115 protein-coding genes and 1 pseudogene (2 of these 116 only partly in view) are annotated in these 111319 nt (G+C 60.2%); 68 read left to right on the plus strand and 48 right to left on the minus strand.

Annotated features, from left to right (window positions below; genetic code table 11):
• Nucleotides 1-146: the 5' portion of a type II toxin-antitoxin system Phd/YefM family antitoxin gene (locus U9970_RS13395; RefSeq protein ID WP_322764608.1), read on the minus strand. Its footprint begins 109 nt before the window's first position; 146 of the gene's 255 nt are visible here — the first part of the coding sequence; the start codon lies at nt 144-146; its stop codon lies off the left edge, out of view.
• Nucleotides 147-252: 106 nt separating this feature from the next.
• Here U9970_RS13395 and gatB point away from each other — a divergent pair, with 106 nt between their 5' ends.
• The gene (gene gatB / locus U9970_RS13400) at nt 253-1761 is read left to right on the plus strand and encodes an Asp-tRNA(Asn)/Glu-tRNA(Gln) amidotransferase subunit GatB (RefSeq protein WP_322764609.1); all 1509 of its coding nucleotides are present in this window, start codon (nt 253-255) and stop codon (nt 1759-1761) included.
• A gap of 120 nt (nt 1762-1881) precedes the next feature.
• Complete coding sequence (locus U9970_RS13405) at nt 1882-2283, plus strand: hypothetical protein (RefSeq protein ID WP_322764610.1); 402 nt, start codon at nt 1882-1884, stop codon at nt 2281-2283.
• On the opposite strand, the gene coaE is transcribed toward U9970_RS13405, so the two are convergent.
• Entirely contained in the window at nt 2270-2869 is a 600-nt protein-coding gene (gene coaE / locus U9970_RS13410; RefSeq protein ID WP_322764611.1) for a dephospho-CoA kinase, read from the minus strand. The two genes, U9970_RS13405 and coaE, sit on opposite strands and share 14 nt — an antisense overlap.
• Before the next feature lie 56 nt (nt 2870-2925).
• On the opposite strand from coaE, the gene argJ reads away from it, so the two are divergent.
• Together argJ and U9970_RS13420 are read left to right on the plus strand one after the other, a co-directional pair.
• Nucleotides 2926-4128, plus strand: coding sequence for a bifunctional glutamate N-acetyltransferase/amino-acid acetyltransferase ArgJ (gene argJ / locus U9970_RS13415; RefSeq protein WP_322764612.1), 1203 nt, complete (start codon nt 2926-2928; stop codon nt 4126-4128).
• 578 nt (nt 4129-4706) lie between these two features.
• Nucleotides 4707-4838 (plus strand): hypothetical protein, encoded by a 132-nt coding sequence (locus tag U9970_RS13420; RefSeq protein WP_322764613.1) that lies wholly within the window; start codon nt 4707-4709, stop codon nt 4836-4838.
• 657 nt (nt 4839-5495) lie between these two features.
• On the opposite strand, the gene U9970_RS13425 is transcribed toward U9970_RS13420, so the two are convergent.
• Nucleotides 5496-5996: a hypothetical protein gene (locus tag U9970_RS13425; protein ID WP_322764614.1), complete on the minus strand. Its 501-nt coding sequence runs from the start codon at nt 5994-5996 to the stop codon at nt 5496-5498.
• Nucleotides 5997-6327: 331 nt separating this feature from the next.
• Here U9970_RS13425 and U9970_RS13430 point away from each other — a divergent pair, with 331 nt between their 5' ends.
• On the plus strand, nt 6328-7359 hold the full coding sequence (locus tag U9970_RS13430) for a carbamoyl-phosphate synthase (RefSeq protein ID WP_322766147.1): 1032 nt from the start codon (nt 6328-6330) through the stop codon (nt 7357-7359).
• A gap of 263 nt (nt 7360-7622) precedes the next feature.
• Here the strand turns inward: U9970_RS13430 and U9970_RS13435 are convergent.
• From U9970_RS13435 to U9970_RS13445, 3 genes and pseudogenes are all read right to left on the minus strand, one after another.
• Nucleotides 7623-8399 (minus strand): annotated as a pseudogene (locus U9970_RS13435) (transposase).
• A gap of 20 nt (nt 8400-8419) precedes the next feature.
• Nucleotides 8420-8575, minus strand: a complete 156-nt coding sequence (locus tag U9970_RS13440) for a hypothetical protein (protein WP_322764615.1) — start codon at nt 8573-8575, stop codon at nt 8420-8422.
• Nucleotides 8576-8782: 207 nt separating this feature from the next.
• Nucleotides 8783-9037, minus strand: coding sequence for a helix-turn-helix domain-containing protein (locus U9970_RS13445; protein WP_322764616.1), 255 nt, complete (start codon nt 9035-9037; stop codon nt 8783-8785).
• Between the two features lie 389 nt (nt 9038-9426).
• Between U9970_RS13445 and U9970_RS13450 the strand changes: the two genes are divergently transcribed.
• The 3 genes from U9970_RS13450 to U9970_RS13460 all read left to right on the plus strand — a co-directional run bounded on the left by U9970_RS13450 (nt 9427) and on the right by U9970_RS13460 (nt 10375).
• Entirely contained in the window at nt 9427-9774 is a 348-nt protein-coding gene (locus U9970_RS13450; RefSeq protein WP_322764617.1) for a hypothetical protein, read from the plus strand.
• Nucleotides 9775-9901: 127 nt separating this feature from the next.
• Entirely contained in the window at nt 9902-10117 is a 216-nt protein-coding gene (locus tag U9970_RS13455; RefSeq protein WP_322764618.1) for a hypothetical protein, read from the plus strand.
• Between the two features lie 12 nt (nt 10118-10129).
• The gene (locus U9970_RS13460; protein WP_322764619.1) at nt 10130-10375 is read left to right on the plus strand and encodes a hypothetical protein; all 246 of its coding nucleotides are present in this window, start codon (nt 10130-10132) and stop codon (nt 10373-10375) included.
• A gap of 403 nt (nt 10376-10778) precedes the next feature.
• Here U9970_RS13460 and U9970_RS13465 read toward each other — a convergent pair whose 3' ends face one another.
• Entirely contained in the window at nt 10779-11039 is a 261-nt protein-coding gene (locus U9970_RS13465; protein WP_322764620.1) for a Nif11-like leader peptide family natural product precursor, read from the minus strand.
• Between the two features lie 614 nt (nt 11040-11653).
• Between U9970_RS13465 and U9970_RS13470 the strand changes: the two genes are divergently transcribed.
• From U9970_RS13470 to U9970_RS13490, 5 genes are all read left to right on the plus strand, one after another.
• Entirely contained in the window at nt 11654-12268 is a 615-nt protein-coding gene (locus U9970_RS13470; protein WP_322764621.1) for a hypothetical protein, read from the plus strand.
• 18 nt (nt 12269-12286) lie between these two features.
• Nucleotides 12287-13729 carry an AAA family ATPase gene (locus U9970_RS13475; RefSeq protein WP_322764622.1) on the plus strand — a complete coding sequence of 481 codons (1443 nt, stop codon included), beginning with the start codon at nt 12287-12289 and terminating at the stop codon, nt 13727-13729.
• Between the two features lie 213 nt (nt 13730-13942).
• Nucleotides 13943-14395, plus strand: a complete 453-nt coding sequence (locus tag U9970_RS13480; RefSeq protein ID WP_407653047.1) for a thermonuclease family protein — start codon at nt 13943-13945, stop codon at nt 14393-14395.
• A gap of 9 nt (nt 14396-14404) precedes the next feature.
• Nucleotides 14405-14920 (plus strand): hypothetical protein, encoded by a 516-nt coding sequence (locus U9970_RS13485; protein WP_322764624.1) that lies wholly within the window; start codon nt 14405-14407, stop codon nt 14918-14920.
• A 750-nt stretch (nt 14921-15670) separates the two neighbouring features.
• A complete protein-coding gene (locus tag U9970_RS13490) occupies nt 15671-25462 on the plus strand; it encodes a lectin-like protein (protein ID WP_322764625.1) in 9792 nt (3263 codons plus the stop codon).
• 188 nt (nt 25463-25650) lie between these two features.
• Here U9970_RS13490 and U9970_RS13495 read toward each other — a convergent pair whose 3' ends face one another.
• On the minus strand, nt 25651-26082 hold the full coding sequence (locus tag U9970_RS13495; RefSeq protein ID WP_322764626.1) for a hypothetical protein: 432 nt from the start codon (nt 26080-26082) through the stop codon (nt 25651-25653).
• Nucleotides 26083-27658: 1576 nt separating this feature from the next.
• On the opposite strand from U9970_RS13495, the gene U9970_RS13500 reads away from it, so the two are divergent.
• Entirely contained in the window at nt 27659-28006 is a 348-nt protein-coding gene (locus U9970_RS13500; RefSeq protein WP_322764627.1) for a hypothetical protein, read from the plus strand.
• 78 nt (nt 28007-28084) lie between these two features.
• On the opposite strand, the gene U9970_RS13505 is transcribed toward U9970_RS13500, so the two are convergent.
• The gene (locus U9970_RS13505; RefSeq protein WP_322764628.1) at nt 28085-29029 is read right to left on the minus strand and encodes a hypothetical protein; all 945 of its coding nucleotides are present in this window, start codon (nt 29027-29029) and stop codon (nt 28085-28087) included.
• Nucleotides 29030-29322: 293 nt separating this feature from the next.
• Here U9970_RS13505 and U9970_RS13510 point away from each other — a divergent pair, with 293 nt between their 5' ends.
• Nucleotides 29323-30144, plus strand: a complete 822-nt coding sequence (locus U9970_RS13510; RefSeq protein ID WP_322764629.1) for a hypothetical protein — start codon at nt 29323-29325, stop codon at nt 30142-30144.
• A 125-nt stretch (nt 30145-30269) separates the two neighbouring features.
• Nucleotides 30270-31064: a DUF1281 family ferredoxin-like fold protein gene (locus U9970_RS13515; protein ID WP_322764630.1), complete on the plus strand. Its 795-nt coding sequence runs from the start codon at nt 30270-30272 to the stop codon at nt 31062-31064.
• Nucleotides 31065-31116: 52 nt separating this feature from the next.
• Here U9970_RS13515 and U9970_RS13520 read toward each other — a convergent pair whose 3' ends face one another.
• A complete protein-coding gene (locus U9970_RS13520; RefSeq protein WP_322764631.1) occupies nt 31117-32544 on the minus strand; it encodes a site-specific integrase in 1428 nt (475 codons plus the stop codon).
• A 241-nt stretch (nt 32545-32785) separates the two neighbouring features.
• Between U9970_RS13520 and U9970_RS13525 the strand changes: the two genes are divergently transcribed.
• Nucleotides 32786-32962 carry a hypothetical protein gene (locus U9970_RS13525; RefSeq protein WP_322764632.1) on the plus strand — a complete coding sequence of 59 codons (177 nt, stop codon included), beginning with the start codon at nt 32786-32788 and terminating at the stop codon, nt 32960-32962.
• A 105-nt stretch (nt 32963-33067) separates the two neighbouring features.
• Here the strand turns inward: U9970_RS13525 and U9970_RS13530 are convergent, their stop codons facing one another.
• Nucleotides 33068-33241 carry a hypothetical protein gene (locus U9970_RS13530; protein WP_322764633.1) on the minus strand — a complete coding sequence of 58 codons (174 nt, stop codon included), beginning with the start codon at nt 33239-33241 and terminating at the stop codon, nt 33068-33070.
• A 56-nt stretch (nt 33242-33297) separates the two neighbouring features.
• Between U9970_RS13530 and U9970_RS13535 the strand changes: the two genes are divergently transcribed.
• Genes U9970_RS13535 through U9970_RS13545 form a run of 3 tightly spaced genes read left to right on the plus strand, consistent with a single transcriptional unit; the run spans nt 33298 to nt 35680 of the window.
• Nucleotides 33298-33738, plus strand: coding sequence for a hypothetical protein (locus U9970_RS13535; protein ID WP_322764634.1), 441 nt, complete (start codon nt 33298-33300; stop codon nt 33736-33738).
• Complete coding sequence (locus U9970_RS13540) at nt 33735-34031, plus strand: hypothetical protein (RefSeq protein ID WP_322764635.1); 297 nt, start codon at nt 33735-33737, stop codon at nt 34029-34031. Before U9970_RS13535 ends, U9970_RS13540 begins: the two co-directional genes overlap by 4 nt.
• The gene (locus U9970_RS13545; protein ID WP_322766148.1) at nt 34031-35680 is read left to right on the plus strand and encodes an ABC1 kinase family protein; all 1650 of its coding nucleotides are present in this window, start codon (nt 34031-34033) and stop codon (nt 35678-35680) included. The genes U9970_RS13540 and U9970_RS13545 overlap by 1 nt, the downstream gene beginning before the upstream one ends.
• On the opposite strand, the gene U9970_RS13550 is transcribed toward U9970_RS13545, so the two are convergent.
• Nucleotides 35637-37010 (minus strand): GGDEF domain-containing protein, encoded by a 1374-nt coding sequence (locus U9970_RS13550; protein WP_322764636.1) that lies wholly within the window; start codon nt 37008-37010, stop codon nt 35637-35639. The genes U9970_RS13545 and U9970_RS13550 overlap by 44 nt on opposite strands.
• Nucleotides 37011-37090: 80 nt before the next feature.
• On the opposite strand from U9970_RS13550, the gene U9970_RS13555 reads away from it, so the two are divergent.
• Both U9970_RS13555 and U9970_RS13560 read left to right on the plus strand, forming a co-directional pair.
• On the plus strand, nt 37091-38044 hold the full coding sequence (locus tag U9970_RS13555; RefSeq protein WP_322764637.1) for an IS1595 family transposase: 954 nt from the start codon (nt 37091-37093) through the stop codon (nt 38042-38044).
• Between the two features lie 115 nt (nt 38045-38159).
• Nucleotides 38160-38261 (plus strand): GlsB/YeaQ/YmgE family stress response membrane protein, encoded by a 102-nt coding sequence (locus U9970_RS13560; protein WP_322766149.1) that lies wholly within the window; start codon nt 38160-38162, stop codon nt 38259-38261.
• A gap of 62 nt (nt 38262-38323) precedes the next feature.
• On the opposite strand, the gene U9970_RS13565 is transcribed toward U9970_RS13560, so the two are convergent.
• Both U9970_RS13565 and U9970_RS13570 read right to left on the minus strand, forming a co-directional pair.
• A complete protein-coding gene (locus U9970_RS13565) occupies nt 38324-38974 on the minus strand; it encodes a hypothetical protein (RefSeq protein WP_322764638.1) in 651 nt (216 codons plus the stop codon).
• A gap of 192 nt (nt 38975-39166) precedes the next feature.
• On the minus strand, nt 39167-39460 hold the full coding sequence (locus U9970_RS13570; RefSeq protein WP_322764639.1) for a hypothetical protein: 294 nt from the start codon (nt 39458-39460) through the stop codon (nt 39167-39169).
• Between the two features lie 97 nt (nt 39461-39557).
• Between U9970_RS13570 and U9970_RS13575 the strand changes: the two genes are divergently transcribed.
• Nucleotides 39558-39725 carry a hypothetical protein gene (locus tag U9970_RS13575; protein ID WP_322764640.1) on the plus strand — a complete coding sequence of 56 codons (168 nt, stop codon included), beginning with the start codon at nt 39558-39560 and terminating at the stop codon, nt 39723-39725.
• An 85-nt stretch (nt 39726-39810) separates the two neighbouring features.
• Here U9970_RS13575 and U9970_RS13580 read toward each other — a convergent pair whose 3' ends face one another.
• The 5 genes from U9970_RS13580 to U9970_RS13595 form a co-directional block, all read right to left on the minus strand.
• Nucleotides 39811-40188: a hypothetical protein gene (locus U9970_RS13580; RefSeq protein ID WP_322764641.1), complete on the minus strand. Its 378-nt coding sequence runs from the start codon at nt 40186-40188 to the stop codon at nt 39811-39813.
• Between the two features lie 148 nt (nt 40189-40336).
• Nucleotides 40337-40558, minus strand: coding sequence for a lysozyme inhibitor LprI family protein (locus U9970_RS13585; RefSeq protein ID WP_322764642.1), 222 nt, complete (start codon nt 40556-40558; stop codon nt 40337-40339).
• Nucleotides 40559-40861: 303 nt separating this feature from the next.
• On the minus strand, nt 40862-41182 hold the full coding sequence (locus U9970_RS13590; RefSeq protein ID WP_322764643.1) for a hypothetical protein: 321 nt from the start codon (nt 41180-41182) through the stop codon (nt 40862-40864).
• Between the two features lie 134 nt (nt 41183-41316).
• Complete coding sequence (locus tag U9970_RS14305) at nt 41317-41526, minus strand: DUF1651 domain-containing protein (RefSeq protein WP_407653121.1); 210 nt, start codon at nt 41524-41526, stop codon at nt 41317-41319.
• A 279-nt stretch (nt 41527-41805) separates the two neighbouring features.
• Nucleotides 41806-42405 carry an SH3 domain-containing protein gene (locus tag U9970_RS13595; protein ID WP_197210787.1) on the minus strand — a complete coding sequence of 200 codons (600 nt, stop codon included), beginning with the start codon at nt 42403-42405 and terminating at the stop codon, nt 41806-41808.
• Between the two features lie 66 nt (nt 42406-42471).
• Between U9970_RS13595 and U9970_RS13600 the strand changes: the two genes are divergently transcribed.
• Nucleotides 42472-42762: a hypothetical protein gene (locus U9970_RS13600; protein WP_322764644.1), complete on the plus strand. Its 291-nt coding sequence runs from the start codon at nt 42472-42474 to the stop codon at nt 42760-42762.
• Nucleotides 42763-42770: 8 nt separating this feature from the next.
• Here the strand turns inward: U9970_RS13600 and U9970_RS13605 are convergent, their stop codons facing one another.
• Together U9970_RS13605 and eno are read right to left on the minus strand one after the other, a co-directional pair.
• Nucleotides 42771-43121, minus strand: a complete 351-nt coding sequence (locus U9970_RS13605; protein ID WP_322764645.1) for a hypothetical protein — start codon at nt 43119-43121, stop codon at nt 42771-42773.
• A gap of 424 nt (nt 43122-43545) precedes the next feature.
• The gene (gene eno / locus U9970_RS13610; protein WP_322764646.1) at nt 43546-44841 is read right to left on the minus strand and encodes a phosphopyruvate hydratase; all 1296 of its coding nucleotides are present in this window, start codon (nt 44839-44841) and stop codon (nt 43546-43548) included.
• A gap of 154 nt (nt 44842-44995) precedes the next feature.
• Between eno and gloA the strand changes: the two genes are divergently transcribed.
• From gloA to U9970_RS13645, 7 genes are all read left to right on the plus strand, one after another.
• A complete protein-coding gene (gene gloA, locus U9970_RS13615) occupies nt 44996-45388 on the plus strand; it encodes a lactoylglutathione lyase (protein WP_322764647.1) in 393 nt (130 codons plus the stop codon).
• A gap of 11 nt (nt 45389-45399) precedes the next feature.
• On the plus strand, nt 45400-48120 hold the full coding sequence (locus U9970_RS13620) for an ATP-dependent Clp protease ATP-binding subunit (protein ID WP_322764648.1): 2721 nt from the start codon (nt 45400-45402) through the stop codon (nt 48118-48120).
• A 47-nt stretch (nt 48121-48167) separates the two neighbouring features.
• Complete coding sequence (secE, locus tag U9970_RS13625; RefSeq protein ID WP_407653048.1) at nt 48168-48428, plus strand: preprotein translocase subunit SecE; 261 nt, start codon at nt 48168-48170, stop codon at nt 48426-48428.
• Between the two features lie 158 nt (nt 48429-48586).
• Nucleotides 48587-49153: a transcription termination/antitermination protein NusG gene (gene nusG, locus U9970_RS13630; RefSeq protein WP_322766150.1), complete on the plus strand. Its 567-nt coding sequence runs from the start codon at nt 48587-48589 to the stop codon at nt 49151-49153.
• A gap of 104 nt (nt 49154-49257) precedes the next feature.
• A complete protein-coding gene (rplK, locus tag U9970_RS13635; protein WP_106632872.1) occupies nt 49258-49683 on the plus strand; it encodes a 50S ribosomal protein L11 in 426 nt (141 codons plus the stop codon).
• Nucleotides 49684-49775: 92 nt separating this feature from the next.
• Entirely contained in the window at nt 49776-50483 is a 708-nt protein-coding gene (gene rplA / locus U9970_RS13640) for a 50S ribosomal protein L1 (RefSeq protein WP_322764649.1), read from the plus strand.
• A gap of 43 nt (nt 50484-50526) precedes the next feature.
• Nucleotides 50527-52110, plus strand: a complete 1584-nt coding sequence (locus tag U9970_RS13645; protein ID WP_322764650.1) for a class I adenylate-forming enzyme family protein — start codon at nt 50527-50529, stop codon at nt 52108-52110.
• On the opposite strand, the gene U9970_RS13650 is transcribed toward U9970_RS13645, so the two are convergent.
• Together U9970_RS13650 and U9970_RS13655 are read right to left on the minus strand one after the other, a co-directional pair.
• Nucleotides 52091-52429, minus strand: coding sequence for a GNAT family N-acetyltransferase (locus tag U9970_RS13650; RefSeq protein WP_322764651.1), 339 nt, complete (start codon nt 52427-52429; stop codon nt 52091-52093). The two genes, U9970_RS13645 and U9970_RS13650, sit on opposite strands and share 20 nt — an antisense overlap.
• A gap of 94 nt (nt 52430-52523) precedes the next feature.
• On the minus strand, nt 52524-54092 hold the full coding sequence (locus tag U9970_RS13655) for an IS5 family transposase (RefSeq protein WP_322764652.1): 1569 nt from the start codon (nt 54090-54092) through the stop codon (nt 52524-52526).
• Nucleotides 54093-54503: 411 nt separating this feature from the next.
• Between U9970_RS13655 and U9970_RS13660 the strand changes: the two genes are divergently transcribed.
• Entirely contained in the window at nt 54504-54830 is a 327-nt protein-coding gene (locus U9970_RS13660) for an acyl carrier protein (protein ID WP_322764653.1), read from the plus strand.
• Between the two features lie 105 nt (nt 54831-54935).
• Here U9970_RS13660 and U9970_RS13665 read toward each other — a convergent pair whose 3' ends face one another.
• The 4 genes from U9970_RS13665 to U9970_RS13680 form a co-directional block, all read right to left on the minus strand.
• Nucleotides 54936-55532, minus strand: a complete 597-nt coding sequence (locus U9970_RS13665; protein WP_322764654.1) for a hypothetical protein — start codon at nt 55530-55532, stop codon at nt 54936-54938.
• A 413-nt stretch (nt 55533-55945) separates the two neighbouring features.
• Nucleotides 55946-57307 carry a class I adenylate-forming enzyme family protein gene (locus tag U9970_RS13670; RefSeq protein ID WP_322764655.1) on the minus strand — a complete coding sequence of 454 codons (1362 nt, stop codon included), beginning with the start codon at nt 57305-57307 and terminating at the stop codon, nt 55946-55948.
• Nucleotides 57308-57429: 122 nt separating this feature from the next.
• Nucleotides 57430-58491, minus strand: coding sequence for an aKG-HExxH-type peptide beta-hydroxylase (locus tag U9970_RS13675; protein ID WP_322764656.1), 1062 nt, complete (start codon nt 58489-58491; stop codon nt 57430-57432).
• A 546-nt stretch (nt 58492-59037) separates the two neighbouring features.
• A complete protein-coding gene (locus U9970_RS13680; RefSeq protein WP_322764657.1) occupies nt 59038-60510 on the minus strand; it encodes an ABC transporter permease subunit in 1473 nt (490 codons plus the stop codon).
• Nucleotides 60511-60763: 253 nt separating this feature from the next.
• Here U9970_RS13680 and rplJ point away from each other — a divergent pair, with 253 nt between their 5' ends.
• Entirely contained in the window at nt 60764-61288 is a 525-nt protein-coding gene (rplJ, locus tag U9970_RS13685; protein WP_273330473.1) for a 50S ribosomal protein L10, read from the plus strand.
• A gap of 50 nt (nt 61289-61338) precedes the next feature.
• The gene (rplL, locus tag U9970_RS13690; protein WP_322764658.1) at nt 61339-61722 is read left to right on the plus strand and encodes a 50S ribosomal protein L7/L12; all 384 of its coding nucleotides are present in this window, start codon (nt 61339-61341) and stop codon (nt 61720-61722) included.
• A gap of 298 nt (nt 61723-62020) precedes the next feature.
• Here rplL and U9970_RS13695 read toward each other — a convergent pair whose 3' ends face one another.
• Nucleotides 62021-62734 (minus strand): DUF3747 domain-containing protein, encoded by a 714-nt coding sequence (locus tag U9970_RS13695; RefSeq protein WP_322764659.1) that lies wholly within the window; start codon nt 62732-62734, stop codon nt 62021-62023.
• 57 nt (nt 62735-62791) lie between these two features.
• Between U9970_RS13695 and U9970_RS13700 the strand changes: the two genes are divergently transcribed.
• The 8 genes from U9970_RS13700 to U9970_RS13735 all read left to right on the plus strand — a co-directional run bounded on the left by U9970_RS13700 (nt 62792) and on the right by U9970_RS13735 (nt 70584).
• Nucleotides 62792-63589 (plus strand): ribonuclease H family protein, encoded by a 798-nt coding sequence (locus U9970_RS13700; protein WP_322764660.1) that lies wholly within the window; start codon nt 62792-62794, stop codon nt 63587-63589.
• Nucleotides 63590-63600: 11 nt separating this feature from the next.
• Nucleotides 63601-64770: a quinone-dependent dihydroorotate dehydrogenase gene (locus U9970_RS13705; RefSeq protein WP_407653049.1), complete on the plus strand. Its 1170-nt coding sequence runs from the start codon at nt 63601-63603 to the stop codon at nt 64768-64770.
• A 106-nt stretch (nt 64771-64876) separates the two neighbouring features.
• Nucleotides 64877-65689 carry a type IV pilus biogenesis protein PilM gene (gene pilM, locus U9970_RS13710; RefSeq protein WP_322764662.1) on the plus strand — a complete coding sequence of 271 codons (813 nt, stop codon included), beginning with the start codon at nt 64877-64879 and terminating at the stop codon, nt 65687-65689.
• Nucleotides 65686-66402, plus strand: coding sequence for a PilN domain-containing protein (locus U9970_RS13715; RefSeq protein ID WP_254941904.1), 717 nt, complete (start codon nt 65686-65688; stop codon nt 66400-66402). Before pilM ends, U9970_RS13715 begins: the two co-directional genes overlap by 4 nt.
• Nucleotides 66402-67133 carry a hypothetical protein gene (locus tag U9970_RS13720; RefSeq protein WP_322764663.1) on the plus strand — a complete coding sequence of 244 codons (732 nt, stop codon included), beginning with the start codon at nt 66402-66404 and terminating at the stop codon, nt 67131-67133. Before U9970_RS13715 ends, U9970_RS13720 begins: the two co-directional genes overlap by 1 nt.
• Nucleotides 67134-67226: 93 nt before the next feature.
• Nucleotides 67227-69776: a type II secretion system protein GspD gene (locus U9970_RS13725; protein WP_322764664.1), complete on the plus strand. Its 2550-nt coding sequence runs from the start codon at nt 67227-67229 to the stop codon at nt 69774-69776.
• Between the two features lie 43 nt (nt 69777-69819).
• Nucleotides 69820-70062 (plus strand): hypothetical protein, encoded by a 243-nt coding sequence (locus tag U9970_RS13730; protein ID WP_322764665.1) that lies wholly within the window; start codon nt 69820-69822, stop codon nt 70060-70062.
• A gap of 243 nt (nt 70063-70305) precedes the next feature.
• A complete protein-coding gene (locus tag U9970_RS13735) occupies nt 70306-70584 on the plus strand; it encodes a RodZ domain-containing protein (protein WP_322764666.1) in 279 nt (92 codons plus the stop codon).
• Between the two features lie 9 nt (nt 70585-70593).
• Here U9970_RS13735 and U9970_RS13740 read toward each other — a convergent pair whose 3' ends face one another.
• The 4 genes from U9970_RS13740 to U9970_RS13755 all read right to left on the minus strand — a co-directional run bounded on the left by U9970_RS13740 (nt 70594) and on the right by U9970_RS13755 (nt 75017).
• The gene (locus tag U9970_RS13740; protein ID WP_322764667.1) at nt 70594-71313 is read right to left on the minus strand and encodes a pentapeptide repeat-containing protein; all 720 of its coding nucleotides are present in this window, start codon (nt 71311-71313) and stop codon (nt 70594-70596) included.
• Between the two features lie 119 nt (nt 71314-71432).
• Complete coding sequence (locus tag U9970_RS13745; RefSeq protein ID WP_322764668.1) at nt 71433-73244, minus strand: transglutaminase family protein; 1812 nt, start codon at nt 73242-73244, stop codon at nt 71433-71435.
• Complete coding sequence (locus tag U9970_RS13750; protein WP_322764669.1) at nt 73241-74146, minus strand: DUF58 domain-containing protein; 906 nt, start codon at nt 74144-74146, stop codon at nt 73241-73243. Before U9970_RS13750 ends, U9970_RS13745 begins: the two co-directional genes overlap by 4 nt.
• Nucleotides 74133-75017 (minus strand): AAA family ATPase, encoded by an 885-nt coding sequence (locus U9970_RS13755; protein ID WP_322764670.1) that lies wholly within the window; start codon nt 75015-75017, stop codon nt 74133-74135. Before U9970_RS13755 ends, U9970_RS13750 begins: the two co-directional genes overlap by 14 nt.
• A gap of 150 nt (nt 75018-75167) precedes the next feature.
• Between U9970_RS13755 and U9970_RS13760 the strand changes: the two genes are divergently transcribed.
• Nucleotides 75168-75683: a reprolysin-like metallopeptidase gene (locus tag U9970_RS13760; RefSeq protein WP_322764671.1), complete on the plus strand. Its 516-nt coding sequence runs from the start codon at nt 75168-75170 to the stop codon at nt 75681-75683.
• Between the two features lie 24 nt (nt 75684-75707).
• Nucleotides 75708-76871, plus strand: coding sequence for a pyridoxal phosphate-dependent aminotransferase (locus tag U9970_RS13765; protein WP_322764672.1), 1164 nt, complete (start codon nt 75708-75710; stop codon nt 76869-76871).
• Here U9970_RS13765 and U9970_RS13770 read toward each other — a convergent pair.
• From U9970_RS13770 to U9970_RS13780, 3 genes are all read right to left on the minus strand, one after another.
• Nucleotides 76795-77061 carry a Txe/YoeB family addiction module toxin gene (locus tag U9970_RS13770; protein WP_322764673.1) on the minus strand — a complete coding sequence of 89 codons (267 nt, stop codon included), beginning with the start codon at nt 77059-77061 and terminating at the stop codon, nt 76795-76797. The genes U9970_RS13765 and U9970_RS13770 overlap by 77 nt on opposite strands.
• The gene (locus U9970_RS13775) at nt 77061-77285 is read right to left on the minus strand and encodes a type II toxin-antitoxin system Phd/YefM family antitoxin (RefSeq protein ID WP_322764674.1); all 225 of its coding nucleotides are present in this window, start codon (nt 77283-77285) and stop codon (nt 77061-77063) included. Before U9970_RS13775 ends, U9970_RS13770 begins: the two co-directional genes overlap by 1 nt.
• A gap of 77 nt (nt 77286-77362) precedes the next feature.
• On the minus strand, nt 77363-78436 hold the full coding sequence (locus U9970_RS13780; RefSeq protein ID WP_322764675.1) for a UDP-N-acetylglucosamine--N-acetylmuramyl-(pentapeptide) pyrophosphoryl-undecaprenol N-acetylglucosamine transferase: 1074 nt from the start codon (nt 78434-78436) through the stop codon (nt 77363-77365).
• 126 nt (nt 78437-78562) lie between these two features.
• Here U9970_RS13780 and U9970_RS13785 point away from each other — a divergent pair, with 126 nt between their 5' ends.
• On the plus strand, nt 78563-79273 hold the full coding sequence (locus U9970_RS13785) for a hypothetical protein (protein WP_322764676.1): 711 nt from the start codon (nt 78563-78565) through the stop codon (nt 79271-79273).
• Between the two features lie 26 nt (nt 79274-79299).
• On the opposite strand, the gene U9970_RS13790 is transcribed toward U9970_RS13785, so the two are convergent.
• On the minus strand, nt 79300-79566 hold the full coding sequence (locus U9970_RS13790; RefSeq protein ID WP_322764677.1) for an EF-hand domain-containing protein: 267 nt from the start codon (nt 79564-79566) through the stop codon (nt 79300-79302).
• 85 nt (nt 79567-79651) lie between these two features.
• Between U9970_RS13790 and U9970_RS13795 the strand changes: the two genes are divergently transcribed.
• The 4 genes from U9970_RS13795 to U9970_RS13810 all read left to right on the plus strand — a co-directional run bounded on the left by U9970_RS13795 (nt 79652) and on the right by U9970_RS13810 (nt 82829).
• Nucleotides 79652-80377 (plus strand): response regulator, encoded by a 726-nt coding sequence (locus tag U9970_RS13795; RefSeq protein ID WP_322764678.1) that lies wholly within the window; start codon nt 79652-79654, stop codon nt 80375-80377.
• Nucleotides 80355-81641: a sensor histidine kinase gene (locus U9970_RS13800; protein ID WP_322764679.1), complete on the plus strand. Its 1287-nt coding sequence runs from the start codon at nt 80355-80357 to the stop codon at nt 81639-81641. Before U9970_RS13795 ends, U9970_RS13800 begins: the two co-directional genes overlap by 23 nt.
• 149 nt (nt 81642-81790) lie before the next feature.
• Entirely contained in the window at nt 81791-82264 is a 474-nt protein-coding gene (locus U9970_RS13805) for a hypothetical protein (protein WP_322764680.1), read from the plus strand.
• Between the two features lie 415 nt (nt 82265-82679).
• Entirely contained in the window at nt 82680-82829 is a 150-nt protein-coding gene (locus U9970_RS13810) for a hypothetical protein (protein WP_322764681.1), read from the plus strand.
• Nucleotides 82830-82869: 40 nt separating this feature from the next.
• On the opposite strand, the gene U9970_RS13815 is transcribed toward U9970_RS13810, so the two are convergent.
• Nucleotides 82870-84075 (minus strand): phosphoglycerate kinase, encoded by a 1206-nt coding sequence (locus U9970_RS13815; RefSeq protein WP_322764682.1) that lies wholly within the window; start codon nt 84073-84075, stop codon nt 82870-82872.
• 158 nt (nt 84076-84233) lie between these two features.
• Between U9970_RS13815 and U9970_RS13820 the strand changes: the two genes are divergently transcribed.
• The 3 genes from U9970_RS13820 to U9970_RS13830 are packed head-to-tail and all read left to right on the plus strand — an operon-like array spanning nt 84234 to nt 86452.
• Nucleotides 84234-84608 (plus strand): universal stress protein, encoded by a 375-nt coding sequence (locus tag U9970_RS13820; RefSeq protein ID WP_322764683.1) that lies wholly within the window; start codon nt 84234-84236, stop codon nt 84606-84608.
• Nucleotides 84609-85511 (plus strand): ribosome biogenesis GTPase YlqF, encoded by a 903-nt coding sequence (ylqF, locus tag U9970_RS13825; RefSeq protein WP_322764684.1) that lies wholly within the window; start codon nt 84609-84611, stop codon nt 85509-85511.
• Nucleotides 85508-86452, plus strand: coding sequence for an RluA family pseudouridine synthase (locus U9970_RS13830; RefSeq protein ID WP_322764685.1), 945 nt, complete (start codon nt 85508-85510; stop codon nt 86450-86452). The genes ylqF and U9970_RS13830 overlap by 4 nt, the downstream gene beginning before the upstream one ends.
• Here the strand turns inward: U9970_RS13830 and U9970_RS13835 are convergent.
• The gene (locus tag U9970_RS13835; protein WP_322764686.1) at nt 86439-88040 is read right to left on the minus strand and encodes an ABC transporter ATP-binding protein; all 1602 of its coding nucleotides are present in this window, start codon (nt 88038-88040) and stop codon (nt 86439-86441) included. The two genes, U9970_RS13830 and U9970_RS13835, sit on opposite strands and share 14 nt — an antisense overlap.
• 52 nt (nt 88041-88092) lie before the next feature.
• Between U9970_RS13835 and U9970_RS13840 the strand changes: the two genes are divergently transcribed.
• Nucleotides 88093-90402, plus strand: coding sequence for a RelA/SpoT family protein (locus U9970_RS13840; RefSeq protein ID WP_322764687.1), 2310 nt, complete (start codon nt 88093-88095; stop codon nt 90400-90402).
• Here the strand turns inward: U9970_RS13840 and U9970_RS13845 are convergent.
• Complete coding sequence (locus tag U9970_RS13845) at nt 90399-90548, minus strand: hypothetical protein (protein ID WP_322766161.1); 150 nt, start codon at nt 90546-90548, stop codon at nt 90399-90401. The two genes, U9970_RS13840 and U9970_RS13845, sit on opposite strands and share 4 nt — an antisense overlap.
• Before the next feature lie 112 nt (nt 90549-90660).
• Here U9970_RS13845 and U9970_RS13850 point away from each other — a divergent pair, with 112 nt between their 5' ends.
• Entirely contained in the window at nt 90661-90849 is a 189-nt protein-coding gene (locus U9970_RS13850; protein ID WP_322764688.1) for a hypothetical protein, read from the plus strand.
• On the opposite strand, the gene U9970_RS13855 is transcribed toward U9970_RS13850, so the two are convergent.
• Nucleotides 90817-91305, minus strand: a complete 489-nt coding sequence (locus tag U9970_RS13855; protein ID WP_322764689.1) for a DUF2062 domain-containing protein — start codon at nt 91303-91305, stop codon at nt 90817-90819. The two genes, U9970_RS13850 and U9970_RS13855, sit on opposite strands and share 33 nt — an antisense overlap.
• On the opposite strand from U9970_RS13855, the gene mnmE reads away from it, so the two are divergent.
• Nucleotides 91304-92692, plus strand: a complete 1389-nt coding sequence (gene mnmE, locus U9970_RS13860; protein WP_322764690.1) for a tRNA uridine-5-carboxymethylaminomethyl(34) synthesis GTPase MnmE — start codon at nt 91304-91306, stop codon at nt 92690-92692. The two genes, U9970_RS13855 and mnmE, sit on opposite strands and share 2 nt — an antisense overlap.
• A gap of 54 nt (nt 92693-92746) precedes the next feature.
• On the plus strand, nt 92747-93379 hold the full coding sequence (locus U9970_RS13865; protein WP_322764691.1) for a hypothetical protein: 633 nt from the start codon (nt 92747-92749) through the stop codon (nt 93377-93379).
• On the opposite strand, the gene U9970_RS13870 is transcribed toward U9970_RS13865, so the two are convergent.
• Entirely contained in the window at nt 93348-94934 is a 1587-nt protein-coding gene (locus tag U9970_RS13870; RefSeq protein ID WP_322764692.1) for an NCS2 family permease, read from the minus strand. The genes U9970_RS13865 and U9970_RS13870 overlap by 32 nt on opposite strands.
• A gap of 71 nt (nt 94935-95005) precedes the next feature.
• Between U9970_RS13870 and nadC the strand changes: the two genes are divergently transcribed.
• The 6 genes from nadC (at nt 95006) to U9970_RS13900 (ending at nt 101435) form a co-directional block, all read left to right on the plus strand.
• Nucleotides 95006-95875 (plus strand): carboxylating nicotinate-nucleotide diphosphorylase, encoded by an 870-nt coding sequence (gene nadC / locus U9970_RS13875; RefSeq protein ID WP_322764693.1) that lies wholly within the window; start codon nt 95006-95008, stop codon nt 95873-95875.
• 73 nt (nt 95876-95948) lie between these two features.
• Nucleotides 95949-96941, plus strand: a complete 993-nt coding sequence (grrP, locus tag U9970_RS13880; protein WP_322764694.1) for an extracellular substrate binding-like orphan protein GrrP — start codon at nt 95949-95951, stop codon at nt 96939-96941.
• A gap of 31 nt (nt 96942-96972) precedes the next feature.
• Nucleotides 96973-97386 (plus strand): GrrA/OscA1 family cyclophane-containing rSAM-modified RiPP, encoded by a 414-nt coding sequence (gene grrA, locus U9970_RS13885; protein ID WP_322764695.1) that lies wholly within the window; start codon nt 96973-96975, stop codon nt 97384-97386.
• Nucleotides 97387-97406: 20 nt separating this feature from the next.
• Nucleotides 97407-98561 (plus strand): cyclophane-forming radical SAM/SPASM peptide maturase GrrM/OscB, encoded by a 1155-nt coding sequence (gene grrM, locus U9970_RS13890; protein WP_322764696.1) that lies wholly within the window; start codon nt 97407-97409, stop codon nt 98559-98561.
• 40 nt (nt 98562-98601) lie between these two features.
• The gene (gene argS, locus U9970_RS13895; RefSeq protein ID WP_322764697.1) at nt 98602-100371 is read left to right on the plus strand and encodes an arginine--tRNA ligase; all 1770 of its coding nucleotides are present in this window, start codon (nt 98602-98604) and stop codon (nt 100369-100371) included.
• Entirely contained in the window at nt 100371-101435 is a 1065-nt protein-coding gene (locus tag U9970_RS13900; RefSeq protein WP_322764698.1) for a pyridoxal phosphate-dependent aminotransferase, read from the plus strand. Before argS ends, U9970_RS13900 begins: the two co-directional genes overlap by 1 nt.
• Here the strand turns inward: U9970_RS13900 and U9970_RS13905 are convergent.
• From U9970_RS13905 to prfB, 6 genes are all read right to left on the minus strand, one after another.
• The gene (locus U9970_RS13905) at nt 101432-102169 is read right to left on the minus strand and encodes an MBL fold metallo-hydrolase (RefSeq protein WP_322764699.1); all 738 of its coding nucleotides are present in this window, start codon (nt 102167-102169) and stop codon (nt 101432-101434) included. The two genes, U9970_RS13900 and U9970_RS13905, sit on opposite strands and share 4 nt — an antisense overlap.
• 51 nt (nt 102170-102220) lie before the next feature.
• Nucleotides 102221-102811 carry an anthranilate synthase component II gene (locus U9970_RS13910; RefSeq protein WP_322764700.1) on the minus strand — a complete coding sequence of 197 codons (591 nt, stop codon included), beginning with the start codon at nt 102809-102811 and terminating at the stop codon, nt 102221-102223.
• A 23-nt stretch (nt 102812-102834) separates the two neighbouring features.
• Nucleotides 102835-103272 carry a diacylglycerol kinase family protein gene (locus tag U9970_RS13915; RefSeq protein ID WP_322764701.1) on the minus strand — a complete coding sequence of 146 codons (438 nt, stop codon included), beginning with the start codon at nt 103270-103272 and terminating at the stop codon, nt 102835-102837.
• Nucleotides 103269-103787 (minus strand): rRNA maturation RNase YbeY, encoded by a 519-nt coding sequence (gene ybeY, locus U9970_RS13920; RefSeq protein ID WP_322764702.1) that lies wholly within the window; start codon nt 103785-103787, stop codon nt 103269-103271. Before ybeY ends, U9970_RS13915 begins: the two co-directional genes overlap by 4 nt.
• Before the next feature lies 1 nt (nt 103788).
• Nucleotides 103789-103947 (minus strand): DUF3285 domain-containing protein, encoded by a 159-nt coding sequence (locus U9970_RS13925; RefSeq protein WP_322764703.1) that lies wholly within the window; start codon nt 103945-103947, stop codon nt 103789-103791.
• Nucleotides 103940-105068, minus strand: a protein-coding gene (gene prfB, locus U9970_RS13930) for a peptide chain release factor 2 (protein WP_322764704.1) whose coding sequence is annotated in 2 segments (ribosomal slippage) — nt 103940-104992 and nt 104994-105068 — 1128 coding nt in all. Because the reading frame shifts where the segments join, the coding sequence is not laid out codon by codon here. The genes U9970_RS13925 and prfB overlap by 8 nt, the downstream gene beginning before the upstream one ends.
• A gap of 189 nt (nt 105069-105257) precedes the next feature.
• On the opposite strand from prfB, the gene grxC reads away from it, so the two are divergent.
• Together grxC and gshB are read left to right on the plus strand one after the other, a co-directional pair.
• On the plus strand, nt 105258-105518 hold the full coding sequence (gene grxC, locus U9970_RS13935; RefSeq protein ID WP_322764705.1) for a glutaredoxin 3: 261 nt from the start codon (nt 105258-105260) through the stop codon (nt 105516-105518).
• Between the two features lie 3 nt (nt 105519-105521).
• A complete protein-coding gene (gene gshB, locus U9970_RS13940) occupies nt 105522-106478 on the plus strand; it encodes a glutathione synthase (protein WP_322764706.1) in 957 nt (318 codons plus the stop codon).
• Here gshB and U9970_RS13945 read toward each other — a convergent pair.
• The gene (locus U9970_RS13945) at nt 106448-107908 is read right to left on the minus strand and encodes an isochorismate synthase (RefSeq protein WP_407653122.1); all 1461 of its coding nucleotides are present in this window, start codon (nt 107906-107908) and stop codon (nt 106448-106450) included. The two genes, gshB and U9970_RS13945, sit on opposite strands and share 31 nt — an antisense overlap.
• Nucleotides 107909-107979: 71 nt before the next feature.
• Here U9970_RS13945 and menA point away from each other — a divergent pair, with 71 nt between their 5' ends.
• The 4 genes in view from menA to U9970_RS13965 are tightly spaced (each overlapping or abutting the next) and all read left to right on the plus strand, a layout consistent with a single transcriptional unit that may run on beyond the window.
• Nucleotides 107980-108927 (plus strand): 2-carboxy-1,4-naphthoquinone phytyltransferase, encoded by a 948-nt coding sequence (menA, locus tag U9970_RS13950; protein ID WP_322764707.1) that lies wholly within the window; start codon nt 107980-107982, stop codon nt 108925-108927.
• Complete coding sequence (gene menC, locus U9970_RS13955; protein ID WP_322764708.1) at nt 108924-109898, plus strand: o-succinylbenzoate synthase; 975 nt, start codon at nt 108924-108926, stop codon at nt 109896-109898. Before menA ends, menC begins: the two co-directional genes overlap by 4 nt.
• A complete protein-coding gene (locus U9970_RS13960) occupies nt 109895-111133 on the plus strand; it encodes an AMP-binding protein (protein ID WP_322764709.1) in 1239 nt (412 codons plus the stop codon). Before menC ends, U9970_RS13960 begins: the two co-directional genes overlap by 4 nt.
• Nucleotides 111117-111319, plus strand: partial view of a TM2 domain-containing protein gene (locus U9970_RS13965; protein WP_322764710.1) — the 5' portion only. The gene runs 64 nt beyond the window's last position; 203 of the gene's 267 nt are visible here — the first part of the coding sequence; it begins with the start codon at nt 111117-111119; its stop codon lies off the right edge, out of view. The genes U9970_RS13960 and U9970_RS13965 overlap by 17 nt, the downstream gene beginning before the upstream one ends.

Here is a 111319-nt window from a genome sequence, read left to right on the forward strand (position 1 = left end):
GGTTTGCCTGCTCTGGCGATCCAGATCTCCTCGCCCTGCTCCACCTGGAGCAGCAGGCGGGAGAGCTGGGTTTTGGCCTCGTGCACATTCACCAGCTGGGGCCGGTTGCTTGGCGTTGGCTCGGTGGGGAATGGCGGGTAGGCCATGGCTGTAAAAAACCTCTGGACTTAGTTTTAGCTTAGCTAACCAGCGCAAATCGCTAGCCGCCCCCTGCCCCTCCTCATAGGATCGGCTGAGGCATTGATACAGGCCATGGCAGGCGCGGCAGTAGCACCAGCATCACCAGTCAAGTCCCAGCAGGCCCCTTGGGAGGCGGTGATTGGCCTGGAGACCCATGTGCAGCTGGGCACCGCCAGCAAGATTTTCACCAGCGCCTCCACCGCCTTCGGCGACGCCCCCAACACCCATATCGACCCGGTGGTGTGTGGCCTGCCTGGCACCTTGCCAGTGCTGAATCAAAAGGTGCTCGAGTATGCAGTGAAGGCGGCCCTTGCCCTCAATCTGCATATTGCTGCGCACAGTAAGTTTGATCGTAAACAATATTTTTATCCCGACCTGCCCAAGAATTATCAGATCTCCCAATTTGATGAGCCAATTGCTGAAGATGGCTGGATTGAAGTGGAGGTGGCCGAAAAAGGCAAAGAAACCTATTTGAAGCGGATCGGTATAGAAAGGCTTCATATGGAAGAAGACGCTGGCAAGCTGGTGCACGCAGGTAGTGATCGCCTAGATGGATCCACCCACTCCCTGGTGGACTACAACCGCGCCGGTGTAGCCCTCGCTGAAATTGTCAGCAAACCGGATTTGCGCACCGGCCGCGAAGCGGCGGAATACGCCTCGGAGATTCGCCGGATCATGCGTTATCTGGGCGTGAGTGACGGCAACATGCAGGAGGGTTCCTTGCGTTGCGATGTGAATATCTCCGTGCGGCGTGGCCCCGATGCCCCCTTCGGCACCAAGGTGGAGATCAAGAATATGAATTCCTTCTCGGCTATTCAGAAGGCGATTGATTACGAGATTCAGCGCCAAATCAAGGCCTATGAAGCCGGTGAGCCGGTGCGGCAGGAAACCCGCCTTTGGGACGAATCCAAGCAGCTCACCAAGAGCATGCGTAGTAAGGAGGGCGCCAGCGACTACCGCTACTTCCCCGATCCCGACCTTGGCCCCATCGAGGTGAGTGACGCCCAGCGGGAGGGCTGGCGCGCCGAGCTGCCCGAGTTGCCCGCTGCTAAGCGGCACCGCTACGCCGACCAGCTGGGTCTGTCGATCTACGACGCCCGCGTGCTCACCGATGAGCGCTCGATGGCCGAATACTTCGAGGCCGCGGTAGCGGCCGGCGCCGACGCCAAGGGCATTGCCAACTGGGTCACCGGCGATATTGCTGCCTATGTAAATGCCAACAGGCTGGCTATTGCCGAGTTGCCCCTTAAGCCCGAGCAGCTAGCTGAGTTGGTGCAGCTGATTGAGGGCGGAATTATTAGCGGCAAGATTGCTAAAGAGATTCTGCCCGAGTTGCTGGAGCAGGGTGGCTCTGCCAAGGCGATCGTGGCGGAGCGTGGTCTGGGCATGATTAGCGACCCCGCAGCTATTACTGCGATTGTGGAGGAGCTGCTTGCCGCCCACCCCGAGGAGGTGGAAGCCTTCCGCGGCGGTAAGAACAAGCTGCAGGGCTTCTTTGTGGGTCAGCTGATGAAAAAAACCGGCGGCAAGGCCGACCCCAAGCTCGCCAACCAGATCCTGATTCAGAAGCTCAACGGCTGAGAGTGTCCTTTTTGATGAGCAGTCGAGGCGCCTGCCGCCATGCCATGTTAATTAAAGTTACTGGCATTGCATTTATTCGCAAGGAAGTTAAGGTTTTCTGGTCTTATTTGAGTAAAGCAAGTGTCCAGCTCCCAATTTGAGTTTGGTGCTGCTGAAAACAAGCATTTCAGCGCCTTAGCCAACTTTTGCCTTGTTTCGGCTTTGGCATTGGTGGTTTATGCCGTAGCAAACGCATCATTTCTGTTCAATGTGATTGCAAGCGGCAAGGTCTCCTTGATGCTGCGAACCCTGGATGACGCTATTCAGGCGTTGTCGGCATTGTTTGCGGCCTATCAGCTCAATCAAGCTGCGAAAGGGTTTCGCAAAATTGTCAACACGCAAGGTGATGACCTTGCTCTTTTAAATCTTTCTAGTCAAAAGCTGCGGCTTGTGTTTGCTAGCTTGGCAGTAATGCTGGTACTGCTGGCAATCCGATTCATACTGGATTATCCGGCCCTAATTAGTTGGATCAAGGCTGCCTGATCCACGCTTGCGCCTGCTCCACTTCGGCGACGAGCTGCTCGGGACCGCCCCGGTTGTTGAGCACCACATCGGCCAGCTGGCGCTTGCGCGCCAGCGGCCACTGGGCGGCTATCCGGGCGCGGGCATCTGCCTCGCCCAGGCCATCTCGGGCCATCAAGCGCTGCAGCTGCTGCGTCTCGTCGCAGTCCACCAGCCACACCTCGCTGCAGATGGTTTCCAGCCCCGCTTCAAACAGCAGCGGCACCACCAGCACCACTAGCGGCTCCGCCCCCAGCTCCTCTAGCTCGGCTGCGAAGCGCGCCCGCACCAGCGGATGCACTAGCTGCTCCAGCCACTGCCGCTCAGCCCCATCGCCAAACACGATCTGTCCCAGGGCGGCGCGATCGATCTCTCCGCCGGGCGCCCGGATCCCAGCCCCGTAGCGCTCCAGCACCGCGCCGGCCCCAGCGCTGCCCGGCGCCAGTGCTTCGCGTGCGAATACATCCGCGTCAAGCAGCGGCAGGCCCCGGGCCGCTAGGAGCCGGCCCACGCTGCTTTTGCCGCTGGCGATGCCGCCGGTGAGGCCAATGCGGCGTGCAGCAACCATGGCTTGAGAAGGGGCGTGACGCTATTCCATGCTCAGGTTCGCAGCAGCTGCAGCCCGTGACCCACCCCTGGCACCCGATCCCCGGCGGCATTACTGCCCCGGTGGGCTTCCAAGCAGCCGCTGTCACCGCGGGCCTGAAGGCTTCTGGCAATCCCGACCTCTCCCTGTTGCTGGCGCCCGAGGGCGCCGTGTGCGCCGGCACCTTCACCACCTCGGTGGTGCGGGCCGCCTGCGTGGACCTCTGCGCCGAGCGTCTGGCGGCCTCCGGCGGCCGCGCCCGGGCGGTGCTCACCAATTCCGGCCAGGCCAATGCCTGCACCGGCGACCGGGGCCTGATCGATAGCTTGCGGGCCACCCAGGCCGTCGCCGATCGGTTGGGGTTAGCGCCAGAAGAGGTGCTGATCTGCTCCACCGGTGTGATCGGCGTGCCGATTCCGATGGGCACCTTGCTGGCGGGTCTTGATCCCTTAGTGGCGGCCCTCAGTCCCGAGGGTGGCGCCGCGGCAGCCACTGCCATCCTCACCACCGATCTGGTGGCTAAGCAGATCGCCCTGGAGGCGGATCTGGGCGGCCGCAGCGTGCGCATTGGCGGCATGGCCAAGGGCTCGGGCATGATCCACCCAAATATGGCCACGATGCTGGGCTACCTCAGCTGCGACGCGGGCGTGCCCGCCGAGGTGTGGCAGGCGATGGTGCGGCGGGCGGTGGATCGCTCCTTTAATGCGATCACGGTGGACGGCGACACCAGCACCAATGACACGTTCCTGGCCTTTGCAGCCGGGGAGCTCCTAAGCCACGAGCACTTCGAAGCGCTGGAGGCCGGCCTGACGGCGGTGTCGCAACACCTGGCCAAGGCGATCGCCCGCGATGGCGAGGGCGCCACCTGCCTGATCGAGGTGCAGGCGCAGGGAGCCGCCGATGAGGCCGGCGCTCGTGCCATTGCCCGCACCGTGTGCGGCTCGTCGCTGGTGAAATGCGCCGTGCATGGCCGCGACCCCAACTGGGGCCGGATCGTGGCTGCCGCCGGCCGGGCCGGCGTGCCCTTCGACTCCGAAGCCGTGGCCCTCTGGCTGGGCGAGCACCAGCTGATGGCCGCTGGCCAGCCCCTGGCCTTCGATCGCACCGCCGCCAGCACCTATCTGCACAGCGACACAGTAATAATTCGCCTGGTGGTGGGCGATGGCTCTGGTACAGGTGTGGCCTGGGGCTGCGACCTTTCGGCTCAATACGTCCGCATTAACGCCGATTACACGACGTAGAGGCAAACCCGTTGCGCTGGAAGGGTTTTGAGGGGTGACTGGGTGACGCTTACGGAACGCTTACGGAGGAGACAGACGTAAATCCCAGTGCTCATCTGGAAATTGATACGTTCAAGTCGATGCTTTTTTCTCAAATCCGTTGGCAGAAGTGGATTTTTTCCGTAAGCAAGGCACCTCACCCACCCTCAGGACACCACCCGACCCGAATCTCCCGCCGAGCGACCCACTGAGAACACCTCTTAGTCAGGTGCTCCCCCTGAGGAATCAGACCCTGGTGAATTGGACAGGTCAGCAAGGTGATGCAGTGCCTGCCCACCTCATAACGGAAGTGCTGGCAGGTCATACAAACGCTTGAGGAGCGGGAGGGTTTCAGGACATTCCACTCAAGGAACTCCCACTCTTCAGCGGGGACGGCAGGTGGCACAGGAGCGGCAGCAGGCATCGCACAAGAGCAGATACACCTGTACTACTCACGCTGAGGCGGTGAGGTCAAGGAGTCCACTGAGTCCCTTATCGCCAAGGCAGTCGCCAACAGCAGAAAGCGTCCATACCCTGCTCACAAGACCCAACAAGACCCGATGAAGCGCCTGCTGCTACTCGCCCTGACCGCTGCGACGCTGTTGATGGGTACGACTGCTAGCGCCTGCGAGAAGCACTTGAACGGTCATCAGAACGGATCTGACACCGACCTGGAAGGCAGCAAGAAGTAGGTCACTCGCCTCCTACACCCCAGTCCGCTTGAGCACCTTTTTGCCGTATCTCTTCTGAACCTCAGGCAGAAGGGACTGCTGAACCTGCCACATAAAGGCATCCACACGCTCCCTCCGTTCAGCAGAAGAGGCGATGTGCTCCGAAAAGGAACCTGCGTGGCACAGATCCACCAAAAGACTTACCTCTTCCTCGCTGAGGCATAAAAGGTGATCGGTTCCAACTGATGTAACCCGCATAGTCCTGGCGTTCAGTGAACTCAGTTGTCCTGAGGGGGCGAAGAGACAGCATTAGGCATCTTGAGACCATCAAAGAGTTGCCCCAGCACCGTTGCCATCCTTGGTGGCAGTGCTGCGCCAGCAACGGACTGAGAAGCGATCACCAGCAGAGCAGACGCCTCAACAAGCGCCGCCGCCTCTGCGTCACTCAATAGGGGTAGATGCTTGCTATCCAAATGCGTGATCCTCATGGGTCCAAGTGGAATCAGGTCAATTGAAGTGACAAAAGATATGCATAGAGGCAGATATTAGCCCACCCCAATGATTCAGCAAAATGTATCAAGGGCAATCGCAAGCACCGATTAACAAAGGAGGAATGAGTTCCTTGGTCTCTCAACCACGTCGGGGGGGCTCGGTCAAAAAACTCCATTCAAATTAAAATTAAGATACAAGCGTAGCCTGAAATAGCACGATTGTTTCACTATTTGGCGCAATTGCACCTTCGGGGTACGGTGGCACGGAGTGGAAGTCTAGGTATGCCTGTGGCTGAAGAAAGCTTGCAAAAAAGACATTGGAATAACCTCCACCCTCAACCGAGAATTGAAATCCCCCGCTGGTTAGCTGGGGGCTTTGCATTGTTTTGTCATAGGCTATCAAGTTGTCTCCTAAGTATCCGGTATTTCCCGGAATAGAGGTGCCGGCAGGGTAGAGACCCGTGATTTTATCTCCATTTCTTTTGCCTTTTATGTCAATTATATTGACGTAGCCATCCCCGTCCGTGTCGGTATCCGTGGTGAATTTTCCTCGGGCTTTGATTTTTGGTCCAGCGTAATTTTCCGGAGTCTCATACCTCCACTTCCACTTCAACGTAGATATTTCTGTGCTTGTCTGTTTGCGCTTCGTGCCTGGAGCAAGAGTGTGTGCGATAGCAGTTACAGTCATGAAAAGAGGGCTAAGTTTTCAAATAATAAGTGTTATAGCAACGTCCCTGTCTGAATGTTTGACAAAATCTAAATTTCTGCGTATTTGGGATGATGTCTTGCGGTTATGAGGGATTGGACCAGGACAGGCATCCGATGAGCTCAGGGGCAACCACCTCGGCAGGGCGGCAGAAGAAGGATTGGGGGAGGTGCTGGGAGGACTTGGTGGCTATGGGAGTGGCTTTGGATCAGGACGCGGATGGCATCCTGCTGCCAACCCAATAACTGACCTAAAAACCCATATGCCGCAACACTTTGCAGCAATGTGTGGGCAATATTTTTAAGATTTTTTGATGCAGCGCTCCATCCGTCTCAGCCTGTCGCTGGCAAGCACTGCCGCACTGGCACTGGCATCACTGCCTCTTGCCATCAGACCTGCAGTGGCTCAGGCGGCACCCGCAGCATCAGCAGAGCCAAAGGCTCCAAGCACCGAGGCAGCAGACCTTGGCGTGATGGGCGTCAACCTCAGGGATGCCGTCAAGTTCAACTACGGCTTTCAAGGGGCACTGCAAGGTGCTGGCACTCCTAACCAAGCAGGCATTGGCGCCTTTATTCCACTCCACGTCGGCAGCAACGGCGTTGCCTTTGTGGATGTGCTCGTGAATGCCAACTTCAGTGACTACAGCGGTTACAGCAGCATCATTAATACTGACGTTTCAGGCACCACCTTCTCTACTTCCACACGCCTGGGTTACCGCTGGCTCAACAGCAACCGCTCTTGGATGTTTGGTGTCAATGCGGGTTATGACAGCCGACCGATGGCAACAGGACCTGCCGATACAGGTGTCACGGTTACGAATTCCCAAACGGGGTTTTTCCAGCAGGTATCCGCAGGAGTAGAGGCAGTTTCTAATTCCTGGAACTTTAATGCCTATGCTTTGGTGCCGATTGGCGATACGGAGCAGCAGCTCAATAGCTTTTATCAAGGTGGGGCACTGGATACCTACGGACTGGATGTTGGTTACAGCATTACTCCTGATTTGCGGGCTTCTGTTGGTTATTACTACCAAAGCGGTGACCTGGGAGCTGCTGATGGTTCTGGAGTTCGGGGCAGACTTGCGTACAACCTGACAAATGGTCTCACCGTTGGCGCCAATCTCTCCTACGACCAGGCATTTGAGACCAGGGTTTCGGCAGACATCAAATATCGCTTTGGCACTAATGGCTATGGAGCGCCGAGCATTAGAAAGCAGCAGCCTGTGGTGATGCCAGTTATTCAGGCGCTATCAACAACGCCAGCCAATCGGGATGTGCGGGTGCACGATGCTTTTCTGCCACCGGTTCCTTTTGTGTGTTTGACCGGAACCTGCCCACCACCACCTTGACCGGCAACCTTGTGCCCACCGCCTTTACTTTGAGCGCCCCAGCACTCTACCGCTCAAACCCCCTGCACCCACAGGGGCTTTTTATTTCTTCAATGACGCCCAAAGCATCAAAATGCCCTCCAATACCTGGCACCTTCGCCTACCTCCACCGCCAATCTTGAGCCACTTTTCCTGCCAAAATAAATCCCAAATAATTCCAACCGCAGCAAAGACAGGCACCTCTATTCTCTGCCTCTACTGATACATTTATTTCCCCAACACAACTACCAAATACTTCGCTCCCTGTCGCCATCACGGATGCCGTTGGCACGTCTAAATCTCACTGCTATCTGCTGCCACTCGTCAGGTATTTGATTGAGGCGACAATCAAAAGCGAAAGGTAGTTGCTGTTGCCCTGGTGATATTCGTTTCTTTTTGCTCCCACTGGTCTCAACCAATCACTTCAGCATCCTTGAGCCCCAGTGGCACTTAGGTACTCCTTTGCTGTGATGGCGATACTGCTGGCAGAAACGCTCATAACGCTTGGAGCATCCCTTTAGTGTTGGTGCCAGTGTTAGGAAGCTTGGGTGCCATTCACTGATGCCATCACTCTCCAACCTGCCGTAGTGCCCGTAGTTGCTATATGGGTCATAGAAACCCTTCCTTACTCCTGCTGCCAGTGGATTGGCGTGGATATACCTGAGTGTATTCAGCACTCTTCAGTGGTCTTTAGGGGCAATCGCTGTGGCGTAATACCGTGCCTCCCAGAAGTGCCCGCAACGCCCAGCAAGGCGGTTGAGTGCCATCGCTGAATACCAGCCAATCCAGTGCATCAAGCGGGGGAGTTGAGAGGCATCATCAGGTCTGATGAGGAGGTGCAGGTGATTTGCCATCAGACACACCGCATACAACCTGTGTGGGATTTTTGCTTGTGCTTTGGCGAGCACTGCCAGCAGCACATCCCTTCTCAACCCTTTGGCAATCAGAAACTGACGGCTGTTACATCTAAGCGTGATGTGAAAGGAATAACCCTGCGGTAGGCAGCGTGGGGAACGGGGCATTTGATGAGAGCATCAGGTCTTTACCTTGATGCTCTGCCCTTTGGCGTCTTGGCATACTCCTGCTGGATTTGGCTGATGAGAAGACCCTGAAGGTCTCTATAAGCCTTATTGACCTTCTGCACCTCCACAAGCATCGCTGCCTCCACATCAGGCAGCCGAATGGTGATGGTCTTCATTTGAGTGCCTCCAGTCGCTCCAGTTTCTCAGCAATCGCTTCTCTACAGAATGCTGAGATATTCAGGCAACGGCTTCTCTTCAGGAGCAGCAGTGCCTGGTGTAGTTGCTGGGCGTCGCCTTCTGGGTAGGTGATGGTGAGTTGGTGGCGTTCATTTATTTTTCATTGATAGGCTGCTTTTGTCGTAAGCAATCAACTCTGAAATCGCTTAAGCCTGCTCTACTACCTCCAATAAATCCTCAATCCCGCAGTCCAGCACCGAAACGATCTTTCCTGCCAAATCCAAAGAAAGTGCTGATGCCGCTTTCTGATCGTTCCGTGCCAGTCGGGTAATGGTGGTTGCTGCCACTCCTGCCGCCACTGCCAGACCATTCATTGTGATTGCCTTCTCACCCGCCTCTGCCCTACGCAGATTTGCCTTAGCGAGCGCCTTGGCGAGGGTCAGACGAACTTGCTTTGCCATGAGGCACACAATACCTCAAGCACCCTGAATGGGCAAAGCAGTGCTTGCTAACTATGCTCCCGTGTCAGGCACGGATACCAGAGTGTCAGGCGCCAAACCTAAGCACTGCTTGAACCACGACAAAACCCACCAGGGCGACTAAGGCAAGAAGTGATGGGAAACCAGTTGCGACCATACCGACTCCGCTTACGACCCCATTTCTAAAGCAAATCTGAAACGATGCCGTAACGATACATACATTGGATTCCAGCGGGGCATTTCGCAGGTTTCTAAGCGTGAAGCGCCCTCTGCTCAGTTCCTTGTGCTATGATTACTGCGTTGAGGGCAAGAGGTTCAAAGAAACCCGCCCTCTCAACACACTCACCAGCAACCCATAGAGGTTCAGACCAATGCCGACCGATTTCTCCACCATTGACCTTGCGACCCTCAACGCTGCCCAAGGCGTGATGGTTGCCGCCCTGCACAACAAGGTCTGCCAGTGGGAACAGGATTCTGCTGATGCTGCTGCGGGCGGAAACCTCAGTGCTGCCTCAATGATTCAGCACTGGGCATTTGCTGCTGACCTGCTTTCCGCCACGATCAGCACTGAATTCACGAATCTGTTCTCACAGGCACTCACTGCCCGTTTTGGTGATCTGACCCCCACTACCCACCGCTCAGTTGCCGATCAGGTGCTGGATGCGGTTGCTCTGGAGGTGGCAGCATCGCAGAAGGTGCCTGAACTGGTTGCCGTCTGATTGCTTTTGAGCATCGGGCACCGCATCCCGCTGCTTTAATGCTATAATTTCAGTGTTGAGGGGCAAGAAACTCAAAGCAGTTCGCCCCTCCAACCCTTTTCCCAGAAACCCACAGAGGTTCCAACCGATGCTTCAGCAATCCATTCCCCGCCACTGGCACTTCACCACCCCAGAGCACGACGGTCTATCCATTCGCCTCTCACGCATCACGGGTGAGTTTGATCTTTCGCTCCGAACTCAAGTTGGTGATATGTGCTGGGAGACGACCATTCTTTCCAGTCACCAGACCCTGGAGCAGGCAGTCACTGCCGCTGATAGGCAGGTGCTGGTGGTGTCACGATGAAAACCCTGACCGTTGCTGGTGCTGGTGGTCTTCCCCGCCAGAATCAAACAACTCGCCCCAGCAGTAATGGCATACGACCATCCCGATGCTCCTAAGCAGTTCGGCATCCGCCTCAGCGAGGAGACGATGAAACTGGTCTCTGAAATCCAGCATCACCGCCAACGCACCAATCAACCCATAACCCTCTCCTCAATCGTGGAGGACGCTATCCAGTGTCACTACAACCGATTGGTGAATGAGGATGCCATCAAAAAATGACTGATGACTCCACCAATCTCCCCATCTGATCTTCTGCGGGTTCTCAAGACCCTGCCACCAGAGGCACCAGACCCATTCCCCCATCTGGCATCTCTCACGCCTGATGCCCTTCTCAGCAGACGGGTAGAGATCACAGGCAGCATCAAGAACCTGGAGCAGGAGCGGCAAGTAATTGACGCTGAACTACTGAGCACCTTTGGCGATGCTGAACTCCGCTTTGGTGTTCGTGCCCCTGGTGGTTGGGTTCTCAAGCAGCGGTCACGAACCAGTTGGGACTATACCCCTGAAGTTCGTGATGCCATCAAGGGTCTTCAGGGTCAGGCACAACGGGATGGGAGGGCACAACCTCTGACGAGCACTTATTTGTGCTTGACCAAAGAGGTCTGATACTCCCCCTATTGCGTCAGACGCTAAAGACCTGCTGTAGGTGGGCGATGGGATTGGCACCCTCCTCGCCACCAACAACCCAAAACTCAGTGCTGCCACTTCTCAGCAGAGCACGGAAGTCATCAGCGCCAATCAAAATCCCGCAATGCTCTGCCAAGACGACCATCTCCTCTGGAGTGGTGGAGGCATAGAACTCACGCCCCAACTCTGGGTCACTATCCATCCGATAGAGGAAGTGATCCAGGGCATCCAGGAGTGGCGCTGGCGAGTAATCCACGCTTGGCGCTCAGGCACCAAGGAACGCTAACAAGGCATCAGCAAACCACAGCAGAAGACAACCAAGACAGAGTGTTTAATGCTATACTCTAAGCACTGAACTCCACAGAGAGTCAATCCAATGCTCAAGACATCCAGCAACGGCATTCAGGCAACCACTGCCATCAAGTTCTCCCTGCGCCCCACTGCCGAAACCTTGGCGGACTTGTCCCGTCCAATTGACCCTCGGCACCTCAAGACCAGGAAGCAGGGCAACACGACCCTGACCTACTGCCCCTGGAACACCATTGCCCGCCACCTTCACCATCGTGCTCCTGGTTGGTGTTGGGAGGTGCAGTCGGTACAAGAAGTTGGCGGTGCTGTTGTGGTCACTGGGCGATTGACGATCCCAACCGCTGATGGAGACCTGCTCCACTACTCGGCAGTGGCATCGGAACCATTGGAGTCCAAGTCACAGGCGCCTGCTGCTGAGGTTGCTGCTTCAAGTTGCCTTAGGAGGGCAGCGGCATTGGCGGGTCTTGGGTTGGAGTTGTGGGGGTAACACACTTTAAAAATGCGGAGGAGTTGACCATTAAGTCAAAGTAGTTCTATATTGCGAATGAGATCCACAAAGCAATGGACGAAAATCTACTGCCTCCCCTCCCTCCGCTACCAAGTCAAGAGAACAGCGCATACAGCAGAGAGGTAAAATCGACTGCCGCAAGCGGTCCATTTGGACTGTCAAAAGGGTTAAGGAAAGAAGATCTTGATATCCAGATTGTCGAAGTAAAACCATGCTTCTATCGAGCGGAGACACTTCCCAAAAAACACTCTGCTTTCCAATATTATTACCTTCAGATAACTCCCGTACAAGGGTTGTCATGGATTAAGTCGATAGGTAATCCCATCTCGACAAACCCTTATGGACACGAACTAAGAAGTTCCTTTGAGGACATGAAAGGGAAGTTGGAAAATATCTATGGAAGACCAGAAATGGTTGACTTCCTCATGTACGAAAGCATTTGGAATGAACCGAGAGACTGGATGCAAGCGATTCAAAACGGCGAAAGGAGACTTGCCGCTCGATGGGACAATGGAAAACCTAAAGTCTTACCCTCTGAGATTGAGTCTATATTTTTATACGTTGCCGCCGAAGACGCATATACGGGTTACATTGCAATTGAATACGCTTTTGCCAACTACGATGCTTCAGAAAAAGAAATAGGAATGCTCGAAGATGACGCATTATAAATCATTCAGCATTAAAGCATGAATAATAAATCGAGAATCTTTATTGCTGCTCACGACAAGATTTTTAAATCATTCTCGAAATCAGATCAACAAGAGGGGAAAAACGAAAGCACGGAGATAAGCAGAGTCTTTCTAGAGATTTCCCATTTATACCTGACTTCCGTCGCCAATGCAGACGAGAGTGATTATTGGATGAGTTTTGTTTTTGATACATGCTGCAGTTCTGGTCTGTGCTCTATTCGCTACATCGACCATCTGAGCATTGATCAAAAACGGAAGCATATTCAAGCGACACTCATAGATAGACTAAAAGATACCGACAAAAGACCTCTAGAGGTTGACAGCATCGCAAGACACATCTCAGCACTAATTAAATCGCAGAAAGACGACGCAGCACCTAATGATGCAAAAGAAAGAGAAATAGCAAGCGTGATATTGGATTACATACATGTCTTGATTTCCATCGATCGGGTAATAAGCGAAAAGGAAAATGTATTCTTCAAGTCAATACGGGACGGCGTATACAAAAATGTTGGTTGGCGAAAAGAAGGTTCTCTTCACATAGCGGGAGATGGCAGGCAGACGGGAAACCCAAGGAATAATGCAAATAATGACGAGTCTCCATTAAAATCCGTAGAAGAGATACTAGAAGAACTGCGATCACTAATTGGACTTGAGAATATAAAAACAGAGGTTCAGTCCTTAGTCAATTCTCTGCAAGTACAGCAAATGCGAAAACAAGCAGGGTTGCCAAACGCAGACATTTCAAATCACATGATTTTCTATGGAAATCCTGGCACTGGCAAAACCACAATTGCCAGAAAACTAGGGCATCTATACCACCAACTAGGAATTCTCAGCAAAGGACATTTCATCGAGACTGACCGCAGTGGTTTGGTTGGAGGATATCTTGGACAAACGGCGATTAAGACGAAAGATGTCCTCGACTCGGCGCTAGGAGGAATTCTTTTCATTGACGAAGCGTATAGTTTGTCTAGCGCAACAGGAGAAGATCAGTATGGGCAGGAGGCAATTGATACCATATTGAAATATATGGAAGACCACAGGGAAGACCTGATAATTATTGCTGCAGGATACGAAAATTTAATGGGTGAGTTTCTTCAGTCAAACCCTGGAATGAAATCTAGATTCAACAAATTCTTCCGCTTTGAAGACTACTCAGAAGACGAACTGCTAAAGATTTTCATCCTAATAGCAAACCAGTCAAGTTACGCCTTAGATGATGAAGCAAAAGAGCACCTTGGAATCATTACAAAAGAAATGATTCGAACAAAGTCAGGCAACTTTGGAAATGGACGGACAATTCGAAATCTTTTTGAACGCTCTATTGCCAATCAGGCGAACAGAATTGTCGCATTAAGCACAAGCGATAAAATCGATCTTCAAAGGATAGCGAAGGAGGACATTCAGTGGCAAGACGTTGCTGCTGTCACTAACTAAGATGCTTTTTCGATGAGATGTGGTGCGTCAAAACAGTCTCTTATATTGCTCTTATTTGCTGCTTGGTCCCTCTATGGAGGGTTAGCAGTTCACGCCGCCTCTGTTCTGTCCATTGGTGACGCAGACACCATCACAGTGACCGAAGGCAGTAGGCGGATCAAGGTTCGTCTTGCCTGCATTGATGCTCCCGAGACATCCCAATCTCCATATGGGATGGAGTCCAGGAAAACTCTGCAGGGACTGCTGCCCATCGGATCAAAAGTCATCCTCAAGAGCAAGGCAGTGGACCGCTACGGGCGCAACGTTGCTGAGGTACTCAAAGGTGCCACCAATATCAATCAGTCCCTTGTTGGATCTGGCAATGCCTTTGTCTACTGGCAGTACATCAGTGGGTGTGACCGCCATACCTACTCCCGACTGGAGAACGATGCACGTTTGAAGGGTGCTGGGGTCTGGAGTGTGCCTGGTGGGATCCAGCGCCCATGGGACTACAGGCGTAACAGGAAAGGTGGTAGTAGTGCGTCTTCAAGTGGTGGTGGATCCAGCAGCGGCAAGTATCGCTGTAAGGAGATCGGGTCTTGGAACAAGGCGCAGGACTTACTCAAGCAGGGTCATACCTACCTGGATCGTGATGGCGACGGGGAGGCGTGTGAGTCACTCAAATGACGATTAATATTGAGTGGCAGTGACTTTTCCAACGATCCAGTGAACGATCTCTGCCTGCAAGAGGTTTGCGATAGCAACCTTTCTACCTATCTCAATCTTGCCCAGGCGTATGAGGCAGAGTTCTCGCCAATTACCAAGAAGAACCCTAACCTCACAGGTCTCTACGAGTTGGACACGACTATTGGTGGCGAAGTTAAGGCATACATTCTTCAGAACAGCGCGAATGCAATTGGGTTTGCCGCAGCATCAGTTCCAGAAGAAGGGACAAGAGACCTTCGCGAGTTCTACATTGTGCCAACAATGCGCGGCAAAAAGATAGGGACTTATCTTGCCAGGCAAGTTTTCTCCTTCTATCCCGGGAAGTGGACAGTGAAGCAATTAAAGCAGGCAACTCACGCCACATCATTTTGGCATCAAGCATTGTCTGAACTAGGCATTCCCTACGAAGAAACAATTTTGCTGGATGAGTATTGGGGGAATGTAGTGATGCAGACATTTCAGATTATGCCGCAGTCATATCCTTGATGAGGGATCAATCTGGTAAAGACTGAAATACCAATGACACTCTAGATCCAGTGGCAAGAGCAAAACGGCACCTCGCATCATCGCCAGACCAAGCAAGATCTGGCGGATGCTTATCGGGTTGCTCAGCGTCGTACTGAATCCACAGGGGCGCGCCACTTCAAGACCAGAAAGCAGGGCACAGCAACCCTGACCTACTGCCCCTGGAACACCATTGCCCGCCACCTTCACCACCGTGCCCCTGGTTGGTGTTGGGAGGTTCAATCGGTTCAGGAGGTTGGCGGTGCCGTTGTCGTGACGGGGCGCCTAACCATCCCCACCGCTGATGGAGACCTGCTCCATTACTCGGCGGTTGCTTCGGAACCGTTGGAATCGAAGTCACAGGCACCCGCTGCTGAGGTTGCTGCGTCTTCGTGCCTCAGGAGGGCGGCAGCGTTGGCGGGGTTGGGGTTGGAGTTGTGGGGGTAGAGGCGCCAACATTGCGCCGCTGGTCCTGCCAATACATAAATGGGTGACTACCACTGAGCGAACCTAAGGGTTGGGGTTAAACGAGGCGGCAAAGACCGTTCCAGATTTATGCAGAAAATGCATAAAGCAAGGTGGCTACTCAAGCAGTGTGCGCATAAGCACCCGTTCCAAGCCCGCAGACCCTCTCCTGGGTCGCAAGGGGGAGGGTAAGATTTGAAGAAAATATGAAGAGAGTCGGAATTGGTTCTGGGTCTCTTCCCTAATCCACTGCAGGGAGAGGACTGAATGGCAATTTCTAATGCAGCGACGAACCTCCTTAGTGCCCTTCTGCCCGAGTGGCACCTGCTGCTTCAGGGATGGTCGGCAGATGGTCGACTGACTACTGCCGCTCAAGAGGCACTGCTGCTGAACGGGGAACCTGGAGCACTCAGCGACCTGACGAACCAGTGGTCTGCGGGTGAGTTCGGTGCCTTACCGCCAATCGTTCTGCTCTCCGCGGCGGACATCAACGGTGCGCTGGGGGCTTATGCGCTCAGTACAGGCACGATCTATCTCAATGCCGATTGGTTAGCAGGGGCGACCAAGGACCGGGTGATTGCGGTGCTCACGGAGGAGCTGGGGCATCACTTGGATGGGCTGCTGAATGCGGTGGATACTCCCGGGGACGAGGGGGAGTATTTTGCGAGATTGTTGAGCGGGGAATTGCTCCCCGATGCCCAAAAGAACGCACTAAGAACGAGTCCTGATTCGGGAAAGATTTTAATTCAAGATTCGTTGACAAGCGTGGAGAATGCTTCCTTGAGCGTTTCTACGGCTTGGATTAGGCAGTTTGGAACAACAGGCTACGAGACTTCCTATGGAGTAGCCGCGGCTTCTGACGGAAAGATTTGGACCGCAAGCGCAGGCAGATATCTTGTCGATGGAGCCCCAAAGACAAACGACTCTGACAACCTAATCACAATATTTAATTCCGACGGAACCACATACACAACAATCAACTCGGGACCAATAGGAACTCAAATAATTCAGGGCATCTCCGCCAGCGGTTCCAACATCTATGTGGCAGGTCAGACAATAGCTGGCACGATAGACGGTCAAGTCAATAGCTGGGGAAAGACAGGATACCTAACGTCATACGATCTTGCCGGCAATAAAATCTGGACACGGGTACTTCCGGGCTATACCGGAACAAGATCAGTCACATCAGATAGCTCTGGGATATACGTCTCAGGCTTTACCTACTTTGGATTAAATGGCACCCCATCTCTTGGTGGAGCCGATGCCTTTCTCGCCAAATTCGACACCCAAGGCAGCCTTCTTTGGACAAGAACTATTGGCGGAAACGGGGAAGATGCGAATGGGGGGACGAATCAAGTATCCGGAAATGGCACCTATATTGCGGTTGCCGGCTACACCAACCAGCCCATAGATGGACAGACAGAAGCATCTGGGGGCTTTATTTCACTCTTTACAGCATCCGGAACTAAGTTTTGGACAAGGATGCGAACAGACGGGATTGGTCCCATCTACACGGCAAGCGACAATTCGCTGTACTTCGCTGGAGTCAAAGCCGGAACGAGCGATATCTACATTACAAAGCTTGACGCGACTGGCTCTCAGGTGTGGACAAACACCTATGGGACAGCTGGCACAGACAACCCCGTTCAGATATCGATAAATACTGCGGGAGAACTTTTTGTCCTTGCCAACACTACCGGAGCCTTCCCTGGCTATGTCAACTCAGGGGGCATTGACAATGCGTTCCTTAGAATCAACACTGTTACAGGCTCTCTTATCGCAGCCAGTCAGTGGGGATCTTCAGTATCAGAAGAATCTATACAGTTCTCCTTAGCCGACGACGGATCGCTGTTCGTTGCGGGATCTGTTCAGGCATCACTGCCAGGAAACATCTTTGGAGGAGGAACATATGATCCGTATTTGATCAAATTTGTATTAAATAATGGTCCAACCGACCTCACCTTCACAAGCAGCGGCATCGCAGAGAACAGTGCTGCTAGCACCGTCATTGGCACTCTCTCCTCTACAGATCCAGATAGCGGTTCTTCCTTTGCCTATGCCCTCGCCACCGGTAACGGAACCAATGATGCCGATAATGCCCTTGTAGACATTGTTGGAAATGAAGTCAGGGTCAAATCTGGTGCCCTTATCGACTTTGAAACCAACCCACTCCTCAACCTCAATATCCAGGTCACCGATAACGGTGGACAAACCTACACCAAAGCAGTCACCGCAAGCGTTATTGATGTGAATGAAAAAACTGTCATTCGCGCGAACAGCCTCTACACAACGGTAAACGGTCCTACTTGGACGCAAGCAGAAGCAAACTCGGTGGCAAATGGTGGTCATCTAACGACCATAAATGACTTAGCAGAGAATATTTGGGTCGAGCAAAAATTTTCAACTGGGGTGGACACTTCCGCATTTATCGGTCTCAGAGAGACAAGTCAAGGTGTTTGGGAGTGGGTAAGCGGTGAATCAAATGGGTTCACAAACTGGGCACCAACGGAACCGAATAATTACAACGGTTGGAGCGAAGACTATGGCGTAATGTATTTACCATCGGGTCTCTGGAATGACTCCTTAGAGCAGGATCCCAATAACTATTTCAACGGTATCGCAGAAATCCCCCTCTCCCTCTCCATAACCCGCACAGGAGAAGTCAAAGAAGGTTCTGGACTCTTCACCACATCCATCAATCTCTCTGCAGGCACTCAGGCATCAGGCAACCTTGCAGACGGTTCTCAGGTCTGGTGGAAGGTCACAGGCATCACCGCAGATGATTTGGCATCAGGCACTCTGAGTGGTACGGGAACAATTCAGAACGGCAAGCTTGATATTCAGCATTCACTAAAAGTTGATGCGGACCTAGGGGAATCCTTTGAGGTCTCAGTTTTCTCTGATGCCTTGATGACTCAGCAAATTGGTGCGATGTCATCTGTTGCGATTGCCGAGAATAGAGTCATAAGGGGCAACTCCATCTACAGAATTGTGGATGGTCCTAATTGGACTCAAGCAGAAACGAATGCGGTCGCGATAGGAGGGCATCTTGTCACAATCGAGAGCGCGGCTGAAAACTCTTTTGTGACCAACAGTTTTGCGGGTATTTCGACGGGAAGCGTTGACGGACTGGCACTTTACATTGGCTACACTGACCGAGTTTCGGAAAGAATATGGCAGTGGGTTTCAGGCTCAACATCAACTTATCAAAACTGGGCAGTCGGGGAACCCAATAGTGGTGGCAATCCAACAAGTGGTACGGGTGAAGACTATGCTGTCATATATCCCACAGCAAACAAATATGGAGTTCCAGGTGTATGGAATGATCTCGATGAAATTCCATCACTGGTTTCACAAGGTATTGCAGAAATCCCCCTAACGCTCTCCATAACCCGCCAAGGAGAAGTCAAAGAAGGTTCTGGGGTCTTCACCACATCCATCAATCTCTCTGCGGGCACTCAGGCATCAGGCAACCTCGCAGAGGGTGCTCAGGTCTGGTGGAAGATCACAGGCATCACCGCAGATGATTTGGCATCTGGGGCTCTGAGTGGTACGGGAACAATTCAGAACGGCAAACTTGATATTCAGCACTCTCTTGTGATTGATGCTGATACTGGTGAGCAATTTCAAGTCTCTGTGTTCTCTGATGCCTTAATGACCTCTCAGTACCTGATTGGGAGCAAGAGTTCTGTAGCGATCTCGGAGAATATTGTCATCAAGGGGAACTCAATATACAGAATTGTTGATGGTCCTTCTTGGACGCAGGCAGAAGCAAACTCAGTGGTATTAGGTGGTCACCTAACGACAATAGGCAGCCTTGAAGAGAATACGTGGCTTTCGGACAAGTTTGGGAACGTTGGTCGATCTCCCTTAAGCAGTCTGGCACCCAATCAGATTCCCGGTGATGGGTATAGCCTTTGGATAGGAGCGACGGATAGCCTTGTCGAGGGAGTATGGACAGACCCAACAGGCAGTCCTTTAACCTTTACGAACTGGAGCACAAATGAACCGAATAATGTTGGATGGTATGACCCTAGCGGTGAAGACTATGCAGCCATGGCTGGGTTTACATGGATAGATTTAGGGACTAACCCGCCCAACTCGGATCATGCATTTACAGGAATCGCAGAAATCCCCCTCTCCCTCTCCATAAACCGCCAAGGAGAAGTCAAAGAAGGTTCTGGGCTCTTCACTACGTCCATCAATCTCTCTGCGGGCACTCAGGCATCAGGCAACCTCGCAGAAGGTGCTCAGGTCTGGTGGAAGATCACAGGCATCACCGCAGATGATTTGGCATCTGGGGCTCTGAGTGGTACGGGAACAATTCAGAACGGCAAGCTTGATATTCAGCATTCACTTGCGGTTGACGCTGATACTGGCGAGCAATTTCAAGTCTCTGTGTTCTCTGATGCCTTGATGACTTCTGAGTTTCAGGTTGGCATCACACAATCGGTAGCAATTTCTGAAAGAGTCATGGTGAGAGGAAATTCCTTTTACACCATCGTCAATGGTTCTACATGGACACAAGCAGAAGCGAATGCGGTTGCGCTTGGCGGCAATTTAGTCACCATTAACGATGCCGGTGAGAACGCATATCTGCTGACTGGTCAGAATCGGGCAATCAACGCCTTGAGCGGCGACGGATTCTTCTGGCTAGGCATTCAGGATGCCGATGACAATGGGACTTACACCTGGTCGTCAGGTCAACAAACAGGATACGCCTCTTGGTTTACGAACGAACCAAGCGGAATTGACGTATTCGGTCCAGAAAACTATGGATTTACAATTAACTTCTTGGATGGCGATCCGAGTGTGTCGCAAAACGGATATTGGTACGACACAACTGTAGATGGGAATGGATTAATACCAAAGGGAATCGCAGAAATTCCCTTCATCCGCCGTGGTGATTCCGCTTATGTGATCGTCCAAGGTCCAACCTGGGAAGCAGCAGAAGCAAATGCAGTTGCTCTCGGTGGGCACTTGGTGACGATTAATGATGCGGCAGAGAACGAATGGATATCAAGAACTTTTGCTGACACCAACAAAGGCTATGAACCATACCCCAACAACCCTCAACCCATAAATGGTGACATTTACTGGACCGGTCTTTATAAAGTAGCTGGAGGGACATGGAAATGGGCATCGAGCGAGGCATTTACGTTTTCTAATTGGGGACAGAATAGACCGAATCAAGCCTGGGGGTTCACCAACGAAGCAGTGGAAATGATCGTTGAAGCATATCCTGAGTGGTACAAAACTAATCCCGGTACAGAATGGACTGCTTCTGCCGGAGACTGGAGCAACGCACCAGCAAACATAACAAGATACGGAATAGCAGAAATCAAGCTCGCACCCAATATTGAGCACACTGGAAGCCCGACCCTCGCTGGGAACTTCAAGGTTGGTCAAACCATAAGCATTGATGCCTCAGAAATTCAAGATGGGGACAACTTTGCTGCATACACGCCCACCTATGTCTATTCATGGGAGGTCACAGGCGACAACGGCGGAACCTGGACTCCAATCAGCACCTCTGATGCCACAGATGGCAACAGCACATATACCCTTACCGCTGGTGAAGTAGGCAAACAGATTCGTGGAGTAGTTCGCTACTTAGACGGACACGGGACATACGAAATTGTTGCGACCGACAAATCATCAGCCGTAACTTATCCGGCAGCCAACTATGATCAAAACAATAATTTGATCATCACTGCTCCAGGTGCCGGAACCATCGACGGCATTCCTTTCACAAGCACCTATTCAATTGATTTAGGGCTTGGACCAGACACCGCCACTCTTACAAGTGCTGCTGGAACCAATACTGGGATGACAGTCGAGGGTGGAGCAGGCATAGACACCCTGAACGGCAATGAAAACAACAATGTCCTGGTTCTGACAGGCGAGAATCAAGGCACCCTCGACGGGCTTGCCTTCAGCGCTTTTGAGAATGTAGACCTCAAGGCAGGTGACGATATTGTCTATATCCTCCCTGGTGGCAGCCTTACAGGTCTTCTGAACGGAGGCGGCACCAAAAAGATTGTCTATTTGCCACCCGGTGCCCCCGTTCCGCCTCCTGGCGGGGTGATCACTCCCCCAGTCACTCCGCCCACGACACCGCCGATCACGATCGCGCCACCACCCCCTGGCTTTGACATCGACGGTGGGTACAACTACATCTATCTAAATGATAATGCCAATATACTTACCCTGACAGGCGCAGGATCTGGCGTAGTAGACGGAACCAACTTCACTAACTTCTATGCCGTTGACCTGAGGGGTGGTGCCGACATTGCCACCATTAATGCCGGTGGCTCCCTACTCGGAACCCTTGCCGGTGGTGATGGCACCGACACCCTCAACCTCAACAGCGGCGCCAACAGCCTCTCCATTGATCAAACACTCAGTGGCACCGCAGCAGGCACCTCCATTAGCGGCTTTGAGTCAATCAATCTTCTCGATGGCAATGACACTGCTGTCTTTTCCATCAATTCCTCTGCCACTGCTCCAGCGTTCAGGCAGTCCCTCACCCTTGATGGCGGAACGGGCACCGATGCCCTCACCCTCAAGCTCACCAAAGCAGAACTCGATTACCTCAGTTCTGCTGAAACCCTCTCTGCTCTCACCACCTATCTCAGCAACCCAACCAATCAGTCCATCACCCTGGCACTGAGCACCCTGGACCTCACCCTCACGGGCTTTGAATCCAGCAACCTCTTCCTTCCAGATGGTGACCTACCTGACTTGAACCCAGCGACACTGTCGCTCCAGTTCCTCGATACAGCTTTCTCCGCAACTCTGCCAACTGCCTCCACAGGCTCCATTGCCATCAACAATGCCGCCGATTTCAACGGCACCATCCCCATCACCTATGGACCCGCATCCACAAACGGGCTCTACGGCACCCTCGCTGTTTCCTCTGCCGGTCTGAGCACCTACACCGGCAACGGCACTGCCATCAAGAACCAGAGCACTTCCACTCTCACCGACACCTTCCAGGTCTCGGCAACCGATGGCAACACCACCAAAACGGCGGACTACAACGTTTCCATTGCCAACCCAACGGCAGAAAACACCCTCCTGATCACTGCTACATCCTCCGGCAGCATCGACGGCATCAGCTTTGGCTCTACTGCCACCTCCGGTCCCTATGCCGGCACCCTGCTGAGCAGCATTGACCTCGGTGCGGCAGCTGATACCGCCACACTTACCGACGGCGCAGGCACAACCGCAGCACTAACTCTCAATGGTGGCGCTGGCTTTGATCGCCTCAACGGCAACGCCTCTGCCAACAACCTCATCATCACCGGACTCGATCAAGGCACCCTCGATCTGGTCTCCTTCTCCAGCATCGAGAACATCTACCTAGAAGGCGGCAATGACACTGTCACCATCCAAGCCGGTGGACGACTCAGCGGCATCCTCGATGGCGGTGCTGGCAGCAACACCCTGACCGTCGATGGCAGCTACACGATCTCAATCGGTGATGGCGGCACGATCGTGATCGATAACGGCAGTGGTGGTGGCGGCAGCTTCTCCGGTTTCCAGAACATCGGCGGTGGCGGCGGTGGCAGTGGTACCCCTCAGAACAACAGCCTCACCCTCAACACCAACAGCAATATCGTTGCCATCACCGGTCCCAACTCCGGTACCGCCGATGGCACGGCTTTCACCAACATCTCCGACATCAACCTCGCTGCTGGTGATGACTACGCCATCCTCGCCGCAGTCGGCTCCCTCACAGGCACCCTCTCTGGTGGCACCGGAACCGACGATCTCACCCTCAGCTCCGCCATCAACACCGTCGTCCTCAGCCAGAGCGGCGCGGGCACTGCTACCAGCAGCGGCAATGCCGTCTCGACTGCCTTCAATGGCTTTGAGATCATCCGTCTGGACGCCGGCAACGACATTGCCGACCTGGATCTCAATGGCACCACTGCCCTAACGACAAAGCGCCAACTCCGCCTGGATGGCGGGCTGGGCAGCGATCAGCTCACCCTGCGGCTCAATGCCCTGGAGCGGCAGAACCTGATCAGCACAGGACAGCTGGCAGCCCTACAGACCTACATCAGCAATCCAAACGGGCAAACACTCACCGTCAGCCTGCTTGAGGTGGATCTGGTGCTTGCTGGATTTGAGACGGCGGTGCTCTACACCCCCAACCAGGCTCCTACTGACCTGACCTTCACCTCCAGCGGCATCCTTGAAAATAGTTCTGCTGGCGCTGTCATTGGCACTCTCTCCGCTACAGATCCAGATAGCGGTTCTTCCTTTGCCTATGCCCTCGCCACCGGTAACGGAACCAATGATGCCGATAATGCCCTTGTAGACATTGTTGGAAATGAAGTCAGGGTCAAATCTGGTGCCCTGATCGACTTTGAAACCAACCCCACACTCAACCTCAATATCCAGGTCACCGACAACGGCACTCCTGGTCTGACCTACACCAAGGCAGTTACAACAGCAGTGCTCAATGTCAATGAGGCACCCACTGACCTCACCTTCACAAGCAGCGGCATCGCAGAGAACAGTGCTGCTAGCACCGTCATTGGCACTCTCTCCTCTACAGATCCAGATGCTGCTTCCTCCTTTACCTATGCCCTCGCCACAGGTAACGGAACCAATGATGCAGATAATGCCCTTGTAGACATTGTTGGAAATGAAGTCAGGGTCAAATCGGGTGCTTCTATTGACTTTGAAACCAACCCACTCCTTAACCTCAATATTCAGGTCGCCGACAACGGCACTCCTGGATTGACCTATGACAAGGCAGTTACAGCAGCAGTCCTCAATGTCAATGAGGCACCCACTGACCTCACCTTCACAAGCAGCGGCATCGCAGAGAACAGTTCTGCAGGTGCAGTCATCGGCACCCTGTCGGCTACAGATCCAGATGCTGGCTCCTCCTTCACCTATGCCCTCGTACCAGGGTCAGGTGGAAACGATGCCGACAACATCCTGGCGGAAATCGTCGGCAATCAGGTACGGGTCAAATCTGGTGCCGCTATTGACTTTGAAACCAACCCACTCCTGAACCTCAACATTCAGGTCACCGATAATGGTACTCCTGGTCTGAACTACACCAAGGCAGTTACGGCAGCGGTACTGGATGTCATCGAAACCCCTACAGACACCACCCCACCCACTATCTCCAGCATCAGCACTCAGGGAACAACGGTTGCCCTTAAATTCTCTGAAACTGTTGGTGCCACAGGTGTCCTGCCTTCTAGCTTTGCGGTAGCAACAATTAATTCAAAAAATCGGGCAACAAACCGTACAATCAGCGGCGTCACACAGGATCAGAACGACCCCTCTAAACTCATCCTTACCCTCACAGGAACCGCTCCAGCAAGCAATGTAAACCTACGGGTTTCCTACACGGATCCTGCAAACAACCAGACCACAGCGGTTGTTCAGGATGCCGCAGGTAATGACCTTGCTTCCTTCTCCAACCGCTTTGCCGATACCTTCATTACCGGATCCACCACAACACTTGCAAGTCAGTACCGCAACCTCACCCTCACGGGCAATGCCAAAGTGAAAGGCACCGGCAATGCACTTGCCAACATCATCACCGGCAACAGTGGCAACAACATCCTCTCTGGTCTGGCAGGCAATGACGCCCTGCTTGGAGAAGAGGGCAACGACACCCTGATCGGAGGCACGGGAGCTGATGTCCTTACAGGGGGAGGTGGCAAAGACACCTTCCGCTATGCACTCACCGATTCGCTACTGGGTACCACTGGAAATCCTGGTTACGACCGCATCACTGACCTTGTGATCGGCACCGACCGGATTGATGGTCCTCGTGCTGTGAGTGCCACAAACCTCAGAGAACTTGGAGCCGTCTCATCATTAACGCAAGAGGGAATTGCGGCAGTGCTTACACCCACCACTTTCGTGAGAAATAGTGCTGCTACTTTTACCTATGTTAGCGAACCAGCAACTAGGACCTTCCTTGCACTAAATAATGGAACCGCTGGATACTCCAGTACTGCTGATGGTTTGATTGAGATAACTGGTTACTCAGGGGCACTGACCAACTTGGCAATTGTTTGAGGATGTTTAACCATCCCGAACGCTGATGGAGATCTGCTTCATTACTCAGCGGTGGCATCGGAACCCCTTGAATCAAAGTCCCAGGCGCCTGCTGCTGAGGTTGCTGCTTCCTCCTGCCTGAGGAGGGCGACAGCATTGACGGGGTCAGGGGGCTGGAGTTGCGGGGGTGATGTAGGAAGAAACCTGCATTAATCAATATCGTGGTAGTTCCCCTGGGCATCCGTATACCCCCTGAACCGACGCCCCTTTGATGGGTTGTAGCGTTTGGCGTAATCAACACTGCTGGTTTCTCCGGAACCATTTGCAAAGGTTCTTCCATCACGACTCACACCAAATGGTTGCCTTGATGCTGCTGCTGAACCAGGAATACTGGATTGGCTCCCACGCTCTGCCTTGAACTTCACCTGGTCCCACTTCAGTCCATTTTGCTTGCGAAGATCATTTGCTTTTGACTTTGCTGCTTCAAACCCTTGAATGCCCCTTGCCAGGACTGCATTGGTGTCTGTGCGAAAGACATAAAAGGAGAAATCCTCAAGGAGAGCAAGTCTGGTTTGATACCGCTGCTCCCTGAGAACTGCCTGTACTGTTTTCCAAATATGGTCCTGCGTTCTGTCAATCAAAATTGCGGATAGAATAAACTCACAGATATTTATTCACCCTGTGAGCGTCCGCATTATCATTCAGTGGCAGGATCAGTTCGGCAAATGGCAGCGGTTTCAGGAGAAGCACAATACCGCTGATGCCTTCCGAACTGCCCAACAACGAGCACGAAACACAGGCAAGCGACACCGCCTGGTAGATCAATCAGGGGCACTTCTGGACTTGATAGAACCGTAGGCACTAGTTGATACTCCTACAAGACGCTGTGGTGCCCTGCAGTTGTGTCCCTTGCCCGTTGTGCCCGAATGCCACCTCTCACGCCTGTATGCCTCTCCTAGGTCAGGATTGAGGGCACTAATGAGGTTGCTAAAGGTCTTACCATTCATACACTCGACACTACCCTTCTTGGCACAGTAGAAGACCCAGGAGTGCTGAACAGAATTCCAGAGTAGTGCTGCTTTTCGGTGCTTCTTCTTTGCCTCTGAGCGCCCTAATGGACCACAAAACGGACAAGAGAATGTCAACTTACCTATACCACCTGAAACAGAAACTTCTTTGTTATTCTCAAGATAATGCTCTATCAATAACAGCCTATATCTTTCGTCAATTACTGATTCCATAATACTTCTACTTGCCTCTATCGATAAACTCTATGTTGACATTATAAGGCAATTTCTCTATTCAGTCAACTTGACAAATGTTGTATTTGGGAGTAGAATAACTATGCACTAGTTTCAGGACTGGTATAAGTGTAATATCAAAGTCTTATATATACTATGTATCGTTTTCAACAGGTTATAGGAACTTTATTGAATTGCTTTGCTGCTGTCTTCTGTTCTCAAGTGTAAATCAATAGGTTGCCGAAGGCAATGTCCGAAGGACATTCCACTAAGACACTGCTCTAAACCCCTATAAGTTGCTTTAGAAATACCTTATAAAACATAAGTAGAGTGTTTAGAGACCCCACCGGAATGCCCGCAAAGACTGCAGTTGATAAGGTTTCACAGGAAATACTTTATACTTTGATACCCCTATAAATACCTTAGTCATCCATAGCAATAAAATGAGAGATCAGTCTGGTGCAATAAGAGAACAAGTATCCTTCAAGCAACGAGAGCAGCACATTAGGGACTCCTGGACATTTCTTTGTACTCATTACCAATTGAACAAATCAGACCTGGTGAAGTATCTGATAAAGAAAGAAGAGTTTTTCCTGAAAAGACCCGAAACAGTTCCTTCTGGATTCATCAAGGAATGGTTATGAAAACTCAAGAACATATACAACAACGAATCAGTTTTCTTCAACGGCAACTGGATTCACTGGAGCACTACTTACCTGAGACCTATCAGTTCCTGATGGCAGAGATGGACCATCAGCAGTGCAACCTAATGGAACTGAGAATCCAGGACTTCTACGAGAACCTAATAAATGACTAGTAAAACCAGGATTCTGATGCGTGAAATCCAGAACAAGGTCAAAAGCACCATTACTGGTCAGAAAGAGTTTCCAAATGACGATGCCGTTATTGATTATGCAATCAAGACCATCTATGAGCAAATGAAGAAGCAAAAAGTCCTCTAAGTGACCTAAATCATATGAAAAAGAAGAATGCAGATAAAGTCAAAAGTATATTTTCTATTGAGCACCAGTATCAAGATGCACTCAAGCACCTGACGCCAGAGCAACTAGAAGGTGCCCTGAAAATGCTCAAGACCATTCAGACAGCACTGGAGCGGGGTATTAGTGACTATGCCATTGACCTGACTCACGACTTATTGGACGATGAGACACCCCAGATTGTTCGTACCTTCTGGTTCAGTAAAGGAATGAGGGATTATTACTTTTGCATTGATGGCACAGGAATGATTCGGGGAATTGAGCAAGCAATGCCCAACCACCTCCTTGATCAGATCATTAGTGCCCTTGACTGCATTTATGAGTGAGGGAATCGCAGTTGAAAATCAATGGGTCCCCGTAATCTATAAAGTGTTACGGGCGACCTCAAAAAAATCCGCCAAAAACTATTTACTCATATAGGTTGTCAGGACCTCATCTGCCATGGCATCAAATCCAGCAATCTGAGGTCCCCAAGTTGGTATGAAAACATCAAGAATCCTTTTCTTCAGTTGAAACCGTTCTGCTCTTGAATCAGTCAAGTTAAAGTCGCGGGCAATCTTCAACAAGTAAGCACGACCAAATTGCCTCCAGAACTCAATCTTGACTTTACCGACCAGATTCTGAAAGAACCCCGTGAAAGTCGCTTTGGGTCCTTCAATCAAATCAGAAGCACTGCGAATGCCAAAGCGTGACTTGAGTTCCTCAGGAGCACCAGACACCACGGCAGCGATCTCCTGCATCAAGTGCTCTTCAATCTGTGATGCCAGTGCCTTCCGAGCATCTGCCTTCAGTCCTGCCTGCTTGACCCCGCCTTTGCCTTCAAGCACCTGAGCCCCGAACTCTGCTGCCGTTTCCTGCAGAGCACTCAGGAGGATCTTGTGTTGCTGTGGTGTCAGGTCATCAGGGAGTACCAGGGTCAAAGGTATCTCCTTCCCAATACCCGTTCCTCTGAGGCGATATGCCTTCGTCCAGTCCAGCAGGGAGCGACTAGAGGCACCACCAGTAACAAGGTCCTCTTCTGCAACAGCGGCACTGAACTCCTCATCCTTCATTACCACCAGGGCATAAAGGGCGGTGTAGGAGGCAGGCAGAGACTTCTCAGGCAATCCCTTGAGATTCTCACTGCGGGCAATGGCAACCAACTTGTCCCAGACCTTTGGGTGCAGTTTCTGGTTGTCCTGAAAAGTGCTGATGGTGCCTTTAACCCAGGAGGCATTGGCAGCGGCAACCAGACCAGCAGTCACCAGAACCGCAGCACCATTCCTGCCAAACCGATCCTTGGAACCCAGTGGAGCAGTCAGGCGGTCAGCAAGTTCTTTTGTGGTCGGACAGGGGGGCAGGTCACTCATTGATGAACACTAGCACGGGAACGCGCAGAGGATGTGCCACTCGCCGAACTGGTCGCCTTAGCTGACGGGAACGCGCAGAGGTCGTATATTGGGTACAGCCGAGGGGAGGACCCCGACCACCGCTTCAAAACCGAATACGCATTACCCGCAAGGGTTTCACCTTTGACCAGACATTCCCGCCCTGGTCGTCTTATCAGCACTGGTATTCACCCGCTGGCAGTTGCTGCTTTTCACTCCTGGAACGCAGACACTATTTTCTGGAGAAATGCTATACACTATCTACCCTTATACTAATGACTAAAGGATTTGGATCGCAAAATTGCGAAGGAACCGACGAGACTATCGCCAATCTCCGGCAAAATCGGAAACTTCTTCGCAATAACTTCACTCAGAAGCGTGACGCATTTAAGTCTGGATGGCTTGCTCAGTATCAAGACAATCAGTACGAAAAGTCTCCCGAATACAGCCTCTATAAGCCCTACAGCGAGCATTCTTGCTTGATTGCCGAAAAGCCTAGCAAGTACTCTACAGTCGGGCACCATAATGAGAAGTTACTGTTCTTTGCGAATACTGATTTCTGGAGTGTATTGGTAAAACAATACAATCTAAAGAACAAGCTCTCGTTTGAGCATTCCTATAATGGTGAGTTGCTACCTAAGCAACGCAAGAAAATTGAGTTTCAGTTCTCGGTCAAGGTCGGACCTTATCCATTTTTTATTCCGACTTTGATCAAGCAGCGTATTTGTTCTTGGCACGGGGCTGATGCTTATTCGACCTGGCGCGAACTGGTAAAGGCAGACCTTCCTAATTTGATGCCTTATCTCTCTGCTTACAATCCGCCTGAAAATCTTCACTCGATTGTATCCGAGGATTCTTCGGCAAGAGTCTGCCAGTCAGTTGGTCTTCCAGTTCAGCACGGCGTTGCATACTGGCTCAAGCAGAAGAAAGACAACTTCCAGCCACAGGTTCTTACTGATGTGGTCGGGGGAACTGCGGTCAGCGGTCTCAGTTATCCGACCCATTACAGCCAACTTTCATATCCAAATCTTAGTATTATGGATCATTTCAACAATTCTTTTAATAGTACTTTTAAGAAGTTACTGCAAGTGAATTAGGGTCTAGCAAAGTACGCCCATTATCAAGATTGATTGACCGCCTTATCAGGAACGCCGCACTCGGTCAATGTGCGGCAACTCTCCCTCGGGAGGCGTGATAAACCGCGCTGCTTTGGCAGAACATATTGACCGTCCACCCCACTCTTTGTAGCGGGATCTTTATCAACTCTCACAAAAGAACAATGCCTAACGACTGCAACAACTCCTTCACGATCACTAATATCACTACTGAACAGTGGCAGGAAATTGCCACGACATTTCAGGTTCGTGGCAATGGGTATCAACAGGACTTTCTTGAGACCTTCTATCCCGAACCCGACTACAGCGTCACCCCCGTGGCGGAGACCTATCCCGAAATTTCTGCTCAACACGCCAAGACCGAGGAGGAGCGGGAGCGAATCCTGAGGAACGAACCCACTATCCGTGAGAACTCATGGTATGACTGGCGTATTCAGAACTGGGGTACCAAGTGGGATGTGTACTCCTGCTGCAATGACTGGGAGGATGAACAACCCTCTACTGAGTTCAGTGCTGGTTTCTGCACTGCTTGGTCACCCCTGAGCGAAAAATGTATGGCGGTGCTCTCCAAGAAGTTCCCTGGTTCTCTTCTGACTAATTACTATGAAGAGGGTGGCATGGACTTCTTTGGTGTAACAATTGCCAAAGATGGTGTGGTCCGTGATTTCTGTGATTCGATGAGCAATTACAGAGAACCCTTTATGCGTCAACAGTTCCCAGACCTTGATGCTCGATTTGAAGAAGAGGGTCTGGACCTCGAAGACGACATGGAAGAGTTCTTCTGTGAAAACTGCGAATCGGGAGAGTTTTACGACTTCTTTTTTGCAGCTCGTGAGTCTTTGATTGAGAAGATGATTCAAGAGATTGAGGAGGAATCCGCAAAATGCTTGGTATCCGCCTGATTGCCTACGCATGAACTGCTGCGAACTAGGGAGGGGGTAACACCCCTCTTTTTTATGCCTGCCTATCAATGGGTCTGATTTGTAACCAATCCAAGTCCCCTGTCGCTGCCTTCAGCGTGTTTCTACCTTTGGCGAGCGTCGGTGTGCTTAGTTCTGCCCTGTAGTGGAAGTAGTGGTCTTCGATGTATTTTATTGACGTGTCGCATTGGGCGGCAACCATTGTCACTGGTGTTTCGTTTAATGTGAGTTGGAACGTGATGTAAGTATGCCTAAAGGAATACCAGGTTAGATTCTTGCTGCTGTGAATGTCTATCTTTCTGGCGTTGTTGTTGTCATCTTCTGCCCAGGATGCCAGACCTGCTTCAACTAGCATTTCACATAAACTGTCTTTCCAGATCCGTTCACTGAACGCCTGACCTGTCTTTTGATTTGTAAACAGTAGATCGTTTCGCCCTTTGGCGTTCGTCAACTTCCTCAGTTTTTCAAGGTGTCTGGCGACGGGTGCGTTGATGGTGTAGCGGCGACCTGTTTTCGTGTTTTCGGCAGGCACGTCTATCAAGATCCAGGTTTTTTGATCTGTATTGCTGAGCGTGTTGTTTTTGCGGATGTGACCCCACTCCACTTTCCTCAGCGATCCGATCCGTATGCCTGACTCCATTGAGATCCGCATTGCCAGATAGAGCATCTTGCGGTGAATCTTCTGATTTTTTGCCCGTTGACTGTTGCCGAGCACTTCTTTGAGAATGTTTTTGCCCGATGCGCTCTTGTCGATCTCGCCCTCGTCGTTCCAGCGGGTTCGCCCTTCAGACCAGTAGAGACGAGCACTGCGTTCTAGTTCCTTCCACTCATCGACGGTTAGGTCATCACGTCGGTGCTTTTTATCTTTGGAGAGTTTTACCGATTTCAGTGTGGGAACTGAATCCTTGTTCAGATAACCCTCTTGAACGGCAATCTCCTCAAACATTCGCCTGAAGGTGCTGACTTCAGCGTTGATGGTGGTTTGCCTTGGGGTCTCCTTGCCTTCCTGGTGTGCTGCTTCTTTGCGCCAGGTTTCGTAGTTGGCAAAGAAGTTCCTGGGCATCTTGTGGATGGGGCGCAGGTTCTGCCCTGCGTATTTCAGAAACCAGCGTGCTTGGTGCTCCATCAGCAGGTATCGCTTGGCGCTGATGCCGTTGTGGGGGATGCTGCTGATTCTTTTTTTCTGTTTCGCCAGGAAGCGATCTGCCATCTGCTCGATGGTCAGGGTTCGGATCTGCTCGCCCCGCTCGCTCTTGGTTTTGAACTCGATGTATTTCGCCAGACCCTTGCGCTCCGCCTCCAGCAGGTCGTTCGGGGCGATGCGACCCAGTGAGTGGCGATGCCTCGACTGCCGCTCCTGGTCATAGAAATAGAGATACCAGCGCCCCCCTCGATCCCCGTCTTGGAAGACGTAGCAGTGGGGGTCGTGGGCGATGGGGCGCTTGTTGAGCACCTTGGTCATTGGGGTGTCTCCTGCCCCTTACAAGGCGCAAAATCCCGCCGTTTGCTTACGGAACGCTTACAGCGGTCACGGTGGGGCAAGGGATTTCGGGAACGCTTACGCTATGCTTACGGTAACTCACGAACCCCAAAACTCAAGTGTGGCAAGGGTTTTCGAGTTACGTCGGCACTAACGCCGATTACACGACCTAAGTGGGAATTCCTACAGTGATTAAAGGTCTTGGTCGAGGAGAGCAGCAGCGATGAGCAACCCCCTTTGGATGCTTGTGCCCTGGGCGGTTTTTGCCATCGCGGCAGGGATCAAGTTTTGGCGCCTGACCAGCCTGTTCCGCAGGCACCTAAGCGGCGCCCCGTCCAGCACCGAGCAGTTCAGGAGCTCCCTTGAGCGCGCCTGGGCAAAGGACCAGCAGGCGGCCTGACAGGGGACTGGGCCTGACAGAGGACTGGGTCTGTCGTTACAAATTGTGATATATTTGGGTTTGGTCATCGAGCGGTCCTGGACGGGTCCGCTTTTTTATTGGCTTTTATTTGTTGATCGCTCTCCATAGCCACCAAATAACCAGCCCCAGCAGCGCCCATGGCAGCAGCGCTCGAAACACAACAGCCACCAGCAATACCACCAGCAGCGACACCGCGGTGCGCTTTGCCAAAGCCTTGGCCTCGTCGTTCATGAAGCGCCAGCGGGGAATCAGGGCCATCTGCTCTTAGGCGGGGACTCCCCTCAGCAAAGCCCCTCCCCCTAGATTTGGCACCTATGGCTCAAGTGGCTTCGGTTTCAGCAGCTCCGCCATCCCAGCAACGTCCCCGGTGGCAGGTGCCATTGCTGGTGGGCTTTTGCTTTGGCCTTGGTTACGGCGTCACCCAGCGGCTGCTTGCCCTGCAGTTGCCCTCCCTGGTGCGCCTTGGTCAGGGCTTTGAGGTGCGGCCCTTCCCGGGCACCTCGCTGGAGAGCCTGCGGCTGCGGTTTGGCGCTGAAAATCAGGACATCCGCGGTGACGCCGATCTTTTGCAGTTAGAGCAGCAGCCCGATAGCGCCGCCCCCGCCGCCAAGCCGCCCCAGGAGTTGCCCTCGTCCGCGCCTGAACCGGAAGCCCAGGCACTACCGGCTGACGCGCCCAGCCTGGAGGCCCCGCCGCCGCCAGAACTGCCTGGCGCTGATCTGCCACAGTCCACACCTGCTGCAGGGCCCCCATGAGTGCGCCGCAATCGCTTGTCCAGGCTGCCTTGCAGCGCTTGGGGGCCCGCTTAGGCAGCGGCCTCGTTGATGCGGCCGCCAATCTGGCTCTGCTGGCCCAGGACGCTCCGGAGCGGCTGCGTCAGGAGTTTCAGCTTTTCTGGGACGAAGTGGAAGCAGAAGCTGCCCGGATCGAGAGGGACGAGGAGCCGGAGGTAGCCATCACGGCGCCGTCTGGGGATATCCAGGATCAAATCGATGCCCTGCGGGCCCGGGTGGCGGCCATGGCCCGGCGAGTGGACCGGGATTCGTGATCCTGCTTAGGCCGCTGCGCATCTGGTGGTTGGCCCTGGCCCTGCTGCTCGGCCTGTGGTGGGACGGCCAGGCCTGGAGCTATGTCGGTGGTGTTACCCCAGAGCGGCAGCGGAGCCGCCAGCGGCGCCGGGCCCGCTGGCTCACCCAGGAGTTTTTGGGGCTTGGCTCAGCCTTCATCAAGCTGGGCCAATTGCTTTCAGCCCGTCCCGACGTGCTGCCCGCTGAATTGGTGGAGCAGCTAGCCACCCTGCAGGACCGGGTGCCCGCCTTCCCTTTTGCCGTGGTGCAAGACCTGCTGGAGCAGGAGTTGGGTGAGCGCTGCGCCGAGATCATCGACCTGGAGAGCGAGCCGCTGGGTTCGGCCAGCCTGGCCCAGGTGCACCGCGCCAGCCTGCGCAGCGGCCGTCAGGTGGTGCTCAAGGTGCAGCGCCCTGGCCTGGAGCGCACCTTCCGGCTCGACCTAGAGGTGATGCAACAAGTTGCCGCCGCGGTGCAGCGCCATCCCCGTTGGGGTCGCGGCCGCGACTGGATCGGCATTGCCCAGGAGTGCCGGCGGGTGTTGCTCAGAGAGCTCGACTTCCGGTTGGAGGCCGAGCACGCCGCCCGCTTCCGCCAGCAGTTTCTTGACGATCCCGGCATCCGCATTCCGGCCGTGGTGTGGGAATTGAGTACCCGCCGGGTGCTTTGCCTCGACTATGTGCCCGGCATCAAGATCACCGATCGCCAGGCCCTGCTGGAGGCTGGAATCGTGCCCGCCGCTATAGCGGAAAAGGGCGCCGCCAGCTACCTGCAGCAGCTGGTGCGGTTCGGCTTTTTCCACGCCGATCCCCACCCCGGCAACCTGGCCGTTGCCGCCGATGGGGCGCTCATCTACTACGACTTCGGCATGATGGGTCAGCTCTCGAGCCGCCTGCGGGGCCGCCTGGGCAGCATGGTGCGGGCAGCCGCTGGCCGAGACGCCGCCGGTTTGGTCAAGGAGCTGCAGCAGGCGGGTGTGATTGCCCCTGGTGTTGATCCGGGCCCGGTGCGGCGGCTGGTGCGGGTGATGCTGGAAGAGGCGCTGACGCCTCCCTTCTCCGCCAATGTGCTCGAGCGCCTGTCGGGCGACCTATACGACCTGGTTTACGGCCAGCCCTTCAGGTTGCCCCCAGAGCTGATCTTTGTGATGCGGGCCCTCTCCACCTTTGAGGGGGTCGGCCGCAGCCTCGATAGCGGCTTTAGTTTGGTGGCGATCGCCCGCCCCTACCTGCTTCCCCTCATGACTTCCAGCGGCGGCGGCGGTGGTGCAAACGACCTGTTCAACGAAATCTCGCGCCAGGCGGCAGAGGTAGGCAGCCGCGCCTTGGGTATTCCCAAACGATTAGACGACAGCCTGGCTCGCATCGAGCAGGGCGACCTGCAGGTGCAGATCCGCGCCGGCGAAACTGATCGCCTGCTACGGCGCTTGGCCCTGGCCCAGCAGGCTGCGGGTCAGTCGATGCTGCTAGCTGGTTTGGCCGTTGCAGCCTCCCTGCTGGCGGTCAGTGCTCGGCCCGCCTTAGTGATCATTCCCCTGCTGGCCAGCCTGCCTGTGGGGCTCAGCTGGATCAAGCTGCAGGGCCGGCTTAAGCGCGATGGCCGGATTGATCAGTTGCCTGGCGTGGGTTGAGCTTTTTGCTGGTTTGGGGCTTGTAGGTGTACATCGCCTCATCAGCTTTTGCCCAGGTTTGCTCCAGGGTGGTCTGCGGTTCACTCATCGCTGCACCGATCGAGGCTTGAGCGCCGCAGCCTTGCAGGGCATCCCGTAGGCGATCCACCAGTTCATCCAAGCCGGCGGCGCTTGGGTTGAACACCATCAGCGCAAACTCGTCGCCGCCAACCCGGGCCAGTAAATCCGTGCCGCGCATTTGGGCGGCCAGCTGGCTGGCTGCTATCTGCAGCACCTGGTCTCCCATCTGGTGGCCCTGCTCATCATTGATTTGCTTGAACCCATCTAGATCAACCACCACCAGCCCGTACTGATGGCCGTGTCGCTGGCGGCGGCTCTCTTCAAGATTGAGGCTCTCATCCCAGGCGCGGCGGTTGGCGATGCGGGTGAGGGGATCGGTGCGGCTTTCTTGTTGCAGGGCCTCATTGAGCGTGCGTAGCCGGATCTCCGAGCGGCGAATCATCAGGACCACGCTGCTGGTGCCCAGCAAGCCCATCAGAAAGACCAGGCTGGCCGCCCTCCAGGACATCAAAGTGAGTTTGTTGTCATCAATGCTCAGCTGGGTGCTGACCAGCTGGTTGGCAAAGGGGACGATCCTCAGCGCCTTCAATTTCTGATCTTCCTGTTTGAGGTCCAGAACGGGCAGGGCCTTGTGCAGGTTCGCCTCGTTTTTCAGCACAGCGGCCGGAATGATCTTGACGTCCACCCGAACGTCGCCGCCCTCTATTACACCGGGCAAGAATTGCGGCAGGTTTGGCTCATGATCGTGATCGTGGTCGGCCGTCTCCCACAAATGGGCCTGCAGATTCACCAGGGCGAAGGATGCCTTGTTCTCGCCCCGCAGGGTGAATGGGTCGTAGATGAAGGCCATCCAGCCACTCGGTTTCCCCTGGATCGGGTAGGCCCGTACCGCCCGGGAGTCGCGGCCAAAGCTCAGGTTGTTGCAAAGGTTCTGGGCTAGCTCGACTTTCATGCCGCTAGGGGCGTTGTCTAGAGCTCTGCTCACGGAATCAGCCTGAGAATCGCGGCTGGGATCCAGGGGCAATCGGCGCAGGATCTCCTCTGTCTCATGCTTGGACAGGCTGCTGGTGTGGTGGATCTCTAGGCCCCCGCTGCCTAGGTTGACCACGCCGACGGTGGCGTCGCTGGTGCCCGGAGCCACACGCTCTAGTTCGGGCGAACGGCTCTGGGTTTCGCTGCTGTTCTGTGACAGCACCGTGAGGATCCTGGCGATGGCGGTGCAATTAGCCGAGGCCAGATGGCTCACCTCGAATGCACTGATCGTCCTCAAGGGCCCTCTTGATTAGGTAGCAAGCTCCGTTAGCAGGCCTTGCCGCCTAGGATGGTACGCATGTACCATGTGTGTTCGCCATGGCCATGAATCGGATCCAGTTTCAGGCAGGCCTGTCGCTGCCCGAGTTCATCCAGCTCTACGGCACCGAGGAGAAATGCGAGGCCGCCCTGGAGCAGGTTCGCTGGCCTGATGGTTTCCGTTGCCCCCGCTGTGAGTGCAAGGAGTACGGACTGATCCATGGCAGGCGCCACAAGCGCTATCAATGCCGGAGCTGCCGCCATCAGGCCACCCTCACGGCCGGAACCATCCTGGAGGCGACCAAGTTGCCGCTGACCACCTGGTTCCTCGCTTTCTACCTGGTGGGGCAGGCCAAGACTGGCATCTCTTCACTCGCTCTGAGGCGCCATCTCGGTGTGAACTACCGCACGGCATGGCTGGTTCACAACAAGATCATGCAGGCAATGAAGGAGCGGGATGGGGCCTATGTCTTGCGGGGAAAGGTACAGGTGGATGATGCCTACCTTGGCGGAGAACGCTGTGGTGGCAAAGCAGGTCGTGGATCAGAGAATAAGGTGCCGATCGTCGCGGCCGTATCTCTCGATGATGCGGGCCACCCCAGGCACGTGAAGCTTGCCACCGTCTCCACGTTCTCGTTTGCCGCCATCGCTGACTGGGCACAGGATTCACTGGCGATAGGCTGTGAAATGATCTCAGATGGGCTTGCCTGCTTCCGCGCCGTGACAGAAGTCGGTTGCCTGCATCAAGCTGTGGTCGTAAAAGGACGCCATCCCAATGAACTGCCGGAATTCCGTTGGATCAACACGGTGCTCAGCAACGTGAAAACCAGCTTCAGCGGCACCTTCCATGCCCTGAAATTCGATAAGTACGCTGATCGCTACCTGGGTGCCTTCAATTACCGCTTCAACCGACGCTTCAACTTGGCAACGATGACCGAGCGGGTGGTTCATGCCATCTGCAGCTGCGGCGCTCGGCCGGAGCGCATCTTGAGGAGTGCGGAGCTAGCTACCTAATCAAGTTGCCGGTTGGCTCGCTGGTGTCCTGGTCAAAGGCGGTGGCTTCGGCCTGATCGGCGATCTGGTTGTCGGCATCATCGGGGCCCTGATCGGTGGCCTGCTCTTCAGCGGTCTGGGTGGTGCCGTCGGAGGGGGTGTGCTGGGGAGCATCGTGGTGGCCACGCTCGGCGCCGTGATCCTTATGGTGGTGCTGCGGGTGATCAGGCGCGCCTGAAGGGCGAGGCCCCATAAAAAACCTGGGGCTGGATGGCCCCAGGGGTTGAGCATGCTGATGGCTCAGTTGCAGTCGCTCCGCTTGGTGTAGGTGATCGACTGATAACGGCCGTCGGTGGTGCGAATGGTCACGCAGTTGTTCGTGTAGGGCTGCTCCCAGTAGGTGAAGGAACTGTCGGCCAGCTTGGTGCCACCGCGGTAGGTGTAGCCTTTCGATGTCAGGGTTCCTTCGGCCTGCCCTCCCCTGGCGCCCACCAGCGATTGCAGATCGGACACCGGAGCACCTTCACGGTCAGGCTCCGTGGTGGTGACCGGCTTGCCTGAGATCAGGCCGCCGATCAGGGCACCCACCGCCGCACCCAGCAGGGAGCCGGCGTCAGCCTTCTGGGGGGGGTCATCGAAGCGGACATCGGGATTCTGGACCTGGTCGAGACGCACCGAGAGCCTGCGGGCTTCGCCATCGTTCCAGCTGAAGACCTCATGATCCGCCTGAGCCTTGTGCTTCACGTTGCGGACACCGGCGTAGGTCTGCACGCTCAGGGCCTGCACGCCTGGGCCGGAGAAGTTGAAATCCGTGCCGTCATCGAGCTTGACGACGTAGGCATCGGTGTTGCCTGCCTTTTTGTGCTTGAAGGTGCAGTGCCCATTGAAGGCTTCGTAGCCACCGCTCATCAGCTTGCAACGGCCCTGGGCCCTGACCAGCACTTCGGCCATGGCCGCTGGGGCGAAGGGGGCGGAAAGCCCCGCCAGAAGAAGGCCCGCGCCGAGGGCTGCAGAGGTTTGACGAAACCTACGATTCATAGTTGATGCTGAAAGTGAAATTCTGATCAGACCGCCTCATTGACAGTCCACGTTTTACGCACAACACACGCTTCAGGGCTAGGCCAAGCCGATTGGACCCTTTGCTCACCGACTTGCCCCGATGGTTCCCCTGATCAACCCGTACAGCGTGAGCGCGCCCAGCAGCGGCCAGATCAGCAGCAGATCGACCCGGATGTTGGCCTCCGGCGTGCGCAGCTGCACCAGCGCTTCCCAGGCGGCATACAACCCCCAGCCCGCGGAGGACCACAGCAGAGGCTGGGCCGATCGCCTGCTGATGGCCCCGGAGAAGCGCAGCAGGGACCAGCCAGCCAGCAGGACCAGAGCCACGATCAGACTGTGTCCGGGTTGTCCGACCAGAAGTTCAGCGAGGAGGGCCACCGTTCACGACCGAGGGCTCCCACAGGAGCGTGAGAGTTTCCTTACCTAGAACAGAATGCCGCCACAAGCGAGAAGGCACTGCTGCAGCTGCCCATCCTTGACCAGGAACGAGCTGATGAACGGTGCCTTGGAGGCCCGGCTGGTCATGGCACTGCGCCAGGCCGGGCGGCTCACAGTGGGTGCTGGCCTGGTGAGCGACGCACCGGAGTTCTCCCTAGGAGCGGCGACAGCAACGCCAAGCCCTCCGGTGGCACCCGCCAAGTGACCTACAAACTGGTGCCCGGCGAGGCGATGTGGCAACTCAAGCCGGTGTATTCCGCCCAGTTCTGAGCGGAAGGCCCCCAGACACCTCAGCCCCGCCGTGACCGGTTCGCCTGGAGCATCAGGCCGATCACGATCGCGGCAGCCGATTGCAGCATTGGCACGACGATCACGGTCATCCGCTGCACCAGTCGGTGCGCGGGCACCGTGTGAAAGCGGTAGCTGTCCAGTCCAAGCAGGATTGTGCCTGCCAGGGAAAGCACCAGCACGGCAGCAAACAGCACTGCTGAGAGGCGCCGGCGCTCACGGTCCCGCCAGGCCAGCAGTCCCAGCAGAAGGTAGGGGGCAAGCAGGAAGACCAGGAACGGCAGATCGCCCATCCGGACGCCGGGGACACCCGTGATCACAAGGATCAGGCTCGTGAGTGCGGCAAGCGTGCACACGCTCCGCGTGGGGTGATCGGCCATGGTCACGATCGAAATGCCCCCAGGAACGACCAAGCCGAGAGGATCAACAGCATGGGCCAGATTCCCCGACAGACATGGGGACAAAGGCAGGTCCATGTGGTCACGCGCTGTGGCTTCAGGGCTTCACTGGGGATACTGCTTCCCAGCTCTACAGGTGCTGGAGCCGCCACCTCTGGCTGCGCTTGACGCAGTCCCGCATCCTCTCCTGGGCTCTCCAGCACTGATCCATGCTCTCCACCCAGCGCCGCTGGTCCTCCATCAGAGCCTCGCGCTGGGCTTCCGTGGAGGAGGCATCGTTCTGCAGGCGGAGGAAGGCGGCGCGCAGCTCCCCGTCAATGGCGGTGAGTTCGGCGTCCCTGCAGATGAGCACGATGCACGAGGCTGCGCTGCCCGAAGGCTGGCAGTGGATCGTTTCTCCATCGAATGAGTCGGGTGGTGGCGGGATCGCTCCTGCCGGGAGCGCACCCAGCACAGAGGTGGCTACGAACGAAACTGCCTTCATCCACTGCAAGAACCAGGGAGGGGGTTGTCGAGGATGTCGCCGAGCACCCGTTGTGACCGACGAGCTACTCACGACCATCCCCCCCGGACCGCTTAGGGAATTCAATCCTGGCGACCCATGAACGGCCAGGCCCGCAGCCGCTGTTCAGGTCCCCTGTGGAGTGAGCCGGCATCAGATTCCCCCAGGCTCGCGGACCGGCTTCTCCCAGTACACGTTGAGCACGTAGCCGGGGCGCTTGAAGGAGGGGCCAGCACCTTCACGGTTGGTGCGTTCGTAGGTCTTGCCCTCCTCGGCGGCAGGGAAGGCAAACGCGTAATGATTGAAATGATCGATGTAGACGTTTCCCTGCATCTGGGACCAGGTACAGCTTCCTTTGAGCATTTCGCCGTTGGTGCGAACCATCTCGCAATACGCCTTGGCGGAGTCGGCCAGGGCAGGGGTGGCGATAGCGCTGGTGGCGATGGCCAGAGCGCTGATTGTGGTGCGGATCATTGGTTGCCGTGCTTGTTGTTTGAGCAGTTCAGGCAGTCGTCCCAGACCTCCAGCGTCGGCTGAATCAGGTTCACTGCATCATTCGAAACCTATTTGTAGGCGCTGCTGCGGCCGATCGGTACGATTCTGGCCGCTCAGCCCCAATCCATGAGCCCTGTGAACTGGACCCCAATGCTGAACCAGCCCGCATCGAGGAGCTTCTGCCACTGCTCGATCGCCTGCTTACGGGGAAGCCCCACTCGCGGCTCTGGAAGAGCTGGCTGACCAGGGATCGGCTCTCCCAGATCGATGAAGACAGCAGCCTCGCAGCGTGATGCAGAGCCACGGTGGAAGCGCGGGGCAATGGGGGGCGCCTATGCCCTGGCGGCGGCACCAGTGAGCTCTACCGGGCCGGCTTCGTGACCAGCGGCCACAGCTCCCACCGCTGAGCAGCAGCGTTCAGCAGCCCAGAAAGGCCCGGCAGCGCATGGGCCCGCTCAGCAGGCACGAAACGGGGCTTTTGGACGGGACGGCCGGAGCGGCCGTAGTGCTGCGTGATGCGCTTCTCCATCCCGATCGCATGGGCAGCTGCAAAGGCCAGGGCAGAGAACCCGGCCAGGGCAAGCAAATGCAGGCGCGACGGCCTACTCCCCATCCCCCAGGAAGATCAGCGAATCCCGGTTCACCCACAGCACCCGGCCGCTCTGGCCTGGGTAGCCCACCCGGCACCAGGTGCCCTGGCTGTTTGAGGTGCACGCCAGCTTGTCGAGCGTTTCCCCCGACACCCCCATCCCCGCGATCGCGGCGCCGTAGTTGGGCTTGGCGTACAGGGTCACCGTGGGCTGACCATGGCCGCTGAGTTTCACCTTGCTGTGGGCCTGGTGATCCACGGCCGCTGCGGGCCGACTCTTGACGTTGGAGACGGCGATTCGGTTGCCATCGCCGTTCTGCTCGCTGAGCGTGAAGCTGTGGTGGCCGCTCATCAGCCAGATGCGGCCCTGCTCATCACGCATGCGGCGGTTGTCGGTGGTGGGTGGACCGGCCGGCACGAAGCGATAGATGGCACTGCCGCTGAAGCTGATCTCAAATCCCCCGTTACCCCAGGGCTTCACCTGACAGGTCTGCTTGCTGTCGTTCATCCAGCAGTCCAGCGTCTGGGCGGCCGTGGCAGGACGCACCAGGGAGGCCCCGGCGATGACACTCGCGCTGACAGCAGCGATGGCGAGGAAGCGGCGGTGGAGCATGCGTGAGCAAAGGAAAGCCAATCGATTATCCAGGTGGGTGTAGCAATCCCCCGCCACCAGCAGGCCATGACACACCCGGACATCCCTGCCCTGGAGGCCCTCAGCCGCGACTACAGCGAGACGCCCCGGCGGGTGCTGTTTGTGCTGGGCTCCGGGAAGAGCCCAGCGGTGGAGGTGTTTGAGGCTGCAGCGCAGCAGCGCTCCACCAGCATCGATCCCCAGCACCTGGCGGAGATGGCCGCCGGCAGGCGCCGCTCGCTGACGCTCTGCACCCCGATGCAGATGGTGCCTGAGATCGTGCGCTCGCTTGCCCACAGCAATGTGGCCGTGTACCAGGTGCAGATGTTGGAGGTGTGAGTCCAGACTCACTCCATCGTGCGCACGGGGGTGGTGCACCAGCGGCTGCGGCCGATGCCGGCAGCACTCTGGAAGCGATCGTCGCGGAAGTCCGCTCGGCCGGTTCTGGGCTCAATGCGGGCCACCCGCCAGAGCTCCTGCTCGCAGTTGATCGTGACGGTGATGCGGGTGCCGTCGGTGGCGTTGATCCGCACGAAGCGCACACCGTCGTAGAGGCCCAGGGGCTGGCCGCCCGCTGCCTGAAGCAGCACCGCCAGGTTGCTGCCTGCCGGGGCTGCCAATGCGGCAGCCGGGTGGCTGACAAGGCAGCCGGCGATGGCCGTGAGCACCAGTGGGAGCCGGGAGAACAGGCTGGTCATGGGGAAGAGGCGCGGCGACTCTGAAAACCAGCTCCCAGCATGACAATCTGTCTGGTGGCAAATCCGTCTGGAGAAAAGGCCCACGATGCGCACCTGTCTCCACCTGCTGCTGGCTGCCTCCCTGGTGCCGCTGCTGCTGCCGCTGCCGGCACAAGCAGCGGAGGTCTGCACCCCTTCAGAAGGGCCCTTGCAGGAGCTGAAGTGTGAAGATAGTGGTAGGAACCGTTGCGGCCGTGCCGATGGCCCCAACAAACATCTCAAGCTTCCAAGGCGGACTTGGCTTGGGAATAAATTCGTTGGCGGCTTGAGGGTTGATTGAGTTCAGAGTCGCACCTAGGCGACATATTTGATGGCTCTCTTGCCGGAAGTTAGCAGGCTTTGATTAAGGCTCCTAAAAACTTTTGTGTGATTTGATTAACTAGGCTCAAGCCTTGCCGCGGGGCCCCCGGTCTTCAGCGCCGGCGTAGATCGCCTGACTGCCGAGTTCGTCCTCGATGCGTAGCAGCTGGTTGTATTTAGCCACCCGATCGGAGCGACTGAGGGAGCCGGTTTTGATCTGGCCGGCGCGGGTGGCTACGGCGAGGTCGGCGATGGTGGTGTCTTCGGTTTCGCCGGAGCGGTGGCTGATCACGCTGGTGTAGCCAGCCCGGCCGGCCAGGTCGATCGCCTGCAGGGTTTCGGTGAGCGAGCCGATCTGATTCACCTTGATCAGAATCGAATTGGCAATACCTAAGTCGATGCCCCGCTGTAGGCGGGAGGTGTTGGTCACAAACAGGTCGTCGCCCACCAGCTGCACCGTTTTGCCAAGGCGCTCGGTGAGTAGGGCCCAACCATCCCAGTCGTCTTCGGCGAGGCCGTCTTCGATTGAAACGATCGGGAAGCGGCTGGCCAGCTGGGCCAGCTGGTCGACCATCTCGGCGCTGCTATAGCTGCCGCCGCCGAAGCTGTAGCGGCCGTCTTTGTAAAACTCGGTGCTGGCCACATCGAGGGCCAAGGAGATCTGGTCGCCGGGGCGATAGCCGGCCTTCTCAATCGCCTGGATCAGGAGCTCGCCTGCAGCATCGTTGCTGGCCAGGTCGGGAGCGAAACCGCCTTCATCACCCACGGAGGTGGACAGGCCCTGGTCATGGAGCAGGCCCTTGAGGGTGTGGAACACCTCAGCGCCCATGCGCAGGGCTTCGCGGAAGCTGCTGGCGCCATGGGGAACCAACATGAATTCCTGAAAATCCATGTTGTTGGAGGCGTGGGCGCCGCCGTTGATCACGTTCATCAGCGGCACCGGCAGCAGGTTGGCCAGCGGCCCGCCCAGGTAGCGGTAGAGGGGCAGGCCGACACCGTTGGCGGCTGCCCGGGCGGTGGCCAGGCTCACGGCCAGCACGGCGTTGGCACCGAGGCTGGACTTGTTGTCACTGCCGTCGAGTTCGGCCATGGCACCGTCCACGGCGCTCTGGTCAAGGGCGCTGAGGCCACACAGGGCCGGGGCGATTCGCTCTTCGATGTTGTTGACGGCCTGGGTGACTCCCTTGCCGAAGTAACGGCTGCCGCCGTCGCGCAACTCATGGGCCTCATGGGCGCCGGTGCTGGCGCCACTGGGCACAATCGCCCGGCCGCTGGCGCCTCCCTCCAGCAGCACCTCGGCCTCCACCGTGGGTGTGCCGCGGGAATCGAGCACCTCCCGTGCCACCACGGTGTCAATAACAAGGTCGAGGGAATCGATCACGTTGACGTGCCATTGGCGCTCTCTGTTGAGATCCTATGGGTCACCCCCACCCACCCATTTGTGCTGATGGGTACCGCCCTTGGGGTTGCTCGCCACAGTTGCTCGCCACAATGGAATTTGTTGTGCCCAGGTTGCTGCCTGGCCTGATCCGCTGATGCGCATGCTGCACACCATGCTTCGGGTTGGCGATCTGGAGCGCTCCCTCACCTTTTATACGGAGGTGCTGGGGATGCGGATGCTGCGCCGCAAGGACTATCCCTCAGGCCGTTTCACCCTCGCCTTTGTGGGTTACGGCGAGGAGCAGGACACCACCGTGCTGGAGCTAACTCACAACTGGGACACCACTCACTACGACCTTGGTGCGGGCTATGGCCACATCGCCCTGGGCGTGGAGGACATCCAGTCGGTTTGCGATGCAATCCGCTCTAAGGGCGGCAAGGTGGTGCGCGAACCCGGCCCGATGAAGCACGGCAACACGGTGATCGCCTTTGTGGAGGATCCTGATGGCTACAAGGTGGAACTAATCCAGCTCTCCTCCCGCGGCTGACCGCTAAGCCCATGCCCCCAAGCCTCACCAGCGAACCAGATCGTTTCAGCGAAGATGCCTGGGAGCTGCTCTTGGCCTCCCAGGACACGGCTCGCCGCTGGCGCCATGGCGCCATGGATGTGGAGCACCTGCTGCAGACCCTGCTGCTGGAGAGACGTTTCGGGCGCTGGCTGGACCCCCTACCGCTTGAGCCCGATCGCCTGCTCGATCAGCTTGAGAGTTTCTGCGTCGACCAGCCCGGCAGCGCCGGCGCTGAGCTGTACATCGGCGATGCCCTCGAGGATCTGCTCGAGGATGGGGACCGCTGCCGGGCCGCCTGGGGCGACCCTCTTTTAGACGTATCTCACCTGCTGGTGGCATTGGTGCGCGATCCCCGGATCGGGGCGCCGTTGCTGGCGGCTGAGGGGCTCAGCGAAGACTTGCTGCAACGCCAGTTTCGGCCTGGTGCCCCCACCACCAGCCCAGCCCCACCGGCGCCTGCTCCCCCAGTCGATGCCTGGATCGACGCGGGCCCAGCCCCACTGACCGTCGCCCCACTGACCGCCGCCCCACTGACCGCCGCCCCACCACTGGAGCAGGAGCCGCCCGAGCCCAGTGCCCTGGAGCGCTACGGCCGGGACCTCACCGCAGCGGCCCGGGCTGGCGAGCTCGATCCGGTGATCGGCCGCGACCTGGAGATGCGCCGCCTGATTCAGGTGCTCTCCCGCCGTAGCAAGAACAACCCGGTACTGATCGGTGAGCCCGGCGTCGGCAAAACCGCCGTGGCCGAGCTGCTGGCCCAGCGGATCGTGGCCGGCGAGGTGCCCGACTCGCTGCAGGGTCTGCGGCTGGTGGCCCTGGATTTGGGCGCCTTGATCGCTGGGGCCAAGTTTCGCGGCCAGTTTGAGGAGCGCTTGCGGGCCGTGCTCACGGAGGTGCGCGACGCCGATGCGGTGGCCGGTGCGGCAGGCGTGGTGCTCTTCATTGATGAGCTGCACACGGTGGTGAGCGGCGATCGCTCCAACGCCGACGCCGGCAGCGTGCTCAAGCCAGCCCTGGCCCAGGGCTACCTGCGCTGCATCGGCGCCACCACCGCCGAGGACTACCGCCGCAGCATCGAGAAGGATCCCGGCCTGGAGCGCCGCTTCCAGCAGGTGCTGATCAAGGAGCCAGGCCTCGACACCAGTGTGGAGATCCTGCGGGGCCTCAAGGAGCGCTACGAGTTGCACCACGGCGTGGCCATCACCGACCAGGCTTTGGTGGCGGCAGCCCGCCTGGCCGACCGCTACATCACCGATCGCTGCCTGCCCGATTCGGCCATTGATCTGGTGGATGAGGCCGCTGCCCAGTTGCGCATGGAGGTCACCTCCAAGCCCCAGCTGGTGGAAGCTGCCGAGGCCGAGCTGCGCCGGGTGGAGCTGGCCCTGCTCTCGGCTGAGGCGGCGCCGCTGGAGGAGCGGCTGCAGTTGCAGGAGCAGCGCCGCCGCGCCACCGAGGCCCTGCAGGCGTTGCAGCAGCGCTGGCAGGCGGAGCGGGAGCGGCTGGCGGAGCTGCGGGAGCTGTTGCAGCAAGACGAAGACCTGCGCCACGCCATCACCGATGCCGAGCGGGAGGGTGACTATGAGGAAGCAGCCCGGTTGCAGCACGACCAGCTCAATGGCTTGCAGCAGCGCCGCGAAACCCTTGAGGCCGAACTGAAGGGGGAGACGATCCTGCGCGAACAGGTGGAGGAGGGCGACATCGCCGATGTGGTGGCCCGCTGGACCGGCATTCCGGTGCAGCGCTTGCTGGCGGGGGAGCGCCAGAAATTACTGGAGTTGGAGCAACTCCTGGGCGAGCGGGTGGTTGGCCAGCTCGAGGCGGTGGCTGCGGTGGCCGCGGCGATCCGCCGCGCTCGGGCCGGTATGCAGTCGCCAACGCGGCCGGTGGGTTCGTTTTTATTTCTGGGCCCCACCGGCGTGGGCAAAACCGAGCTGGCTAAGGCTCTAGCGGCGGCGCTTTTCGACGAGGACGACGCCCTAGTGCGCCTCGACATGAGCGAATTCATGGAGCGCAACGCCGTGGCCCGGTTGGTGGGGGCACCCCCTGGCTATGTGGGCTACGAGGAGGGCGGCCAGCTCACCGAGGCGGTGCGGCGCCGTCCCTACGCGGTGCTGTTGCTTGATGAGGTGGAGAAGGCCCACCCGGAGGTGTTCAATTTGCTGCTGCAGGTGCTCGACGACGGCCGCCTCACCGATTCCCAGGGCCGCACCGTGGACTTCCGCCACACGGTGGTGATCATGACCAGCAACCTGGCCAGCCGCGCCATCCTCGACAGTGCAAAGGCTGCACGGGAGGCGGGCGTGGAGCCTGACCAGCAGAACTGGCACGATCAGCAGACCTGGCTCGATCAGCAAATAGATCAGGCTTTAGCCAGCCAGTTTCGGCCGGAATTCCTTAACCGCATTGACGAGGTGATCCGCTTCCGCCCCCTTGGTCCAGCCGACCTGCAGCGCATCGTGCGCCTGCAACTGGCCGAGCTGGCCCGGCTGCTGGCTGAGCAGCACCTGGAGCTGGAGGTGCCGGAGCCGGTGGTGCAGGCCCTGGCTGAGCAGGGTTACGAGCCCGAATACGGCGCCCGGCCGCTGCGGCGGGTGCTGCGGCGCCAGCTGGAAAACCCCCTGGCCACCGAGCTGCTGGCGGAGCGCTTCAGTGGCGCTCGGGGCGTGCGTGTTGAGCCGGGTAATCCCTTGACGTTTGTGCCTCTCGGCTAGGGTGTTCGTTTGCCGGTACGCGCGGACGCCCCCGTGCGCGAGCGCCAGTGGACCCAACCCCCCCAACTCCCGACTCCAAAGAGGCAGAACCCAGCCCCGATGCGTCCATCTCGCCTGCCGCAGCCTCGGCGGTGCCTGAAGGCTTTGCTGCCGCCACCCTGGCGGAACTCCGCAAAGTCGTTTGGCCCAGCCGTCAGCAGCTTTTCAGCGAATCGGTGGCCGTGATCTTGATGGTGAGTCTCTCGGCGGCAGCGATCGCCGCCATCGATCGTTTTTATGGCTGGGGGGCCAATCAGGTATTCCGTTGAGCCGATCCGTAGTCGATCCCCCGTCCGTTGATCCCGTTTCTTTCCTGAGCCCCGTGTCTGAGTCCTTGACCGACAGCCAAATCGAAGTCACTGAGCCTGCGGCCGATGAGCTCGAGCTGGCGCCCCAAGTGCTGGAGGCACCGGCTCCGGTTGAGAAGATGCAGGTGGCCCGCTGGTACGCGGTGCAGGTTGCCTCCAGCTGCGAGAAGAAGGTGAAGGCAACCCTGGAGCAGCGGGCCGTCACCTTGGGCGTCGACAACCGGATTCTCGAGATCGAGATCCCCCAGACCCCGGGGATGAAGGTGAAGAAGGATGGCTCGCGCCAGAGCACGGAGGAAAAGGTGTTCCCCGGCTACGTGCTGGTGCGAATGGTGCTCGACGAAGACACCATGATGGCGGTGCGCAGCACTCCCAACGTGATCAATTTCGTGGGGGCAGAGGAGCGGCGCGCAACGGCCAAGGCCCGCGGCCACATCAAGCCCCGGCCGCTCAGCCGCACGGAAGTGGATCGCATCTTTAAGCGAGCCGCCGAAAAGAAGGCAGTCGTCAAGGTGGACCTCGCCGAAGGCGATCAGATCCTGGTCACGGCTGGTCCTTTCAAGGACTTCCAGGGCGAGGTGATCGAGGTTTCCGGCGAGCGCAACAAGCTCAAGGCCCTGCTCTCGATCTTTGGCCGGGAAACCCCGGTGGAGCTCGAGTTTTCCCAGATCAGCAAGCAGAGCTAGGTTTCGGCCTCGCTCAGCGGCCGTCTCCCTGCGGAGGGCGGCCGTTTTAGTTCACATCCCCGGCGATGGGGGTGATCCGCAGATTCGCCCCGTAGCCTTAGACGATGGCCAAGAAAGTCGTTGCCGTTATCAAGCTGGCCCTCCAGGCCGGCAAAGCCAACCCCGCGCCGCCGGTGGGCCCTGCCCTCGGTCAGCACGGCGTCAACATCATGGCGTTCTGCAAGGAGTACAACGCTCGGACGCAGGAGAAGGCTGGATATGTGATCCCGGTTGAAATTTCGGTCTTTGAAGACCGCAGCTTCACCTTCATCACCAAGACCCCTCCCGCTTCCGTGCTGATCTCCAAAGCAGCCGGTATCGAGAAGGGTGCCGCCACCTCTGCCAAGGGTTCGGTGGGTGCCATCAGCCGCGCCCAGCTCGAGGAGATCGCCAAGACCAAGCTGCCCGACCTCAACTGCACCAGCGTTGAATCGGCCATGCGCATCATCGAAGGCACCGCCCGCAACATGGGCGTCGCCGTTAACGATTAATTCCATCCCTTATCCGGGGGAGATCCAGGCAGCCTTGATCAGTTCATCTGCTCAACAGCCACGCCCTGAATCGCCCGTACCCCATCCCCACCATGCCGAAAATCTCCAAGCGCTTCTTAGCGCTCAGCGCCAAGGTCGAAGACCGCAGCTACAGCCCCCTCGAGGCCATTGAGCTGGTTCAGACCAACGCCAACGCCAAGTTTGACGAAACCCTGGAGGCCCACGTGCGCCTCGGGATCGATCCCAAGTACACCGACCAGCAGCTGCGCACCACCGTGGCCCTGCCCCACGGCACCGGCCAGGCCATCCGCATTGCCGTGATCGCCCGTGGTGAAGCCGTGGCCGCCGCCAAGGCTGCCGGCGCCGACCTCGCTGGTGACGACGATCTGGTGGATCAGATCGCCAAAGGCGAGATGAACTTCGACCTGCTGATCGCCACCCCGGACATGATGCCCAAGGTGGCCAAGCTTGGCCGGGTGCTCGGTCCCCGCGGCCTGATGCCCAACCCCAAGGCAGGCACCGTCACCACCGATCTGGCTAGCGCTATCAACGAGTTCAAGGCTGGCAAGCTTGAGTTTCGCGCCGACCGCAGCGGCATCGTGCACGTGCGCTTTGGCAAGGCCAGCTTCACTGCCGCCAACTTGCTCGCGAACCTCAAGGCCCTGCAGGAGACCATCGATCGCAACAGGCCCAGCGGTGCCAAAGGCCGCTATTGGAGGAGCCTTTACGTGACCTCCACCATGGGCCCTTCGGTGCAAGTCGACTTCTCGGCCCTGCAGGACATCAAGCAGGAAGGCTGAGGACGGGGAGCGCCAGAAGTTTCGTCGTCTGCCAGCGGCATCGATGGCCCGCATCCATGGTTGGCCGGGAGCCGAGACTCCTCTCCGTCAGAGCTCCCTGGCTCGCTCTGACGGAGATCTGCCGGCTCTTCTCCAGCTCTATTTCCAGGGGTGGGAGGAGGAAGCTCCGACGGCCGAGGTGACGTGGAGCACCAGTGGCTGCACCACCCGAGCTGATATTGCCGCTGCTGTTCGCGACCTGCTCGGAGTGTTGGAAAGGTTGGGGTTGCTTCGTTCACCGGGGCGTGTCGGTATCCATCTGGACGACGGGGTGTCCAATCTCGTGGTGGGGATCGCCATCTTTCTGGCAGGGCAATGCCAGGTGGTATTTCCACGCCATGCGCCTTTGGCCGAGATCGAGGCGCAGCAGCAGCAGCTGGAATGCGACTGGATCCTTACGGACTCATCCACGCTTCTGCCAGGGGGATGGCAGACCGTCGCCGATTTCAGCCTGTTCATGCCGGGAGCAGGTGAGGGCGATGTGCGGTTTCAGGCGCTGCGGCCCGATCTTGCCCAGCCTTCGCAGAGCAGTGCGATGCCCCTGCGGCTCTCGGATCCAGCCTTTCTCACCCTCAGCTCAGCAACCACCACCGGCGTTCCCTCGTTGCAGCTCCGCACCTTCCTGACCTCGCTTCACTACCTCACGGCCGGTGAACACTGGCACTACTTCACCCCTCGCCGGATGGTGCGGCGCAATTTCCAGTTTCCGGGTCCGCGGGCCCAGCTGATCAACCTGATCCTGGCCGGCGGCTGCCTCTGCCTCTACGCAGCCCAGCAGGAGGAGGCCCTGCCCAGGCTCTACGGGGAGAGCGGGGCCACCCGCACCCACCTGTTCATTCCCGAGTTGCGCCGTCTGGTGGTCCGCAGGGCCCTGCCTGAGTTCCCTGAGTCCCTTGAGATTCTTGTCGGCACCGATCGGGTGCCGATGGCGCTGCGCGGCGAGGTTCATCACCAGAGGCCGGGCTGCTTGGTCATCACCTATTCGACCAGCCAGTGTGGTCCGATCACCTTCCTGCCGGCGAATCAGCTGCTGGCCGTCGAGGAGTCGGTGGGTTGGCCCGTGGCGGGGGTGACTCTGGGTTTCCCTGAGGAGGCTGCCGAGGATGGTGCGGCCGAGGTCGTGGTGGATAAGACGTGGACCGTGGCGCTGCCGGAACCTGGGGGGGGCTGGCGCTTCGAGGTTCAGAACCTGCTGGGCTTTCGCCCTGGCGACCGGCTGCGAGCACGGCCCGATGGACAGTTCGTTTTCGCCGGCAGGGCCAATGACGTCTTCCTGTTCCGGGGTGTGCTTATCTCTCCCGTGCCATTGGAAACCTTCCTTGAGGCTCAGCAGGGGGTTCTAGAAGCAGTGGCCTTCGGTGCGGAGTCGAGCACCTATGGCGCCGTTCCCATGGCCGTGGTGCAGCTGGAAGAGGGTCTGGATCCTCTTCGCATCTCACTACAACTGCAGAGGGCATCTCGTCAATTGTTCGGCTTTCGGGGCCTCTACGCGGTGCATCCCAACGCCGAGATCCCCCGGGGGGTCGGCGGCAAGCCGCTTCGCCGTGAGCTGGCCCGCCGCTACCGCCTCATGGATCAGGCTGTTTGAGGAAGCGGTAGGCCTCTGGCTCATAGCCCTGGGCTCTGTAGAAGTTGTGGGCTTGCTCGTTGGCGAACTTTGAGTACAGCTGAAACGCCCGGGCACCCCGGCTGGCCATGAACTGCTCAGCATGACGCAGCAAACGGCTGCCGATACCCTGGTGCCGGTGAGCCGGATCCACCACGAGCACCAGGATCCAGCCCATGGGCTCGTTGCAGGTGTACACCGGTGGCAGCATCAGCCCCACCAACCCAACAACGCTGCCATCCACTTCCGCGACGAAAGTCCTGTATGAGGCCGGTGGCATGGCCTGGAGGCGCTGTTCCATCTCTTGGGCTGTACTTGGGGACTCCTGAAAAAGAAAACTGCGCCTCCTCGAGTGCGGCCAAAGACCAAGGAGGACAGGCAGCTCGAAAACTCGGTCATGCAGTGACAGGAGATTTGACTGTCTCAAGCAGGCAAATGTTCCTGAGGACCACCCAGGAGGAGCCTGGCCATTGCCAGGAGTAAAACCAAGCAAAGATAGTGACAAAAAAGAGGCGGAGGAGCCTCAGGATCTTCTCAGCGCACATCACCAGAAACCCCATAGAGATCGAGGTTTCTGCACCCTTAGTCAGCCGAGCCATGATCAGCCGTAGTGAATACTTCCGCTTCCCTGATCCAAAGACGCCCTCCACCTCGTTTCTCCTCCGTTGGTCTGCACTGAGCTGTTGCTTATGAGCCGCATTGATCTCGGGATCCTTCGGCGGCCTGCCCAATCGCTTACCAGATAGGCGTATGTTGTTCCTGGTGCAGAAGTTTCGATTCTTGGTAGTGATATAGATGCGATCGGCGCAGATCCGCTCGGGATAGCAGCCATGTTCGTGCTTATATTTCTTGGCTTGTGGAATCAGGTCTTCACCTTCACTGTATGGATCCCAGCTGATCCTGTGCAGGAAGGCAAAGCCATTGCGCACGGAAACACTAATCTTGGCGCCAAACTCAACAGCAGCTCTTGCCTTGCCGCGAACAATGGGACGAACCTGTCGCTGAACTAGGTTGACGATGCGGTCGGGGATGCTGCGCGTCTTGGCGTACAGCAGGATGCTTTGTTGGCGGTGCAGCTCGCTGATCACGAGAAGCTTCTGCCACCAATGTGTCTTTAGGCCCGAAAGCCCTGCCCCAGCAACGATCAAGGCATCAATGGTATCAAGATTTCGCTGCAAATAGTCGAGCTGGCGGCGTATCGCAGCTTTAATCTTGCGACGGCGTGGCTTCTTCTGTTTGGCGACATTAAGGAAAACAGCACGTGCCTTACCGCGGTCGTATCGTGGCCGGTGTTTGCGAAAGTCCATGTGCTGGTCGCACAGATCATCAATAATTCGTTCAGTCGACTCCCTTGCTTCGTTCAGCAACTTCAGATCAGTCGGATAGGTGATGTCGGCTGGCGTGCAAGAGGCATCGATGGTGAGTGTTCCCCAGTTCTTGTCCTCTGGCCAATCTGCAGGCTTCACGAAGTCGTCCAGTGATTTCTGGTTGACAGCATCAGCGCCTGGGTCGTCAGAATCGTTGTCATCTGGGAGTGAGGACATAGCCTCGATCACCATGGCCTTACCTCGTTCGGCAATGAGTTCGTTGATCCGTTTGAGATCCTCCTCCGAGAATCGCTTTCGGAAATGAACCATCATCGATGGATCAAATGGCGACTTGCTGGAATAGCCCGCAAAGCCAAGAAAAAACTGCATGTAAGCATTTTCTCGGATCTGCTCGACGGTTTCCTCATCGCTCAGGCCAAGCCGCTGTTTGATGAATAGCGCGCCAAACGCCAATCTGACAGGCTTGGCAGGGGCGCCAGTTGTGGGATTGAACTGAGGGGCATATGTTTCTTCCAGCTCTTCCCATAGCACCAGCCTGGAGAAGAGCACCCAGCGATTGTCCGGGTCCAACGTGCCGCCAAAAGGCACATGGAATTCTTCGATTGAGAGCTGGCCGTTATGGTGTTTTCGGTACATCTGCAGCGTTCAGCAGTTGTAGCAATCGTCAATTGCTCTGTACGCGGCGAGTTTAACGGGTTTCGATCGCTGAAACAAGTTGCGCTGCAGTCGATCTGGCTTTTTCAGGAGTCCCTACTTGCGTAGCCCAGGCCACTCACCAGTGCTGCCAGGGCTGGGCAGTCAGCCACGATCACCGGTCGGATCAGGATGCTCGCAATGCAAGCCTCTTGGCTGTTTGGCTGATGAATCACGCTGAGGTGGCTAGATCCGCGGCGCCGCAAGGTGATTGGCTGAACCTGATCGTGCAGAGTCTGAAGTCACAGTCCCTGCCTTTGGACTTCCGCGCTGAAAGCACCACCATTATGAAGCAGAATGTGGATACTTTGCCCGTCTCCTTAATGGATTCAGTGCTTCTGGGATGTGGCTCCCATGTTCAATGAAAGTTTTGCAGATGCTGCAGCTTTGCGCGAGTCGTCTATTGCCATGGTGGCCCACGCTTTGCAGTCTTTATCTGTACCTCCAGCGGAGGCGGAGCAGATCCAAGCTAATTTGGTGGCTGGAGCAGACACCTTGTCGTTAGAGGATCTCGGGCTTGATAGCCTTGGGGCCATGGAATTCTGCATTCACTTAGAGCTGGAGCTCGGGATTGTTGTGCAGCCAGAAGAGCTGATAAATGGGCACTTTGCCGAAGATCTATTGTGTCTTGTGGAGAGTCGTTTGCTTGGTCGAAGTAAAGACGCGCAGGGCGATTCCTAGGGTTTTCTGGCAGGGGCATGTGGCTTGATCCCCAGCGAGGTTCTTTGTATGGAATACGGTTGATTTTTCAAAGTAACTATAAATGCGTTGCTCGTTTCAGGTTGCTCAGCAATGCCTCTGGTGCTCGGGAAGCTTGTTCAGGTTGTTGTTAATCAACGGAATCAGCAATTGCTCTAGGGGTATCCCTTTGTGGGCTAGGTCTTCGGGGAGGCTGTGGTTGCTGCACCCTGAGAAAAGCATTGCTGTGGCGTGTGCTGATTTCTGATGGTGATGGTTGAAGTGATCGCTGATCAGAAGAGCACTTTTGTGATCCGCGAGATTCTCAGCAGATGCTGCCAGCAACAGCCGGGTCTTTTTTATGCGCCAAGGTATTGCCAAAGTTGGTATGCGCAGCTTTTGGGCGGCTTGGTTCACCGGGCTGTTCGGTAGGAAAGTATTTGCGTCCGCTCCAGCGCCGATCGCAATGGATAGCTGCAGCCTCAGGGAATGCCCCATGCAAAGTGCCGCAAGGCCTCCGTTGCTGGTGCCGAGCAAAATTGAAGATTGTAGTTTGTCCTTCAGCTTTAAATGAAGATGGTTGCCGATTGATATGAATAAATGGCCGTTGTTACTGAAATAGCTTTCTTTGTATCGACGGCGGACGACAATCAGATCGTATTGTGTGTGAGCGATCGCTGCAAGGACGCAGGGGATTGGCGCCATTAGTAGGCCAGCACTGCCTGTGATGCCGATGATCACTGGATTTGGCTCCCTGCTTACTTTGCTTCGGGAAGACTTTGCCCGTCTGTAGTGGAGAAGCCAGTGGTCTTCGCGTTCTCTGATTAACAGTTTATACCTCGTATATTCGCTGAAGATATTGGGGCTTAATCTAGTCAGAGTTGCTCGCCAGCTTTGGAGAGCAAGCTGATGGCGGCCGCATTTATGATCTAGAATGTTAAGCAGACGCGTGATCTGTGTGTTGGTGGCATGGCGTGTGAGTGCGAGAAGTAGCCTATTGCATTCGTTAGGACTTGCATTGTTAAAGCGTGCTGCCCATTGCCTAGGCGTTTCATGCCACAGGTTTTGCTCAAGGTCGATCCATGGCACCGCATCATTGTGTCGAGCTGCCGCCTGAGTCATTGCTGAAGTGCGTGCATCCTGCTGAGCTCTCTTCTCAGCGCCTTGCCGGTGTTCCCTTTGGGAATCGTATCCATAATAATCAGCTTTCGGGGGCGACGTATGCCCAGGGATGCGCGGCATAGTGCCTCCAGCTCCTGAAGAATCTTTTCTGATGGCCATTGTGGTCTTGCTGTGATTGCCGCCATTGGGACGCTGCCAAAGCGTGCTGACGTTGCTCCGAAGGCTGCGCACTCATTGATGCCTGGATGTTGCATCAGTACATCCTCAATCTCGAGCGGGGAGATTAAGACACTATTGAACAGAAAGACATCGTTTGCGCGTCCACCGAAAATTACCTGCCCAGAGGCTGAGATTGCCAGTAGATCCCCAGGATTTAATGACTTATTGGATTTGGTGATCAATGCTTCACGGAAGCTGAGGTTTTCCCGTTCCAGTATTGAACCGCTTTCGACTGATTTCAGTGTCACATCAGGCAGTAACCAGCCCACGGAGTCGGTCTCGTCAAGCAGTGCATCTGGCGGCAGCCAGGTAAGTGGACCTGTCTGACTCGTTGCATAGGTTATGCCGAGTGAGATCCCGTCGATGGCGGCCACTGTTCGTCTCAGTTCCATCGGTACGTGGTCACTGCCGCTAATGATCAGAAAATCTGGCGAGCAATGCAGTAGATCGCCCTGGGCGAGGCGCCGTCTTAGTCCCCCCGGTGCCATCAGCGTGCCATCGCAATCGGTGGGGAGTGGGTTGCTAGCCAGTGGGGTCAGGGACGGTCGAGTCACAAAGCTTCTCCCTTGCAATAGCTGACGCAACTTGGAGGTGCGGCTGCTCCAGTTCTGCATGTCAGGCCCGAAAAGGGGTTTACGCACAAGGTCGTAAGGAGACCAGCGCTTGGACAGCACGATGTCGCGCAGTGTTCGGCTGTGGATCTTGGTTAGGCCCGGTCGGCCGGTAGTAGTGCCAGAGGTTGTCCCAAGAAATATCAAGGGGCCCAAATCTCTGCCACCATCTTCATGTTGGCCGCAGGTTCCGTCGGGGTAGCTTGACCCATCTAGTTCGTATTCCACGGTATTTACCTTGCGCCAACACCCCAGCCCAAGTGCGCTCCCGACGGGCTGCCAACACTCTCGATCTGGTGGCCCCGCTACTCCAATGAGATGGGTGAGTTTGAAGCGCCGACTAAGCAGGATCTGCTCTGTGCTGGTGGCTGTTATGGGCAGGATGGTCTGGGTAATACCCTCCAGGGCTAGAGCTAATCCCAAAACCAGGTTTTCGATGCCATCGGCTATAGCGATGCCTACTATTTGCTTATAAGAGTTAGGGCTGCATTCTAATATTGTTGCCAATATTTGACGCTGCTTTTGCACCTGCTCTGCTAGCCAGTCTCCTTTAATGGGAGCGCCTAGCCAGTCAAATCCGTTAAGTCCTGATGTGCAGTGCTTTTGCCAGTGCTGTTGGATATCTACTAGGCAGGTTGGCGCTGAGCTGTTCACTGGGTGGAATCTACCGGCGCCAATCGTTTGCGTGACTTAACTAATACCGACTGCCCGAGTTGTGTCAAATCTGCATGTTGTTCAACTACACGCAGCGACGATCTACCGAAGTTTAGTTGCTTGCTAAGCATGTCTTGAGCATTTGCCAGCGTGACTTCGCGGTCGGGTTCACCATCTATTCCATCTTTGAGCAATTTCTTCAGGATTTCCACAACACGGCCCACCACATAAAGCGAGTGGATGATGCCGTTCATCGGACGTGGATCGGATCGAATTAGCACGGGATAGCGCTCTTCGTCGCTGTTGAAGCATAGGGGTTGCTCTTGGCCCAGTACGAAAAGCTCAGCATGCGCATATTCATGAACCAGAAGCTCCAACATTTGCACCTTTGAAATGGGGCGACTCGCATTGAGTAGGGTTGCGCCGCGGAAGAAAAAGCAGGTAGCACCGCCAAATGCAATCCCTGCTTGTTGCGAGCGTGGCCCGGGAGCGCTCAAAATTATTAGGTTCTGTAGCTGAGCCATCAGAACTGATAGATCCGGATCTAAGCGAGCGATGAGTCTGTGAACCGCAGAGATTTGAGTGCACCAGTGATCCAGGGAGTGCTGGCTCGGCGCCTCTAGGTCATATAAGAAATCCCCGCCCTCCTGGAAGAGGTTGAGAACAGATTGCCAGACACGTTCAGATGCGAGGCTTGGGTCGCCAAAAGCTACAGGAGAAGTAGGTTTGTCGGAGCGAATTATGTTGCAGATATCTGTTATGAATAAACTCATGGCCGGCGCCTGCTCATGTGCGCCACCGATTAGCCAGATTCCTAGTTTATAATAGGCGAGATAGGCCCAAGAGGGATAGGGTAAAGCTGCGTCTGCAAGGTGATGTCGTAGCTTGGTTGAGCACGACAACGCACTAGATGAGGATGAGGTAATAGAAAACTCATGCTCCTCTAGACGAGCGAGGGAGGTGAGCAGATCCAGCTCGCCGGCTCGGATTAGGCCAGTTAATGAATCAAGGCGGAAATTATCAATTATTCTGCCGCATCCCGGGTCGGCGGGGCTCACATTTAGTTGAGATTGGTTTGCAGTTCATATGGCCTCGATTGATCGGTTTGTACCAATCGAATGGGGTTCAAGGTGAGCCCGGTTCTCCAATCTTTGCGCTAATGCGACTGGTAGTTGCTTTGTCTCCCATTTTGTCCAGAACGGCGCTCAGGCTAAATATAGGCTCTGTGCCTACTTTTGGATGTAAAGCACTACTTTCAAAAGCCATTAACTTGAATCCAAATAGATTGCTTAGGGCGGGCTTCATTTTGAGATGTCCAACTCCATCATTTTCGCATGACCTGCCCAAGCTTGTCAAGAGTTGGTATATCCGTGATCAAGGTAAGCCTTGGAAAGCCTAGGGCAGCGATTGGAATGCTTTTCTGTGGTAGCTAATTAGTGCTGAGTTCATGGTTTGCAAGTGCTCCACTCCACTGATTACCGGTTGACTTTTGCCAATAACTAGGCTAAGCGCTTGCAGTCCTTGGCGGCACAGGAGTTGGCAGTGTTATCGCAAGCACTGATTGAGGCCACTAAGCTCCACTAGCCCAAGGCCTCTGCAGGACCTCAAGCAGGAAGGCTGAGTCGCCGCTCCAGCTGCTTGAACAGCAGCGAGGCCGTGGTTGTCATCACTAGATACACCAAGGCCACCGCTAGGTACACCTCAAACGCCCGGTAGCTGGTGGCCACCACCAGCTGCCCTTGGCGGAAAAGTTCGTCGAAGCCGATCACTGCCGCCAGGCTGGTGTCCTTAATCAGCGTGATGAACTCATTGGCTAAGGAAGGCAGCACCCGCTGCAGGGCTTGGGGCAAGATCACCAGCTGCAGCGCCGTTAGGGGCTTGAGCCCTAGGGCCCTTGAGGCCTCCCATTGGCCGCGGTCAATGGAAATAATTCCTGCTCGTAGGGTTTCGGCTAGGTAGGCAGCGCCGTTTAGACCTAGGGCGAGCACGGCTGCGGCGAAGCGATCTAATTGCAGATCAAGTCCCAGTTGGCGGGCTAGGGCAGGCACGCCGAAGTAGATCACGAACAGCTGCACCAAAATTGGTGTGCCCCGAAAGAAGTCGACGTAGATGCGGCAGCAGCGCTGTATCACTGGGTTGGCACCCAGTAGCCCCGCAGCTACCAGGCCGGCTCCGATCAGACCTAGGCAGAAGGAGCAGAGGGTCAGCGCCAGGGTCACGCCCGCACCGCGGATCAAATTGCGCAGCAACTGCACCCCGTCGAGTCCGGCGCTATCGCTGCGGCTATCGAGAGCAGGGGCTCGCTGGGGCAGAGCTGGCGGGCTCTGCCCAAACCAACGCTCATAGATACGGGCGTAGCTGCCATCGGCCAGTACCTGGCCCAGCCCCTTGTTTACTGTTTCGCGCAGGCCAGAGCCCTTGGGGAAGGCGATGCCGTAGAAGTCGCTGGTGAGGGGCTTGCCGGCGATCTCGATGCCATCGAGGCCAGCGGTTTCGATGGCATACAAGGTGGCAGGCAGGTCATTTACGTAGGCCTCCACGTGGCCGTTGAGGAGCTCCTGCAGGGCGAGAGGACCTGAATCAAAGGTGCTGAGCTTCGCTCCGGGCACGGCTGCCATGGCCTTTGCGCCGGTGGAACCGATCTGAACGGCGATCGTGCGTCCTTCTAGATCCTTGAGGTTGGCGATGCCCCGGGTGCCTCGCCGCACAACTATGCCCAAGCCAGCGGCAAAATAAGGGCGCGAAAAGTCGACGGTTTCGGCCCGCTCGGCGGTGATCGTCATGGCGCTGATCGCCAGGTCGAGGTTGCCCGCTTGCAGGGCAGGTATCAGGCCATCAAAGGGCAGAGCTGTGAGCTTGAGCCGCTGGCCAGTGCGCTTGGCGATCGCTTCGATCAGCTCGATATCGAAGCCCTGCAGCTCGCCGCTGGCCCCATCTGTCATGCCGAAGGGGGCATAGGTGGGATCGGTGCCTACGGTCCAGGCGGGGGTCGCTCGGGCTGGAATCGCCAGGCTTACCACCAAGGCCAGCACCATGCTGAGCAGCAGCATGGCGCCGCGGCGGCGAGAGGCAGGCATGGCTGAGCTCAGGTATGGGCAGTGTGTTAGTGTGCTCTTCTGGCTTTGTCCAGAAGGGCACGCGCCCAACCCCAGACAGCAGGTGGATTTCGGTCCGTAAGTCCTGCCGAGGTGATCGCGACAGGTTTGGCACCAGGAAGGATTCGTCCGGAAGGGTTGTGGAGCGTGCAGCGGCCTCGAGCTGACCTTTCTTTTGGAAAGTCAGTGTCCAGGGCCGCGTTCCCGGCTTGTTCCCCTGATCCGTTCCTTTCCTATGGGCCGCACGCTGGAGAGCAAGCAACAGATCGTCGATGAGCTCAAGGGGCTCCTCGGCGAGGCCGAAATGGCGCTTGTCCTTGATTTCAAGGGCTTGTCCATCAAGGAGATGTCTGATCTGCGGATTCGTCTGCAGGCCAGCAAAGGCGTCTGCAAGGTGACTAAAAACACCTTGATGCGTCGCGCTATTGATGGAAATACCGCCTGGGCGAATCTCGATTCTCTGCTCACCGGCTCCAACGCTTTCGTCCTGGTAAAGGGCGATGTGGGTGGTGCGGTGAAGGCCGTGCAGTCCTTCCAGAAGGACACGAAGAAGTCTGAGGTGAAGGGTGGCCTTTTCGAAGGCAAACTCCTCTCCGAAAAAGACATCAAGGCCATCGGAGATCTGCCCTCCAAGGAGGTGCTCATGGCCCAGATCGCAGGTGCGATCAACGCCGTGGCTACCAAGTTGGCTGTGGGTATCAACGAGGTTCCGTCCGGTCTTGCCCGGGCGCTCAAACAGCACGCCGAAGGCGACAGCTGAGCTCCCCCGATCCGACTGTTCACAAACAGATCTGTTGCTGATTCTCAACCATGTCCGCTACAACCGACCAAATTCTCGAGTCACTGAAGACTCTTTCCCTGCTTGAAGCTTCCGAGCTCGTCAAGCAGATCGAAGAGGCTTTTGGTGTATCCGCCGCCGCTTCCGCCGGTGTGGTGATGGCCGCAGCTCCCGCTGCTGCTGCTGAAGCCGCCGAGGAGCAGACCGAATTCGACGTCATGCTCGACAGCTTTGACGCCGCTGCCAAGATCAAGGTCCTCAAGGCCGTCCGCGAAGTCACCGGCCTCGGCCTGGGCGAAGCCAAGGCCCTGGTGGAAAGCGCTCCCTGCGCCATCAAGGAAGGCATCGCCAAAGGCGAAGCCGAATCCATCAAAAAAGCTGTGGAAGAAGTCGGCGGCAAGGTTTCGATCAAGTGATCGCTGGGGCCTTTCGGGGCCCTATCACCTTTCTGCATACGTCTTTCGTTGCCACCAGACCGGCCCCTCTCGGGCCGGTTTTTTAATGCAGTAACGAATCAAAAAAAGGGACCAATAAAAAGATGGGACCAATAAAAAAGCCCCGCCGAAGGCAGGGCTCTGAGTTGGAACGATTCAGGGAGTCTGTCCTCGTTTCGACCCCGGAAGAGCGTTCCCACTCCTCACACCCCAGAAACTTAATGGCAGGCTTTGGGGTCGGCTAGCTGGACTGGGACTCTCTGGCAACTGGCACCCGGCTTCAATCGCGGAAGGGGATCACTGGCAAGCGAATAGGGCCCTGGCCCATCCCCTGGGCCAGCAGGCTCGGGGGGGGGACCAGCGGGGGCGCGGGTTGGGAGGTGCCGCTGGCGGCTGCTATTAGCTGGGGCAGGGGTGCGGCGTTGGCGAAGTACAGGTGATTGAGGGTCTGCTCGCCAAAGCTGCGGCGTTGCAGGTCCCAGCCGGATTCGAGCTTCAGGGCCACAAACCCATCCCGATCCCGCAGGGGCACCTGGGCGCGGGCAACCACCAGGGTGGTGGGATCGCTGGGGGTGCTGGCCTGCAGTTGCAGTTCGTTGCCGCTCTGGCGCAGCTGCAGCCGGTAGCGACTGGCCAGATCCTGATCGCCGATGCGCAGGGAGTAGCCGTTGCTGTCGAGATAGCGGCTGCAGATGCCGGTGAAGTTAAAGCGGTTCAGGGCTGGGTCGATCAGGCCGTCCGGGCGCTCCTGCCAGCAGCGGGGTTGGGGCTTGATCTGCTCAAGCACCAGCAGGTTCCAGTCGCTGCGCCCCAGGGGCCGCGCCAGCACGGCGAAGCTGCTGGCATCGAGCGGTTTGCTATTGAACAAGCCTGCGGCCTCTGCCCAGGGGGTGAGGGCGGCCAGGGCCGCACCTGCCAGCAGGGCGTTCCGCCAGGGGCGGTAGGTTCGGCGCTCTGCCTGGCTCCTGGTCAGGCCCGGTTTGGATGGGTCCATGGCGGGGCGCAGCAAGCGGGCAGATGGGTTCTTTAGCGAATTTTCGGGGGTTGTCCAGTGGCGGCTAAGCCGGTGAAAGTGGTGGCTGCGGCCTGTGATGGTGCTTGCAGTGGCAATCCGGGCCCAGGCGGCTGGGGCGCCTTGCTGCGCTTTGAGGATGGCTCGGTGCATGAGATGGGTGGCGCCGATCGGGCCACCACCAACAACCGCATGGAGCTCACCGCAGCCCTGGCCCTGCTGGAGGCCATCAAGGAGCTGCCGCGACCGGCCCAGCTCAGCATCCGCACCGACAGCCGCTACCTGATCGACGGTTTCAGCAAGTGGATCCAGGGCTGGAAGCGCAAGGGCTGGCGCACGGCCTCCGGTGGGGCGGTGCTCAATCGGGATCTATGGGAGCTGCTGGACCAGGCCCGGCTTGAAGGAGTGTCCCTGGTGCATGTCAAGGGTCACAGCGGTGACCCAGACAACGACCGCTGTGATGCGATCGCCGTGGCCTTTTCCAAGGGTCAGATGCCGGCCATGGCGGCTGGCGAGGTGATCGCCACCGCCCGCATCGAAGCCGACGTCCCTGGTGAGGGTCCCAGCACTAAAAATGCCGCCCCTGGCCCAGCGATTGCCGACCCGGCGCCGGCGCCCCTGCAGCAGCTGCTGAGCCGCTGTGAGCTGGCCGACCGCTTCGCTAGCCAGGGCTACGGCCTCAGCTTGGTGGAGCTGGCCCAGCTGGTGGAGCAGCCCTTGCAGCAACTGGAGCGCCGCAGTGGCCCCTGGCGCTGGCGCGACTGGCAGGTGTTGCCCCTGGAGGGAGGGCGCTGGCGTTTGCAACGGGACGAGGGAGGATTGGGCGCGCGGGAGTAGGCGGGGAAATGGTGGATTCAGGCACAGCAACCAGCACAGGGGCCTTGTATGAGCGGCTGGTGGGGCCGCTGCTGGGCCGCGATGACGGCGCTGACGCCGAGCAGCTCAGCCAAATGACGCTGACGGCCCTGGCCCAAGCCTCCTTGCGGCGCCAATGGCCCTTGGTGAGTGGTGCCCTGGCAGGCTTGGCCGCTGAGCTGCAGCGCCCCGATCCACGGCTGGAGCAAACCCTGTTTGGCTGCCGCTTCTCTAACCCGGTGGGCCTGGCGGCTGGATTTGACAAAAACGGTGTAGCAGCAGGGATCTGGCATTTGTTTGGTTTTGGCTTTGCCGAGCTGGGCACGGTCACCTGGCACGGCCAGCCGGGTAATCCCAAGCCGCGGCTGTTTCGTTTGGCTGCCGAGCGGGCGGCGCTCAACCGCATGGGCTTTAACAACGGCGGCGCCCAGGTGTTGCGCCGCACCCTGGAGCGTCAGCAGCTGCCGGCACCGGGCCAGCGCCCGGCGGTGCTGGGCATCAACCTGGGCAAATCCAAGATCACCTCCCTGGAGCTGGCCCCCGACGACTACGCCTCCTCCCTGGAGCTCCTCGCCCCCCTGGCCGACTATGCGGTGATCAATGTGAGCTCGCCCAACACGCCGGGGCTGCGGGAGCTGCAGGAGGAAACCCTGTTGCGGCGCCTGGTGGAGCGGCTGCGGCGCTTGCCGGCCTGCCCGCCGCTGCTGGTGAAGATAGCGCCGGATCTGGAGGACGACGCCATTGATGCCATCGCCCGCATGGCCTATGAGGAGGGGCTGGCCGGCGTAATCGCCGTGAACACCAGCCTGCATCGCCTTGGCCTGGAGCAGCGGCGCCTGGTGCAGACGGGCCGCACATTGGCCGAGGAGGCCGGCGGTCTCAGCGGAGTGCCCCTCCGGGGCAGGGCCCTTGAAGTGCTGCGCCGGCTGCGGGCCACGGCGGGTCCAGCCTTGCCCCTGATTGGCGTCGGCGGGATCGATTCGGCTGAGAGCGCCTGGGAGCGGATCACCGCGGGGGCCTCGCTGGTGCAGCTCTATACCGGCTGGATCTACGGCGGGCCGGCGCTGGTGCCGCAGATTTTGGAAGGTCTGGCGTCCCAGCTGGATCGTCATGGCCTGAGCCATATCAGCGCAGCCGTGGGCACCGGTCTGGCCTGGCGCTGAATGTTCGGTAAGTTGCAATAGCGAATGGGTTTGCACCTTGGTAGTGGCGGGACTCCAAAACACTTGGCGCCCCCTCCGTGCCCAGCTATTTCCCAAACTGGTGATGGTGGATTTGTCCGAGCACTTGGTGCTTGGCCAGTCCGTTAAACGGGGCCAGCCAGTTGAGCCAGCCTGGTCGGCGCCGATACCGGCGCGCACCTGCCGTAATGGGGTGCCCCAGCTCGCGGATGCCGTTGGCGACTTCATCGGTGATCTGCTGCTCGAGCACGGTGGGATTGATTCCCAGCTGGTGGTGTCCCTGCCCCGCCAGGCGGCCCATTGGCGGGTGCTCGAATGGGCTAGCGCGCAGCATCCCGTGGATTCGATCGATGAGCTACGCGATCTGAACCCGGATCTGCGGCTGCCGTTTGCGTTGGATGACGCTTACGTCGATGTGCAGCCCCTACCTGGAAATAGGTCCAGCTCCCTGGTGGTGGCCGCAGCTCGTTCGGTGGTGGAGGCCTGGGTGGAGGTGTTTGCGATCGCTGGCGGCACCCTGCAACATCTGCTGCCGGCTCAGGTGTGCTTAATGGGAGCCCTTAGCGATGAACTAAGAGCCACACCTGCCTCCACCCTGGTAGCCCTGTTGCAGCCGCTTGACGAGCAGACCGTCCTAACCCTCTGGCGCCAGGGCGTGCCTGAATTTGAGCGGCTGCTGCCTGGGCCTATGCCGGAGTTGTTGCCGGCCCTGCAGCAGAGCCTGGATTTTTATCGCAGCAACCATGCACCCAAAGCACCCGTGAGGCTGCTGCTCGCCGAATCAATGCCGGATCTGGAAGGCTTGGAACAGGCCCTAGGACTGGAGGCCGAGCTGCTCGAGCGTGACGGCTTTGGATCCCTTGTGCTGCAGGGACTTGCCGGCCTGGAGTTGGCCCAATGAGCTCCCCATCTATGGCCTCCCAGTTTGATCTGCTGCGCGAAAAACGCCAGGAGCTGAATCTGCCCGAACCAGCTGATGCCTCCATCCAGGGGCGCCGCTGGCTTGTCCAGGGTGTGGTGATTGGTGCGGCACTGGTTGGCGTTTCCCTTGTCGTGGCGGTATTGGTGTTTTTGAGAGCCTTGATGGTGAGCTCGGCGATCGAGGGCCTAGGCACCGTGGAAGCGGAGGTGCAGTTGTTTGAAACCCAGCTGAACGCCAGTAGAACCAAGCTCAATGGGGTGACAAAGGCCAATCAGGATTTGGTTAAGGGCTTGCTGTCAGTGCGATCCGGTTCAGCAGTGCTGCGTGATCTGCAAATGAGGGTGCCTGAGGGAATCCAGCTCACCAGTGCTGCTGAAGAAGGCACTGGCTATCGCCTCAAGGGGTTGTCGCGTGATCCCCAGGCTTTTGCCCGTATCAATGCCCTGCAGCTGCAGCTGAAGCGTTCGCCCTTGCTTGATCCCAATGCGATCACCTTGGTGAAGGCCTCCCGCGAAGTGGGTGCAGCCAGCACACCCCAGGCTCAAGCAGTAGTAGCACCGGTCAATTTTGAGATCCAGGTAAATTTCCGCCCGCCGATTAGTCCGCTAGCGGAAAAACAAATCCTCACCCAGCTGGGCTCCGAGGGTTTGGTGCGACGACTCGATCTGCTCCAAAAGGAGGGCTTGCTCTGATGACTAATCTTCAAGATGTTGCTAGCCCTAATGCCACCAAGTTGCAGCAGCGTTTGCTGTTGGGTGTGCCGATTGGTATTGGTGCGGTAGTTGCTGCGTTGATTATTGGCTTTGGGGTATTGCCTCAGTGGTTGCGCCTCCAAGTCAGCAGTGAAAGTTTGGCCCAATTGGAGGAATTCAAGTCCCGAATCCCCCTGCTGAGATCTCAGATTGCCAAAACCGCCGAGGCCAAGACCGCGGCAGAGCGTAAGCAGCTGCAGGTGCTGCAATTAATTCAGGGTAGTGGCGAATTTGTCACCTTTCTTGCCCAGCTTGACGCGGAAGCTGCGCGCCACGGCGTTCAGCTTGATCTCTATGAGCCAGTGGCGGCGCTAGCACCTGTGCCCGCTGCAGAAGCAAAGAAGGGTGAACAGGCTCCACCTTCGCCAGCTTCTCCTATGGAAGCGGCTGGGCTGAAGGAGCAGAAGGTGTTGCTCACCGCTCGCGGTAGTTATCCAAGCCTGCTGGCATTTATGCGAGCCACCGAAAAGCTCAGTGTGCTTGTGAGCCAGAGCAATTTGTCTTTGGCTGTGGTAGATCCAGCTAAATCTGGGGCTCAGGTTGCCCCTCCGGCCGGGACTGCTGTTCCAGGTGGTGGCCGAGTAGTGGTGAAAACTGAGCTCAAATTGATGCTGACTTCTTATCAAGCTACTGACAGTAATATAGCTCAGCCAATTCCTAAAAAGTCCTGATTGACTAATTTGCTCCTGGCTTTTCGGAAGTATTTTCGCTAAGATTAAATCTGAGTAGCATTGGTCCAGTTGGCAAGCCCTCTCCGGTTTCGATTGGCATCGGCTGCCTTGGCCACAGTGCTACCAGCAATTGCCCTGGCTGAAGCCGCTGTTCATGCGGCCCCTCGTGCCTCTGGTGGTAACGGTAGTGCGGCCGGAGCGCCCAGTGCTAATGCTCTTGCGGTGCCGACTGCCGGGCCTTTGCAGCTAAAGGTGCGACGCCTCAGAGATTCGGTTGAATTAGTGATTGAAGGTGCTGGTCTGGCACCGCAGCTGCAGCAATCCAGTGGTGCCAATGGCTGGCAGGGTTTGCTTACAACAGCAACCCCTTCGGGCCTACGGGTTGGCCCCCAGCGGCTGTCTTTGCCCGAGCTGGGTTTTCAGACCATCACGCTGGACGGATCTGGCAGTAGCTATCGAGTTGGTGTCACCCCCGTGGCGGGAGCCCCATTGGGTCGGCCTGTGGTGAGTGGTGATGGAGTCAGCTTGATCATCAGCTTCCCAGCCTCTTCCCAGGTGTCTCTTCCTGTAGCTCGTTTCAATGCTCGGCAGCCTGGCTATATCCCTCAGGCCACCTTTGCGCCGCCGCTTCAGCCTCGGGCAGTGGCGCCCCCCCTCGGAGATATGGCCGTGGGATCGATGACACTGCGTAATCCTGGCTATTTGAATCTAAGTGGCCCCGCGGTCACCATGACCCTTAAGAATGCACCGGCCAAAGATGCCTTGATGGCTCTTGCTCAGGTGGGGGGTTATGGCTTTGCCTATGTGGCAGAAGCTGATGCAGCTAATCCTGCTGGTGGAGTTGATGCAGGATCAACTCGAATATCTCTGGCATTCCGTGGTGAAAGTTATGGTCGTGCTTTCAATACTGCTTTGCTAGCAGCTGGTTTGCAAGGAAGGCGTGAGGGCAACATGATTCTTGCCGGTCCCAAAGCCTTGTCTAAAACCTTCGGGCCACAGTTGTCGAAGGTCTATCGCCTAAATCAGGTAGGCCCGAATGCTGCTGCTGATTACCTGGCTAATCTTGGTGCCACGGTTACCAAGACCAACACGATTACCACTTCGGTAACCCAGGGCGTTGCCCAGGGAGAAGCTGTCTCCTCAGGCGCTAACTCTCAAACGACACAATCAAGCTCAATTACTAACGTAGAGGCGTATGGAGCTTCCAGTGGTCCGCTGCTCGGCCTGAGAGCTACAACAGATACTCGTCTTGGAACGATTACCCTTGTTGGCGATCCTGTTATCGTTTCGGTCGCAGAACAATATCTCAAGCAGCTAGATCTTCGCCAGCGCCAGGTTGCCTTGAGCGTGCGAATTCTTGATGTTAATCTCGATAATGTCTCCGAAATTGATAATTCGTTTGCCTTTAGGTGGGGCAATAACTTTATTGTTAATGATAGCGGGCAGCTGCTGGGGGCATTTGGTAGTAATTTGCCACCAAAGCAGGATGCTTTTGGTCGGTCTCAGCCACAGACGGTTGAATATGCTGATGGTACGTTTACCTCAGAGGGTGGCCCGCCGAATCAAGGATTTAGTCAGAATCAGTCTGCCAGCAATTTTGACCGTTCTCTGACGATCTCGGCTGCTAGAAATCGGTCGCTCGATAGGCAAACCCTTAGGACTATTGAGCGTGAAACGGGCTCTCAGTTGGAGCGAGTTACTGACCCGGTGACCGGTGATGAAAGCTTTGTTTTGATTCCGCAAGAGAACAATCTTAATCGAGTCCAGCGCTCTATTCAGCGTATTCTTGGCAGAAATGGCACGGTATCGCGTACCAGTACGCGTGCTAATCGTGGCTCTGCTAGCTCCCTTAATGTTGCGAGCTTGCCTCGAAATCCTGGGAATTTCTATCCTGAAGACCAGTTTTTTGATTTTGTGCGAGCACAGATTGTTTCGGGGTCGACCAAGTTGCTTGCCAGTCCTACTCTAATTCTTCAAGAAAATCCCTCATTGCTGAGAGAGGGATCCGAAGCGGCATCTTCTAGTGGGTCTTCTCAAAGTGCTAGTCAAGGCATCACAAACATTGGATTAGATAGCGCTATTGGCAGAAGACGTGCCAATGAAGGAGTTGTTCGTGTTGGTACCAATGTGGTGACGGGATACAGCACAGAGACGCCATCTCAGGGCGGTAATGTTGTATGTACCCCTGAGCTGTCTACAGCTGGGCTTGTTTTAGGTGCCAGGGTAGAGAAAATCGATGACAATGGATTTGTTACTTTCGTTTTGTCCCCTAGCGTTTCCGCAGTCACTGATCAAGAAAATGCTCCCCAGGGCTGTGGATCAAATCTAAATATTCTTAGTATTCGCAGCCTGGATACAGGTGCTTTGCGCGTTCGCGATGGTCAAACTCTTATCATGACAGGTGTTATTTCTGAGTTTGATAGAACTGAAGTTAGCAAGTGGCCCATCCTTGGCGACATGCCTTTGATCGGTCAATTCTTTAGATCAAGTTCGGGGCGCAAGGAAAAGCGCGAACTTGTAATTATGGTGTCGCCGCGAATAGTTAATGACGATCAAGGCGGTGTATATGGCTATGGATACCAGCCCGGGACTGCTGCTGGACGTGAATTCTTTGGGGCAATGAGCGGCCCTGGCGGAAATTAAACTTGGTGGTCACCATTGCTTTTGGCTCTGATCGATAAGGCTGATGTCTGTGCAGCCACCCGACCAGTCTGATGGTGCGTCTTTAGGGCCGGCGCCAGCTGATGAGCAGGCCGTCCGGCTGGAAGTCTTGGAATCGCAAGTTGCAGAGGCTCAGGCTGAGCTTGAGGAATACCAGCGCCTACTGAACGAGCTGCCAGGGATTTATGAAGGAAAATTTAGTCAGAAGTTGCGCTCCGTTGCCCAAGAGATCCGCCAGCTGCTTGATGAGCGTAAGGCCCTTCAGTAGCAAGTGGGGCATGCCTTGGCTGAGTCCACCCAGCAGAAGCAGCTGCCGGCCTCAGGGGCAGCATCTGAAGTTCCGGATAACCCCAACCCCCCAATTTGGACCAAGTTGCAAATCCCCCTCTTTAAGCGCTTGCCCAAGCTCCGGCTGCTGGGTCTTAGTGCAGCAGCGTTGGGGCTTGTTGGTGCAGCACTAGTGATTCCTAGCCTTTTCAGTAGTCGTGAACTCGCTCCTCGGGGTGGGGCGTTGATTCGCTCCCCTCAGGCAGCTCCAGTGCCAAACGCGTCTACCACGATTCAGTTGCAGGCTCGAGGAGGTGAGAGCTGGGTGTTAGTGGAAGATCTCAAGGGGCGCCAAGTCTTTGATGCAATCCTCCAGCCAGGAGCGCCCAAGCGGTTTCCGCTGGCTCAGGGGTTGCGGCTGCGCTCCGGCCGCCCCGATCTGCTTTTCGTTGCTGTAGGTGATGCGGTGCCTAAGCCCCTAGGCGACGTTGGCGATCTCGATTGGGTGGAGATTCGCCCTTGAAGCTCAGATTCAGAATCCCATCCCCATGCCCATGCCTGCTGCCTTGACCGCCAGTGGCGCCAGTGCTCCGAAGGTTGAGACCAGTCCATTCAGCACCTGGCTGCCGAAGCCATTTCCGCTTGCCTGCTGATCCCCTTGGCCCATCTGCTTTACGGCTGCTCGCAGCTGTTGGGCCTGGCTGGTGTCACCGCCCTGTTCATACAGGTTGGCGGCGTAGTTGAAGTCCTTGGCCGCCATTTCAACCTGTCCCTGTTGCCCCCTCGTGATCCCTCGGGCTACCCAGGTGATTGCAGCGGCTGGTTCGCGCCGAATGGCGGCATTGAAATAACCCTCCGCTTCGCTATGGCGTCCCTGCATCGAAGCCTCCACCCCGGCGTTATGGAGTTCCACAAAGCTCAGCTGCTCTTGATTCACCCCCTTTGCCTGTTGCCAGTGGCTTCGCGACAGGGCTCCTGGGTCTAGCAGGGCTCCACTCAGATCAGCCTGGCGTAAATCGGTGCCACTTATTCGTGCTCCGCGCAGATCGGCGCCCCGCAGTGAGGCACCCGTAAGGCTGGTGAAACTAAGGTCTGCGCCGTTAAGGCGCGCCCCATCTAGCTTTGCTTGGCCAAGATTGGCTCGCTGCAACTGGGCGCCCCTAAGGTCCGCATCACGCAGGTTGGCGTGAACTAGATCAGAATCCTGCAGCTTGCAATTACGGCAGCTACGGCTATCCAGCAGCTTGATCAAGTCTTCTCCCGAGGCACGGGCCGCAGGGCTGGTTAGGCAAGCCGTCAGGCAAGCAACTGCCAGAAGTTGATATCTCAGCTTTGAACCGTTCATCACAACTATCCCTAAGCCTTGCTGCCTTATAGCGCCTTCAGCCGGCGCGTCCCAAGCTCTTTGCGCAACTTGTGCCAGCGAGCCTCGGCCTGGCGGCGTTGGGGGCCAGTGAGTGGGGCAAAGAGCAGCTGGTCGTAGCTGGCTACTAGTTCCGTTAGGAGTTCAGCCTCGCAATAGTGCGCCTCCCGGGCTCTCAGGGCGAGGGATTCAAGAGTTTCGCCCGCTTGCAGCTGCAGCCCTTGTTGCTCCAGCAGCTGCAGCACCCGGTTGAGTTGTCGCCTTCGCCCTTGGGGCTTGCCTGGCTGTTGCAGCCACTGCAGCCAGGCCAGCGCCAGAGCCAGCAGCGCCGCAACGCTTGCCAGCACCACGGCGCCGAGCCATTGGCGTTGGTCGCCAAATAGCCGTTGCAGCAGGGCCTCCTGGCCGGCCTGATCGAAGCCCAGCCACCAGCGGCTCCAGGCCAGGTCCAGGCCCCACCACTGCCACTGCAGCCATTGCAGCCAGGAGCTAATGGGGTTGGTGCTGCCGCCTGCTTCGCTGCCTTCAGCGCGGCTGGCTGGGGCCGTTGCCCAGGCGCTTGGGTCTATTCGCTGCCAGCCCTGGCCCGGCAGCCACACCTCACTCCAGGCGTGGGCATTGCTGTGGCGCAGATCCAGGTAGGGCGCTCCGCTGAGCGGCCGCACCCAGGTGCCGCCCAGATATCCGCTCACCACCCGAGCCGGCACCCCCGCGGCCCGCATCAGGGCCGTCAAGGCGCTGGCGTAGTGGCCGCAGAAGCCTTCGCGCCTTTCAAATAGAAATACATCCAGGCCCCGCTGGGTACCAGGAGTGCGGCTGTAGCGGAAATCCTGCTGCGTAAACCATTGCTTGGCAGCGGCTAGCCGTTGCTCGGGCGTGGCCAGATCTCGCCAGCTGGCCCCAAGCGCCTCCAGCTGGGGATTGCTGCCGGCCGGTAGCTCCAGATCCGCCGGGCTCGGTTGCCGTTGCTGCCACTCCTGGCGGCTGCCCGTGGCCCTCACCAAATAGGCCTGGCGCTCCCGACTGGCCTGGAGGGGCTGCAGTTCGCCGCTGCGATTCACCCGCAACTGGTTGGGGTTGGCCCGGCCGCTGCCATCCCAGGGCAAGGCGTTCACCGGGCTGGGTTCCACCAGCCACACCTGGCTGCTGGTGTTGCTCTCTGGATTGCTATCGGCGGCGGTTGGCTCGGCTCGGCGGTTGCTTGCCAGCTCGCGCTGCTTCCAGCTCTGCCCGTCGAACTGCTCGTGCACGATCACGCGCCAATAGCGCTCAGCCGGCTCGGGCAGCTGGCCGCTGCTGAAGCTCACCCGCGCTGCCGGACCCGTGTTGTCGGCGAGGTTTGAGATGCTGCCTGGATCGAGTTCGCTGCTCAAGCCAGTTACGGCGCTGCCGCCAGCACCCCGCAGGTTTGGCGTTTGCCAAATCGGCTCGATTCGCGGCACCAGTAGAAACAGCACCAGGGCCACCGGCAGGGCCGCCAGCAGCACCGCCAGGCTGCGGCGCAACACCGCGCGCCAGCTCAGCCCGCTCCCCACCTCCAGGGCCAGCAGCCCCGCCAGGCCCAGAGCTGTGGCCAGCAGTTGCAGCAGGCTGGGCAGCAGCTCCCCTTGCTGGGCACCCTGCACCCCGCCGCCAATCAAGGTGAGCAGGCTCACCAGTCGCCGCTCCCGCAGGCTGCGGGCCTCGGCCAGCTTCAGGCCAGCCAGCAGTAGCAGCCCCGCCGACAGCCAGCTGAGTGGTGCGCTGAAATCCAGCCCCACCAAACCCGCCGCCAGGGCCCCAAGCCCCAGGATCTGCAGCCAGCGGGCGCTACCACTCATGACGCTGCGCCAGGTGCAAGGGCCAGGGCCAGTAGGCAGCGGTCCCGGTGTTCGGGGCCCGTGTTGGGGGCCACTTGGGTGTCGCCCAAGGCCAGGCCGTAGGCCTCGCCCGCCTTGCTGCGGCGCCAGATTTCGGCGCTGAGGTGCTCCAGGGCCCGCTCCGGCGGCAGGCCCGGCGCTGGCGCCAGCAGCCCCACCGCAGGGGTGGCAGCGGCGAAGGTTTTGGTTTGGCGGCCCCGGCCCTGGGCTAGGGATTTCCAGGCCACTCGGGCTAGGCCGTCCTGCGGGCGGTGGGGGCGCAGGTCGTCCCAGTCGTCGCTGCCTGCCGCTAACCGGCTAGTGGAGCTTTCGGCCACCGGCCCGGGCCGCCGGGCTGGATAGATGGGCTGGGGCCGTGGCGGTTCCCACAGCGTCCAGCACACGAAAAGTCCGAGGGGTGCGGTGGTTTGCAGCCGCAGTCGCCCCGGGGTTTGCAACCCCCGCCGCCCCGCTCGCCAAGGCACCGAGAGCACCGATTCGCCAGCCGCTAGCGGCTGGGGTGTTGCCGCGCTGCCGGCCAGCCCCAGCTGGATCCCGTCGCGCTGGCAGCGGCTGCGGCAGAGCAGCGGATAGGCGACCATTTCGCCGGCGAAGCCACCGCTTGGGGCCAGGGCTTCAAGTTCGAGGCCTTGCAGGTTGAACTGGGTGAGGTGCAGGGCCAGCAGCCACAGCCCCAGCATCAGGAAGCTCAGCAGCAGCGGGCCATTGCGCTGGGTTTGGATCGCTACGAGCAGCAGCAGGCCGCCGCCCGCCAGCCAGAGCAAGCCGAAGCGGGTCGGCAGGATGTAGAGGTTGCGCAGCCCCAGCTTTAGCCGCTCGCCTCGCTGCGGTTTGATCAGTTGCTGGGCCCTAGCGAAGTCCATCAACCCCCGCCAGCAGGGTCGCCGCATCGCCCGCCAGCCTGTGTTCAGCCACCGCTGGCAGCACCGCCTGCACGTCGGCGGGGGTGACGTGGTCCCGCCCCTCCAGCAGCGACCAGGCCCGGGCGGCAGCCACCAGCCCCTGGCAGGCCCGCGGTGATAGCCCGGTGCCGGCTTGGTCTGCTCGCCGGCTGAAAGCGGCCAGGTCGAGTACGTAGTCGAGCAGGGCGCTGGAGCAGTGCTGGGCGGCGGCTCGTTGCTGCAGCTCCAGCAGGCCGGCGCCATCTAGCAAGGGCTCCAGGCTGGCTGGCGGCAGCGCCTGGCCGCTGAGCAGATTGCGTTCGGCCCGTCGATCCGGATAACCCAGGCTCAGCTGCATCAAGAAGCGATCCAGCTGGGATTCCGGCAGGGGTGCGGTGCCCACCTGGTCGAGACCGTTCTGGGTGGCGATCACCAGGAAGGGCTTGGGCAGGGGATGGCTCACCCCGTCGACGCTCACCCGGCCGGCCGCCATCGCCTCCAGCAGGGCGCTCTGGGTGCGGGGGCTGGCGCGGTTGATCTCATCGGCCAGCAGCACCTGGCTGAATAGGGGGCCGGGCTGGAAGTGGAAGCTGGCGCTGCCGGCATCAAAAACGTTGATGCCGGTGAGATCGGCTGGCAGCAGGTCGCTGGTGAAGCTCACCCGCTTGAACTCGAGGCCGAACACGCGGGCGAGGGCCTCGGCCAGGGTGGTTTTGCCCATGCCGGGCAGGTCTTCGATCAGTAGATGGCCGCGGGCCAGCAGGCAGGCCAGGGCCAGCCGCACCGCCTGCTCCTTGCCCAGCAGCACCTGGCCGATGGCGCTGATCAGCGGTTGCAGCCTGGGGCTGGACACGGGGCCGGTGCGAAGAACACGATTTTGGCGGCTGACCTCGGGCGAGTGCTGAACCCCCGGTTTCGGGATGCCCCTTGGCCAGACGCAACCCGGTTTGAAGCCTTAGCCTGAAAGCCCAGAGCTAGGCATATTTAAAAGTCTGGTTGCCCTATGAGTATCGCCATATCAGCTATTACCAGCCAGAAATGGGCTGGGGATCTTTGGAAGTTTTCGGGTCGTGATGGCGTTGTGAACTATTGGCTCGCCGATCGTGGCGAGGCGCAAACGCTTGGGATGTCGGGTCGGGAATCAAAATATATTCGCCAAGTCTTTAGCCGCCTTGATAAAATTACGGGTTTGGAATTCGAGGAAAAAGATAGTCGCACAAAGTCGGATATTGACTTGTATTGTGTGGATAGCTTGAATGGCAATACTATCGGTGTGACGACCCGTCGTAGCTCCTGGTATGAAATCAAATGGGTGGATAGGCGTGGCGGCGAGCTGACTCGTCGTGAGGCTTGGGTGATAGCTCATGAAATTGGCCATGCACTTGGACTGGATCATCCGAACGGCAAGCCTTACGGCCGTCGCTATGGCACTACGGACACCATTATGTCTTATAATTATACTGGCTTCAAGGGATTTACGGATTCTGATACCGCGGCGCTTCAATCTCTTTGGTCTTGATCTAATTATTTTTAAGTTGGTCTGATGTCTTTGGCGCCATTTGATCGCCATGGCGGCAATTTGGCCGCAGTCGCCGCCCGTCTGGGTTGCCGCGATACCCAGTTGCTTGATGCCAGCGCCTCTCTGGTTCCTTTCGGGCCGCCTTGGTTTGTGCGGCGCTCCTTGCTAGGGGCCGGGCTGACCGCGCCGCTACGGGCCTATCCCGACCGCGCCTATGCAGGTTTGCGCCGCGGCCTGGCCCGGCTGCATGGCCTGGAGCCCGAGTGGCTGTTGCCGGGTAACGGCGCAGCGGAGCTGTTCACCTGGGCGGCCCGGGATGCGGCGGCGGCAGGGGTAAGTGTGTTGGCCCAGCCGGGTTTTGCCGACTATCCGCGGGCCCTGGCCTGCTGGGATGGGGCTTGGCGGGCTCAGCCGCTGCCGCTGCAGGTTGGTTCGGTGGCGCAGCCGTTTCCGGCGCCGCCAGCGGGCGAGGTGCTTTGGCTCACCAATCCCCACAACCCCACCGGAGCGCTCTGGACTCGCGCCTCCCTGGAGCCCCTGCTGCAGCGCTTTGCCCTGGTGATCGCCGATGAGGCTTTCCTGCCGCTGGTGCCTGGTGGCGAGGCCCAGAGCCTGATCCCGCTGCTGCCTACGCACCCAAACCTGGTGGTGATCTGCAGCCTCACCAAGCTTTATGGCATAGCGGGCCTGCGCCTTGGCTATGCCCTTGGCCACCCCGAGCGCCTGGCCCAGTGGGCCTCCTGGCGCGATCCCTGGCCCGTGAATGGCCTGGCTGCCGCCGTGGGGGAGCGGCTGCTGGCTGATCCGGCGGCCTACCGGCGCTGGTGCGGCAGGGTGCAGCGCTGGACCGGCCGCGAGGGTGCCTGGCTGCAGCGTCAGCTGGCCCAGCTGCCTGGCATCACGCCCCTGCCTTCAGCCGCCAACTTCCTGCTGATCCGCGCTGAGCATTCGCTAGTGCCGTTGCGCCAAGCCCTGGAGCAGCGCCATCACATCCTCTTGCGCGATTGCCGCTCTTTCGAGGGGCTAGGGGAAAACTGGCTGCGGATTGGCTATCAGAGCCACCGCAACAATCGCCGCATCCTGCGGGCCTTGCGGCAGGAATTAGGGCGCTTTAGTAGTGATAGCGCCCTTGCAGAAATTCGACCCGGCTGCTCTGAACCAAATACACGCAGCGATGTTCCTGGGTGATCCGCCGAGACCAGACGCCCGGCCCCAAGTATTTGAGCGGTTCAGGTTTGCCGATGCCCTCAAAAGGATCTTTCAAGATGGCTTGCATCAGCTCAATCAGCCGTTTAGTGGTGCGTGGCTCGTGGCGCACCCAATGCTGCAAGTCATCTAGAAACTCTGGGTGAACCACCGCCTGCCAGGAGGGGGCCATCAGCCTTGAAGGCTGCTGACAAGGTCCGTCAGGTTGATCGGGTCCAGTCTCTGCTCGCGGGCTCTGCTTAGGGCTGTGAGAAGACGCTCCGCATTCGCCGGTGAGCGCAGCAGATGGGCTGTTTCCAGTAGGCCGGCCAGTTCATCAGCAGCCACTAGGGCCACATCGCCGCCCTTGCGCCGCCGCACCATCACGACCTCTCGGTCTTGCACGGCACGGTCCATCAGGCCCTTCAAGCCTTCTCTGGCTTGGCTGTAAGTAGTTTCAATCGCCACTTCCTGTCCAGCTTTGTTGGACAACTTTAGGGTTTTCTCAGCATCGCCGCCACTCGCTGATCGGCATCGCGCACCGCCAGCTCGCCCATGGCTGTTGACATACCTGTCAGGGGATCACAAGCAGCTGCTGCCCCCCGCAGGCGCGGCCCCAGCAGCCGCCAGAGGCTGCGCTCGAGGGCCGGCTCAGCGGGGCCGCCGTGCTGCCACACGATCACGGCCGCCCCAAGTTCGGCGGCGGCGGCGGCGTTGACGTCCTGGTGGTGGTCGGCGGCGGCGGGGTAGGGCACCAGCACCGCCGGGGTGCCGCACACTGCCAGCTCGCTGAGGGCGCCAGCGCCGCTACGGCTGATAGCCAGGGCGGCGTGCTGCAGCAGGCCGGGGATCTCGTCGCTGAAGGGAAGCTCCACCACCCCAGCCGGCAGGGGCTGGCCTGCCTCGGGGTCGTTGCTGCCGGTGAGATGCACCACCCGCACGCCTGCAGCCGTGAGCTTGGGCAGCAGGGGGCGCACCATTTGGTTGAGACCGACGGCTCCCTGGCTGCCGCCCATCACCAGCAGCAGGGGCCCGGAGCCTTGGGGCGCCCAGTCGGGCAGGGAGGCGGGCTCCAGAAAGGCTTGCCGCACCGGCGTTCCCGTCACCGCGGGGCGGCAGCGGGGCAGGCGGGCAGCGGCCTGGGGCAGGCCCACCGCCACCTGGCTGCAGAGCCGCCCCAGCAGGCGGGTCACCTTGCCGGGCACGGCGTTGCTCTCATGCAGCACCACCGGCACGCCGCACCAGCGGGCCGCCAGGATTGCAGGCGCTGCGATGTAGCCGCCGCTGGTAAAAACCGCTGCGATGCGTTCGCGCTGGATCAAGCGCCGCACCGACCGAACCGCCTGCAGCAGTTGCAGCAGGTTGAGCAGCTTGCGCAGGCCCCGGCCTTGCAGCCCACCGGCCCGCACCGTGTGCAGTGGATAGCGGCTCGGCACCAGCTGGCGTTCCAGCCGGTCTGGCACCCCCAGCCACGACACGCTCCAATCGGCCGGCATGGCATCGGCCACTGCTAGTGCAGGGAATAGGTGGCCACCGGTGCCGCTGGCAGCAATTAGGAGCCTGGGCATGGGTGCTGGGGCTGAAGCGCGCCTAACTTAAAAGCGGTTTCCGCCCTTGCGATGCCGTCTGCTCTGATGTCGCCTCTCCAGCCCCCGAGTTCAGGCTTGGTCGGTCGAAAAATATGGACTTTGGCGATGGCGGCCCTGCTGGCCAGCGCGCCTTCTCTAGCTGCCGCTGCGGTGCCCAGCTCAGCTCAGCTGCAGGCCCTGGAGGCAGCCCTTAACGGCAGCGGTGAGCTATCGGCCGTACTGGAGAGCGGTCCGGGCCTCGATGTGACCCTGGTGGAGTTGCGCCGCCGCAGCCTGAAGCAGCAGTTTCCCGATGCCCGCTGGCAGCTCAGCACGGGCAAGCCCCTGCGTGATGGTCGCAGCACCGTGCAGCTGCAGCTCTCGGGCAGCCGTCAGGAGGGCCCCACCCGCTACCGGCTCGAAGCCCAGCAGCAGCTGGTTCTCGGCAGCAGCGGTGGCCGCATCAATGCCCAGACCGTGATTCGCGAGCAAAGCTTGCTGCGTAGCGGTGAGGCCGAACTTCCTGTGAGCCTGTTGATTCCGGACGCGGTGCTCACGGGCCAGCGCTACGACGTGGATGCGCTTTTCGATGAACCTTTGGAGGGTGCCGTGGCTGCCGGTGGTCTGGTGGCCCTCACCGGCCAGCAGGTGAATGCTCTTGAGAGCCCCGAGCTGCAGCTGGGAGCCCTGGGCGGTGGCGGCCTGTTCAAGTCAGTGCAGGCTCCCTTCACCCCGGGCGCCCAAACCTGGGCGATCTTGTTGGTGCACCCCAAAGGCATCGTTAGTGCCACCAAGCGGGTGCTGGTGGTGGCTGATAAGGCCCAGCTCAATCCTTGATACTCAATCCTTGACCGGCACAAGCGTCAGCGCAGGTCCGCTGGGGTCAAATAACCCTTATTAGCGCGATCGAGGCGGCTGAAGTGTCGCTGCAGGTAGGCATTGGAGCGCACCTCATCACGCCCCAAGCGCCCATCGCCGTTGCTATCGAGCTGGCGAAATAGTTTGCCTAGCCGCTGCTGGTATTGCTGCAGTTCATCGGCTGCAAGGGCCGGTTGCTGGGCGAAACCGCTCAGGGTCACCAGCAGCGTGCCCGCAAGGGCACCCATCAAGGTGGCAGGGGAAATCCTCATCAACCCAAGTTATGCAGCCCGGCCAAGCGACCTGTTGCCAGTTTCGGGCCAAGCTGTGACCAGATCTTTCCAGCACGCCACCTCCATGGCCCAAGGGCAAAGCATCTGGGTTGTGGATGACGACCCCGAACTAAGGCGGATGGTGGGTACCTACCTGATTGACCAGGGTTACGACGTGCGTTGCCTGGCCGATGGGGCCCAGTTGCTGGCGAGGTTGGCTGGCCAGCGGCCTGATCTGGTGGTTCTCGATCTGATGATGCCGGGAGACGATGGCCTCACCCTGTTGCGGCGCCTGCGCGACGGCGGCGATGACCTGCCGGTGGTGATGCTCACTGCCAAGGGCGATGCCGTGGATCGGATCATCGGCCTGGAGCAGGGCGCTGACGACTACCTGGCCAAGCCGTTTCTGCCGCGGGAGCTCACGGCCCGTATCGAGGCCGTGCTGCGCCGCCGCGTCGCCCTGCCGGCCGGCACTCCCCTCGCTGAAGCAGAGATGCTGACGATTGGCGAGCAGGTGCTCGATCAGGCAGCCCGCACCCTGGAGCACGATGGCAAGGTCACCTTGCTCACCTCCGGCGAATTCGCCCTACTTGCGGCCTTTGTGCAGCATCCGCATCGACCCCTATCGCGCGAGCGCCTGGTGGAACTGGCACGGGGGCCCGATTCAGTGACAGACAGCCGCAGCATGGATGTGCAGGTGTCGCGGCTACGCAAGTTGGTGGAGCCTGATCCCGCTCGCCCCCGCTATCTGCAGACGGTGTGGGGCTATGGCTATGTATTTGTGCCCGATGGTCAACCTCGCAGCCGTTAGGTATGGGCTGGTGGGGCTGGGGGTGGCCCTGCTCAGCACCCTGCAGTTGCAATTGCTGCTTGCGGAACGCTTACAACGCGATCGGATTACCCAGCAGGGACCAGAGGTTTTGTTTCAGCTGCGCCTGGCGGAGCTGGCGCTTGATCGCTTGCCGCCAGCCAGGTTGGCGCGCCTTAGCGGACTACCACTGCGCGTTGGAGCTAAACCGCCCAGTCGATCTGAACGGGCCCTGGAAGTTCAGGCGCAGCTGCTGCGCCAAGAGCTTTGCGCCAGCCTGAATCCGTGCCCCTCCGTGCTGCCGGCGTTCGCCCCCCAAAGGGGGGTGTGGGTTCAGTTGTTATCACCCCTTGATCCGGTGTGGTTACTGGTGCCTATTCCCCCTGTGCGTCCTTGGCCTCCGGATCCCTGGTTGCTGCTGGTGGGGCTGGGGTTAGGGGGCAGTGTGGCGCTGCTGTTGTTTTTTCTGTTGGAAGTTCAGCGGCCGCTGCTGTTGCTTCAGCAGGTTCTTGGCGGCGTGGGCCGCCGCGGTTGGCCTGAGGTTCAGCAGGAGCAGGGCACGCTGGTTGTGAGACAACTCACGGCTCGTTTCAATGGCATGGTGCAGCGCTTGCAGGCCGTCGATCAAGAAAGGGCCGTGATGCTGGCCGGCATCGCCCACGACCTCAAGAGTCCGCTCACCAGGTTGCGTTTTCGGATCAGCCTGCTGGACCTGAGCCAAGCTGATCTGCAACAAGTTGTGGCCGACCTCGACTCCTTGGAGCGGATCACTGGCCAGTTCTTGTTATTTGCAGGCGGTGGCGACCAGGAAGCCGCTCTAGCTGTGCCCTTGGAGCAACTATTGGCCGAGCAGGCAGCTGGACTTGCGGCTTCTGAGCTCGAATTAGATTTAGAGCCGCTGGTGAGGCTGGTACAACCTGTCGCCCTTGCCCGAGCTGTGGCCAATTTGATCGCCAACGCTCGTAGCTATGGAGCTCCGCCCCTGTGCTTGCAGCTGCGAGCTGCAGAGCCGGCAGGGGAAGGGTTTCGGATTGTGATTTGGGATTGCGGCTCAGGCATACCTCCAGAGCGCTGGGATCAGGCGTTAATGCCCTTTCAGCGTCTAGATGTCGCCCGTGGAGGTAGCGGTCATTGTGGGCTGGGCCTGGCTATCGCCGCCCGGGTTGCCCGGTCCCATGGGGGCTACTTGGAGCGGTTGGAAGCTGATGGCGATTCTGCTTGGCGGTTTGGAATTGCTCTCCAAGCACGCTCTCAAGGGCAGTCTTAAATCCAGTCGCCGACTGGGATTCAGTGGTTCAGTCGGATTTGGTCACAGTTTTGCGGTGGTTCGGTTGCAATTCAAGGCAGCGGGCGCCGCACAGTGAAGGGGAACCAGCCAAGTTGCTGGGATTCATGACTGCCAATCGGAGCTTTCCCATGCGTGCATCACTTCTGCCACTGGCTTTAGCCGCTTTAGCCCTGCCGGTGCCAGCCCTTGCCTCTCCCCATACCTTTCAGCGTTACACATATGAGTCCTATGGGCCTCCTCCCCGTGCCTATACCCGCCGTCCTGCCTATGCACGCCAGCCCGTATATGGGCCTCAGCATGCTTACGGAGCCCAGCCTTTCTATGCCCAGCAGCCTTTCTATGCACCCCAGCCTGTTTATGCCACGCGGCCCCGCTACGCCCCATCTCAGCTAGGTGGTTATGGCGGTTATCCAGTAGCTGCTTACCCAAGCAGCCCGGTGGTGCATAGCAGGAGCTGTTCCCTCGCCGCGCCCATTGTTGGAGCTGCCCTGGGGGGCACGATGGGTGGTGCTTTGGCGAACGGTTATCGCAACAGGCTCTGGGCGGTGCCAATGGGAGCAGCAGTTGGCGGGATCCTGGGGGGCACGATGTCGGGCTGCTGATCAGATTTGATGGCAGTTAGACAGGATTTGAGATGCCTGGGAAAATTTATTTCTAGGCGCTGAAAACTATTCATGATTAATGTGTGAATCACCCTTTCGCCTAGCAAATTCCATGACCTCAAGCCGTTTGATCAGTTCCTTTGCGCCGCGCCTTCCTGGGTTGGCTGCTGCTCTCCTGCTCCTCTGCAGTGGCCCCCTATGGGCCCAAAGCCAGTCGGGCAGCCCAACTGGGCAGCGCCCAAATCCTGAGCGACGGGAGGCTTTGCAGCGCCAGCAGGCTGAGGCAATGAGCCGCCTTAGCGTCACCCGGAGACAGCAATATTTTGCTGACCTAAGCCAGCTTGAAAAACGTATTTCCAGCCAGCGATTAGATCAGCTAAAGAAGGCCGAGGGCTGCTTTGTTAAAGCTCGGGACTTGCCTGCTATCGAAAGCTGTCAGCGCAGCCAGCAGGCCCAGGCCATGGAGCAGCGTCGCAGCTGGATGACTGAACGGGCCGAGCTCCAGCGCCGCTTTGGCATGCCGAGCTGGGGCAAGGACCAGCGCCAACAAAAAAAGGGGGCCTAAGCCCCCTGTAGCTCTCAGCCTGGATCAGGCCCCATCCAGATCAGGCTTCATCTAGTGCTGCCACGCCGGGCAGCACCTTGCCTTCCAGCAGCTCCAGGCTGGCGCCACCGCCGGTAGAGATGTGGGACATCTTCTCGGCTACGCCCACCTTTTCCACGGCTGCCACCGAGTCGCCACCGCCGATGATCGTGCAGCAGCCCTTGCCGCTCAGGTCGGCCAGGGTGTGGGCGATGCCGTTGGTGCCAGCGGCAAACTTGTCGAACTCGAACACGCCCATGGGGCCGTTCCAGATCACGGTTTTGCAGTCGGCCAGGGCCTCCTGGAAGGCTTTGAGCGAGTCGGGGCCGATGTCCAGGCCCATCCAGCCATCGGGGATGGCGTCGATCGACACGGTCTGGCTGTTGGCGTCGGGGGCGAAGTTGTCGGCCAGCACCACATCGGTGGGCAGCAGTAGCTGCACGCCCTTGGCGGCCGCTTTGGCCTCCAGCTCTTTGGCCAGCTCAAGCTTGTCCTCTTCCACCAGGCTCTTGCCCACCGCCAGTCCACGGGCTTTGTAGAAGGTGAAAATCATGCCGCCGCCGATCAGCACCTTGTCGCACTTGTCGATCAGGGCTTCGAGCACGCCGATTTTGGAGCTCACCTTGGAGCCGCCCACGATCGCCGCCAGGGGACGCTTGGGCTCGTCGATGGCGCCCTGCAGGTACTGGAGCTCCTTCTCCATCAGGTAGCCGGCCACGCTGGGGCTGAGCGCCTTGGTGACGCCTTCGGTGGAGGCATGGGCCCGGTGGGCGGCGCCGAAGGCGTCGTTCACATAAATATCGGCAAGGGCGGCCAGCTGGGCGGCGAAACCGGCGTCGTTCTTCTCCTCTTCGGCGAAGAAGCGCACGTTTTCGAGCAGCACCACATCGCCTGCGGCCATGGCTGCCACCTTGGCTTCGGCGTCGGGGCCGATGCAGCTGTCGGTTTTCACCACGGGCTTGCCGAGCAGCTCGCTGAGGCGGGCGGCCACGGGGGTGAGACGCATGGCTTCGTTCACCTGGCCCTTGGGACGGCCGAAGTGGGCCGCCAGGATCACCTTGGCGCCCTTGCTGCTCAGGTCATTGATGGTGGGCAGGGCGGCCCGGATGCGGGTGTCGTCGGTGATGGCACCGGCGTCATCTAGCGGTACGTTGAAGTCGACCCGCACCAGCACGCGCTTGCCGCTGAGCTCATCGGCCGAAAGGCTGGCCAGGGATCGCTTCGCCATGGGTTATGGAATAACTGAATTGCCGGGGGAGATTAGCCCCCGCGTGTCCCGGCCCGCCCAGGCTGCGGATTCCCCCCTGCCATCCGCCCTGGCCGGACGACGGTGGGCCCCCCAGACTGAAGCCACGGGCTCGCATCTGCCCAGCCGCATTTCGCCCCATGTTTGACACCGTTCTCTTTCCCATTGACCAGAGCCGCCAGGCGATGGAAACGGCTGCGGTGGCCTTGAAACTGGCCCAGCAGCATGCCAGCAAGCTGGTGTTGCTGTCGGTAGTGGAGCCCGAGCAAGACGACCCAGCGGCGGTTGCTGCCCTGCTGCAGCAGGCCCGCGCCCGCTTTGAAGAGGCTGGCGTCAGCTGCCAGGTGATCGAGCGGGAGGGCAAGCCCGCCTTCGTGATCGGCGACGTGGCAGATGAGATCAACGCCGACGTGATCGTGATGGGCACCCGCGGCATTGCGATTGAGAGCGATCAGCAGAGCACCGCCGCCCGGGTGATCCAGCTGGCTCCCTGTCCGGTGCTGGTGGTGCCTTAGGTGACTCAGCTCAGCGTCAACGCTCCCGCGATTCAGTGGTACCCAGGCCACATCGCCAAGGCGGAGAAAGCTCTCAGCGCCAACCTGGCCAAGGTGGACCTGGTGATCGAGGTGCGCGATGCCCGCATACCGATGGCCACCTCCCACCCGCGGCTGCAGCGCTGGATCGGCAACAAGCAACACCTGCTGGTGCTCAACCGGGTCGACATGATCCCGCCGCCGGTGCGCCAGGCCTGGACCGCCTGGTTTCGAGCCCAGGAGCAGACCTGCTGGTGGTGTGATGCCAAGGCCGGCACCGGCGTGAAGCAGCTGCAGCAGGCGGCGATCCGGGCCGGCATAGCCCTCAACGTTCGCCGGGCTGGGCGGGGCATGAAGCCACGGCCGGTGCGGGCGCTGATGCTGGGCTTCCCCAATGTGGGTAAATCGGCCCTGATCAACCGGCTGGTGCGCCAAAAAGTCGTAGACAGCGCCCGTCGCGCCGGTGTGACTCGCAGCTTGCGCTGGGTGCGGCTGGGCCAGGACCTCGACCTGCTCGACGCCCCCGGCGTGCTGCCGCCCCGCCTCGACGACCAGCAGGCAGCCCTGCGCCTGGCTCTCTGCGACGACATTGGCCAGGCGGCCTACGACAACGAAGCCGCCGCCCGGGCCTTCCTGCAGCTGCTCACCCTGCTTGAAGCCGAGCCAGCTGCTGGTGTGCCGGCTGGGCTGGTGGGCAAGCGCTACGGCATCCCCCTGGGCGTGCTGCCCGGCGGCGGCCCGGATGTGGAGGGCTGGCTGGTGACCGCTGCGGAGCGCCACACCAGCGGTGACAGCCTGCGCATGGCCACCAAGCTGCTCGATGATTTTCGCTGCGCTCGCTTGGGTGCCATTGCGCTTGAGCTGCCGGTTCTGCCACCGCCATGAGCGAATTCGGTGAGGGCGAAGGTGAGCTGCTGACGCTCACCTATGCCAAGCCGCTGCCGATGCGGCTGGATCGCTGGCTGGTGTCCCAGCGGCCGGAGCAGAGTCGCGCCCGGATCCAAAAGTTCATCGAGGCGGGCTACGTGCGGGTCAACGGCGTCACGGGGCGGGCCAAGACGCCGCTGCGCCCAAAGGACGTGGTGGAGCTGTGGATGCCGCCGCCCGAGCCCCTGCCCTACCTAGTGGCCCAGGCGATGTCCCTGGATGTGCTGTTTGAAGACGCCCACCTGATCGTGCTCAACAAGCCCGCCGGGCTCACGGTGCACCCGGCGCCCGGCAACAAGGACGGCACCTTGGTGAATGGCCTGTTGCACCACTGCCCAGATCTGCCCGGCATCGGCGGTGAGTTGCGGCCCGGCATCGTGCACCGGCTTGATAAGGACACCACGGGCTGCATCGTCGTGGCCAAGAGCCAGGAGGCCCTGGTGAAGTTGCAAGTGCAGATCCAGAAACGCATCGCTTCTCGCCAGTACCTGGCGGTGGTGCACGGCCAGCCCGCTGGCGACTCCGGCACGATCGTTGGGGCGATCGGCCGCCATCCCGTCGACCGCAAGAAATATGCGGTGGTCCATGACGACTCGGGGCGCCATGCCTGCACCCACTGGCGCCTGGTAGAGCGACTGGGGGATTACAGCCTGCTGCGCTTCAAGCTCGACACCGGCCGCACCCACCAGATCCGGGTGCACTGCGCCCACATCGGTCACCCGATCGTGGGCGACCCCACCTACTCCCGCTGCCGCAAGCTGCCGCTTGAGCTGCCTGGCCAGGCCTTGCACGCCGTGCAACTCGGACTTGATCACCCGATCACCAAGCAGCGACTGGTGTGCGAAGCACCGCTGCCGGAGGCGTTCGAGCGCTTGCTGGCGGTGCTCAGGCGGCGCTAGGTAGGCGCGGGCAGGCTTCCACCAGGGTTCGGGTGATTGCGGTTTGGGGATCGCTCAGCAGCCTGGAGCCGGGACCCTCCTCCACGATCTTCCCCCCCTCCAGCACCAGCACCCGGTGGCAGAAGCCACTTGCCACCGACAGGTCGTGGGTGACAAACAGCATCCCCAACCCCAGCCGCTCCTGCAGCTCCCGCAGCAGGGCCAGCACATCTGCCTGCACCTCGGCATCCAGCATGCTGACGCTCTCATCGCAGAGCAGCACCTGGGGATTCAGGATCAGGGCCCGGGCAATCGCTACCCGTTGCTGCTGACCGCCAGAGAGTGTGCGGGGCAGGCGGTTTTCAAAGGCTTCCGGGGGGGTGAGCCCCACCGCTGTGAGCAGTTCGCGGGCGCGTTGACGGGCCTGGGAGCGGTTGGCCAGGCCGTGGATCAGCAGGGGATCGGCAATCGCCTCACCCACCACCATCTGGGGGTTGAGGCAGGCCAGCGGATCTTGAAAGACCATCTGAATGCCGCGCCTGGCCTGGCGCAGGGCTCGGCCCCGCAGGCTGAGCAGGTTTGTGCCCTGCAGGCGCACCGTGCCGCCCCGCACCGGCGCCAGCCCCATCAGGGCGCGGCAGAGGGTGCTTTTGCCGCAGCCTGAGGCTCCCACCAGGCCGATGGTTTCGCCTTGCTGCAGGCGCAGGCTGACGCCATCAACAGCCTTAAGCCAATGGGATTGCCAGGGCAGGGATGGCAGGGGATGCCAGCTGCGCAGCTGCTCGATTTCCAGCAGCAGCGGTGCTGGCGGCGGCGGCAAACTTTCGGCGCCCTCCCGCTCCCGTGCCTTGGCCACCAGCCGTTGGGCCAGGGCGGAGCTGGGGGCCAGCAGCAACTGCCGGGCTGGCGCCTGTTCCACCAGGTGTCCCTGATCCAGCACGGCGATCTGGTCGCACCAGCGGCCCGCCATGGCCAGGTCGTGGCTGATCAGCAGTAGGGCGCTGCCCGCTTCGCGGCAGAGGTTGCTGAGCTCCGCCATCACCTGGCCGGCTACGGCCACATCCAGGCTGGTGGTGGGTTCGTCGGCGATCACCAGCGGAGGCTCCAGGGCCATCGCCAGGGCGATCGCTAAGCGCTGGCGCATGCCGCCACTGAATTCATGGGGATAGCTGCCGTAGCGCTCCGGGCCGATGCCCACCCGGATCAGAAGGGTTTCCGCCCGTTGCCGCACCTGGCGCCTCTGCCAGCGGGGCCGGTGGGCCGCCAGGGTGTCGGCCAGGTGAGCGCCGATCGTCAGTAGCGGGTTGAGGCGGGTCATTGGGTCCTGGAACACCAGCCCCACCGCTTCACCGCGTAGTTGGCGCAGGGCCGGCCGGGCCATTTGGCTGGGGTTCTGACCCGCTAGCAGCAGGGAGCCGCTGCACTGGCTGCCCGGGGGTAGTAGTTGCAGCACGGCCCGGGCCACGGTGCTTTTGCCGCAGCCGGAAGGACCCACCAGGGCCAGCCGCTCGCCCGGGCTCAGGCTGAGCGTCAGCCCATCAAGGGTGGGGCGCTCCGCTTCGGGATAGCGCACCACCAGGTTCTCAATTGCGAGCACGGGGCTGGTCATGGCCACCAGCTTGGCCCCCCCTGCCTACGATGGGAGGAACCCGCAGGCTGAAATGCTCAGGGCGGCTCCGAATCTGGATGCAACGGCCGTAGCCACTCGAGTGGCGGCCGCTCCAGTTCTGGTGCGCAAGCCCATTCGTGCCCCAGCCGACTACGGCGTGCCCCTGCCGGAGTGGTTGCAGCGCTGCATCGAGCACGTGCCACCGGGGCAGGGGGAGAGCTGCCCCACCGATGCCGAGGCCCTGCTGGCCTCCGCCTTCGACTTCGCTTACCAGCTGCACGAGGGCCAGTTTCGGGCCAGTGGCGAGCCCTACATCATTCATCCGGTCGCCGTTGCCGACCTGCTGCGCGATATCGGTGCCAGCGCCGGCGTGATCGCTGCGGGCTTCCTGCACGACGTGGTGGAGGACACCGAGGTCACCGCTGAGGAGATTGAGCAGCACTTCGGTGCCGAGGTGCGGGCGCTGGTGGAGGGGGTTACCAAGCTCGGCGGCATTCACTTCACCAACCACACCGAGGCCCAGGCTGAAAACCTGCGCCGCATGTTTCTGGCCATGGCCAGCGACATCCGGGTGGTGCTGGTCAAGCTGGCCGACCGGTTGCACAACATGCGCACCATCGCGGCGCTCAAGCCCGAAAAGCAGTTGCGCATCGCCCGGGAAACCCGGGAGATCTATGCGCCTTTGGCCAATCGCCTCGGCATTGGCCGGCTGAAGTGGGAGCTGGAAGATCTGGCCTTCAAGATCCTCGAACCCGAGGCCTACCGGGACGTGCAGCAGCAGGTGGCCACCAAGCGCAGCGAGCGCGAGGAGCGCCTGGCGGTCACGGTGCAATTGCTGCGCGACCGGCTCGCCGCCGTGGGCTTGGCCAATTGCGAAGTGAGCGGCCGGCCCAAGCACCTCTATGGCATCTGGAGCAAGATGCAGCGCCAGCAGAAGGCGTTCCACGAGATCTACGACGTGGCGGCTCTGCGGATTCTTTGCCCCAACTTCGAGTGTTGTTATCGGGCTCTAGCGGTGGTGCATGACACCTTCCGGCCGATCCCGGGGCGCTTCAAGGATTACATCGGCTTGCCCAAGCCCAATGGCTACCAATCCCTGCATACGGCGGTGATCGGCCGGCACCGGCCGATCGAAGTGCAGATCCGCACCACCGACATGCACCAGGTGGCCGAATACGGCATTGCGGCCCATTGGAAATACAAGGAGGGCGGATCGCCTGCCGCCTCTGGAGCCGATGCCGAGCGATTCAACTGGCTGCGGCAGCTGGTTGATTGGCAGAAGGACGATGGCGGCACCGACAGCAACGACTTCCTGCGCTCGATCAAGGAAGATCTGTTTGACGAGGAGGTGTTTGTATTCACTCCCAATGGCGATGTGGTGGGTTTGCGTAAGGGGTCTACGGCCGTAGATTTCGCCTATCGCATCCACTCAGAAATCGGTAATCACTGCCAGGGCGTGCGCATTAATGATCGGCTATGCCCGCTCGCCACGCCTCTGCGGAATGGTGACTTCGTGCAGGTGATTACCGCCAAGACGGCTCACCCAAGCCTCGACTGGCTCAATTTCGTGGCTACCCCCACGGCCCGTAATCGCATTCGCCACTGGTATAAAACTAGCCACCGCGAAGATAATCTCCAGCGCGGCACCGAGATGCTCGAGCGCGAGCTCGGCCGCGATGGCTTCGATGCCCTGCTCAATGGGGAGGCGATGGCCAAGGTGGCTCGCCGCTGCAATCTCACCGGCACCGAAGACCTACTGGCCTCCCTCGGCTTTGGTGGGGTCACCCTGCATCAGGTGCTCAACAGGCTGCGGGAGGAAATGCGCCTGGCCAGCGAAGCCTCCGCCCCCGTGCTCAGCAATGAGCAGGTGGCGGCCAAGGTGGCGGCCCACGCGCCGGTGGGTGGGGGTGGCACCAGCTCAATCCTCGGCCTTGAGGGCCTCGACTACAGGCTGGGGGGCTGCTGCAGTCCCCTACCCGGTGAGCAGATTCTTGGCGCGGTGGCTCTCGGCAACCACGGCATCACCATCCACCGCCAGGACTGCTCCAACGTGGCCCAGGTGCCGGCCGAAAGGCGGCTGCCGGTGCGCTGGAACTCCGCCTCCGAGTCGCGGCCGCGTCGCTACCCCGTGCAACTGCGTATCGAGGTGCTCGATCGTGTTGGTGTGCTCAAGGACATCCTCACTCGCCTGTCTGATCACCGCATCAACGTCTGCGATGCCCGGGTGCGCACCAACCCTGGCAAGCCGGCCCGCATCGATCTGCGGGTGGAGCTCGACAGCGCCAGCCAGCTAGCCAGCACCATCAATCAGATCCGCTCTATGGCCGATGTGCTCGACATCGCCCGCACGGGCATCGGCTAGGGCAGGGTGAAGCCGGAGGTGTTGAGGTGCTTGAGGTCGAGCATCACCAGCGTCAGCCACACCAGCAGGGCCAAGCCGCCGGCGGCGCCTAAGCCAAGCAGCAGGGTTGATAGTGCTGAGGGCTGAGATCCCTTGCCGTTTGTCACGAGTGCCACTGAATAGGAGTTAATCCTCTCACTGCTGGGGCGGTCGTGACGATGGCTACAGCGTGCCTTTGAAGCCCCAGTTACAACCTGCCCATCCAGCGCAGGTGATGCCATGACCTCCGAGCAGGCTGCCCAACTGATAGACGACACCTTGGACCTGGTGCACCAGCGGCTTCAGGATCTGCAAGCCCAAGCCCTGCCCCGCGAGCAGCGCGCTCTGGCTGAGGAATTCCGGGAATGGCGCCATCCTGTCGATGGCCACATTGACTTAATGGTGTTTCCGGGCCTGGCCAGCTCCTGAACCAGGCTTGCCCCGCTCCAACCATTGCCAATAAAGCCATCCCCCCGCTAACGCGGTGGTGATTGCGACCAGGGTCGAGCCCAGCATCAGCCGACTGACCAAGGCCCCGCTGTTGTGCCAGATGCTGCCGTCCTTAAGGCTTGCCAGGCCGGGCCAGCCGGTGCCTGGCCCAATTATCCAGCAGCCAACTTGGTAGTTGAACCAATAGAGGGGCAGATAGGTGAATGGATTGCTCACCCAGGTGCCAGCCGCTGCCAGCAAGTGGTTGCCCCGGACCATTGATGCCAGTGCAACGCTCAGCACCATCTGCAGCCCAAAAAATGGAAAGCAGCCGCTGAAAAGGCCAACCGCCAGGCCTCTGGCCCGTTCGCCGTGGCTGCCTTCTTGGTGCCAGAGCCAGTTCAGCATCTGCCGTAGGCGGCGTGCCAGGGCGGTGTGGAGCTGAAATGGGGGCATGGGCTTCAACGACGCCGTATTTACTGACACCATCGCCGCGGTGGCCACCGCCGTGGCGCCGGGCGAGGGCAGTGTGGCGATCGTACGGATCTCAGGGAATGGGGCGGAGGCGATCGGCCGGCAGTTGTTTGCGGCCCCTGGCCAGCAGAGCTGGGAGAGCCACCGGGTGCTTTATGGCCATGTGGTGGATCCTGCTAGTGGTGAGCGGCTCGATGAGGCCCTGCTGCTGCTGATGCGGGCGCCCCGCAGCTTCACTCGGGAAGACGTGGTGGAACTGCACTGCCATGGGGGCTTGGTGGCGGTGCAGCGGGTGCTGGAGCTGGTGCTGGCGGCCGGGGCGCGGCGGGCGTTGCCGGGGGAATTCAGCCAGCGGGCGTTTTTAAACGGCCGGCTCGACCTCACCCGCGCCGAGGCGATCAGCGAAATGATCACGGCTCGTAGCCGCCGGGCGGCCCAGCTGGCCATGGCGGGCCTTGATGGCGGCCTGCAGCTTCGTATCGGTGCCCTGCGCGAGCGCCTGCTGGATCAGCTGGCCGAGTTGGAGGCGCGGGTGGACTTCGAGGAGGACCTACCCCCCCTTGATGGCGCGGCGGTGACGGCGGAACTGGCGGCGGTGCAGGTGGAGCTGGAGCAGCTGGTGGCTGAGGCGCGCCAGGGGGAGTTGCTGCGCCGTGGCCTGCGGGTGGCGATCGTGGGTCGGCCCAACGTGGGCAAATCCAGCCTGCTCAATTTGCTCAGCCGCCGCGAGCGGGCGATCGTGACCGACCTGCCTGGCACCACCCGCGACCTGCTGGAAAGCGAGCTGGTGCTCGAGGGGGTGCCGCTCACCCTGCTCGACACCGCCGGCATTCGCCCCACCAGCGACCGGGTTGAGCAACTGGGCATCGAGCGCTCCCGCGCCGCCCTGGCCGCCGCCGATGCGGTGCTGTTGCTGTTTGATCTCAGCGCCGGCTGGAGCCTGGAGGATCAGGCCCTGCGGGAGCTGGTGCCCGAAGGCGTCGTGCTGCTGGTGGCGGGCAACAAGGCCGATGGGGCTGGCCTGCCGGTGGGTCTGGTGCCCCCGGGGGATGGGGAGCCGGCAGATGTGCGCTTCAGTGCCCTCACCGGAGCCGGCCGCGACGAGCTGGTGGCGGAGCTGCTGCGCCGCTGCGGAGCTGGCTGCCTCGAAGGGGTGCAGGTGGCACTTAATGCCCGCCAACGGGATCTGGCGGCGGCAGCAGCCCTGAGCCTGGGGGCTGCCCTTGAAGCCGCGGCGCAGCAGCTGCCCTGGGACTTCTGGACGATTGACCTGCGCGCCGCCGTGCGCGCCCTCGGTGAGATCACCGGCGAGGCGGTGAGCGAGGCGGTGCTGGATCGGGTGTTTTCGCGGTTCTGTATTGGCAAGTAGGTCTCTTACCAAAATGCCGCTTGCCAAACTGCGATCACTTGATGGTGTGCATTGATGGCCAACCCCCGCTCCCTGCTTGCCGCCGTAGCTCTGTGCGCTGGCCTGGTGCCAGCGGCCGCTGCCGCTGAAAAGTCGACCGCGGCGGCCCTGGCCCAGTGCAAATCACCCGCGGCTGGCACCTTTGTGGTGCTGGGTAGCGGTCAGCAGCGGGGCGAACCCACGGCCCTGCTGATGCAGGAGCGCTGGTTTGCCGATGGCCGCATCGAAGGGGTGCGCTACCTGCGGGAGGGGCGCCGTTTTGCGGAAGATCGCTACAGCGGTCAGATGAAAGCCGATGCCAACTGCTGGGCCTTGGTGGAGCGCCAGGGTTCGGCCGGTGCCATGGCTGATGCGGTCGCCCTGGATCGCCTGGGCAGGCCGAGGACCTCGCTAGTGGTGGCCCCCAGTGAGGTGCTGTCGTTGCGCTATGTGGCCCAGGCCCCAGGCGCTTGCCGGCTGGAGCAGCTTGATGGCCTGGTCACCAGCCAGCAGCAGGGCCAAAGCTGCCTGGGTTCGATGACCCAGAGAGATTCCGCAGGCGTCCCCTACAACTACAAAGTGGTGCTGCTCGCCAATGGTGGTGGCTACGTCTACCTGCAAACCGACCCAGACAACCTCACCCTCGGTTTGCTGCAGCATCAGCGCTGAGGCCCCAGCGGGCCGCCAGGAACACCAAAGCCATCACCCCGTAGCCGAGGGCCCAGCTGCGGCCCACTCCCCAGCCCAGGTGCAGCACGGTGTCGGAGCTGGTGAATTGCCAGGCGTGGATCACACCAAACCAGGACAGCAGGGCTGCTAGGCCGGCGCAGGCCGCCGCCGCCAGCAAGCGGGCCTCGATCACGTACACGAGCATGCCCGCCAGCAGCATCGCTGTGATGATCTGGCCTTGCTCGAGGGCGAAGGCCCCGGCGGCCCACACATCGGCCTGGGCCAGGGGCGCCAGCAGGGCTGGCCCAAAGGGGTTGGCGGCGGTGCCGCTGCCACCGGCCCGCAGCCCTGCCTTGAGCATCAGGGCGCCCCAGCCGGCCAGCCCGGGCAGTAGCCCCAGGGCCACGGCCGGAGCATGGCGAGGCGGCGTGGCCTGGAAGGCCTGGGCAGCGATCACCAGGCCGATGTAGAACACGATCGCCATGCCGGCTTCAATCGGCACCAGTTGGCCAACCACGCCAAACAGGCCCAGCAGGCAGGCGGCGCCCATCACCACGCCATTGAGCCAGGAGTAGCCAATGCGGGCGCCCATGGCCTTCCAGCCCGGGTGGCCGATGTAGATGGTGGTGGGAAAGCAGGAGCCCAAGGTGGCAGCGGCCAGGGTGCCGATGCCATTGATCAGCATCGAGCTGGGCACCGGATAGCGATCGCCGGCGGCTTCGGCGCTCTCCAGGTTTTGCAGCGAACCGATCACATTAAAAAGTCCCATCGGCACGATCACCCCCAACCAGGGCACTAGCTGGCCGCGCGCCTGCCATAGCTCTGCCAGTTGCAGCTTGGGTACATGGAGCCCAATCAGGGCAGTGCTGCTCTGCCAGCGCACCGGATCGAGGTCGATCAAACCATTGGCCCAGGCCAGGGCGATGCCCAGCAGCACGGCCACCAGGCCGGCTGGCACCGGCCAGCGCACCGGCGCGTAGTAGCCCACCAGGATCACGGCCAGCACTGCCAGCCCCACCACCGGTTGGGCGTAGGTGCGCAGCAGGAAGCCCAGGGCGATGTAACCCAGGGCAATGCCCGCCAGGGTGGAGAGCAGGGCTGCGCGAGGCAGCCAGCGCTGCAGGCTGTTGCCGATGAAGGCACCAGAGCACTCGATCAACCCCGAACCCAGGCAGGCGATCAGCCCGGCTCGCCACGAGAGGGTTACCGCTGCGGCTGGATCCAGGCCCTGGCTCAAGGCCGTCAGCTTCACCGGCAGCATCACCAGAAACACATAGGCGAACAGGCTCACCGTGTTGATGCCGTAGGGGAGGGCGGTGCGGTCGTCGCGCCCCTCGCGCTGGGCAAGCTGAAAGGCCTGGCGGGCGTAGGCCAGGTTGCCCACCACCAGACTGATGCCAGTAGCCGGCAGGATCGCGCCAAAGATCAGGCTGTCGGGATAGCCGAGTACTCCGCGGCAGAGAGCCACGATCAACAGGATCTGGATCAGGTTGTCGAGCCCGAGGCCGAGGAAGCCATCGAGGTCACCGGCGGTCCACCAGCGGGGTTTGCCCATGGAAGCGCTCTGATGCGAAGTGCCTATCAGACTGGCACCACCCATCATGGGAAGCCTGGCCTGGAGAGGTAATGCCCGCTGCCCATCTGCCCTCTACCCCCGAGCTGGAACTGCAGCTGCGCGCCTGGCTGGCTGAAGATATTGGCCGCGGCGATCTCACGGCTGCGGCGCTGGCTGGTCGCCCTGGTCGGGCCCACTGGCTGGCCAAGGCGCCCGGGGTGTTTTGCGGAGGGGTGCTGGTGGAGCCGCTGTTCCGCTTGCTGGATCCGGCGCTGCGGCTGCAGTTGCTGGTGGCTGATGGTGAGCCGGTGGTGGCAGGCCAGCGCCTGCTGGAGCTGGAGGGTGGGGCCGCTGCCCTGGTGGCCGGCGAGCGCACGGCCCTCAACTTGGCCATGCGACTTTCCGGCATCGCCACTGCCACCGCCGCCCTGGTAGCCGAGCTCGAGGGCACGGGTGTGCGCCTTGTCGACACCCGCAAAACCACGCCGGGTCTGCGCCGACTTGAAAAGTACGCCGTTCGCTGCGGGGGCGGCAGCAACCACCGCCAGGGCCTCGATGATGCCGCCATGCTCAAGGAAAACCACCTGGCTTGGGCCGGTGGGGTGGCAGGTGGCTTGGAGGTGGCGATCGCGGCGGTGCGGGCCCATGCTCCTTGGCCGGCCCGGGTGATTGTGGAGGCGGAAACGGCGGCTGAGGCGGCGGCGGCGGTGCAGGCGGGTGCTGATGGGGTGCTGCTGGATGAATTCCCGCCGGCCCAGTTGCGGCAGCTGGTGCCCGAGTTGCGCAGCCTGGCTGGCGGCCGGCAGCTGGTGCTGGAAGCCTCAGGCGTGCAGCCCGAGCAGCTCCGCGACTACGCCAGCAGCGGCATCGACCTGATCTCCACCAGCGCGCCGATCACCCGCAGCGCCTGGCTTGATCTCAGCATGCGGTTTGATTTTTGAGCCCAGTTGGCAGAGCTGCGTTGGCACTAACGCCATGCCTCTTTATACTTCGGCTAGTTCATGTCGAGGTTGGGTGGCAGCACCAAAGCGCAGCTTTTCCAAGCCCAGCTCCCGCTTAGCTGGCCTTGGCCGCCGGCTGGCTGCTGGCGTGGGAGCTCTCGGGCTGCTGGCCGTAATGCCGGCGGCGGTCCAGGCCCAATCCCAAATCAAACCCCAGCAGGAGGGGGCGGTGCAGCGGGCAGCGCGCAGCGGCGAGCTGGTGCTGAGTGGTTTCGCCGACGTCCCGCCCTTAATGATGCTGAGCCCCCAGGGCCAGCCCTCCGGCTACGGCATCTTGGTGGCTGAACGCATTGCCGCTGAGCTGAGCCAGGCCGTGGGCCGGCCTGTGAAGGTCCGCTTTGCGCCGACCGGTGATCCGGCCAGCCTGGTGAACAGCATCACCAGCGGCAAGGCGGATCTTGCCTGCGGCCTGCCGTTCAACTGGGAGCTGGAGATGCGGGTGGATTTCTCGCTGCCGATTGGCCTTTCCGGCGTGAGATTACTGGCGCCCGCCGGTCGCTTTGATGGCAGCCCCACCGCCTTGGCGGGACGGCGGATTGGGGTGGTGCGCCAGTCCCTGGGTGAAACCGAACTGCGGGGCATGCAGCCAAAGGCCACGCCTGTTGCCTTCGACAACCTCAACGCTGCCGTGGCCGCGATGCAGGCCGGCAGCGTTGATGGCGTAATTGGCGACACGATCGTGCTGGCGGGGCTGGTGCGCCAGCAGGGCCTGCCCGGCTTGGCCCTCAGTCCGGATTTCCCCTACGAGGCTTACGCGGTGAGCTGTGTGCTCGCCGAAAACGACTCAGCCTTCCGCAACGTGGTCAATCTGGCGATTGCCAGGCTGCTCCAGGGCTATCTCGATGGCCAGCCAGACACGGTGACCGCCGTGAACCGCTGGCTCGGTCCGGCAAGTGCCTTGGGATTGCCTGAATCTGCGATCCGCGCCAGCTTTGAGGCTGCGCTTTTGGGGGTTGAGACGATTCGCCCCGTTCTTGAAGGTCAGGCTGCTACGACCGGCCGCTGATCCCCTCGCTGAAACCCTTTTTGCAGTTGTTATGGCGTTCTTGAACCGCTCCCATCTCTTCGGCCTGTTGCTGCTGGCCTCCCTACCCCTCGATGGGGCTGCGGCTCTGGCGTTAGCTAGCGCCCAGCATGAGCCTGCAGCCCAGGACCAAACCGCAGCCAAATCAACCTTCCTCAGCATTGAGGAGCGGCTGAGCCGCATTGCGGCGGCAGTGCAGGAGCGCGATGGCGACGCAGCCTCTGGTTTGCCCGATGACGCTATGTCGTACGTGTTCGTTAACGGCTCGGGCTTGGGCTGGGGCAATGGCGGCTTCCGTAACGGTGGCTTCTACAACGGCGGATTTAATAACGGGGGCTTCCGTAATGGAGGGTTCCATAACGGTGGCTTCCGCAATGGCGGCTTCCGCAATGGGGGCTTCTTAAATGGTGGTCGCTACTGGCGCTGATCGCTCCCCAGGCTGCTGAAGTGGAAAGCCAGGCTTATGGCCCCGTGCGGCTACTGGTGGTGCAGCCCACCCCCTACTGCAACCTCGATTGCGACTACTGCTATCTGCCCGATCGGGCTGATCGCACCCGGCTTTCGCTTGAGCTGCTCGAAGCGGCGGTGGAGCGGGTGCTCGATAGCCCCTATTTCGAGGGCCAATTCACCCTGCTATGGCATGCGGGCGAACCGCTGATGGCGCCAATCGCCTTCTACGACCAAGCCAGTGCTCGCCTGCGCCAGCTGCTCGAGCGGCGCGGCCTGCCCGCCGGCACGATCGTCCAGTCGCTGCAGACCAATGCCACCGTGATCGATGGAGCCTGGTGCGACTGCTTCGAGCGCAATGACATTCACGTGGGGGTGAGCATGGACGGCCCTGCCTTCCTGCATGACGCCCACCGGGTTACCCGCACCGGCCTGCCCACCCATGGGGCGGTGATGCGGGGAATCGACTGGCTGCTGCGGCGCCAGATTGCTTTTCAGGTGATCTGTGTGCTCACCGCCGACGCCCTCGACCATGCCGATGGCCTGTTTGATTTCTTCCTCGAGCACGGCATCACCGACGTGGGCTTCAACATGGAGGAAACCGAAGGTGAAAACGCCGCCTCCAGCCTCGAGGCTCCCTGCGCTGAGCAGCGCTATCGGGCCTTTTTAGAGCGGTTTTGGCAGCGCTGTATGGAGCAGCCGGGGAGCCTGCGTCTGCGGGAGTTTGACGGGATCGTCAGCCTGGCCTGCAGCAATGCCCGCATGGCCCAAACCGACATGAACGCTCCCTTCGCGATCGTCAATGTGGACGCACGCGGCAATGTGTCGACCTTTGATCCCGAGTTGCTGTCAGTGCCCACCGCCGAATACGGCGATTTTGCTTTTGGTCATGTGTTGCACGACAGCCTGGAAGCCATCGCCGCAACAGACAAATTGCAGCGGGTGCTGCAGGAGATTCGCTCCGGTGTGGAGCGCTGCCGCCAGGAGTGTGAGTACTTCGGGCTATGCGGGGGTGGTGCGGGCAGCAACAAATACTGGGAGCACCGCAGTTTCGACTGCACCGAAACCCAGGCCTGCCGCTATCGCATCAAGCTGGTGGCCGATGTAGTGCTGCAGGGAATGGAGGCAGACTTGCAGCTGGCTGGAGAGGGATGATCACAGCAAGTGCCTGCCGCTACTGCGGCCCACCGTTGCCATGCTGACCGTTCTCCACGCCCTGCAGGGCCAGCTTCTGGCAGCTATGCAGCGGGCCTTCCCGGAGGCGGGCCAGCCCCTCGATCCCCAGCTGGCGCCAGCGTCTAAGCCGGAATTCGGCGACTTCCAGGCCAATGGGGCCCTGCCCCTGGCCAAACCCCTGGGCCAGCCGCCCCGGGCTATTGCCACGGCGATCGTGGCGCAACTTACGGCCGATCCTGCCTTTGCCGAGCTCTGCCTGGAGCCCCAGATAGCTGGGCCCGGCTTCATCAACCTCACCCTGCGGCCCGAGCGCCTGGCAGCCGAGCTGCAGGCCCGCCTTGGTGATCCGCGTCTAGGGGTGCCGACGGTGGAGATGCAAGCCCCGGTGATTGTGGACTTCTCCAGCCCCAACATCGCCAAGGAGATGCACGTGGGGCACCTGCGCTCCACGATCATTGGCGACTGCCTGGCCCGGGTGCTGGAGTTCCGCGGCCACCCGGTGCTGCGGCTCAACCATGTGGGCGACTGGGGCACCCAGTTTGGAATGCTGATTACCCACCTCAAGCAGGTGGCGCCCGAGGCGCTCGAGCACCCCGATGCGGTGGACCTGGGCGATCTGGTCGCCTTTTATCGCCAGGCCAAGGTCCGCTTCGACGACGACGAAAGCTTCCAGACCATCTCCCGCGAGGAGGTGGTGAAGCTGCAAGGGGGCGATCCGGTGTCGCTTAAGGCCTGGGGATTGCTATGCGACCAGAGCCGCCGCGAATTCCAGAAGATCTACGACCAGCTCGGCATCCGTCTCACCGAGCGCGGCGAATCCTTCTACAACCCCTATCTGCAGGCGGTGGTTGACGACCTCAGGGCTGCCGGTCTGCTGGTGGTCGACGCCGGTGCCGGCTGCGTTTTTCTTGAGGGGGTGAGTGGCAAGGATGGCCAGCCCCTGCCGTTGATCGTGCAGAAGAGCGATGGCGGCTTCAACTACGCCACCACCGATCTGGCGGCGATCCGCTACCGCTTCTCCCAGGCAGGTGATGGCGCCAGCCGGGTGATCTATGTGACCGATGCGGGTCAGGCCAGCCATTTTGCCGGCGTGTTCCAGGTGGCCCAGCGGGCGGGCTGGATACCCTCCCACTGCAGCGTCGAGCACGTGCCCTTTGGTTTGGTGCAGGGCGACGATGGCAAAAAGCTCAAGACCCGCTCCGGCGACACGGTGCGCCTCAAGGACCTGCTCGATGAGGCGGTGGAGCGCACCGAGGCCGATCTGCGTCAGCGCCTCGCCGATGAGCAGCGCAGCGAAGACGAGGCCTTCATCCAGCAGGTGGCCGCCTCCGTGGGCTTGGCGGCGGTGAAGTACGCCGACCTCAGCACCAACCGGATCACCAACTATCAGTTCAGTTTTGATCGGATGCTGGCGCTTACGGGCAACACGGCGCCCTATCTGCTCTATGCGGTGGTGCGCATCGCCGGCATCGCCCGCAAGGGCGGCGATCTGGGGGCTGGTGCCGTTGCTTCACTCACCTTCAGCGAAGCGCAGGAGTGGGCGCTGGTGCGGGAGCTGCTCAAGTTTGATGGGGTGCTTGCTGAAGTGGAGCAGGAGCTGCTGCCGAATCGGCTTTGCACCTACCTATTTGAGCTCAGCCAGGTGTTCAACCGCTTCTACGACCAGGTGCCAGTGCTCAAGGCCGAGGAGCCGTTCCGCTCCTCCCGCTTAGCCCTGTGCCGCCTCACCACCGACACCCTTTCCCTCGGTTTGGGCCTGCTCGGTATCCCTACCTTGGAGCGGATGTGATGGAGCCCCAGGCGCGCCCCGAGGTTGAAGGGCTCCAGGCCTACAGCGCGCCGCTGGAGGGGCGGCGGGGGATGCTGCGGCTCGATTTCAACGAAAACACGATGGGCCCAAGCCCGCAGGTGGTGGCTGCGATCCGCGCCATTCCGGCTGAGCAATACGCCATCTATCCCGAATACGACGGCCTGCGCCAGGCCGTGGTGGCCAACCTGGCCCTGCCCTTGGCGCCCAGCCAAATCGGCCTGTTTAACGGGGTCGATGCGGCGATCCACGCCATTTTTCACGCCTACGGCGACCGGGGCGACACCCTGCTCACCACCAGCCCCACCTTCGGTTACTACACCCCCTGCGCCCAGATGCAGGGCATGGCGATTGAGGCGATTCCTTACAGGCTGCCGGATTTTGGCTTCCCATTCGAGGAGCTGCGGGCGGCACTGCAGGGCTATCCGCGCATCCTGCTGATCTGCAATCCCAACAACCCCACCGGCACCCGCCTGGCGCCCGAGCTGATCCTGGAGCTGGCGGCCTCGGCGCCGGGCACGCTTGTGGTGGTGGATGAGCTCTATGAGGCCTTCACTGGCGACAGCGTGCTGCCCTTGGCCGATTTCGCTGCCACGCCGAATCTGCTGGTGCTGCGCTCACTCGCTAAAACGGCTGGCCTGGCGGGCCTGCGCATCGGTTTTGCCATTGGGGCGGCGCCAGTGGTTGATCGGCTCGCTCGGGTCACAGGCCCCTACGACATCAACAGCTTCGCCGTGACTGCCGCCCATGCGGCCCTGGCGGACCAGGCCTATGTGGATTGCTATGTGGCCGAAGTGCTGCGGGCCCGCTCCTGGCTGGTGCAGCAGTTGCAAGCGGCTGGCGTGCGGCATCACGCCGCAGGCGGCAACTACCTGCTGATCTGGCCCGAGCGCCCGGCTGAGGAGGTGGAGCAGCGTCTGCGGCAGGCCGGAATCCTGGTGCGCTCGATGGCGGCCAAACCTTTGATCGACGGCTCCTTGAGGGTGAGCCTTGGCACTACCGAGCAGATGCAGCGTTTCTGGGCTGCCTATCTGCAGGTCGCTTAGCGCATCACCTCGATCACCATGCCATCGCCGAGTTTGCCCGGCAGGCTGAGGGTGCGGCCAGGGCGCTTCACCGGGGTGCCGGCCATGGCATCAAGGAAAGGTTGCAGGGTGGTTTGGTCGCAGTCTTTAGGGGTTGTTTTGCCGCTGACAAATTGCACCGGGATCACGCGGCGGGGCTGGAGCTCGCGCACCACCTCGGCGGCTTCGGCACCGGTGTACACCTTGGCGCCGCCACCCACGCCGATGATCAGCACGTCTGGGCGACCTAGCATCACCTTGTCGGCGGGAGTGAGCCGGGCCGCGGTGCCGCCGAGATGGGCGATGTCCAGGCCGCCCTGCTTCCAGCGCCACAGGGTGGATTGGCCGAAGCGGCGCCCACCAACGCGGTCGTGGGGACCGGCAATGCCTTCGATTGAAAGGCCACTCACCTTGAAGGAGCCTGGATCCACCAGCATCTTGCCGCTGGCCACCGGTGCGCCCTCATCCAATAGTCGGCTGCTGGCCAGGATCACCGTGGCACTCACCCGGGGTTCGGCCAGGCCAGCGGCGCAGGCCACGGCCTTAAAGGGATTAACCAGCACCCTTGCCCCGCCACCACTGATCAGCAGGGCGCTGTGGCCGTAGCTGGTGATCGTGACGCCGCTGCCTGCGAGGGCTGGGCCGGATGCCAGCAATGCGGCGCCCAGGCCGAGGGAACTCAAGGTGAGAGCAGCGAAGGTGGGCAGCGAGCGCATGGAGAGGCGGCAATCGCTGTGAAGCTAATCCAACAGACTTGCTATGGCTGGCTAGCTGGCCTGGCGCAGAAAGTTGGCCAGCAGCGCATGACCCTCCTGGGTGAGCACGCTTTCGGGGTGGAACTGCACCCCCTGAATGTGGGGGAAATCGCGGTGGCGCAGGCCCATGATCGTGCCGTCGTCGAGCCAGGCGGTGATCTCGAGGCAGTCGGGCAGCGACTCGCGCTCGGCGATCAGGCTGTGGTATCTGGTGGCGGTGAGCGGGTTGGGCAGACCCTCAAACACGCCTTGGCCGCCGTGGTGCACAGGCGAGGTTTTGCCGTGCATCAGCTCCTTGGCCCGCACCACCTTGCCGCCATATACCTGGGCGATCGATTGGTGGCCCAGGCACACGCCCAGGGTGGGGATGGTGGGGCTGAGCTCCTGCAGCACCTCCAGGCATACCCCCGATTGATCTGGATCGCCGGGGCCTGGTGAAATCAAAATGGCGGCTGGCGCCAGCGCTCGGATCTGCTCGAGGCTGAGGGCGTCGTTGCGCTCCACCCGCAGCTCAGCAGCTATTGGGTGCTCGGGTGCCAGCTCGCCTAGATACTGCACCAGGTTGAAGGTGAAGCTGTCGTAGTTGTCGAGAACGAGAAGCATCGCCGCGCCTGGCCTGCCTCCATTCAAAGGCCCAGCCGGTTCAGTAGGGGGGGCACGAGTAGCAGCAGGGCGATCATCAGCGACGACAGGGCCGCCACCAGCACCGCAGCGGCGGCGCAGTCCTTGGCGATCCGGGCCAGGGGGTGGAACTGGCGGCCGATGGCCAGATCCACCACCGCTTCAGTGGCGGTGTTGAGCAACTCCAGTACCAGCACCGCCGCCACGGTGAGCACCAGCACGGCCAGCTGGGCCGTGGGTAGTTGCAGCCACAGCCCCAGGCTGAACACCACCGCTCCAGTGATCACATGGATGCGGAAGTTGCGCTGGCTGGCAAAGCCGTAGGCCAGGCCTTGGGCGGCATAACGAAAACTCGCCGGCAGGTCACTGGCCACCGTCCAGGCCCGGGCCCTGAGGCGGCGCCCACGAGTTTCTGGTGTCGGTAAGGGGCGCAGATTTGTCATGGCTCCGCTGGCACCTTAACCAGCTCTTTCTGGCGCGCCAACATGGCGGCGAGTCTGGCTTCGTCGGGATGGTCCCAGCCCAGCAGGTGGAGCAAGCCATGGCTGGCCAGAAACAGCAGCTCCTGCTCCAGGTCGTGGCCATGCTCCGGCGCCTGGCGGGCTGCCGTTTCTACGGAGATAAATATGTCGCCCAGCTCCAGGGGCTCCGCCTCCCCGGATGCCGGCATCGGCGGGGTGCCATCGGTTGTTTCGTCTTGGGCGGCGAAGGCCAGAACGTCGGTGGGGCCTTCCTTGTGGCGCCAGTCGGCATTGAGCTCGGCGATTTCGGCGTCAGCCACCAGGCTCAGCCCCAGGCTGTAGGCGGGGGCTTGCAGGGCAGCGGGGAGCTCCGGGACCAGCTGGTGTAGCCAGGCGCCCAATAGGGCCTGCCAGTAATCGGCAGCTGCCAGCTGCGGGGCTACCTCCAGATCGGGATCAGCACTAAAGGCCAGGTCGAGATCGGTCGAGGCGGCCATCTCAGCCTCCGGGAAGTTGGGGGCGGCCGAGCCAGGCGATCAGCAGCAGGAAGCCCGTGAGGCCGAGGGCGGTGAGGCCGAAGTGAAACAGGCTTTGGCGGCCCTTGCGCACCATGTTGCGCATCGCCAGCTTGATGAAGCTGGGGTTCTGCTCAGTCATCGCTGCCGCCTCCAGCTAGCTCGACGCCCGCATGCAGCAGGCTCTGGATGAAGGGATCGAGATCGCCGTCCATGACGCCCTGAACATCGGTGGTTTCCTGCTGGGTGCGCAGATCTTTAACCATTTGATAGGGGTGAAACACATAGTTGCGGATCTGGTTGCCCCAGGCCGCTTCCACAATGTCGCCGCGGATGTCGGCGATCTCGGAGGCCCGCTGCTCCTGGGCAATCACCAGCAACTTGGCCATCAATAAGGCCATCGCCTTCTCTTTATTTTGCAGCTGGGAGCGCTCCTGGGTGCAGCGCACAAACAGGCCCGTGGGGATGTGCAGGATGCGCACGGCCGTTTCCACCTTGTTGACGTTCTGGCCGCCAGCGCCGCCGGAGCGCGAGGTGGTGATTTCCAGGTCCTTGTCGGGGATGTCGAGCTTCACGTCCTCGTCGATCTGGGGCATCACCTCCACGCCGGCGAAGCTCGTCTGGCGTTTGTCGTTGGCATTGAAGGGGGAGATGCGCACCAGCCGGTGGGTGCCCTTTTCGTTGCGCAGATAGCCGTAGGCGTAGCGGCCCTCTATTTCGATCGTGCAGCTCTTGATGCCCGCTTCCTCCCCCTCGCTGAGCTCGTCCACACTCACCTTCATGCCGTGGTCTTCGGCCCAGCGGGTGTACATGCGCATCAGCATCAGGGCCCAGTCCTGGGCGTCGGTGCCGCCGGCACCGGCGTTGATGCTGATCACGGCTCCCTCCTTGTCGTAGGGGCCCGAGAGCAGGCGCTCCAGTTCCCAGCGATCCAGGTCGGCTTTGAGGGACTGCAGGGCTTGGTTGGATTCGGCCAGCAGCTCCTCATCGGGCTCGAGGCCGTAGAGCTCCACGGTGGCCTCCCCATCGGAGACGCTGGCCTGCCATTTGGCCAATTGCTCAAGCTGGGCCTTCACCTCGTCGAGCTGGCGCATCTTGAGCTGGGCCTGCTTCTGGTCATCCCAGAAGTCGCTTTGGGAGGCCAGCTGCTCCAGATCCTGTTGGCGGGCTTTCAGGGCCGGTACGTCAAAGACAGTCCTGGGCGTTGCCCAGGCGGTCAGTGAGCTCGGAGAGGTCGCGCTTGAAGTCGGTGAGATCGAGCACCGGTGCGGCTGAATAGTTGCTTGACGGTATCAGCGCCGGCCAGCTGCGCCGCTAGGGGGCGGGGCTGGGAGAGGGGTTTTGTCGATTGGCTAAGTCTTAGCTTAGCTAAGTGTTTTAGGTGCAAGGCTCCCGGTCCCGCGCGCCCTGGCTCGCTTCTACGATCAGCAGAACCTGACCGGAGCCGTTTAAATGGCCGCCACCGTTGAGATCTATACCTGGCGGGCCTGTCCCTTATGTGTGCGCGCCAAGGCCCTGCTCGACCGCAAGGGAATTGCATACACCGAATTCGCCATCGATGGCGACGCGGCGGCACGCTCGGCGATGGCGGCAAAAAGTGGCGGCAGTCGCTCCTTGCCCCAGACCTTCATCAATGGCCAGCACGTGGGTGGTTGCGACGACCTGCATGCCCTCGAGCGCTCCGGCCAGCTCGACGTTCTGCTGGCGAGCTGAGCGGTGGCATCCCAACTGTTTGTGATCGATCCGATCGCCCGGCTCAATCCAGCCAAAGATTCCAGCGTTGCCCTGATGCAGGCAGCCCAGCGAGCCGGCGAGCAGGTGTGGGTGTGCACCATCGCCGATCTTGCTGCCGCCCCAGTGCCAGGAGACCTCCAGCAAGGTCATGGCGCCTGGGCTGTGGCCACCCCAGTGAATTGCGAGCCCTGGTTTGAACTTGGCGACCCCCAGCTGCTGCCCCTAACCGCCTTCCCGCGGGTGTGGATGCGCAAGGACCCGCCGGTCGATGAGGCCTACCTCTATGCCACCCATCTGCTGGAGCTGGGGGAGCGTCAAGGAGTGCGGGTGCTGAATCGGCCCGCTTCGCTGCGGGCCTGGAACGAAAAACTCAGTGCCCTGCGCTGGAGCCAGCTGATGGCCCCCACCCTGGTGGCTAGCCGGGTCACGGCGCTGGCCGCTTTCACCGCCGAGCATGGCGAGGTGGTGCTCAAGCCCCTGGGGGGGCGGGCTGGCCAGGGGGTGGTGTTTGCTTCTGCAGCAACTCCTGGCTTGAGGGCCCTGCTGGAGCTGGTGACTGGCCAGGAGCAGCTGCCGGTGATGGTGCAGGCCTTCTTGCCCGGGGTGAGCGCTGGTGATAAGCGCATCCTGCTGGTGGATGGCGAGCCCCTGGGGGCGGTGAATCGCATTCCCGCCGGTGGCGCAGGGGGGGAGTTTCGGAGCAACCTGGCCGTGGGCGGTGCCCCGGAGGTCACTGAGCTCACGGCGGCGGAGAGGGCTATCTGCGCTGAGTTGGCACCAGCTTTGCGGGCTGAGGGTTTGTTTTTCGTGGGCATCGATGTGATAGACGGCCGCCTCAGCGAGATCAATGTGACCAGCCCCACCGGCGTGCGCGAGGTGGAGCGGCTGGCCGGGATTCCCCTGGCGGATCAGACGATGGAGCTGCTGCTGGCCGCTTGATGGTCGGTGGCGCAACTGAGCTGCTGCTGCAGTACGCCCAGCTTCAGGGCTACCTCCTGCAGCTCCCGCTCCACCGTTGAACCTCGCACTAGGCCAGCACCGGCGGTGAGCTCAAGCCGGTCGCCCCGCAGGGTGCCGCTGCGGATCGCCACCCGCAGGTCGGCGTCACCGGCGCTGTCGATCCAGCCGATTGGGGCGGCGTAGTGGCCGCGCTCGAAGGGCTCCAGGCTGCGCAGCCAGGCCATCGCCTCGCGCCGTGGCAGGCCCGCCACAGCTGGGGTGGGATGGAGGGCGGCGGCGATGCTCAGGGCCTGATGCTGGCCCAAGGCTGCCGTGATCGGGGTGTGCAGATGCACCAGCTGGCCGTGGCGGGCCAGGCGTGGATGGCGCGGTCGCCGCGGGTTAAGACCCGCTCTGGCGAGCACGGCGGTGATCGTGTCCACTACCAGCTCATGCTCATGGCGATCTTTGCGGGAGTGCAGCAGCCCTGCGGCCTGCTCTCCAGCTGGGGCGGTGCCCGCTAGGGCATCACTGCGCAATTGCCCCTGGCGCACCGTGAGCAGCCGTTCGGGGGAGGCGCCGATCAGGGCAGTTCCATGGGCTTGCTGCCACAGAAAGCGGCAGCTGCCGCTCTGGTGGCGCCGTAGGGGGGCCAGCAGGGCCAGGGGATGGGGCGCGGCTTCAAGCTGCAGCTCCTGGCGCACGGCTAGCACCACTTTTTCCAGCTCGCCCCTCTCCACCCTCTCCAGGCCCCGCTCAACCGCGGAGCGGTAGCTCTCCTGCCATGGCGAACTGCGGCGGATGGCGATGCGACTATCAACCCTCAGCTCCAGCCCGTCTTGTTGTTGCACTAGGCGCTCAAGCCGGCGGGCCTGCTCCCACAGCTCTTCGGCTAGCAGGCGCGGCGTCACGCCGCCGCCGAGGCTGCGCTGCAGCCGCAGCCAGCAGTGCTGGCCCTGGCGGCTCAGTTGCCAGCGCGGCAGCACGGCCTGTACGCCAGGGATGGCTGTAGGTCCCGGCTGCAGGGGCGCTTCAAAGAAGCCGAAGGCCAGCAGCACCCGCGGCCGGGCCAGGGGCGGGCCGTTCTCGGGGGTGGCTAGGCGGCTGAGGCAGGCGCTGGCAAACCGCTGGGCCAGCTCAAAGCGGCGTGGACCACTGAGCTCGAGGCTGTTGGTGCGTCCGGCGGCGGCAATGCAGAGCCCCGGTGCCCCATCCCACAGGAAGCGGAAGCTGTCGCCGCCTGGGGCCAGCTGTTCAGCCTCGGGCTCCAGATGGGGTAGCAGCAGCATCGGGTCGCCGCCGGCCAGGGGCAGGGCCAGGCTGAGGACGCCCTCCTCTTCCAGCTGGCGTGCCCGCTCGTTGGCGGCGGCCAGCAAACTGGTGAATGAATCACCCGTTGAATTGGTGAAGGAAGAAGGGGCCTGCACCAGGAAGGGCCGGGGCCGCGACGAAGAGCTGCTCAAATGTATGGGCCCTGCAGTGGCTGCCGCCTGCGGCCCCCATGACTGAGCCCAAGGTCGTCGCAAGCCGTTACGCCAATTCCGTTGATCGCAGCCGCCTGTGGCAGGCGGCGATCAAGTGGCCGATGTACGCGGTGGCGGTGATGCCGGTGCTGCTGGCCGCCGGCTGGCGCCTGGGCCAGGCCCTGCCGGTGCGGTTTGACCAACTGCTGCTGTTTCTGTTGGCGGCAGTGCTGCTGCTGGCCTGGGAAAACCTGGCCAACGATGTTTTTGATGCCGACACCGGCGTGGATGCCAACGGCAAGCCCCATTCCGTGGTGAATCTCACCGGCCGGCGCGATCGGGTGGCCGGACTGGCCAATGGCTGCCTGCTGCTGGGCCTGGCTCTGATGGCGCTGGTGGCCTGGCGCAGCACCCCGGCGGTGCTGGCCTTGGTGCTGGCCTGCTGCGGCCTGGGCTACCTGTATCAGGGGCCGCCGTTTCGGCTGGGCTACCGGGGCCTGGGTGAGCCCCTCTGCTGGCTTGCTTTCGGCCCCTTGGCCACCGCCGCCGGCCTGCTGGCCCTGGCACCCGCGGGGGCCAGCGGGGTGCCCTGGGCCATCGCCCTGGCCCTTGGCAGTGGCCCGGCCCTCGCCACCACCTTGGTGCTGTTCTGCTCCCATTTCCATCAGGTTGATGGGGACGCCGCCCATGGCAAGCGTTCGCCGGTGGTGCATCTGGGTACGGCGGCTGCCTCGGGGTTGGTGCCCTGGTTTGTGGCCGGCTGCCTGGCCCTGCAATGGGCGCCGGTGCTGCTGGGCCAGTGGCCGCTCACGGCCCTGCTCGGCGTGATCGGCCTGCCGCCGGCCCGTCAGCTGATCGCCCTATTGCAGCGCCACCATGGCGAGCCTGGGCGGATCAGCGGCAGCAAATTTCTGGCCCTGCGCTTTCAGGCGCTCAATGGTTTGGGTTTGGCCCTGGGCCTGGCCCTGGGGCGCTTCACAGGATGAGCCAGGCGGGCCTGCTGCAGTTGCGGTGGCGGCCCTTCGGCTTCGCCCTGCCCCAGCCCCTGGTTACGGCTGCAGGGACCGTGCAGCAGCGGCGCGGCTGGCTGCTGCGCTTGCAGAGCCCCGCGGGTGATGTGGGCTGGGGCGAGGCCGCGCCCCTTGCTGGCCAGCTGGAGCCATTGGCGGCGGCCCTCGCTGCTTTGGATGCCAGCTATGGGGCAGCCGAACTCGAGAGGTTGCTGCAGGCTGGCCAGTTGCCCCCAACCCTTGCCTTTGCCCTCGGGGCTGCCCTGGCCGAGCTAGCCGGCTTGCCGCAGCGCCGCTGGCTGCCGCCGCCCGCTGCGGCCGTGCTGCTGCCGGCAGGACCAGCCGCCATTGAGGTTTTGGAGCAGCTTGCGCCCGAGCTGGGGCCTGCTCCGGTGTTCAAGTGGAAGCTGGCTGTTTGCGCCGATGGTTTGGAGCGCGAGCTGCTGGAGCAGCTGCTGCAGCGCCTGCCAGCAACCGCCCGCCTGCGCCTTGATGCCAATGGCGGCTGGAGCCGGGCCACGGCGGCGGCCTGGGCCGGGCGTTTGGCGGGCGAGCCGCGGCTGCAGTGGCTGGAGCAGCCCCTGGCCCCGGCCGACCAGGCTGGGCTGGAGGCCTTGGCGGCCCAGGTGCCCGTGGCTCTGGATGAATCGTTGCAGTGCGACCCGGGCCTGCGCAGCAGTTGGCCGGGCTGGCAGGTGCGCCGCCCCAGCCAGGAGGGGGACCCTCGAGGGCTGCTGGCGGCCCTGGAGCGGGGCAGGCCGCGGCTGATGCTCAGCACAGCTTTTGAAACCGGCATCGGCCGCCGCTGGCTCGAGCATTTGGCAGCCCTACAGGCCGAGGGCCCCACGCCGGCGGAGCCGGGCTTGGCGCCGGGTTGGCAAGCCCCCGGAGCCCTGGCCAGCGCCGATCCGGCAGTGGTGTGGGCTGCAGCAGGCCAGCAGCCATGACGCCCGAGCAGTTGCAAAAGCTCTGGGATGCCGGCCGCCTGGCGGCCTTGGCGGGCCCGGCCACCAGCGATCAGCAGGCTTTGGCGGCGGCGATCGGGCCCGATGGCCTTGGCCCCCTGCAGGAGCGTTGGGGGCCAGGGGTGGTGCTGGGTAGTGGCGGCAGCACGGGCGGTCGCCGCTGGTGCCTGCAGCCCCTGGCCCACCTGCAGGCTTCGGCTTCGGCCACTGGCCTCTGGCTGGAGGGTTTGGGCCTAGAGCCTGCGGCTTGCCTGCAGCTCAACCCCCTGCCGTTGCATCACGTCAGTGGGCTGCTGCCCTGGGTGCGGGCCCATCAATGGGGTGCCGGCCACCTGCGCCTCGACCCGGCCTGGATGCGCGATCCGGCTCGGTTGGCTGCGGCTGGCCCGCTGGATCCAGGCCGCCCGGCCTTGCTTTCCCTGGTGCCCACCCAGCTGCAGCGGCTGCTGGCTGCTGCCGAGGGCGTGGCCTGGCTGCAGCGTTTGGCGTTGATTTGGGTGGGTGGGGCGCCGCTGCCGCCGGCGCTGGCGGAGCGGGCCAGGCTGGCCGGGTTGCGGCTAGCCCCTTGTTACGGGGCCACGGAAACGGCGGCAATGGTGTGTGCCCTGGCGCCGGAGGCTTTTCTTGCGGGGGCGGCGGGTTGCGGCATCCCCTTGGCAGATGTGGAGCTGCGGCTAGGGGCGGAGCAGGCCGTTGAGGTGCGCTGTGAGCGGCTCAGCCCGGGCTGGCTGGAGGCTGGCCGGCTCCAGCCCCTGCAGCGCACGGCCGATGGCTGGTGGCGTAGTGGTGATGCTGGCCGGCTTGGCCCAGCGGGGCTGGAGCTGCTGGGACGCCTCGATGGGGCCATTCACAGCGGCGGTGAAACCGTGTTTCCCGAGTTGCTGGAGCAGCGGCTGGCGCAGCTGGCCCAGGCCGCCGGCTTGCCTGTGCAGGCGCTTTTGCTGCTGCCAATCGATGATTCCGACTGGGGCCAGCGCCTGGTAGCCCTGGTGCGGCCCGGCTCGCCCCAGCAGGGTTGGCAGGAGCTGCAGCTGGCGTTGCAGCAGCTGTGTGATTGCTGGCCAGCGGCCGAGCGCCCGTGCCGCTGGCTGCTCTGCCCCGAGCTTGCGCCAGCGGAGCTGGGCAAATGGCAACGAAATCATTGGCGGGCCTGGGTTGATCAGCTAAAAACTGTTCAGGTCGTCTCTCCCGCGTCAGTCGATGTCGAGCCTGTCTGAGACCGAAATCAGCAATAAGAAGCTGGCGGCGGGACTCACCGGAATCTTTCTGGGCGCCTTTGGGGTGCACAAATTCATCCTGGGCTACACCAAGCCGGCGGTAATCATGTTGGTGGTGTCGCTGCTGACCTGTGGGGTTGGTTATTTTGTTTTTCAAGTCATTGGCATTGTTGAAGGCGTCATTTA

Source organism: Cyanobium usitatum str. Tous (assembly GCF_963920485.1).
In the GTDB taxonomy this organism is placed as follows: Bacteria; Cyanobacteriota; Cyanobacteriia; order PCC-6307; family Cyanobiaceae; genus Cyanobium_A; species Cyanobium_A usitatum_A.

Excerpts from the sequence above, each read along its gene's own strand:
- U9970_RS13660 (WP_322764653.1), top strand. The coding sequence starts at position 54,504 with ATGTTCAATGAAAGTTTTGCAGATGCTGCAGCTTTGCGCGAGTCGTCT.
- U9970_RS13535 (WP_322764634.1), top strand. The coding sequence starts at position 33,298 with ATGGCTCAAGTGGCTTCGGTTTCAGCAGCTCCGCCATCCCAGCAACGT.
- U9970_RS13840 (WP_322764687.1), top strand. The coding sequence starts at position 88,093 with ATGCTCAGGGCGGCTCCGAATCTGGATGCAACGGCCGTAGCCACTCGA.
- U9970_RS13910 (WP_322764700.1), bottom strand. The coding sequence starts at position 102,811 with ATGCTTCTCGTTCTCGACAACTACGACAGCTTCACCTTCAACCTGGTG.
- U9970_RS13510 (WP_322764629.1), top strand. The coding sequence starts at position 29,323 with ATGACTAAAGGATTTGGATCGCAAAATTGCGAAGGAACCGACGAGACT.
- U9970_RS13440 (WP_322764615.1), bottom strand. The coding sequence starts at position 8,575 with ATGAAGACCATCACCATTCGGCTGCCTGATGTGGAGGCAGCGATGCTT.
- coaE (WP_322764611.1), bottom strand. The coding sequence starts at position 2,869 with ATGGTTGCTGCACGCCGCATTGGCCTCACCGGCGGCATCGCCAGCGGC.
- U9970_RS13605 (WP_322764645.1), bottom strand. The coding sequence starts at position 43,121 with ATGACCAGCCTGTTCTCCCGGCTCCCACTGGTGCTCACGGCCATCGCC.
- grxC (WP_322764705.1), top strand. The coding sequence starts at position 105,258 with ATGGCCGCCACCGTTGAGATCTATACCTGGCGGGCCTGTCCCTTATGT.
- U9970_RS13490 (WP_322764625.1), top strand. The coding sequence starts at position 15,671 with ATGGCAATTTCTAATGCAGCGACGAACCTCCTTAGTGCCCTTCTGCCC.
- U9970_RS13820 (WP_322764683.1), top strand. The coding sequence starts at position 84,234 with ATGTTTGACACCGTTCTCTTTCCCATTGACCAGAGCCGCCAGGCGATG.
- U9970_RS13680 (WP_322764657.1), bottom strand. The coding sequence starts at position 60,510 with ATGCCTGCCTCTCGCCGCCGCGGCGCCATGCTGCTGCTCAGCATGGTG.
- U9970_RS13760 (WP_322764671.1), top strand. The coding sequence starts at position 75,168 with ATGAGTATCGCCATATCAGCTATTACCAGCCAGAAATGGGCTGGGGAT.
- U9970_RS13730 (WP_322764665.1), top strand. The coding sequence starts at position 69,820 with ATGTCTGTGCAGCCACCCGACCAGTCTGATGGTGCGTCTTTAGGGCCG.
- U9970_RS13595 (WP_197210787.1), bottom strand. The coding sequence starts at position 42,405 with ATGCTCCACCGCCGCTTCCTCGCCATCGCTGCTGTCAGCGCGAGTGTC.
- U9970_RS13775 (WP_322764674.1), bottom strand. The coding sequence starts at position 77,285 with ATGGACCGTGCCGTGCAAGACCGAGAGGTCGTGATGGTGCGGCGGCGC.
- U9970_RS13695 (WP_322764659.1), bottom strand. The coding sequence starts at position 62,734 with ATGGACCCATCCAAACCGGGCCTGACCAGGAGCCAGGCAGAGCGCCGA.
- U9970_RS13855 (WP_322764689.1), bottom strand. The coding sequence starts at position 91,305 with ATGCCCCCATTTCAGCTCCACACCGCCCTGGCACGCCGCCTACGGCAG.
- U9970_RS13500 (WP_322764627.1), top strand. The coding sequence starts at position 27,659 with ATGAAAAAGAAGAATGCAGATAAAGTCAAAAGTATATTTTCTATTGAG.
- U9970_RS13790 (WP_322764677.1), bottom strand. The coding sequence starts at position 79,566 with ATGAGGATTTCCCCTGCCACCTTGATGGGTGCCCTTGCGGGCACGCTG.
- nusG (WP_322766150.1), top strand. The coding sequence starts at position 48,587 with ATGCAGGTGGCCCGCTGGTACGCGGTGCAGGTTGCCTCCAGCTGCGAG.
- mnmE (WP_322764690.1), top strand. The coding sequence starts at position 91,304 with ATGGGCTTCAACGACGCCGTATTTACTGACACCATCGCCGCGGTGGCC.
- U9970_RS13785 (WP_322764676.1), top strand. The coding sequence starts at position 78,563 with ATGGCGGCCCTGCTGGCCAGCGCGCCTTCTCTAGCTGCCGCTGCGGTG.
- U9970_RS13715 (WP_254941904.1), top strand. The coding sequence starts at position 65,686 with ATGAGCTCCCCATCTATGGCCTCCCAGTTTGATCTGCTGCGCGAAAAA.
- rplK (WP_106632872.1), top strand. The coding sequence starts at position 49,258 with ATGGCCAAGAAAGTCGTTGCCGTTATCAAGCTGGCCCTCCAGGCCGGC.
- U9970_RS13815 (WP_322764682.1), bottom strand. The coding sequence starts at position 84,075 with ATGGCGAAGCGATCCCTGGCCAGCCTTTCGGCCGATGAGCTCAGCGGC.
- U9970_RS13525 (WP_322764632.1), top strand. The coding sequence starts at position 32,786 with ATGAGCAACCCCCTTTGGATGCTTGTGCCCTGGGCGGTTTTTGCCATC.
- U9970_RS13830 (WP_322764685.1), top strand. The coding sequence starts at position 85,508 with ATGAGCGAATTCGGTGAGGGCGAAGGTGAGCTGCTGACGCTCACCTAT.
- gatB (WP_322764609.1), top strand. The coding sequence starts at position 253 with ATGGCAGGCGCGGCAGTAGCACCAGCATCACCAGTCAAGTCCCAGCAG.
- U9970_RS13420 (WP_322764613.1), top strand. The coding sequence starts at position 4,707 with ATGAAGCGCCTGCTGCTACTCGCCCTGACCGCTGCGACGCTGTTGATG.
- U9970_RS13600 (WP_322764644.1), top strand. The coding sequence starts at position 42,472 with ATGACACACCCGGACATCCCTGCCCTGGAGGCCCTCAGCCGCGACTAC.
- U9970_RS13865 (WP_322764691.1), top strand. The coding sequence starts at position 92,747 with ATGGCCAACCCCCGCTCCCTGCTTGCCGCCGTAGCTCTGTGCGCTGGC.
- U9970_RS13915 (WP_322764701.1), bottom strand. The coding sequence starts at position 103,272 with ATGACAAATCTGCGCCCCTTACCGACACCAGAAACTCGTGGGCGCCGC.
- U9970_RS13745 (WP_322764668.1), bottom strand. The coding sequence starts at position 73,244 with ATGAGTGGTAGCGCCCGCTGGCTGCAGATCCTGGGGCTTGGGGCCCTG.
- grrA (WP_322764695.1), top strand. The coding sequence starts at position 96,973 with ATGGCGTTCTTGAACCGCTCCCATCTCTTCGGCCTGTTGCTGCTGGCC.
- U9970_RS13505 (WP_322764628.1), bottom strand. The coding sequence starts at position 29,029 with ATGAGTGACCTGCCCCCCTGTCCGACCACAAAAGAACTTGCTGACCGC.
- U9970_RS13750 (WP_322764669.1), bottom strand. The coding sequence starts at position 74,146 with ATGGACTTCGCTAGGGCCCAGCAACTGATCAAACCGCAGCGAGGCGAG.
- U9970_RS13475 (WP_322764622.1), top strand. The coding sequence starts at position 12,287 with ATGAATAATAAATCGAGAATCTTTATTGCTGCTCACGACAAGATTTTT.
- rplJ (WP_273330473.1), top strand. The coding sequence starts at position 60,764 with ATGGGCCGCACGCTGGAGAGCAAGCAACAGATCGTCGATGAGCTCAAG.
- U9970_RS13870 (WP_322764692.1), bottom strand. The coding sequence starts at position 94,934 with ATGGGCAAACCCCGCTGGTGGACCGCCGGTGACCTCGATGGCTTCCTC.
- U9970_RS13450 (WP_322764617.1), top strand. The coding sequence starts at position 9,427 with ATGCCGACCGATTTCTCCACCATTGACCTTGCGACCCTCAACGCTGCC.
- U9970_RS13835 (WP_322764686.1), bottom strand. The coding sequence starts at position 88,040 with ATGACCAGCCCCGTGCTCGCAATTGAGAACCTGGTGGTGCGCTATCCC.
- U9970_RS13580 (WP_322764641.1), bottom strand. The coding sequence starts at position 40,188 with ATGGCCGATCACCCCACGCGGAGCGTGTGCACGCTTGCCGCACTCACG.
- U9970_RS13565 (WP_322764638.1), bottom strand. The coding sequence starts at position 38,974 with ATGGCCGAAGTGCTGGTCAGGGCCCAGGGCCGTTGCAAGCTGATGAGC.
- menA (WP_322764707.1), top strand. The coding sequence starts at position 107,980 with ATGACTGAGCCCAAGGTCGTCGCAAGCCGTTACGCCAATTCCGTTGAT.
- U9970_RS13645 (WP_322764650.1), top strand. The coding sequence starts at position 50,527 with ATGGCCCGCATCCATGGTTGGCCGGGAGCCGAGACTCCTCTCCGTCAG.
- U9970_RS13655 (WP_322764652.1), bottom strand. The coding sequence starts at position 54,092 with ATGTACCGAAAACACCATAACGGCCAGCTCTCAATCGAAGAATTCCAT.
- U9970_RS13765 (WP_322764672.1), top strand. The coding sequence starts at position 75,708 with ATGTCTTTGGCGCCATTTGATCGCCATGGCGGCAATTTGGCCGCAGTC.
- U9970_RS13960 (WP_322764709.1), top strand. The coding sequence starts at position 109,895 with ATGACGCCCGAGCAGTTGCAAAAGCTCTGGGATGCCGGCCGCCTGGCG.
- U9970_RS13795 (WP_322764678.1), top strand. The coding sequence starts at position 79,652 with ATGGCCCAAGGGCAAAGCATCTGGGTTGTGGATGACGACCCCGAACTA.
- U9970_RS13425 (WP_322764614.1), bottom strand. The coding sequence starts at position 5,996 with ATGACTGTAACTGCTATCGCACACACTCTTGCTCCAGGCACGAAGCGC.
- rplA (WP_322764649.1), top strand. The coding sequence starts at position 49,776 with ATGCCGAAAATCTCCAAGCGCTTCTTAGCGCTCAGCGCCAAGGTCGAA.
- U9970_RS13620 (WP_322764648.1), top strand. The coding sequence starts at position 45,400 with ATGCCCCCAAGCCTCACCAGCGAACCAGATCGTTTCAGCGAAGATGCC.
- U9970_RS13590 (WP_322764643.1), bottom strand. The coding sequence starts at position 41,182 with ATGATCCGCACCACAATCAGCGCTCTGGCCATCGCCACCAGCGCTATC.
- U9970_RS13530 (WP_322764633.1), bottom strand. The coding sequence starts at position 33,241 with ATGGCCCTGATTCCCCGCTGGCGCTTCATGAACGACGAGGCCAAGGCT.
- U9970_RS13555 (WP_322764637.1), top strand. The coding sequence starts at position 37,091 with ATGGCCATGAATCGGATCCAGTTTCAGGCAGGCCTGTCGCTGCCCGAG.
- U9970_RS13780 (WP_322764675.1), bottom strand. The coding sequence starts at position 78,436 with ATGCCCAGGCTCCTAATTGCTGCCAGCGGCACCGGTGGCCACCTATTC.
- argS (WP_322764697.1), top strand. The coding sequence starts at position 98,602 with ATGCTGACCGTTCTCCACGCCCTGCAGGGCCAGCTTCTGGCAGCTATG.
- U9970_RS13770 (WP_322764673.1), bottom strand. The coding sequence starts at position 77,061 with ATGGCCCCCTCCTGGCAGGCGGTGGTTCACCCAGAGTTTCTAGATGAC.
- U9970_RS13430 (WP_322766147.1), top strand. The coding sequence starts at position 6,328 with ATGCAGCGCTCCATCCGTCTCAGCCTGTCGCTGGCAAGCACTGCCGCA.
- U9970_RS13520 (WP_322764631.1), bottom strand. The coding sequence starts at position 32,544 with ATGACCAAGGTGCTCAACAAGCGCCCCATCGCCCACGACCCCCACTGC.
- U9970_RS13480 (WP_407653047.1), top strand. The coding sequence starts at position 13,943 with ATGGAGTCCAGGAAAACTCTGCAGGGACTGCTGCCCATCGGATCAAAA.
- U9970_RS13470 (WP_322764621.1), top strand. The coding sequence starts at position 11,654 with ATGGACGAAAATCTACTGCCTCCCCTCCCTCCGCTACCAAGTCAAGAG.
- U9970_RS13900 (WP_322764698.1), top strand. The coding sequence starts at position 100,371 with ATGGAGCCCCAGGCGCGCCCCGAGGTTGAAGGGCTCCAGGCCTACAGC.
- U9970_RS13455 (WP_322764618.1), top strand. The coding sequence starts at position 9,902 with ATGCTTCAGCAATCCATTCCCCGCCACTGGCACTTCACCACCCCAGAG.
- U9970_RS13805 (WP_322764680.1), top strand. The coding sequence starts at position 81,791 with ATGCGTGCATCACTTCTGCCACTGGCTTTAGCCGCTTTAGCCCTGCCG.
- menC (WP_322764708.1), top strand. The coding sequence starts at position 108,924 with ATGAGCCAGGCGGGCCTGCTGCAGTTGCGGTGGCGGCCCTTCGGCTTC.
- U9970_RS13650 (WP_322764651.1), bottom strand. The coding sequence starts at position 52,429 with ATGGAACAGCGCCTCCAGGCCATGCCACCGGCCTCATACAGGACTTTC.
- gloA (WP_322764647.1), top strand. The coding sequence starts at position 44,996 with ATGCGCATGCTGCACACCATGCTTCGGGTTGGCGATCTGGAGCGCTCC.
- U9970_RS13925 (WP_322764703.1), bottom strand. The coding sequence starts at position 103,947 with ATGACTGAGCAGAACCCCAGCTTCATCAAGCTGGCGATGCGCAACATG.
- U9970_RS13665 (WP_322764654.1), bottom strand. The coding sequence starts at position 55,532 with ATGGCGCCAATCCCCTGCGTCCTTGCAGCGATCGCTCACACACAATAC.
- U9970_RS13540 (WP_322764635.1), top strand. The coding sequence starts at position 33,735 with ATGAGTGCGCCGCAATCGCTTGTCCAGGCTGCCTTGCAGCGCTTGGGG.
- U9970_RS13800 (WP_322764679.1), top strand. The coding sequence starts at position 80,355 with ATGGTCAACCTCGCAGCCGTTAGGTATGGGCTGGTGGGGCTGGGGGTG.
- ybeY (WP_322764702.1), bottom strand. The coding sequence starts at position 103,787 with ATGGCCGCCTCGACCGATCTCGACCTGGCCTTTAGTGCTGATCCCGAT.
- rplL (WP_322764658.1), top strand. The coding sequence starts at position 61,339 with ATGTCCGCTACAACCGACCAAATTCTCGAGTCACTGAAGACTCTTTCC.
- U9970_RS13850 (WP_322764688.1), top strand. The coding sequence starts at position 90,661 with ATGACCTCCGAGCAGGCTGCCCAACTGATAGACGACACCTTGGACCTG.
- U9970_RS13720 (WP_322764663.1), top strand. The coding sequence starts at position 66,402 with ATGACTAATCTTCAAGATGTTGCTAGCCCTAATGCCACCAAGTTGCAG.
- U9970_RS13445 (WP_322764616.1), bottom strand. The coding sequence starts at position 9,037 with ATGGCAAAGCAAGTTCGTCTGACCCTCGCCAAGGCGCTCGCTAAGGCA.
- U9970_RS13905 (WP_322764699.1), bottom strand. The coding sequence starts at position 102,169 with ATGCGCTCGCTGCCCACCTTCGCTGCTCTCACCTTGAGTTCCCTCGGC.
- nadC (WP_322764693.1), top strand. The coding sequence starts at position 95,006 with ATGCCCGCTGCCCATCTGCCCTCTACCCCCGAGCTGGAACTGCAGCTG.